This window comes from Kribbella orskensis, from assembly GCF_004342085.1.
Classification (GTDB): Bacteria; Actinomycetota; Actinomycetes; order Propionibacteriales; family Kribbellaceae; genus Kribbella; species Kribbella orskensis.
Genome location: NZ_SLWM01000011.1, coordinates 1 through 114,139, shown reverse-complemented (window position 1 = coordinate 114,139; position 114,139 = coordinate 1). Strand labels below are relative to the sequence as shown.

Genomic DNA, 114,139 nt, shown 5'->3' with positions numbered 1-114,139 from the left:
TCCTTGCTGGCAACGGCTCCCGTGGTCTGGTTGTTGCTGTATCTACTCGTTTGACGCCGCCCGGTCCGCCGGGTTGGCTGGCTGCATGACCATTGCTCCTGACGGCCGGTCCCTGGTCGGCGACGTCGTTCGCCTCGACAGGCTCCAGGCTGCTGACATCGAACCCCTGTACGCCGCGATCGGCAACGAGCAGGTGTACGCCGCCGGCTTCGGCGGAGGCAGCGCCGGCATGCCTACGGACGCGGAGCACATGCGCGAGCAGTGGGTGGAGTCCGCAGCCCAACGCGCCGCCTACGTGGTCCGTCTGGTCGGGGACAGCTCGCTCGGCGCAGGGGGCACGGTCGTCGGCAGTACGAGCCTGGGCGACGTGGATCTCCCCAACGAGTCCGTGCACCTTGGCTGGACGGGATACGCTCCGGCGGTCTGGGGGACGGCGGTGAATCCGGCCTGCAAGTTCCTGCTGCTCCAGCACGCCTTCGAGGACTGCGGATTCGGCCGGGTGAAGATTCAGACGGGGCTGACAAACACCCGGTCGCAGGCGGCGATCGCGAAGCTCGGCGCTACCCGCGAAGGGGTGTTGCGGCGGCACAAGAGACTGGCGGACGGCTCGTTCCGCGACACCGTGGTCTTCTCGATCCTGGCCGACGAATGGCCCGACGTCCGCAAGGGCCTCTTGGCAAGGATCACCGGGCTGAGCCGGGACCGGGCGCGTTGGCGTGGCGCCAGGGTCAGCGGCTGACGAGGCCAGCGAGCTGGGCGGCTTCGGCCAGTAGGCGGTAGGACTCGACCAGGTCGGCCCGGTTGTAGGTGTTCGTGGTGAGCAGTACTTCGTCTGCGCCGGTGCGGCTCACCAGGCCGCCCAAGGCCGCGTTCACCTCGTCCGGTGTGCCGTAGATCTGGCCGCGGAGGGACTGCTCGTAGAAGCCGCGCCCCTTCTCGGTCATCTCGAGCTGCAGGACTTCCGAGACCGGCAGCAGTGGCGGGAACACCCCGCGCGTCCGCGAATAGGCGCTGGACCACGCCTCTGGCAGGAGCAGCCGCCTAGCCGATTCTGTTGTGGCAGCCACCGCCGCCGTGACGGCCAGTACGACGTACGGGTTGGTCGCCCAGGGGGACGGGTGGAAGTCGGCGCGGTAGCGGGCGAGGAGGCTGAGGAGTTCCTGCTCGCCTTTGACGCCGGCGATCACCAGTGGGAGGCCGAGTGAGGCTGCGAGGAGGGCGCCGTCGCCGACGGCCAGTACGAACGGCGGTACGCGTAGACCTTCGCCAGGGCGCGCGTGCACCTGCGGGTGGTTCTGCTGGGTGCCGGTGAAGTAGCCGAGCAGCTCCTGGACCTGGGAGGTGAAGTCCTCCGCAGCGTCCTTCTCGACGCCGAGGGCTCGGCGGATGCCGTTGGTGAAACCGACGGACCGGCCGAGACCCATGTCGATGCGTCCGGGGAACAGGGACTCCAGTACTCCGAACTGCTCGGCTACGACGAGTGGCTGGTGGTTGGGGAGCATCACGCCGCCTGTGCCGACCCGGATGCGGGTGGTGCTGGCCGCGACTGCTGCGGCAAGGACCGTCGGGGCTGAGCCGACCACACCGGGGACGCTGTGGTGCTCGGAGACCCAGAACCGGTGGTACCCGAGCTCCTCGACCTGCTGCGCCAGCCGGACGGTGCCGCGCAAGGTCTCGGCCTCAGTCTCACCCGCACGAGTGCGGGACCGGTCGAGGATCGACAGAGGCACGCCGCTCAGTGACGACTGGGGGAGTCCGGCCGAAGAGTCCATGATGCAAAGTCCAACGGCCCCGTCCGGACTCCCATTCCCTGTCCTACCTCAGGAGATGGCGGTTGAGCGGCTTAGTTCCTCCCACTCGGTGACCTCGGCCAGTAGTGCGTCGTGGTGCTCGCGCAAGCCGTCGACGGCGTCGTTGCCCAGCAGCAGGCGCAGCGGTGGGTTGTCGCTGTCGAGCGCCTTCATAATTGCCGCCACGCCCTTCACAGGGTCGTTCTCCTCCGAGTCCAGCAGCGCCGCAGTGGCCTGCCGAGTCAACCCAGCGGATTCCTTGTAGGCCGACAACTCCGGGGTGGTCACCTTGTTGCGGTTGAACTCGGTACGGAACGCTCCCGGCTCCACGATCAGCACCCGGATGCCCAGCGGCGCCAGCTCTGCGGCAAGTACCTCCGAGTAGCCTTCGAGTGCCCACTTCGCCGAGTTGTAGGCGCCGTAGCCCGGGTACGTCTTGAGACCGCCAAGCGAGCTCATCTGCACGATCGTCCCGTGGCCTTGCTCGCGCAGCACCGGTACGACCGCGCTGGTCACCTCGGCGGCGCCGAAGAAGACCACGTCGTACTGCTCACGCAGCCTCTTCATGCCGACCTCCTCCAGCGCACCCATCACCAGCGAGCCCGCATTGTTGACCAGGACATCGATCCGGCCGAACACCGCGAGCGTCGCCTGTACGGCGGCCTCGACGGAGGCGGGATCGGTGACGTCCAGCGCCGCCGTGCTGACCCGGCCCTTGCCGAGCTCGGCCAGGTCGGCCAGCGTCTCGGGCCGGCGCGCGGTGGCCATCACCCGGTCGCCGGCGGCCAGTGCGGCAAGCACCAGTTCGCGGCCGAACCCGGTCGAACACCCCGTGATCAGCCACACCCGGTCTTGTCCTTCGTTGCTCATCTTTGCTCCGATTCCAGTGGTGTTTCCTTCTCTTCGAGTCTTCGTCGCGGCGCGGCCACGGACCAACACCGGCTTCCTGGCGCAGCAGTAGCCTGAGCCTGTGACCCCCGATCTCCGGCAGTTGAGGTACTTCGTCGCCGTCGCGGAGGAATCGAGCTTCACCCGGGCCGCCGCCCGGCTGCTGATCGCCCAGCAGTCCCTGTCGCAGCAGATCACCCTGCTGGAGCGCACGCTCGGCGCGAAGCTGTTCGACCGTGACAGCCGGGGCACGGAACTGACCGAGGTCGGCAAGCTCTTCCTGCCCGAGGCACGCGCTGTGCTGCAACGTGCCGACGACGCGGTCGCCGTAGTCACCCGGGCGGTCCGCGGGGAGATCGGCAACCTCCGGCTCGCCTTCCTCGCCACCACTGCGAACTACCTTCTGCCCTTGGTGGTCCGGGCGGTCCGGGAACGCCTTCCGGACCTGCAGCTCGCCACGGAGGAGACCACGATCAGCGCCTTGGTCGAAGGCGTCACCACCGGCCGGTACGACGTTGCCTTCTCCCGCCCGCCGCTGGTTGACGGACTGGCGACCAGGACGCTGGCCACCGAGCGAGTCTGCGCAGTACTCCCAGCGGGTCATCCGCTGGCCGACAGAGCGGAAGTGGCCCTCGAAGACCTGGCCGACGAGAACTGGGTGCTGACACCGCGCAGTTCGTGGGAGCCCTGGCACAAGGTGTACGACGAGGAGTTCCACGAGGCGGGGTTCGTCCCTAAGGTCGTGCAGCGTGACCCGAGTCCGCAAGTACTGCTCGGACTTGTCGCGGCCGGGGTAGGGGTGACGCGGCTCGCCTGGTCCGCGAACAGTCTCCGGCGTACTGGTGTGGTGTTCGTACCGATCGCCGGCGAGTCCGTCAGTACGGAGATGGTCTGGCTGCCCGGCAACACCTCGCCGGCACTCCAGGTGGTGCTCGAGATCGTGACCGAGTTGGCTGCGGAGTCGGATGTGACGACGGCCGGATAGTCCCAGCCATTCGATCCAGCTCGAAGGCGTGGTGATTTGCCGAACGATCCGCCGACCCAGGCGCAGCGGGACCTGCGCTGGAACGACGTCGTCTTCGACCGGACCTACCCGATCGTCGCGAACTTCGTTGCCCCGGCCAACAACCACCCGTCGGGCTACCCGAACTACACGATCTGGCACACATCACCGTGATCGGGTACGACACCAGCGACTCGACTGTACTGATCGAGGACCCGGCCGGCTTCGCCCCCGCGACGTACTGGCTGACCTTCAACCAGCTCGTCACCCTGATCCCGCCGAAGGGCTACTCGGCCTGACCTCCTGCGTGCGAAGGGACCGAGGGCCTGCCCACGGTCCTTCGGACGCAAGGAATTCCCTCTAGCTCAGGGTTGCGGAAGGTCGAGCTGTACCACGACCGTGGCGTCGTCAGCCGTCAGGCCTGGCAGGGCGGTCATGCCGTGCGGGACCTCGGCGGCGCAGCGTTGCCGGGCCGAACTGAGCAGCGGGCAGAACAGATTGCGCGCTCGGGTAACGGTCAAGGTGGTCGGGAGGGACCCGTCGAGTCCGGCCGCGAGCGGGGCCACCAGACCGAGCGCACGGTTGGGCTTCGACGGCACGCTCCGGATGATGGCGCCGGACAGCCGGTAGTGCAGCTCGATCCGGTCGGCGGGTGAGTCGAGCAGAACCACCCGCAGAGTTCCGACCTCGGCAGGGCGCATCGGCACCAGTAGTCCACCGGCGCGCAGGACAACCGAGTTCGCGCGCGGCCGGGAGGCCGCGAAGGTCGCTCCCGCGAGCGCGGTGGACGGTGCCGCGAGGATGAGCCGGTCGGTCGGAATCCGGAGCGTGATCGTCTCGACGACGTCGAAGGTTCCGTCGCTCCGAGGCGTTGCGCCCATTCGGATGCCCGGAACGGAACGCGGGCTCGGTGCGGGGCCGGGCGGCTCGACCGCAGGGCGTGGCGTGGCGGCGGTGGCGTGGGGTGCCCGCGGTTCAGCTGCCGGGCGAACCGGGTCAGCGTTGTGAAACCCGACGGCCAATACACCGAGGCAGACGATCAGGGCAGCACCCAGGAACACGCGCCCGACCACCCGTCTATCGAGTTTCGGCATTGTCACGGCTCACCCGCCCCAATTGTGTTACCGCCGGTCTCGAAATCATTGCGCGGATGATTCGCGAACCCCCAGAGAATGGTGATTGGTTGCCGGGTCCGCTAACCATTGCGGACCAAATTGACCGCTTCCGCCGCGCTGTGGACGCGAAGCCGGCGACAGAGATTTTTGATATGCGTCCGGGCCGTGCTCGTCCTGATCGACAGGCGCCGGGCGATGCCGGCCGGATCGAGTCCCTCGACGAGGCATTCGAGGACCTGTCGTTCGCGTGCGGTCAGCCGGGCCGCGATGCTGCCGTCGAGGTGATCGAAGGCGCCGAGCGTCCGCCGTACGCCGGTGTGGACCCCTTGGACGGTTGCCTGTACTGCGGCGACGAGATCGGCCATCGTGTAGTCGCCGCTCACTACCCGCATCATGCCGTCGAGTCTCGCAGGGAGCGTGCAGGTGTCCGCGGTGATGATCACAAGTCCGGACCGGGTCGAGGCGTGCGCGAAGGCGGCCACCACCGTGCCGAGCGGTCGTCCGAACAGATCTGGACTGACGACTGTGGCGTCGGGCCGCACGGCTGCGACTGTGTGCAGGGCCTCGACGAGTCGCGTCTCAACCGGGTGGACACTTGCTCCGCCGAGGCGCTCGAGACCGGCAGCCACCGCCTCACCAACGGTTCGCTGCGGATCACACACGACAATGGAGATTCCTACCACCGAACGTATCCTTGCGGTTCCGATGGCATTGCCGGGACCCTCGAATGGTGGTGATACCTCTCATCAAAATGGTGGACATCCGCGGGCGGCGGATCGACGTACCGAGAATTGATGAGACGCATCTGCACAAATGGCGGAGGCTCGTCAATCGACCGTGGAGTAATACCGGAGGATAACGCCGGGGACAGTCGGCGGTTGGTGGCGTCCGTTCACCCAAGTTGGAGGAGACTCGTGGTCGCGCCGCACGGAGGTGCGGGCGAACCGCCTGACGGCCGCCGGCCGAGCCGACGTCGGCACCAGCAACGTTCGGGGCGATGGGGGAACCATGACGTCAACGGTCAGCGCCACGCCGTTCGCACCGGTGAGCGGATCGAATGGGCATGGGCAATCGCCCGACAGCGTCCGGCGATTGCCGGACCTTCGGCTGCCGGCGGTCACCGTCCGTGCCGTCACGCCGTCAGTCTCCGTCGTCGTGCCTGCCATGAACGAGGAACGCAACATCCGGTGGGTTCTGGAGCGCATCCCGTCGTGCGTGAGCGAGGTCATCGTCGTCGACGGTTACTCCTCCGACCGCACAGTCGAGGTTGCCCGCGCGACTCGGCCCGATGTCATCACGGTGCCACAGCGCGGGCGGGGTAAGGGCGCCGCGCTGCGCACCGGGTTCGAGCGTGCGACCGGTGACTTCATCGTCGCGATCGACGCGGACGGCAGCATGGAACCGGCCGAGATCGAGTACTACGTCGCCGCGCTCCACCAGGGTTACGACCTGGTCAAGGGGTCCCGCCAGTTGCGCGCGGGCGGGTCGCTCGACCTGACCCTCGTACGCCGGCTCGGCAACGGCGCGCTCGTCGGTGCCGTGAACCTGATGTGGGGGAGTTCCTTCAGCGACCTCTGCTACGGCTACTTCGGCCTCCGACGCGACAAGCTCGAGCTGCTGGGGCTGACGTCCGGCGGTTTCGAGATCGAGACCGAGATCGCCGTCCGAGCCGTGGAGGCCGGTCTGCGGATCGCCGAGGTACCGAGTGTCGAACTGCTCCGGCAGCACGGCCTGTCCCACCTGAACGCGTGGACGGACGGCTGGAGGATCTTGCGGCTGCTGGCCCGCGAGCGCCTGCCGCTGGCACGGCGTCCACTTGTCGACGCGCTCGACCGTCGCGGACTCCACCCGGTCGGTACGCCATGATCCGGCGCACGCTTCGCGCCGTCGGTCTGATCGCGTTGTCCATCGGCCTGGTGCAGGTGGTCCTGCCCGGCCCGGCCTTCGTCAACGCCGCAACAGAAGCTGCGTCCGGATCGATGGCGACTGCGGCAGACGTCGGCTTCGTCGGACCGGCGTACACCGGGACGACCGCGCCGACCGGCCAGAAGCCACAGAGCAAGTTGTGGATCGCGGACGGGATCTGGTGGGGGAGCCTCTGGGACACGGCCAGCCGCGACTTTCACATTTTCTGGTACGACTGGGCCGCGAACAGCTGGACCGACACAGGAGTGCTGGTCGAGGACCGTCCCAACAGCTACCTGGACGCCTTGTGGGACGGCTCCCATCTCTACATCGCCAGTGCCGGCGCTACGGCAAACAACGCCGGCCAGAGCCCTCGTGTGACGCGGTTCAGCTACAACACGGCGACGAAACAGTGGTCGCGAGATGTCGGCTATCCGGTCACGCTCGCCAGCGGCGGCGTCCAGGCGGTGGTCCTGGCCAAGGACAGCACCGGGCTGCTGTGGGTCACCTTCGTCCAGAACGCCAAGGTGTGGCTGACCCACTCGACCGCCGGTGACGACCTCTCGTGGGTGGCCAAGTATCAGCTGCCGACACCGGGCAACGAGGCGAACGTCCAGACCCTCGATATCAGTTCGATCATCGCGTACGACGGTGACAAGATCGGGGTGCTGTGGAGCAACCAGCGAACCCAGATCATGTACTGGGCCGCGCACGCCGACGGAGCCTCCGACCAGAGTTGGACACTGCAGATCGCGTATCAGCAGAGCGAGGGCGCCGACGACCACATCAACCTCAAGTCCCTGGTCGGCGACCCGAGCGGTCGGGTCTTCGCGGTGGCCAAGACGTCCATGGACGCACCGTCCGACCCGCTGATCAACCTGCTGGTCCTCACACCGAGCGGGCAGTGGACCAGTCGGCCGGTCTACACCAAGGCCGATGACTCCACCCGCGCGATCGTGCAGATCGACACCAGCTCGCGGGAGGTGTACGTCTTCGCCGCGGCGCCGTGCTGTACGGGTGGCACGATTTACTACAAGAAGGCCGGCCTCGACAACCCGGTCTTCCAGCCTGGCCTCGGCACCGCTTTCATCCACAATGCCGCGCATCCGGAGGCCAACAATCCAACCTCGACGAAGCAGAACCTGTCCGGGGCCACCGGCCTGCTCGTCCTCGCGGGCGACGACGAGACGCGCCGCTACCTGTACAACCGGCTGACGCTCGGTGGCGCCCCACCGCCAGACACGGATCCGCCCGAAACCACGATCACCTCGGCGCCGCCGGCAGTGACCTCGTCCCTTGACGCGACCTTCACGTTCTCGTCGAGCGAGGCGGGCTCCACCTTCGCCTGCAGCCTCGACGGGCAGCCGGCCGCGCCCTGCACGTCGCCGACGGCCTACACAGGTTTGGGCTTCGGCAGCCACACATTCTCCGTCACAGCCACCGACGCTGCGGGCAACGGCGATCCGAGCCCGGCCGCGCACGCATGGTTGATCCAGGCAGAGACTCCAGCGATCTTCGCGGACGACTTCAGTTCCGGCGGATTCGCCGCCGGCGGCTGGACCGTCCACACTGGTGGCGGGGGAACGGCCACCGTCATCTCTGGTGCCGTCAACCCCGGCGACCTCGGCGCCCGTCTCACCTCGACCACGGCGACCGGTGCGACCGCCTCGATCCGGAAAGCGCTCGGTACGTCGTACGCCGACCTCACCGTCGCGTTCGACGCGAAGGTGACTGCCGGTGGCAGCACCGACACCTTCTTCGCCCTCGCCAAGATCTACAACGGGGCTGGCACGCGGCAGCTGAGCGTGCTGCGAGTGGCCGCTACGGGCGAGCTTCGGGTGCAGTTCAGGGAAACGACGGTCACGACGAGCGGAACCCTCGTCGACGGACGGATCGCGCGCATCTCGGTGCGGCTGGCGCTAGGTGCGAGCGACGACACAGTTGTCGTCAGTGTCGACGGCGCCGTGATCTACAGCTCGTCGACGGCCGATCTCGGCTCGGTGGGGTTCGCCAACCTGAGGATGGGCGATGACAGCTTGCGCCGGAACCTCGACTACCGCTTCGACAATGTCGAGGTGACCGAATGACCGGAGACCGGGTCAGCGTTGTCATCTGCGCCTACACGATGGCACGGTGGCAGCTGCTGGTCGAAGCGGTCGAGTCGGTACGGCAGCAGACCTGCCCGACAGACGAGTGCATCGTGGTGGTCGACCACAGCGGCGAGTTGCTCGACCGCGCGAAGAACGAGCTCGGACCGGACGTGCGGGTGATCGCCAACGAGTCGACCCGCGGTTTGTCCGGTGCCCGCAACATCGGCGTCGCGGCGGCCTCGGGAGATGTGGTCGCGTTCCTTGACGACGACGCGGCCGCCGAGCCGGCCTGGCTCGAGCGGCTCACCGTGCATTACGCCGATCGCAGCGTCATCGGCGTCGGTGGACTCGTGGTCCCGGAGTGGGCGACCGGACGACCATGGTGGTTCCCGGCGGAGTTCGGCTGGGTCGTCGGCTGCTCGTACACCGGCTTGCCGGTGACAACGGCGCAGGTGCGGAATCCGATCGGCGCCAACATGTCGTTCCGACGAGAGCCGGTCCTCATGGTCGGCGGGTTCGCGACCTCCGTCGGAAGGCTCGGAGCCGACGGGCTCGGTTGCGAGGAGACCGAGCTCTCGATCCGGCTCGCCCGACGTTTCCCCGGCATGCGAATTCTGCACGAGCCGGCGGCCGTCGTCCATCACCACGTTCCGGCGGACCGCGCCCGCTGGACGTACTTCCGGCGTCGCTGTTGGGCGGAGGGAATCAGCAAGGCGGAGGTCAGTCGGCTGGCCGGTCCGCGGCTGGCGCTGGCCACTGAGCGCACGTACGCGCTGCGCACCGTCCCGAGAGGCGCAGCGAACGACCTGGCCGCCGCGCTGCGAGTCCGCGCCCCCAGGCGGATGGCGCGCGCGGCGGTCAGCCTCGCCGGCCTCACCTTGACCGCGACCGGCTACCTGACCCGACGGGTTCGCACCCGCGCGGTGCCCCCGACCACGACCACTGGGAAGTCATGATGATCATCTCGCCGACCGATGAGCAGGGCTGGCTGTTCTTCGACGTCCACGGGCGGGTCGGCATCCGGGTGGCTGCTGGGGCGCCGGCCGCCGCACAGCTCCGGACGATGCTGGCGTGCTTCACCACCGAACACGAGGTATCAGCCGACATCGTGGTGACCGCACCGCTCGAGCCGATGCTGGAGGCGGCGGTGCTCGAGGACGACTTGGCCTATACCGCCGACACCGTCCGGTTCGTCCGCGAGCGGGTGCAGATCGTGTGCGAGGAGAATCAGTACCGGATTCACGGCGCGGGCGAGTTGCTGACTGCGCTGGTGCCGATCCTGGACCGTGCGATGGTCACTCGCGGCGCCGCGATGATCCATGCAGCGACCGTCGCCTACCGCGGCCAAGCGATCGCGCTGCCGGCTGCGGGCGGCACCGGCAAGACCAGTACGGTCGCGAAGCTCCTGCGCCGCGACGGGTTCTCGTTGATGGGTGACGACTGGGCCTTCCTCACCGACGACTCCACGCTGCTCGGCTACGACAAGCCGATGTTCATCAAGCCACACCACAAGTCGATCTATCCGCACCTCTTCGAGGGGGCTCGCAAGCCGCTCGTGCCGGTGGCGCTGTCGCGAGCAGTCGGCCGGTTCACCACTTTCGTGCACCCGGTCGTCATCCGCTACCCGCGGCTGGCCGACTTCTCCCGCCGGTGGTCACCGGAGCACCGGATGGTTCGCGCGACCCAGGCATTCCCCGGCCGGGAGGTGACGGCTCGGGCACCGCTCGCACAGGTTGTCTACATCGAGCGGTACGAAGGCGCTCGGACCCGCCTGCTGGTGCGCGACGAGGGCTGGATGGTCGACCGCATGCTGGGGAACTTCCAGATCGAGTTGGCCGGATTCTCGCAGCGGGTGGTGACCGGGCTGGGCGCCGCCTCGGTGCTGCCCTGGAGCCGGTTCGTCGAGGAGAAGGCCAACGTGCTTCAGAAGGCAGTCGACGGACGGCCGTGCCATCTGCTGCAGGTACCCAGCGTGTACTCACCAGACGATGCGTCGGACGACATCGTGGCGTTCCTCGGGGAGCTGTTGCCGGCGGACGACGAACGGCCGGAGCTGTGACCTACCCTGCCCCAACTGTCCGCGACGTCACGGCCGTGGTCCCGGTACGGAACGGCGAGCAGTTGCTGCCGGGATGTCTCACCGCGCTGCGGCAGGCCGGGGTCGGCGGGACCGTCGTGGTCGACGGGCTGTCAGGGGATCGCTCGCGCGAGATCGGGGCGGAGCACGGCGCCGTGGTGATCAGCGACGAGGGCAAGGGCCTCCCACACGCCCGGACGATCGGTGCCGCCGCCGCGACCACCCGCTTGGTGCTGCTGGTGGACTGCGACGTGGTCTTCCCACCCGGTGCACTCGCTGAACTGCTCGAAGAGTTCGCCGGCCAGGACTTCACGGCTCTGCAGGCAGGGCTGCAAAGCGTCGGTGGGCCAGGCTACTGGGGCCTCGCGCTGGCCCACCACCACCGGACGGGTCGCAGCCGGCACTGGTTCGGACTGGTTGCCACTCTGTTCGACCGCGATGAGTTGGCGCGGATCGGCTTCGACGCCGGCTTCGCGTCCGGGGAGGACATCGAGCTGCGCTGGCGGCTCCGAGATGCCGGGCTGCGCGCCGGGGTCTCCGAACGGGTGCTGGTCGAGCATCGGTTCGCCGGCGACGACTTCGCGTTCGCGCAGGACCAGTTCCTGATGGACGGCAGCGGCCTGGGCCGGATGGTCCGCAAGCATGGCTGGCGAGGATTGCGGCTGCTCGCGCTCCCACTCGCGGCTTCCGTGCGCGGAATCACAATCAGCCTGGTCACTGGGCAGCCACGGTGGATCCCGTACTACGCGGTGTTCGGCTGGTTCAACTACGTCGGCCTCGTGCGGGGGCTCGTGCGGTGACGCTCAGCGGAGCGCGTTGGCCTGCCTCACCGGCGCTTCGCTCGCTGGCCGGCGGCTCGCTCGGGCTGCTCACCGGCAAGGTCCTGCAGATGGGAGCCGGATTCTTCTTCTGGGTGGTCGCCGCGCGGGTCGCCACGGTCACGGATCTCGGGATCGCCGCGGCGACGATATCCGCGGTGATGCTGTGCACCCAGCTCGGTCAGCTCGGCACGGGTTCGGCCGCCATCGTGGAGATCGGCCGGGACGGCGATCCGGCGCCAGTGCTCGACACGGCGTTCACGCTGCTCGCCGTCACCAGTGTGCTCGTCGGGTCCGGATATCTGGTGATCGCCGCCGTCTCGACGGGGGAGGCCGTCACGCCGGTCCTCGTCGCCGCGTTCCTGGCGGCGACCCTGTTCGGTACGGCGCTGATCTGCCTGGACCAGGTCGGCGTCGCGTTCGGTCGAGGTGGCAGTGCCCCGAGCCGGTACGGCGCGGGTGGTCTTGCCGCGTTCGTGGCGATCGCCGGGGTCTGGTGGCTACGGGATGCCGCGAGCGTGGTGACAATCGTGGTCTGCTGGTCGCTGGGAGGCGCGATTGCGGTTCTCGTTGGCGTCGGGCAACTACGCCGGATCGCAGCCTACCGGTACCGGCCGTCGATGCACCTCGGCCGCGGTCGCCGGGTGCTGGGTATCGGGTTACCGAACCAACTGCTCACCATGACCGAGCGGGCGCCGGCTCTGCTGGTGCCGGTTCTGGTTGCGCATACTGTGTCGCCGGAGGCGACCGCCTACTGGTATCCCGCCTGGATGATGGCCTGGATCGTATACACCGCGCCGGTCCAGGTGGGGCTCGTTCAGTTCGCGGCAGGTGTGCGCCACCCCGATCGGCTGGCGCACCTGACGCGGGTCGCCGTCGGCTGGTCGCTGGCGCTCGGCGGCGCCATGGCTGTTGGCCTGCTGGTGCTGTCGGATCCGCTGCTGCGACTGATGGGCCCGGCCTACGCCGATACCTCGGTGACCAGCCTGCGGCTGCTCACCATCGGATTCGTGCCCTACGCGGTCCTGCAGGCGTACAACGCCGTCTGCCGGGCGCGTGAGATGTTTGCCGAGGGCATCGGAGTGGGCGTGGTGCTCGGCGTCCTGCTCTGCACCGCCACAGTGGCCGTCGCCGACCGCGGCGCGACGGCTATGGCGCTGGCCTGGATCGCAAGTCTCGCTGTGGGCGCCAGTTGGGCGATCTTCCGGCTCGCACGTGTTCTTCCCGGCGGAGCCATCGATGGTTAGCGTCGAACGGGTAGAGCTGCCGAGGATCGCGTGGTCGGTACCGGCGAGAGTCCTGCCTGCGCTCATCGGTGTGTTAGCCGCAGTCGTCGCGGGTTACGCCGCGAGCATCGTGGAGACCCCTGTCACCAGTGATCTAGGACTGGTCGCCGTGCTGCCATCGGCGTACTGGATCGGGATTTTCACGCTCAACCTGGTCTTCGTGCTGTCGCTGCGCCGGAGCCGGCCGAACCAGCTGCAACTTGCGGTGCTGATCTGCTGCCTGGTCGTCGTCCTGTACGGGGCTGCGGCGCTGGCGTCACCCGTCGCGCGCGCCGAGGTGGCCTGGAGACATCTCGGTATTGCCGACATGTTGCTGCGCACCGGCGAACTCGATCCGAGGCTCGACGCCTACTTCAACTGGCCCGGCTTCTTCGCCCTGCTTGCAGTGCTCTCGACTGCCACCGGACTGCAGCCGGCGGAGCTCGCGCTCTGGGCGCCGGTGGTGAACGCGCTGCTATGGCTCGCGGCCCTCGCTCTCGTGGTCCGCACGCTGACCTCCGACCGGCGCCTCGTGTGGCTCACCTTGTGGTTGTTCAGTCTCGGGAACTGGATCGACCAGGACTATCTCGCGCCGCAGGCCTTCGGGTTCTTCTTCTATCTCGTCGTTCTCGCCCTGCTGCTGAACTTCCTCGGAGCCGCTCCGCCGCTCGGTCGTTCGTGGTCATGGGCGGGGCGATGGTCATGGTGGCGGGACAGGCTGCCGACGGAGCCCGTGGCGAGCCGGCGGGTGATGGCGTTGCTGGTCGCGACCGTGCTGGCTGCGGCGATCGTGATCAGCCACCAGCTCACGCCTTTCATGCTGCTGGTCGCGGTGACCGCGCTGGTCGCCACCGGTCGCTCCTGGACGTCGGCGCTGCCGCTGCTGATCGGGGTCATGATCGTGCTCTGGCTGGCCTTCCCGGCCAGCACCTATCTGGCCGGCCACCCGCCGCTGTTCGTCAGCGGTGTGGAGGCATCGGCCGCTGCGAACGTGAGCGAGCGACTGGCCGGCACCGCCGGACACGTCTACATCGTCCAGGTCAGGATGCTGCTCAGCATCGCGATCTGGATCCTGGCTGCCGCCGGTGTCGTCATCGCGCGCCGGCTCTGCACGTTCGACACTCGACCGATCGTGCTGGCGGCCGCCCCCTTCGCGCTGTTGCCGGCGCAGTCGTACGGCGGCGAGATGCTGATGCGGGTGACGCTGTTCTCGTTGCCATTCACCGCGTTCCTCGCCGCCGGCGCGCTGCTGGCGTTGCAACCGGTGCTCGACAACCTGCGGACCACGGCCCTCGTCGTACTGTGTTCGATCTTCGCCGTGGCGTCGGTTGCGTCGAGATACGGCAACGCCCAGTTCGACATGTTCACCGCGTCTGAGTTAGAGGCCACGGAGAGCTTGTACGAGCTCAGCCCGGCGGGCGCGATGCTGATCGCCGGGGGGCATCCGACACCGTGGCGCTACCGGGAGTACGAGCAGCACCGTTCCCGCACGGTCCGGGACATTTGCGGGCCGGTGCGAGACGCGGCCGGCTGCGCGCAGCTCGTGTATGCCTCAGCCCGGCGCGACCACAGCGGGGCGATGTTGCTACTCAACCGCGCCGCGAGGTCCTCGCTGGTCATGCAGGGCGTCATGACCATGGAGGAGATCGACGGGATGGAGGCGGTGCTGGCGCGCAGGCCCGGCGTCTTCCTGGTGTTCGAGAACCAGGAGGCCAGGATCTATCGGATCGAACCGTACAGATAGGTGGGACGGATGAAGCGTCTGGAGTGGGTCGCAGTGTCCACCGGGATCTCGGGTCTCGCGCTACCGGTGCTGCTCGCGACCGGGTTGCCGCAACCGCTGCGGGCCGTCGCCGCCTTCGCGCTGATCGGGTTCGTGCCCGGGTTCGCGGTCACCCGCCTGATGGGTTTCGGCGACCGCCTCGCGCTGGTCGTCGTGGCCGTCGCCTTGAGCCTCGCGCTGACGGCGGCGGTGTCGACCGGGCTGCTCTACCTGACGGCCTGGTCCTGGCTCCGGTGCGTGTACGTGCTGGGCGCCGTGACCTTGGTGGCGTCGGCGGCTCGGCTGGGGAGGTTTGCATGACGTTGGTGAGCCTCGGTGTCCTGGTGGCCCTGCTGGGTTTGCTGCTCGTTCGGGCGTGCCGACAGGTGTACGCGTCGAGCGTCGAGCGTCGGCGCTGGTCCGTGGCGATACTTGCAGAGCTGGTGTTGTGGGGTGCGTGCACGGCGCTCGTCCTGCCACGTCTCGTGGACCTGTTGACATGAAGACCGACACGCGATGGTGGTTCGTCAGCGACCTGCATCTCGGCCCGGACGGGCGGGAGCCACGGGGCACGGCCGCCGCGATCACCGATTTCCTCGCTGCAGTGGTGCTTGCCGACCACTCGCCGACGAGACACGTAGTCCTGCTCGGTGACACGTTCGACCTGAGCGGGCAGGACGCCTGCGCGGCGGAGATCGAGGCGGTTGCCGATCGGCGCCCCGAACTCTTCGGGGCGTTCCGGACCTGTGTCGCCGAGGAGGTGACGCTGCACTTCGTCTGCGGGAATCACGATGCGGATCTGTCCCGGGAGCAGGCCCGCGCCTCGCTAGCGCGTCTGGCCGGCCGCGGAGAGGGTGACGATCGGGTCCGCGTGCATCCGTGGATCCTGTACGCGCCGGGTCTGTTCTATGCCGAACACGGCCACCAGCACCATGCCGTACATCGGCAACCGACCATTCTGGTGACCGGCGCGATTCCCACTCCGCTGGCCGCCTGGATTGAGCACCGGGGCGGTTCCGGGCAACATCCGTTGGCCCGCACCGGCGCGGTTCTCCGGGCAGCCGGCGCGGTGCGCAAAGCCGAGAAGGTCGCGCTGAGAGAGCCGTACGCGCGAAGGATCGACGACGAGGCGGCCCGGATCGGTCTGCCACCCGATGCCCTGCGGGCGCTCGCGCAGGTCTCCCGATTCAGGCTCGTACCAGCGGCGGCGGCAGTCGCGGGCAGGGTGCTGGCTCGCTCGGTGGGGCGTGACCGCCAGGGGGCCTATCTCGAATCCGCCGCGGCCGAGGTGCACCGCACGCTGAGCGAGCACGGATGTGCTGTGCCGCGGTACCTGTTCGGCCACACGCACCGTGCGCTGCTGAGGGCAGTCGAAGCCTCGGACAGCTGCTACCTCAACACCGGCACGTGGTCGGCGGACGTCCGCGGCCGGGGGCCTGACCTCGCGGATCCAGCGCTGTTCCCCGTTGCGACGATCGGAATCCGTGGGCCGCAGGTGCGCGGCTGGGTCCGGTACTGGCGTTGGTCACCGCACCGTCAGTGGCAGGGGCGCTCGCCCTCGTCGGAGAACTCCTTTCCGTCGCTTACGACGAAGCGCCAGCGGTAGGACGTCGGCGACAGGTCGAGACGTAACACTCCGTAGCTCTCGTCCTGGCGGGCCTCGCTGTTCGCAGCCGTGCCCTTGAACTCGTACAGTCCGATGCCTCCGGTACCGACGACGAATGCCTGGACCCCCGCATCGTCATCGCGCTCGTCGCCGGGCGTCTGCGGTGCGAACCGCTCGTAGTTGTGGTTGTGCGCCTGCAGCAGTACATCGACGCCGTGCTCAAACAGAAGGTCGATCCAAGGCCGGGTGGACGTGTCGCGGTCGTGCTCGTCCGTCGGCGAGGTCCAGTACGGCTCGTGCATGTAGGCGATCGTGCACCGGGCATGACTCCGGCCGAGGTCGTCGCGGAGCCATTGTGTCCACCGGTCGGGGTCGCAGTCGTCGCGCTGCCAACAGGACGTGTTGAGCGCGATGAAGTGCCAGTCACCAATGTCGAACGAGTAGGACCATTGTTGCTCCTGTCGGATCGGCGTGGTGCCGTGGCCGCCGGCACTTCCACCGTTCCAGTAGTCGACATAGCCGCCCGTGCCGTACAAGTCATGGCTCGTTCCGTTGATCGGGTAGGTGCGGCTGATGAAGCGGCCCCACGACCGGTCGTAGGAATTGTTGAGGGCGCGCAGATTCCCCCGCTGGTACTGGAAGTCGCCGAGGCCGAGGACGAGATCGGGATCGATGTCGTCGACGGCGCGCGCCGTTGCCACCTGCCGGCCGTTCTCCGACGGGGACGCGATGTCGCCGACGGCAGCGACGACAAACCCCTTGCCGCGCGAAGGCCCCGAAGTCGTTGTCGCCTGGGCGCTGGGGCTGCTGCTGGTCCGGTCGCCGCCGCTCGCGCGGCCGGATGGCTCCTCTGCCGAACAGGACGAGGCCAGTACGGAACCCGCGGCGAGTATTACCGCGACCATCGCCAGACCAGCCCTCGGATGACGCAGCGAACGGTCCACCATACAGAGAGCGTGACCGTTCGTGGAGATGACCGCATCATCAATTTGTTGTATTTCCCGGGAGCATCTCGAGGCGTTGACCAATTGGCCACACGATGTGATTCTAGAAAGAGGTCGGTATTGCGGTCTGTGGGGGTCAAGGACCGGCTGGCCTGCTTCGGTGAGGGGGCAGTGCGATGCAACGCAGCAGGGGGCGTTTGACGGCAGCAGTGCTGGTGGCGGCGGCCGCGCTCGGAGGGTGCGGCCCGGACCGAACGTCCAAGTCGGAGGGCGCATCGAGCACGACTGGCGCCCCCGGCACGGTGAGCCCGACGGGCGCGGTCAGTGCGCCGTCGTCCAGCGGCACGCCTCGCTCACCAAGCGCCCCGGGCACGCCGCGCCCGACCAGTACGGCCGCCGAGGCCGGTCCGGAGAAAGGGCTCGGGAGCGCATTGTTCGGTCGCTCGACCACGATCAACAACCAGTGGCTCCCGATGCGGCCCGGAACGCAATTGATTTACGAAGGGCAGACCATAGAAGATGGCGAAGCTATTGCCCATCGCGTGGTCTTCACGGTCACCGATCTAACCAAAGTGGTCGGCGGTGTACGGAATGTCGTCGTCTGGGACCGGGACTATTCCGCGGGACAGTTGGAAGAGACCGAGCTCGCGTTCTTCGCGCAGGCCGACGACGGCACCGTCTGGCATTTCGGGCAGTACCCCGAGGTGTACGAGGAAGGCAAGCTCGTGGAGGCGCCGGCCTGGATCCACGGCCTGCAGGGAGCGCAGGCGGGCATCACCATCAAGCCGAACTCGCAGCCCGGCCAGCCCAGTTACTCCCAGGGATGGGGACCGGCGGTGGGCTGGAGCGACCGGGCGCGGGTGTACCGGACGAACCAGAGGACGTGTGTCCGGGCCGGCTGCTTCACCGGCGTACTGGTGATGGACGAGTTCAGCGCGGACGAGCCAGGTGCCCACCAGCTGAAGTACTACGCCCCGGGCGTCGGCCCCGTGCGAGTCGGCTGGGCCGGCAACGATCCGACCAGGGAGACGCTGGAGCTGGTGAAGGTGGCCCGGTGCAGTCCGACGGAGATGGCCGTTGTCCGGGAGAACGCTCTGAAGCTCGAGCGGAACGCCTTGCGGATGAGCAAGAACGTGTACGCCCTCACGACGCCGATCGAGAAGCCGCGCTGACCATGGCCGGCACATTGGCGTTGGAGGCGACCGGACTGCGGAAGTCGTATGGCGGGGTAGTGGCCGTCAACTCGGTGGAACTCGCGGTGGAGGCCGGTGTTGTGCTGGGCTTCCTCGGACCGAACGGTGCCGGCAAGACTACCGTCATCCGGATCCTGTCCACCATCCTGCGAGCTGATGCCGGCACGTTCGCGGTGTCCGGCATCCCACACACCGACCCGGTGGAGATCCGTCGCCGGATCGGCGTACTGCCGGAGAGCGCCGGGTATCCCCTCGGCCAGACAGGGCAGGAGTGGCTCACGTTCCACGCGCAGCTGTTCGGCCGCCCGCTCGTCGAGGCCCGGGAGACCGCCCATCGGTTGCTCGCGGAGGTCGGTCTCGCTGACCGTGGAGGATCGCTGATCTCGGCGTACAGCCGGGGCATGAGGCAACGTCTCGGGATCGCGCGGGCTCTGGTCAACGATCCCCAGGTCGTCTTCCTGGACGAGCCGACGCTGGGCCTGGACCCGGCCGGACAGCGGCAGGTGCTCGACCTCGTCGCCCGGATCGCCAAGGAGTATGGCGTCACCGTGATCCTGACGACCCACTTGCTTGTCGAGGTGGAGCAGGTCTGCGACCAGGTGCTGATCCTCAACCATGGCCGGGTCGTCGCGGAGGGAACTGTCGCCGAGGTCGCGCGGCGTGCGGCGGCCCCACGGCGTGGGCTGGTGAGCGTGCGTGCAGAGCAGCGCGAGCGGGCTGTCGAGCTCCTCGCCGGCAGCGGACTGCAGGCGTCGGCAGTCGGCAATGACCACGGTGGCCAGGTGGCAGTGCTGATCCCTGTCGACACCGAGCCAGAGACCGCGGCAGCCGAAGTACTGCGCCGCCTGCTCGACGCAGGTGTTCCGGTGCTCGGTTTCACCCTCGAGGGCGGGCGGCTCAGCGACGCGTTCCTCGCCGTGACGGAGGATGCCTGATGCCTGCCGCCAGTAGTCTCTCGACAGTCCGCACCCGGTCGCGGCGTGGCGGCCCGGCCTGGCTGGTCGTCGCGCAGCGTGAGCTGAAGGACCTGTGGTTGGCGGGTCGGGGGCTGCCGTTGATCCTCGCCTTCACTGCCCTGCTCAGCGTGACGACGTACCTCGTCGCCTCCAACCAGGAACTCAACTTCCTCGAGCAACGCGAGTCGGTCACGCTGACGCTCCAGATAGCGGTCGCGGTCGGAAGCCTGCTGGTGTTGATCGCGGCTGCCGACGGGATCAGTGGCGAGCGCGAACGCGGCACCCTGGAGAGCCTGCTGCTGACGCCGGCACCGCGCAGTTCGCTGACGATCGGCAAGGGGATCGCGGCCTTCTCGCTCTGGGCCGCCGCGTGGACCGTGTCGATTCCGTACCTCTGGTACCTCGGCCGTGGTTCGAAAACGGTCACGGAGGCGGTGCTGACGGGGCTGCTGGTCGGCAGCCTGCTCGCGCTGTTCCTGGCGGGGTACGGCCTCGTGGTCAGTGGCCTCGTCCAGTCGAACCGGACGAGCCTCTCTGTGGGCCTGTTCACCCTGTTCGCGTTGTACGCGCCGACGCAGCTGCCGACCGGCCTGCAGAAGAGCTGGGTGGGCAGCCTCCTCTGGCGGGCGGATCCGTTCACCGCCGGGCTCAGGTACCTCAGCGACGTCGTACTGCGTGGGCACCCGCCCGGTCGGGACGCGGAGTGGCTGATCGGCCCGGTGGTGCTCGCCATCGCCGCACCCCTTGCTGCGGTCCTGCTGTCCCACCGCATCAGGCTGTACTCGGGAGACCGGCCATGAGAGTCCTCGCAGCGTTCCTGCTCTGTACCGCGGCGGTCGTCGGAGCGCCTGCCGCCGCCGATGCCGCCGCCGTCGCCGCTTCCGACGCCCCTCAGGTGACGGTGGAGCTGGACCGGACGGGACTGTCCACCAAGATCGGTCAACGGTTCGACTTCACGTCGACGATCCGCAACGACAGCGACGAGCCGTTGGAAGGAGTCGTTGCCCACCTCAACGTTCTGGGCCTCGCCCCGAGCATCTACGTGGACCCGGAGGACTGGTCCTCGGAGCGGACGCAGTTCGTCGACGAGCTCGGCGCCCACGAGTCCGAACAGCTCGACTGGGAGGTCCAGGCGGTGAGCCCCGGCGCCCTCGCCCTCTATGTCACGGTGACCACGCGACAGGGCGCGGACGACGTGACTTCGAGCAAGGCGCTCCGGGTGTCGGTCGCCCAGGCGCGCAAACTCAATGCGACCGCGGCCGCTCCGCTGGTCCTCGGGATGCCGGCGGCGGTGGTCCTGCTGCTGGTTCTTGCGGCAGTCAGACGCCGCCGGCTTCGCTGACCGGCTCGGCCGGGGGCTCCTCCGCCGGCGCGCCGCCGCGTCGCCCGAAGCGGAGGTACAGCGACGGGATCACCAGCAGGCTGAAGAGTGTCGAGGTCAGCAGCCCGCCGACGATGACGACCGCCATCGGGTGCTCGATCTCGTGGCCGGGAAGGTCGCCGGCGACGACCAGCGGCAGGATCGCCAGCCCGGTTGCCAGCGCTGTCATCAAGATCGGCGACAGCCGCTCCCGGGCACCGCGGATCACGAGGCCCGGACCGAACGGCTCGCCCTCCTCGCGCTCGAGGTGCTGGTAATGGTTGATCAGCAGGATGCCGTTGCGTGCGGCGATGCCGAAGACGGTCAGGAAGCCGACCAGCGACCCGATCGAGATGATGCCGCCGGACAGCTGTGCCGCGAGGACCCCGCCCACGAGTGCGATCGGCAGACTGAGGAAGAACAGGCTGGCAAGGCGCCAGCTGCCGAAGGCCGCGATCAGGAGCAGCAGGATGCCGCCGAAGGCGAGCGCGCCGTAGCCGAACAGGCTGTCTCGGGCGGACTCCTGCTCCTCCGCCTCGCCGAGCATCTCTGCGTGGTAGCCGACCGGGAAGTCGATCTCGTCGATCCGGTTGTCGACCTCGGCCGCCACGGAGCCGAGATCGCGGCCGGACACGTTGGCGAACACGTCGATCTTGCGGGACACGGCCTCGCGCTCGATGATGTTCGGCGTGGGTTTGATGCTGACGTCCGCCACGTCGTCGAGGCGGACGTGGCCGCCGCCGGGGATGTCGATGAGCAGGTTTCGGATGTCGGTCAGGCTCTGCCGGAACTGCGGGGCGCTCCAGACGTGGACGTCGTACGCCTTGCCGCTGTGGAAGAGGTCTCCGACCTCCTCGCTCGACACGAGGACCGAAGTCGCCCGGCGGACGTCGCCCGGCTTGACGCCGTACCGCTGCGCGGCCGCGAGGTCGACCTGGACGTCCACCTGCGGGATGGGCTCGTGGAGCTCGACGTCGAGCTCGGAGATGCCGGAGATGCCCGAGATTTCCTGCTCCACCTCGTCCGCCTGCTCCCGCAAGACGTCGAGGTCCTGGCCGAAGATGCGAACGACGATGGCGCCGCTGGATCCGGCGACGACCTCCTTGATCCGCTCGCGCAGATAGGTCTGTACGTCGCGCCGGAGCCCCGGGTAACCGTTGACGACCTCCACCACCTGTGCATGTGTCATGTCGTAGTCGACGTCGGGGGAGACGCTGATCCAGTTCTCGCCGAAGTTGGCGCCGACCACCTCGTCCATCAACAGGCCCTGCCCGATGTGCGACCCGCAGTTGCGGACGCCGGGAACCTGCCGGAGCTCCTGACAGGCCCGGACCGAGATCCGCGTCTCCTCACCGACGGACGTGCCGGGCTTGGTCACCCAGTGCATCAGGAAGTCGCGTTCCTTGAAGTCGGGGAGCAGGGACTGGCCGAGCATCGGCAGCACGGCGATACCGCCGGCCACGATGAGCACGACCGCGGCGTACACCGGACGGGGCGACTTGATCACCCGGGCGAGGACCGTCGAGTAATGCGCCTTCAGCCACCGGGCGAGGGCCGGATCGGGGCGCTCGAGCGGTGCCCTGGACAGCAGGATCAGGGCCATCGCCGGTGTGACGGTCAGCGCGACCACCATCGACGCGAGGACGGCGAGGACGTACGAGAACGCCAGTGGCTGGAAGAAGGAACCGGACAGCCCTTGGAGGAAGAACACCGGCGCGACGGCGAGCACGGTGATCAACGTGGCGTAGACGATCGGCCTGCGGACCTCCAGCGATGCCTCCAAGACGACGCGCGCGGTCGACAGCCTCCCGCCCTCCTGGGCCCGCTGGCGCAGGCGTCGCCAGATGTTCTCGATGTCGATGATCGCGTCATCCACCACGACGCCGACGGCGATCACCAACCCGGCCAGGATCATCGTGTTGATCGTCTCGCCGCGCACCGACAGCACGAGGCCCGCCGCGACCAGCGACAACGGGATGGCGACCAGGCTGATGAACGCTGTGCGCCACTCGAACAGGAAGCTGATCAGGACCAGGATGACGAGCAGACAACCGATCAGCAGCGCGATCGTCAGGTTCTCGAGCGCGGTCTCGATGAATGTCGCCGGCCGGAACAACGTGGTGTCGATCTCGATGCCCGGCAGGCCGGGACGCAACTCGTCGATCGCCTGCTCGACGCCGCGCGTCACGTCCAGCGTGTTCCCCCACGGGAACTTCTCGACGATCAGCATCAGCCCCTCGCCGTCGTTGATGACGGCGTCGCCGGGCAGCGGCTGGTGGCCCTCCACTACCTGCGCGATGTCGCCGAGTCGCAAGGTCCGGTCCCCGCGCTTCAGCACCGGAACGGCCGCCAGGTCCTCCGGCGTCGTGATCGCCTGGGTGAGCCGGATCGGGAAGCGCTGGTTGGGAGTCTCGAGCCATCCGCCGGTACCGATCACCGAGCCCTCGGAGAACCGGAGCAGCCCCGCGTCGAGAGCGCCGGCGGTGACGTCCATGATGCGTTGCACCGTGACGCCTTCGCTCCGCAGCCGGTTCGGGTCGACCAGCACGTGCGTCTGCTGCAGCCGTTCCCCCCAGATGGCCACGTTGGCCACGCCGGGCACCTTGAGGAGTCGCTGCCGGATCGTCCAGTACGCGATCGACGACATCTCGATCATCGAGACCTGCTCCGAGGACATGGCGATCTTCATCGCCCGGCTGGTCGCGGACAGCGGCTGGATCATGAACGGCGGGCTCGCCCAGGTCGGCAACGAGGGCGTGACCGTGGCGATCCGCTCCTGCACCAGTTGCCGCGCCCGGAGCTGATCGGTCCCGTTCTTGAAGATGAGCTGGATCGACGAGAGCTCCCGGACCGACTTGGAGCGGATGATGTCCAGGTCGGGGATGCCGGTCAGCGACTGTTCGAGGGGAACGGTGACGAGCTCCTCGACCTCCGCTGCGGACAGGCCGAGCGAGGGCGTCTGGACCTCGACCCGGGGCGGCGCGAACTCGGGAAAGACGTCGACCGGAGAATTGCGCAGGTCCACGACGCCGAAGCCCAGCATCGTCACCGCGGCGGCGATGACGAGGAACCGGAGCCTCAGGCTCGACCCGACGATCCAGCGCATCATGAGACGAGTCCCGCCGTCCGGCTCACTTGCCGATGCCGAACTCGAGGCCGTACAGCTCGATGGCGCCGACCGACACAACGGCGGTTCCCGACCTGGGGCTCGCGGACAGGATGACGGCGTCCCTGTCGATGGAGTCGACCGTGACCTGCTCGCGGACGTAGACCGTCGACTCCGGGTTCGTGTACACGTACGTCTTTCCAGCCGCGTCGTACAGCAACGCGCTGTACGGGACCACCGTCGCGGCCGGTAGGCGCTTGACGACCGCGGGGTCGGCGGCCCGGATCGCAGTGGTCACGATGCCGAGGCGTTCGGCTGCCCTGGCGGCGAGCGTCAGCCGGCTGTGGGCGCCCCCGTCGTCGATCTTCTCGATCGTGGCGGGGGGCGTGTCGGAGATCGCGTCCCCCGCGGTTCCGCCGCCGGCGAGCAGCAGCGCACCGACGATGACGGCCAGGACCATGACGGTACCGGCGACGAACCAGCGGATCTTCCCGTGCATCGGAGTTCCTCCCGTGTTGTCCACGTGCCCGGTCAGCCGATCTCCGGCTGCGCATCGACTGAGCCGGTCCGAGCAGGCCAGAACCGCAGACAGAGCAGGGGTACGAGGACGAGGCTGAAGGCCGTGGAGGTGACCAAGCCGCCGGCGATCACCAATGCCATCGGTCGTGCGATCTCCTGGCCGGCGATCTCACCGACGACCGCCAGTGGCACAAGCGCCAGTACAGTGGCGGCGGCTCCGACCAGAATCGGCGCCAGCCGGTCCGACACACCACGCACGGCGAGCTCGGGGCCGAGGCGGCCGCCATCGGGTTCGGACAGCTGGTACCGGCCGACCAGCAGCACGCTGTTCCTGACGGCGAGGCCGAAAACGGCGAACAGCCCGGCGAGTGCGCCCAGTGACAGCTCGCGATCGATGCCGACGGCAACCAGTAGCCCGCCGACGAGCGCCAGCGGGAGGGTCACGAGGAGCACCGCCGCCAGCCGCCAGCTGCCGAAGGCCGACTGGAGGAGCAGCAGGATCCCGATCGCGGCGGCAACCAGGTACGACAGCTCGCGGGGCGAGAGGCCACCGATGACATCGTTCGGCGGTGCCACGAGTTCCGCGTGATACTCGAGCGGGAACGGGGTGTCCGCGAGGCGCTGGTCGATCTCCCGCAGGACCGAGTCGACACTACGACTGCCGACCGTTGCTCCCACGTCGATGCGACGCGACACCGCCTCGCGCTTGATCGCGGCGGGCGTCGGCACGATCTGGACGTCGGCGATGTCTCCCAGCCGAACCTGTCCACCAGCCGGGGTGTCGATGAGCAGCCCACGGATGCTGGTCAAGCTGTTGCGCGTCTCCGGCGTGCCGAGCACCACCACCTCGAACACTTTCTGTTCCTCGAAGAGGCTGCCGACCTGGATTCCCTGCAGGAGCTTCGCGGCTGCGCGGCGTACGTCGCCGGGCTTGATCTGATGGGCCTGGGCGGCGGCGATGTCGACCTTGACCTCGACGTTGGGTTCCTCGACCAGGGACTCGATCCGAGGTGTGACACCGTCGATCCCCGCGAGGATCTGCCGTACGCGTTCGGCCTGACGCCGGAGCTCCGCCAACTCCTGCCCGAAGACGCGGACCACCACGTCGTCGGCTCCCGCGAGTGCGGCGCTGTCGGGCTTGGCGAGCGAACCGCTGCTGCCGTCGTCGCCGTACAGGCGGGCCGGTTCGAACGCCTTCGCGTCCTCGACCTGGGCAGCGTGGTAGGTCTCGACGTCGGTCGACAGCCCGGGATAGCCGTCGACCACACGCTGCACCTCGGCCCTGGTCGCGTCGTAGTCGGCGCCGGGATCGATGACGATCCACACCTCACCGGAGTTGATTCCGACGACCTGGTCGGCGCTGATGGCGCGTCCGACATGGGCGTTGACAGTCTTCACGCCGCGAATCGCGCCCAGCTCACCAGCGGCCTGCATGGTGATCCGGCTCATCTCCGGATGCGACGTGCCCGGCGCACCATCCCAGCGGACCACCAGGGTGCGCTCCTGAAGACCTGGAACCAGCGAGGCGCCGTTCAGTAGCGGGAGCATCGCCAGCCCGGCAACGGCAGTCAGTGCGGCCGCGATGTAGACCCGGCGCGGCCGGCGAATGATCCCGGGGAGCAGCGAGGCGGCACCGTCGGCCAGTCGCCGGGCCGGCGTCTGGCGGTGGGTGGCACCTGTCCGCGACAGCAGCAGCGCGCACAGCGCCGGCGTGACGGTCAGGGCGACCAGCATCGCCGCGACGACCGCGAGCGTGTAGGCCAGCAACAGCTCTTCGAGGAACGCCATCCCCGATCCGTCCAGGAAGAACACCGGGAAGACGACCAGCACGCCGATGACGGTGGCGTAGATCAACGGCCGGCGTACGTCGAGTGACGCCTCGACGATCGCGGTCGTGGTATCGCCCGCCGGCCGATCCCGCAGCTGTCGCACGATGCCGTCGACGTCGGCGATGGCGTCGGCCACGATGGCGCCGATGGCCAGGATGAACCCGGCCACGACCATCATGTTGAGTGTCCCGCCCCTGAGCGCGAGCACGAGGCTCGTCGCGCCGAGCGACAGTACGATCGAGACGGCGGAGATCACCGCAGCTCGCCAGTCGAAGAACAGCAGCGCCAGCACCAAAGCGACGAGCAGTGCGGCGATCAACAGCGTGACGCTGAGATTGTCGATGGCCGACTCGATGTACGACGCCGGCCGGAAGGCCGTCGAGTCGAGCTCGAGACCGGTCAGACCGGGCTGCATCGAGTCGAGTGCGCTCTCGACTCCCCGGGTCACCGCATCGACGTCGGCCTCGGGGAACTGCTCGACGACCAGGAGCAGACCGGGCTTCCCCTTCACGACGGCGTCGCCGATCAGCGGCTGGTGGTTCTCCACCACGGTGGCGACGTCGCCGAGCCGCAGCCCGCCGGCGGCATCCTCGACCGGCACCTTGGCGAGCTCCGCCGGAGTGCCGAGCGGCAGGACGTGGCGGATGCCGAGCCGCTGGTTCGGGGTGTCGATGAAGCCGCCGGTGCCGGGTGTCGACGCCTCCAGGAAGGTCAGCGGCGAGACCAGCTGGGCGTTGCCCGCGGTCTGGACTACCTGCGACAGCGAGACGCCTTTGCTCTGCAGCCGGGCCGGATCCACCTGGACCTGGAGCTGCCGCTCGCGTTGTCCCCAGATCGCGATGTTGGCGACGCCCGGAACGCCCATCAGCCGCGGTCGGATCACCCAGCGCGCGAGCACCGATTGGTCGACCAGGGACAGTTGCTCCGACGACAAGCTGATCATCGCGATGCGGCTCGTCGACGACAGCGGCTGGATCATCTCCGGCGGCTTCGAGACGTTCGGCAGCGCGTGTGCCTGGGTGAGGCGCTCCTGTACCAGTTGGCGCGCCTCGAGGATCTCGGTGCCGGGCTCGAAGACGAGGACGATGGACGACAGCCCGGGAACCGAGTTCGAACGGATCACGTCGACCCCGCCCACGCCGTTGAGCAGGTCCGCCTCGAGCGGAACGGTGACCAGTTGCTCGATCTCCGGCGCCGACAGCCCGAGTGCCTCCGTCTGCACTTCGACGTAGGCAGGCGCGAAGTCGGGAAGCAGGTCGACCGGCATGCTGCGCACCTGCGTGATGCCCAAGGCAGTCACGACTACCGCCATCACGATGACGAGATGGCGCAGCCTGACGCTCGAGCCCACGATCCAGCGCACTGCCGATCCCCACCCGGGTCTCTCCCGCTCGTCCGGCACAGTTTCTTCCCGCGCCCCAGAACGGACCCCTGCCCAAAACCCAACAATTTCACCATGACAATGCCAGTGGTTTGGTGTCAAGAGACGGGCGTGTTACGTTTTCGCAGCTAATCTGGCTGGACCGGAAATGGGTGCCTTGGAGATTCGGCATAATGCCTGGCTACCGCGAATTTATGAGGCGTCGCTCCATCAATTGGATGAGATGGTCCGACTTCGTCACGTGCCGTCAGAGACCTTGCCTCATAGGCGATCGGTGCTCGTTGGGGTATGCCCCGTAACAACGGCGCGCCACTACCGCCACGACTGCGCTCGATCTCTGGTGCGCCGGCGACTTTCGCAGATGATATGTCGAGAATTCGCCATCTTGCACATTTCAGAGAATTGCCGGGGAGTGGACATCGGAAATCAGAGATGTCAGCGCTGCTCATATCGGCCGAGGTCGGGCGCGGTGCCCTTGAATGACTCACCCAGAACGACGATGCCGTGGTTGATCGCCGGGGAGCCTGTCGTCAGGTGGTAGTCGTGGTGGATTCCGTCGACGAATCGTGGATCGGTAGAGATGCCGTGGTGTTCGTAGCCGGTCCAGCTCCGGAACTGGGCCAGCGTGCGGGCGTTGCCCTTTCCGCCGACGTAACAGAGGAAGTCGCCGTACTGGGCGGTCGACCCGGCGTTGGAGACGAGGTTGTAGTCGATCACCACCGACTTCGGCAGCGCGCTGTCGATGCTGTGGGCCCGGCCCCGCACGACGACGTTGTCGACGATGCGCAGCCGCTCGACCGAGCCGCCGTACGCCACGCCCTTCAGGCCGTCGATGACGTCGAAGGCGAACTGGTCGAATCCGTCGAGCACGTTGTGCGCCACCAGCATGTCCTGCGCGCACCGCAGGATCAGCCCGCCGGACTTCCGGGCACCACGGTAGGCGACGTTCCGGACGAAGACGTTGTGGGCGCAGGGCAGCCCGGAGGTCGTCCCCGTCTCCATCACCTGGCCGCTGTGGAGATGGTTGTAGCGGAACACCAGGTTGCTGGCGCCGTAAACCTCGAAGTGCGTGCCGTTGTTCCACAGGCTGTTCCACTCGACGATCACCCGGCCGGTCGACTGGTAGAAGTTGATGCCTTCCTGGCCGCGGCCGGAGTCGACCTCCTTCAGGTTGGAGTGGATCCGGTTGGCCCGGATCACCAGGTTGCTCGCCTGGCGCTCCTCGATGCCATCGGCGTTGCCGTAGATCTCGTTGTGCTGGAGGACGACGTTCGAGGACTGTACGACGACGATCCCGAAGGTGCGCGCGTCGTGCACCTGGGAGTTGCGCACCACGACCCCGGAGCTGGAGTCGATCTTCACCCCCGAGCCGTACCTCACCTGGCTACCGGTGACGTCCAGTCCGTCGATTGCTCCGCCGGACACGCCGTCGAACTCGATCACTTCGCGGCCGCCGCCCCGGACAGACACCAATGCGCCGGGCGCGGCGGAGATGGTCACGCCGTCGCGGGTCACTGCGAAGCCGGCGTACGCGCCTGCGGAGACCAGAACGGTGCTCCCGGTGGGCGCCTGGTCCACGCCTTGCTGGATGGTCCGGAACGGGCGTGCGGCCGAGCCGTCGCCTCCGGCTGCCGCTGCGACCGAGATGTGGACGACCTGACCGGTGGCCGAGGTTGAAGCGGTCCAGCTCGGCACCGAGCTGGTGGGCTCTGTTCTGCTGGTCTGCGGCTGCTCGGCCGGGGTACATGCGGTGAATTGCAGTACCGCGGAAGCGATGGCGGCGGTGATCAGAACAGAGCGAGTGGTCATGCGTGCCGGTCGGGCGCCGATGGAGGGTCGACAATCCCGTGCGACACCGCCCAGGCCGCTGCCTCCAGACGAGAGTGGACGCTGAGTTTCGACAGGACCGCATGGATGTGTGAGCGAAGAGTTGTCACCGAGATGTCCATCGCGGCGGACATCGAACGCGTGCTCTCGCCGCGCACGATGCGCTCGAGAACCTCGCGTTCACGATCGGTGAGGTACTGCGCGATGCGATGGGCTTCACTGACCTGACGTGGTTCCGGCACGAACGCGCGCCGAAGTAGTTGGACATCGAAGTAGGTCTCGCCGGTTGCTACCCGCTCGAGTGCGCCGATCACCTGTCCCAGTTCCGACTGCTTGGTGAGGACACCGGCCGCGCCGGCCCGGATGGCGGCCGACAAGACCTCGGGATCCGTGCGCGCGGTGAGAACGAACACCGGAGGGTGCGAGGGGTACCGGCTCAGCTCTGCCGTCGCGCCGAGTCCGTCGCCGGTGGGGAAGCCGAGGTCCATCACGACGAGGTCGACACGCTCCTGGAGCGCCGCGGCAACGGCCTCGTCCGGCCGGGTGGCGACGAGGACGATCTCGTGACCGAGGCTCGCGAGCACACCGGCCAGCGCATGCGCGAAGACTTTGTGGTCATCACAGATGATGACGCGCACGTGCAGTCACCCCCACCCACCGACTGCCTCACCGGTCAGCAGTGCAAACCTGATGGATCTACGGCATTCGGCCCCATGTCGAAGGTTACGCGCATGTTCGCTTGATGCGATGACTGGATGCCTTGATGATGCGATCGGTATGCACGATGTCGACGGAGAGTCAATGTTCTGCACACCTATGGACAGATCGTTTCCCTGTTGGTCTCCTGATATTTAGCAGATGGCCGTCCTGACTGCAGGCACGGCAAGGGGTGGGACATGGGCGTTGCCAGCACGCAGCGTGGCGGGGAGGTTCCTCGGGCTCCAGAATCGTGGGACGGACTCAGATCGCTCCGCGGCGTGTGTCACGACGTCGGCCAGGAACTGGCGGTGGTTCAGGCCCTCGCCCGCCTCGCGGCGCTCGAAGCAGGTCTGCCCGAGCAGGTTCGCCGGCAACTCGAGACGATCGGCGAGCATGCGGCATACGTCGCCCGGATGATGAGCGACTCTGTCGAGGGCATCACGGACAGCGCCGAGTTCGACCTTTCGGAGTTGGTCAGCCGTATGGTGGCCGATATCCGCCTTCGGACCCAGGCGACCTGTCGGGTGGTTGCCAGCCCGGTCCGGGTGGTGGCCAATCCGATCCTGCTGCGTCGCGCGGTCGTCAACCTGCTCGACAATGCCGTGCGCGCTGCCGGTCCGGACGGCCTGGTACTGGCCCGTGTTCTGCGCGATGGCGACAATGCCGTCGTCGAGATCGAGGATGACGGCCCTGGGTGGGGCCAGGTGGGACCCGGCCTCGCGTCACTCGGTCTCGGCGTCGCGCACAACTGCGTAGCCGAACACGGAGGTGATCTCGAACTCGAGACAGGTCAGCTCGGTGGCGCTCTTGTTCGCCTACGGGTCGCCGCCGGCGTCAGTTGAACGATCCGCTGCGTGAATTTGTGAACGAGGTGGGCCCGGGGGACAATCGAGGGCGATGACTACCTCTCTCCCGCTTGTTTTCGATGAACCGCGCCGTGCCAAGAAGCCGCCGCGGCACCTGGCAGACCTCAGCGGGGAGGAGCGTCGTACGGCGGTGGCCGCGCTCGGGGAGCCTGCGTTCCGTGCCAAGCAGTTGTCGAACCACTACTTCTCCCGGCTCGTCTCCGACGCGGCCGAGATGACCGATCTGCCCGCCGCGACGCGGGACAAGCTGGTCGCCGAGCTGATGCCGCCGCTGCTCACCAAGGTCCGCGATATGGAGTGCGACAACGGCACCACCCGGAAGTCGCTGTGGAAGCTGCTCGACGGCTCGCTGGTCGAGTCCGTGCTGATGCGCTACACCGACCGGACCACCATGTGCGTGTCCTCGCAGGCCGGCTGCGGCATGGCCTGCCCGTTCTGCGCCACCGGTCAGGCCGGTCTGACCCGGAACATGAGCACCGCGGAGATCGTCGAGCAGGTCGTCGACGGCGCTCGCGCGCTGGCTCGTGGCGAGATCGCCGGCGGTCCCGGACGGGTGAACAACATCGTCTTCATGGGCATGGGCGAGCCGATGGCCAACTACAAGGCCGTGATCGGCGCGGTCCGCCGGTTCACCGAACCCGCGCCGGACGGGCTGGGCATCTCGGCCCGCGGCGTGACGGTGTCGACCGTCGGCCTGGTGCCGCGGATCAACCAGCTCGCGACCGAGGGCATCCCGGTCACGCTGGCGCTGTCGCTGCACGCGCCGGACGACGAACTGCGCGACGAGCTGGTCCCGATCAACAACCGGTGGAAGGTCGACGAGGTCCTCGACGCCGCCTGGGGGTACGCCGAGAAGACCAAGCGCCGCGTCTCGATCGAGTACGCGATGATCCGCGACATCAACGACCACGCCTGGCGTGCCTCGCTGCTGGCGGAGAAGCTCGCCGCCCGTGGCGACTGGGGCTGGGTGCACGTCAACCTGATCCCGCTGAACCCGACCCCGGGCTCCAAGTGGACCGCCTCCGACCCGGCCGACGAGCGCGAGTTCGTCCGCCGGCTCCAGGCCGGCGGTATCCCGACGACTGTCCGGGACACGCGCGGCCAGGAGATCGACGGCGCCTGCGGTCAGCTCGCGGCAGCCAACCGCGACTGACCCCAGACTGAGCCTCAGAAGATCCGTACGGCGACCTCGGCGGGCGCGGCGAGCAGCGAGGTGATCTCGTCGTCCAGCCGCACCAGCGTGACCGATGCGCCGGCCATGTCGAGTGACGTGCAGTACTCGCCGACATAGCTACGACCGACGGTGATGCCCCGATCGGCCAGTTGCTCGTGGGCGCGGCCGTAGGCGAGATAGAGCTCGCTGATCGGCGTACCACCCAGGCCGTTGATCATCAGCGCAACGTTGTCACCCCGCTCGTACGGCAGATCGGTCACGACGGCCTCGGTCAGTTCGTCGATGATCGTGTTCGCGTCGGCGAGCTTCTCCCGGCGGCGGCCCGGCTCGCCGTGGATGCCGACGCCGATCTCCATCTCGTCGTCACCCAGGTCGAACAGCGGGCTCCCCTTCGCGGGCGGCGTACAGGACGTTAGCGCCATGCCCATGGTGCGCGTCACCGAGTTCACCTTCTCGCCGATGCGGACCAGGTCGTCCAGATCGGCGCCTGCCTCCGAGGCCGCGCCGACCGCCTTGATGACGAAGAAGTTGCCGGCCACGCCGCGACGCCCGACGGTGTACGTCGAGTCGGACACCGCCACGTCGTCGTCGACCACGATGGTCTTGATCGTCACCCCGTCGGCCTCGGCCATCTCGCGGCCCATGTCGAAGCCCATCCGGTCGCCGGTGTAGTTGTTGACGATGTGCAGCACGCCTTTCGGCGACGCGAGCAGCTTGCTCGTCTCCAGCACGTAGTCCATCGGCGGCGCCGAGAACACATCACCGGGGCAGGCGGCGTCCAGCATGCCCTTGCCGACGATCATCACGTGCGCGGGCTCGTGGCCGGAGCCCGAGCCCTGCATGACGGAGACCTTGTCCGGGTTCGGCGCGTCCGTCCGCATGATCAGGTTGTACTCCGGGACGTACCTGAGCGTGTCGGGATTCGCGAGGGCGAGGCCCTTCAGCATCTCCGGTACGAAATCCTTGGGAGCGTTCACGAACTTCTTCATGCTGGGTCTCCTTGCCACTCTTGCACCAATGCTTCGAACATGACGGCGACCGCGGTCGCGCCGGCATCGACGCTGCCGATGCTGCGTTCGCCGGTGTAGGCGGCACGCCCGCGGCGTGCCTGGAGCTTCGCGGTGTCGTCCGCGGTGGACCGTGCGACGGCCGCCGCGGCCTGCAGGGTCGTGAGCGCGTCGTGGCCTTGTTTCACCTGGCGCTCGATCTCGTCGGTCGCCGGAACGAGCGAGTCCAGCAACGTCTTCTCGCCGAGGCTCGCGCCGCCACGGGCCATGATCCCGTCAGCCGCGGAGCGGAGCATGGCCACCGCGGTCGGTCCGTCCACCTCGGACTTCCCGGCCGTGACCGCGGCGGCGCGCAGGAACGCCGTACCCCAGATCGGTCCGGACGTGCCACCGATGCGACTCGTGACGACGACGGCGATCTTCTTGAGGAACGTGGAGATGTCGGTGCGGTCGTAGCTGTCCCAGTCGTTCAGCACGATCTCGAAGCCACGCGCCAGCGAGTAGCCGAAGTCGCCGTCGCCGACGACCGCGTCGAGATCGCCGAAGTACTTCTCGTTCGCCACGGCCGTGCGGGCGATCGTGTTGACCACCCGCTCGACCGGTGAGTTCGTCACCGGGTCGGTCACGGTTGCTGCCTCCGTTCAGTGATCGCCGGCAGCGTCGCCGCCAGGTCGGCCAGGGTGATGTACGCACCGGGTGAAGCTGAGCTGTGATTGGCCAGTACTGCGACCGGCTCGGCGCCCGGGTCGCCCAGCGAGTCGACGACGAACGCGGCACCGGAGAAGTCCTCGTGCTCGGTGTAGCCGTTGACGGTCACGACGCAGGTGATTCCCGCGTCGACCGCGGCGGCGAGTCCGGGCCGCGAGTCCTCGACGGCGACCACTCGGTCGGCGGTCATCCCCAGCCGTTCCAGTGCCAGCAGATAGATGTCCGGCGCCGGCTTCTTGCGCGGCACCACGTCTCCGGCCAGGACGGTGAAATCACGGGCCCGTGCGGTGCCGACGACGTGATCCAGTACCGCGCGGACGGACGCCTCGGCCGATGTCGACGCGATCGCCAGAACCCAGCCGGCGGCGTACGCCTCCTCGACGATCCGGGCGATCCCGGGCCGGGCCGGCAGCGCACCGGCGGCCACCATTGCGGTGTAGATCTCGGTCTTCCGCTTGTGCCACTGGGCGACGGCCTGCGCCTGGCCCTCGGAATCGGTCGGCAGTCCGGCCTCGGCGACGAACGACGGCGTGAGCAGGCTGGCCATCCGCTCCTTGCCGCCGCCGATGCGGAGCTTCTCGCCGTACTCGTCCTCGGTCCACCGCACCGGCAGTCCGAACTCGGCGAAGGTCTGGTTGAACGACGGCAGGTGGCCGTAGCGTTCGGTGTCCGCGAGCGTGCCGTCGACGTCGAACACGACGGCGAACCGGTCGTCGGACACCAGGGTCACCAGGCCTTTCCGGTGCTGCCGAAGCGGTCGGTGAGACCGGTGACGAGGTCGATCACGTCGGTGCGGACGTGGGCGAAGAGCGACGGCGGATCCCACGAGCCGCGGGTCTCCGCGTCGCGCAGATAGGCGAGATTCGACTTCATGTAAGCGATCTTCAAGGCGGTCGAGATGTTCACCTTCGCGCAGCCGCGCGCGATCAGGTCCTGGAACTGCGCGTCGGACATCCCGCTGCCGCCGTGCAGCGCGATCGGGATGCCGGTCGCCTCGACGATGTCGGTGACCCGCTGGCCGTCCAATTCCGGCGCGCTCGAGTAGATGCCGTGGGCGTTGCCGATCGAGGGTGCGAAGACGTCGACGCCGGTCGCCTCGATGAAGGTCAGCGACACCTCGAGGGTCTGCCGTTTCGACTCCTCGTCGGAACCGTGGTCGTCCTCGACGCCGGTGATCGACTCGATCTCGCCCTCGACGTGGGCGCCGACGGCGTGTGCCTCGCGGACCACCTCGACGGTCTGCCGCTGGTTCTCCTCGACCGGCATGGCGGAGGCGTCGAACAGTACCGAGTTCCAGCCCTTGGCGAGGCAGTCGGTGATCACCGAACGGTCCGGGCAATGGTCCAGATGCAGCGCCACCGGTACTTCGATGCCCGCGGTCATGCTGCGCCACATCGCCATCAGCACGTCCGCGCCGACCGACCGGACGGTCTTGACCGAGGTCTGGATGATCATCGGAGAGCGCTGCCCGACCGCCGCCGCGAGCACGGCCTCGAGCGTGAGGTCGTTGACAATGTTGATCGCCGGCACCCCGTAGCGGTCGGCCAGCGCCCGATCGACGATCTCCTTCAGCGGTACGACACCCATGCCGGACACCTCCAGCGCGCCAAAGTCAGCTGCTGAGTCAGCTGCATGGGTAACGCTAGGAGAGACGACCGCTGGGTGACATTCGGGAAACCACCCGTCTGTTGTGGGGGATGTCCCTACCGCACCGAGTCAGCTCAGATGGCCGTGGGAAGCAGCGATCAACTCCGAGCGGCTCCGTGCTCCGGTCTTGCGCAGCACGGCGCCGACGTGTTTCTCGACGGTCTTCACGGCGATCACCAGGCGCTCGGCGATCGCCCGGTCCGGGAGACCCTGCTGGACGAGCGCGCGAACTTCCCGCTCGCGTGCGGTCAGCCCCTCCGTGTTGGGGTCGCTCGCGAGTCTGCCCTCCCAGACCTCACCGCGCGGCACGATCGACTCACCACGCGCAGCCGCGGCCACCGCACGGGCGAGCGCGGCACCGTCCGCCGAGGTTTCGACGCAGCCGTGGGCGCCGGCCAGGAGCAGATCGACCACGGCCTGGTGGTCGCCGGGTGGACAGATCGCGATCACCGCGGGCGCCGGCTCGCTCTCCGCCAACGCGTGGACCAAGTCCATCGCGCCGCCGGTGAGGTCGGTCGCGACGATCGCCACCGCAGGCCGCAGCGCCGCGGCCGAGTCCATCGCCTCGGTGATCGTGGCCGCCTCGCCGACCACCGAGAACGCCGGCTCGGACCAGGCGAGCAGGCGCGACAGCCCGGCGCGCAGCATCGGCTGCGCGGCGACCACGAGCACTTCTGCTCGTACGTCGTCCGCCGCCTCCGTGCGTTGGTACGGGAACCAGGCGCGGATGCTGGTGCCCCAACCTGGCATTGAGTCCAAGGAGAGCGAGCCGCCGACCGCGTGGGCCAGTTCGCTCATGCGGCGCAGCCCGAGGCCGGTCCGGTTCTCGTCCGGTTCGTGCAGACCTTGCCCGGCCGCGAAGCCCTGCCCGTCGTCCTGGACCAGCAGCGAGAGCGAGGCTGATTCATGGACGAGTCCGACCCTCACGGTGTTCGCGCGCGAGTGCTGGACGATGTTCGTGATCGCCTCCTGCGCGATGCGCAGGACATGCTGCGCGAGCGTCGGATCGAGCGGCACCGGCGTGCCTGCGACCACCAGACGAGCGTCGAGCCCCCTGGCCCGCGTCGCCCAGGCCAGCTCGGACCGCAACACGTCTTCGAGGCTGTGCCCTTCGAGGGGCGAGACACCTGCGCCGAGGAGCGCCCTACGGATCGAGGCGACCGTGTCCCGGGCCGACGCCTGGGCCTGGCGGAGATGATCGGCGAGCTCGCCGTCGGCGGGAGCCAGCCGCTCCGCGGTCTCGAGCCCGGACAGCAGCTCGTCGAGCCCCTGGGCGAGGAGGTCGTGCACCTCGTCGAGGAGCCGCTCCCGCTCGGCCGAGGCCGCGTGCAGCCGGGCCCGCTCCTCCGCGGCCTCGTAGGAGTTGGCGTTCACCAGGGCCACGGTCGCGTGCTTGGCGAACATCCGCAGCAGATCGGCGTCGGCCCGGTCGAACTTCCGGGACTCCTCCCGGGAGAACACGACGCAGGCACCGATGATCCGGCCACGCCACTCCAGCGGCACCCCGATCACACCCTTGAGCGTCGCCCGGTCCTCGTCGCTGATGTGGCCGCCCGCGACATCGTCGTACCGGTCGAACCAGACCGGACCGCGCCGGCGGACGACCTCGCCGGTCATCCCCTCGCCGAGCGGGAACACGTGGCCCATCTGACACCGGATGCCGATGTCGGCCTGTTTGCGGTAGGTGCCCGCGGCCTCGTCGACGCTCGAGATCGAGCCGGCGGAACAGCCCATCAGCTCGGTGCACCGGCGCAGGATCCGCTCCAGCAACGGTTGCAGCATCAGCTCGCCGGCGAGATCCTCGGCGACCGCGTTCAACGCCTCGACGCGAGCGGCCAGCGTCGAACCCGACCGGACAGCCCCGTCGCGGACAGTCACCGCCGAGCCTCCCTCCGGGACGCGCCGAGCAAGAATCCTGTGAGTGGAGATTCCTGTGTAGCACAGGCCGGGAGAGGCTCGCCGTTTTGCTGCCTCGTCAGCCGGCCTGGAGGAGGACCTTCGCGAGGGCTGCCGGCTGGGAGAACATCGGCCAGTGGCCGGTCGGCAGCTCCGCCAGCTCCCATGAATCGGATTTCAGCAGCTCCAGCACATCGGAGGACGGAACGGCGCCGTCCATCAGGCACTTGAGGTACGTGGTCGGGAGCTCGGAGATCGGCCGGACGAGCTTGGCCGGCTCGGTGATCGCCCGGCCCGGATGGGGAGTCGACCGCTCGACGATCGTCGCGACAGCCTCATCGGTCAGGTCCTGACCGGCGTAGTCCTCGGCTGCCAACGGCGGCCAGAACCCACCGCTCTCGGCCAGCTGTCCCTCGACCCACGCACGCCCCTCGTCGGACCACCCGTCGACGAACGACTTCCCGTCGGTGGGCACGTTCGAGTCGACATACACGACCCGGCGCAGCCGATCGCCGATCAGCCCAGCCGCCTGCCCCGCCGGAATCCCCGAGTAGCTGTGCCCCGCCAGCACGACGTCGCGCAGATCGTCGCCCTCGACCACGGCCACGATATCGGCGACATGCTGAGCCTGTCCCACCTCGGCCGCCGCCTCATCCCGCCGCTCGGCCAGCCCGGACAACGTCACCGGATAGACCCGATGCCCCGCCTGTCGCAGTTCCTCCGCCACCTCGTCCCAAGCCCACGCACCAAGCCACGCACCAGGAACCAATACATAATTCGCCATGCGGGCCAGGCTAGACAGTCCCGCCGACAATCCGTACGGCCTTCTCCACTGGGCAGACCGTTCACGGACTGACGAGCTTGGCGGCTTCCTCGATGGTGTCGACGAGGTGGAGGGACGAGGCCATCGGGCGGTCGCCGGCAAGGGCGGTGAGGAGGGGCCAGACCGGTAGTTTCACCGTCCAGTGGTCGATGCCGACGAGGATCATCGGGATCTGGGTGGCCGGGTCGCCGTAGTAGTCGGGGGTGACGGCCTGGAAGATCTCCTGGACTGTGCCGGCGGCGCCGGGGAGGTAGATGATGCCGCCTCGGGCCCGGCTGAGCAGGACGTCTTCCCTCAGGGCGTTGGAGAAGTACTTCGCGATCGCGGAGGCGAAGACGTTCGGCGGCTCGTGGCCGTAGAACCAGGTGGGGATGGAGACGCCACCGTCGCCCGGGAAGTCTCGGCGTACGGCGAGGCCGTCGGAGGCCCAGGCGGCCACAGAAGGTTTGAAGGACGGCACCTGCGCGAGGGCCTCGAGGGCAGAGTCGACCGCGGCATCGTCGTACGAGGAGAGGCTGGAGCCGAGGTTGGCGGCCTCCATCGCGCCCGGGCCGCCGCCGGTGGCGACGGTGAGACCGGCGCGGGCGAGGGCGCGACCGAGCAGGACAGCCGACCGGTACGTCGGGCTGGTGCGGGCGATCCCATGGCCGCCCATCACGCCGATCCACGGCCTGCCGCCGGGGAGTTCGTGCAGAGCATCGGCGATCGAGTGGTCGTGCAGCGCGGCCGCGAGGGTACGGCTGGTGTCGCCCTTCTCGTCGTGCTGCCGAGACCAGGCGTAGATCTGCGCATCCGGAGTCGCCTCATACCCCGAGGACAACCCCGCGTACAGGTCGTCCGCCGTGTACAAGCAGCCGCGGTACGGGTCGAAGGGCAGTTCGGGGATCGCCGGGAAGATCAGCCCGCCGCCGTCCCGGATCCAGGCGGCCGCGGTCTCCTCCAGGTCGCAGCCGAGGAACACCGACCCCGCCGGCGACAGCTTCAGCAGCACCGGCGTACGGCTGGTCAGATCCACCGACTGCACCCGCCAGCCGTTCATCGAGGTGGCTCCGGCGGCGGTTACCTTGTCGAAGTGCGCCAGGGACTCGATGTCCAGGTGCGGGATGCTCGGGGTCGTCACGATCAGCACCCTAAGTCACCGGCAGAGCCACCACGCGACGCCAAGCGGACGGATAGAGCGGCTCTATCAGTCACGACCGAGATGAGGTATTGCTAAGACATGACACATGCGGAGCTGTGGGAGCGTCACAAGGCCGTCATGCCGGACTGGCTCGCGTTGTACTACGAGGAGCCGATCGAGATCGTCAAGGGATCCGGGCGCCGGGTCACCGACGGTGAGGGCAAGGAGTACATCGACTTCTTCGCCGGCATCCTGACCAACGCGCTCGGGTATGACATCGCGGAGATCTCCGACGCCGTCCGCGAACAGCTGGCGAGCGGGGTCGCGCACACCTCGACGGTGTACCTGATCCGCCGTCAGATCGAGCTGGCCGAGAAGATCGCCGGGCTGTCCGGGATCAAGGACGCCAAGGTCTTCTTCACCAACTCCGGCACCGAGGCGAACGAGGCGGCGATGCTGTTCGCCACCCAGAAGCGCCGCTCGAACCAGGTGCTGGCGATGCGCAACTCGTACCACGGACGCGGGTTCGGCACCGTCGCCATCACCGGCAACCGTGGCTGGTCCGCGAGCAGCCTGTCGCCGGTGAACGTGCAGTACGTGCAGGGCGCGTACCGCTACCGCAGCCCGTTCAAGGACCTCCCGGACGCGGAGTACATCAAGGTCTGCGTGGACGACCTCCGCAACGTCATCGACACCGGTACGGCGGGCGACGTGGCCTGCCTGATCGTCGAGCCGATCCAGGGCGTCGGCGGATTCTCGTCACCGCCCGATGGGATGTACGCCGCGTTCAAGGAGGTGCTCGACGAGTTCGGCATCCTGCTGATCTCCGACGAGGTACAGACCGGGTGGGGCCGGACCGGTGAGCACTTCTGGGGGATCCAGGCGCACGACGTGGTGCCGGACGCGATGACGTTCGCCAAGGGCCTCGGCAACGGGTTCGCGATCGGCGGGGTGGTCGCGCGGCCGGACCTGATGGACAGCCTGAGCGCGAACTCCCTCTCGACGTTCGGCGGCAACCCGATCTCGACCAGCGCGGCGAAGGCCACCATCGAGTACCTGGTCGACAACGACCTGCAGGCCAACGCGGCCAAGCGTGGCGCGCAGCTGATGGACGGTCTGCGCGGGATCTCGGAGGAGTTCCCCGAGCTCGGCGACGTGCGCGGCAAGGGCCTGATGCTCGCCGCGGAGATCGTCAACCCCGAGGACGACAAGCCGGACGCGGCGACCACGGCCAAGCTCCAGCAGGAGACGAAGAACCGCGGTCTGCTGATCGGCAAGGGCGGCCTCTACGGCAACGTCCTCCGGATGGCTCCGCCGATGACCCTGACCGAGGAGGAGACCAGCGAGGCGCTGGAGATCCTCCGGGACTCCTTCAACACCCTGCGCTGAACCCGGACAGCTGAACCGGACCTACCGAGCCTGCTCGTGATCGGCCAGCACCCGGTCGATCACGAGCCGGTTGACCGCGGCGCTCTGCTCGTCGGTGTCGATGACATCGGCGAGCACGATCAGCGCCTTCCACAGCGCCCAGCCACGCGCCCGCGCCCACGTGGCGGCATCCTGACCGACCGTACTGCGGAACGCCTCCCGGCTGTCCCCGGAGAACATCGTCCAGGCGATCACCAGATCACAGGCGGGATCACCCACGCCTGACGTGCCGAAGTCGATCACGGCGGACAGCCGTCCGTTCTCAACCAGCAGATTGCCACTGGCGACATCCCCGTGGAACCACGTCGGCGGGCCGTCCCACACCGACTCGAGCGCCGCGTCCCAAACAGCGGCAGCCTTCACGGTGTCGACCCGACCTTCGAGAGCGACGAGTGCCCGACGCGTCTCCTCGTCGTAATGCACCGGCGGCGCACCCCGGTAGAAGCTGTGCGCGGCAGCCAGCGGCCCACCCGTCGCGTCGCAGCCCTGCAACGCGAGAATGAACTCAGCCACCGAGGTCGCGAAGCCCGGCAGATCGTCGATCGTCTCGAGGCTTGCCGTCTCACCGTCCAACCACCGGCGAACCGACCAGTTGAAGGCATACCCCTCGCCCGGAACGCCCTTGCCCACGGGCTCCGGTACTGCGACCGGCAGGTGTGGCGCCAGCCGGGGCAGCCACTCGTCCTCCTTATCCACAGCCGGCGCGTACGCCGCCGCCGTGGGCAGCCGCACCGTCATGGCGTCACCAAGCCGGTAGGTCCGGTTGTCCCAGCCATCCATCTTGACCGGCGTCACCGCGAGGTCGCTCCACTGCGGAAACTGCGCCTTGATCAGCCGCTTCACCAGCCCGACATCGATACCAGCACGGCCGTCGGGATTCGCGTTCTCGATCATCGGCCAAAGTCTCACGGCCGGTCGCACCGCGGTGCAACAGCTTTTCAGATCGTCAGCACGATGCCGTAGTCGCGGATTTTGCGGTAGATGGTGGCTCGGGACATGCCGAGATCGCTGGCGGCCTTGTCTTTGTTGCCGCGGTGGATCACTAGGGCCTTGACGACGGCGTCGCGTTCCAGGGACTCCAGTTGGGTCAGCCGGCGGCGGGTGGTCGCGCGGCATTCGCCGGGGAGGTCGTCGAGCTCGATCGTGCCTGAGCGACGGTGCTGCGCGATCCGCAGCAGGACACGCCGGAGTTGCTCGACGTTGCCGAGCCACGGCAGCCGCATCAGTTGGGCCAGCGCCGCGGGGGAGATGGTCAGGCTGTTGCCACGGTTCAAGCGGCCCAGCAGATGGGGGACCAGCTTGTGCATGTCTTCCAGGTGGTGCCGCAGCGGTGGCACCTCGACAGTGTGCGAGAAGTGGGGCAGCAGTTGCGCATCCACCTCAGGGTTGCGCGGCTCGCTCCGCATCGTGAGAGCCACCCAGACTCCGCGCCGCTGGTCGGCGTACTCGAGGAGTAGTTCGGACAGGGCGCTGATCGTGTCGCTGTCAAGCAGGTGGGCTCGCCGTACGACCAAGGAGCCCGCGCCGACCGACAGTTCCTCGGCGATCGTGTCCAGCCAGGCAGGACTTGCCTCGGCCGAGTCCATTACGCGGAAGTGGCCGGAGCTGTTGCGGAGCTGGTTAACGGACCGCAGCAGGGCGATTTTGCCGACTCCGGCCTCGCCCTCCAGCACCATCCACGACCCGTTGCGCCGGCTGGTGTCCACCGCCTGGCAGACCCGCTGCCACGTCGCGCTCGTCCCAGCCAGTCCAGGCATCACCGGTACGACGCTGGCCGGCGCTCCGGTCGATGAGTCGAGCCCCGACTGCACCTGGATCCGCAGTACGCCACCGGCCAGTTCCGACCCCGCGAAAGACGGTCGGTAGTCCATCCGGGCCACCAGACCGCTCGGAAGGTCCGCGACCAGGGTCACCGGGTTCGGGGACCCCGCGGCATCCGCGGACCTGGCCAGCAGGGCGGCCTGGTCCGCGGGATCGAAGCGCTGCTGCGCTTGGTTGTTCATCATCACCAGGTCGGCGCTGAGCGCCATCACGCCACTGCCCGGGTGCTGACACGCCGCCAGGTAGTCGCGGAACAGGGCGAGCTCCCGAGCTCCGGACCGCGTCAGCAGTTGGTGTTCGATCTTCTGCGCTGTGGACCGTGCGCAGAACATCAGCAGGGCATTGGAATGCGTGACAGACGAGGTGAGGTCCAGTACGCCGAGCAGAGACCCCGTGACCGGGTGGTGGATCGGAGCACCCGCACAGGCGAAGCCGCCGAGGCTGCCGGTGAAGTGCTCGCTGCCCGTCACCATCGTCGGTACTCCGGCCTCCAGGGCGGTCCCGATGCCGTTGGTGCCGACCTCTTCCTCGGCGTAGCTGAATCCGGGGGCGAGGTGGGCCTTGTCGAGTTGCCGGACCAGGGCCGGATCGGGGCAGGCGCGCTGCAGGACGAGGCCGTGCTGGTCGGTGAGGATGATGCTGACCGACTCGTTCGCCAGTTCGTTCGCGAGAGCGCTCAACACCGGGGCTGCGCTGAGCGCAAGCGGAGTGGGGCCATCCAGTTCGTGGTAGGCGGGGTCGAGGTTGTCCGTGTCGACCCGGAGCCGGGAGGACCGCAGCCACGACGCCTGGATCGGCTCGCGCACCACCTTGGAGTTCAGGTCACCGGACGTCAGGAATGAGTCCCGGGCCTGCTGCAGCAGCCGGCCCGGCTTCGGCGTACTGGTCCAGTGGTTTTGATCCATAGACACGCCTCTCCTCGTCGGGGCCTGTCCCAAAGACTAGGTCCGTCGGTCCCCCCACTGTGTCTCAGATTGAGACAAGTGCAAGGCCCCGTCCGGGGTGTGATCTTCTCCACGGCGGCCCAGAGCACCTGCAGAGCCGCTGACCTGATCTGTAGCCCGAGGAGGCAGACCGTGAGCAGGCAGAGTCTGAGCAAGGCACATGCCAAGATCACCGAACTGTCCTGGGAGCCGACTTTCGCCACTCCCGCGACACGCTTCGGAACCGACTACACGTTCGACAAGGCCCCGAAGAAGGACCCGCTGAAGCAGATCATGCGGTCCTACTTCCCGATGGAGGAGGAGAAGGACAACCGCGTCTTCGGCGCGATGGACGGCGCCATCCGCGGCAACATGTTCCGCCAGGTGCAGCAGCGCTGGATGGAGTGGCAGAAGCTCTTCCTGTCCATCATCCCGTTCCCCGAGATCTCCGCCGCCCGGGCGATGCCGATGGCGATCGACGCGGTGCCGAACCCGGAGATCCACAACGGCCTGGCCGTGCAGATGATCGACGAGGTCCGGCACTCGACGATCCAGATGAACCTCAAGAAGCTCTACATGAACCACTACATCGACCCGGCCGGGTTCGACATCACCGAGAAGGCCTTCGCGAACAACTACGCGGGCACCATCGGCCGGCAGTTCGGCGAGGGGTTCATCACCGGTGACGCGATCACCGCGGCGAACATCTACCTGACCGTGGTGGCCGAGACCGCCTTCACGAACACGCTGTTCGTCGCGATGCCCGACGAGGCCGCGGCGAACGGCGACTACCTGCTGCCGACCGTCTTCCACTCGGTCCAGTCCGACGAGTCGCGCCACATCAGCAACGGGTACTCGATCCTGCTGATGGCGCTGGCCGACGAGGACAACCGGCAGTTGCTCGAGCGGGACCTGCGCTACGCCTGGTGGAACAACCACTGCGTCGTCGACGCCGCGATCGGCACCTTCATCGAGTACGGCACGAAGGACCGCCGCAAGGACCGCGACTCGTACGCCGAGATGTGGCGCCGGTGGATCTACGACGACTACTACCGCAGCTACCTGATCCCGCTGGAGAAGTACGGCCTGAAGATCCCGCACGACCTGGTCGAAGAGGCGTGGAACCGGATCTACAACAAGGGCTACGTGCACGAGGTGGCGCAGTTCTTCGCCACCGGCTGGCCGGTCAACTACTGGCGGATCGACCCGATGACGGACACCGACTTCGAGTGGTTCGAGGAGAAGTACCCAGGCTGGTACAACAAGTACGGCAAGTGGTGGGAGAACTACAACCGCCTGCGCTACCCCGGCAAGAACAAGCCGATCGCGTTCGAGGACGTCGACTACCAGTACCCGCACCGCTGCTGGACCTGCATGGTGCCGGCGCTGATCCGCGAGGACCTGGTCACCGAGAAGGTCGACGGCCAGTGGCGCACCTACTGCTCCGAGACCTGCGCCTGGACCGACATCAAGGCGTTCCGTCCGGAGTACGAGGGCCGGCCGACGCCGAACATGGGCCGGCTGACCGGGCACCGCGAGTGGGAGACGCTGCACCACAACCGGGACCTGGCGGACATCATCAAGGACCTCGGCTACGTGCGCGACGACGGCAAGACGCTGATCCCGCAGCCGCACCTGGACCTGGACGACCAGAAGAAGCTGTGGACCCTCGACGACGTCCGCGGCATCAACTTCGCCAGTCCGAACATCCTGCTGAACGAGATGTCCGACGCGGACCGCGAGGCCCACGTCGCGACGTACAAGGCCGGCGGTCCGGCCGGCCGGCCGGCTCCGGCCAAGGTCTGATCCTTCCCCCACGGGCAGGTCGGTGGCGGTGAACCCTGGCATCTCTCGCCGCCACCGATCGCCTGACTCGACAGGAGACGTTGATGGGTGACAAGCACGTCGTGAGGTTCGAGCCCGTCGATCTCGAGATGGAGGTCGACGAGGAGGAGACGGTGCTGAACGCCGCCTTCCGGCAGGGCATCGCGCTGATGCACGGGTGCAAGGAGGGCCAGTGCGCCGCGTGCAAGTCGTTCCTGCTGGACGGTGACGTGCAGATGGACCGGTACTCGACGTTCGCGCTGGCGGAGTACGAGAGCGACGAGGGCTACATCCTGCTGTGCAAGTCGCACGCGTACTCCGACCTCACCGTGGAGCTGATCAACTATGACGAGGAGGAACTGCGCAACGCCGTACCGCTGCAGCACCTGCGGACCAGGATCGCCGCGATCGAGCCGGTCACGCACGACATCGTGTCGCTGCGACTCGACCTGGTCGAGCCTGCCGCCTTCACCTTCAAACCCGGCCAGTATGCCGACATCCGGATCCCGGGACAGGACGGCCACCGGTCGTTCTCGATGGCGAACCTGCCGGGAGAGCCGCTGGAGTTCCTGATCAAGAAGTACCCCGGCGGGCACTTCTCCGGGCTGCTCGACGACACCCTGCAGCCCGGTGACGAGCTCGAGCTGGACGGTCCGTACGGGACATTCACGCTGAAGAAGTCGTCGGACCGGCGGATCGTCTGCATCGGCGGGGGAGCGGGCCTGGCCCCGATCCTCAGCCTGCTCCGCCATCTCGTTGCCGACGGCATCGACCGGCCGGTGCGGTTCTTCTACGGCGCGCGCAACCATGCGGACCTGCTCTACCTGGAGCAGATCGAGGAGATCGGCGAGAAGCTGACCGACTTCGAGTTCGTCGGCTGCCTGTCGGACAGCTGGCCGGACGGCTGGGCCAACACCGGGTTCGTGACCGAGGTGGTGCAGCGGCTGGAGCCAGGGCTGGCCGAGTGCGACGCCTACCTGTGCGGACCACCGCCGATGGTCGACGCGGCGATCGCCCTGCTGGAGATGACGGGCGTTCCGCCCGACCACATCCACTACGACAAGTTCACCACCTCGGTGGCGGAATAGGAGATAGCGATGGCACAAGCAGCTGTCAACAAGGAACGGAGCTTCCCGCACCCGGAGTTCACCGACTCCGAGGCCGGCGCGCTCACGTTCCCGAGCTCCACCAGTCGCAGCTACAACTACTACAAGCCGGCCAAGGCCCGCGCGACGACGTACGAGGACGTCACCTTCGACGTCCAGCCGGACCCGGAGCGGCACCTGTCGCAGGGCTGGATCTACGGCTTCGCGAACACTCCCGGCGGCTACCCGCAGGACTGGACCCGGCTGAAGTCCTCGGACTGGCACCAGTTCCGCGACCCGAACGAGGAGTGGGAGAAGACGATCTACCGCAACAACGCGGCGGTCGTCCGGCAGATCAGCCTGAGCCTGGAGAACGCCAAGCGGGCCAAGGCCTACAGCCACTGGAACCCGGCCTGGGTCCGGTTCATCGAGCGCAACCTCGGTGCCTGGATGCACGCCGAGAACGGGCTGGGCATGCACGTGTTCACGGCGGCCCAGCGGTCGGCGCCGACGAACATGATCAACAACGCGATGGCGGTCAACGCGGCGCACAAGCTGCGGTTCGCGCAGGACCTCGCGCTGTTCAACCTCGACCTGGCCGAGTCCGAGATCGACTTCGACGGTCAGGTGCACCGCGACGTCTGGCAGAACGATCCGGTCTGGCAGGGCGTCCGCGAGAACGCCGAGCGGCTGACCGCGATCGGCGACTGGGGTGAGGCGCTGTTCGCGACGAACATCGTCTTCGAGTCGCTCGTCGGGGTGCTGTTCCGCAGCGACCTGCTGATGCAGATCTCGGCCCGCAACGGTGACTACATCACGCCCACGATCGTCGGCGCCGGCGAGAACGACTACAGCCGCGACCTCGGCTACACCCGGGCGCTGTTCTCGATGCTGACCCGGGACGAGAAGCACGGCGACGAGAACAAGACCGTGCTCGGTGAGTGGCTGTCCACCTGGGTGCCGCAGAGCCTGCGCGCGGCCCACGAGCTGCAGCCGATCTGGTCGCAGCCGAACGAGAAGGTCGTCACCTTCGCCGACTCGCTGGACGCGGCCAAGGCGACCTTCCGCAGTGTGCTCGCCGACCTCGACCTCGAAGCCCCGAAGGAGCTGGACCAGTGACGACGACCAAGGAGTTCGGCGCGGCCGACCGCACCTTCTCGAACATGTGCGGCGTGACCCTGATGAACAACCAGAACGGCTACGTGGTCGCCGAGATCATGGGCCGCAAGGACAACGTGACGATCACCGAGTACCCCTCGATGATCCGGGTCGACGGCGTCGGCAAGCTCACCTTCGACTACGCCGAGATCACCGACGCGCTCGGCGCGGACTTCGACCAGTCCGACTTCGAGGAGATCATGTCCACCCACTACGGGCGGATGGTCCACTTCGACGACAAGACGATGCTCTTCTCCAGCCCGGAGGAGGCCGCGGAGTACATCGACTTCGACCTGGTCGAGGTCCCCAGCTGATTCCCCTGGGCCCCGGCCTGCCGGGGCCCAGGCTGTTGCCTGCCAGGGAGGCAAAACCATGTATGAGAAGAACGGCGAGAAGTACTACGTCGTCGACAGCCACGTGCACTTCTGGAACGGCCGGCCGGAGAACAACCGGAACCGGTACGGCGAGGGCTTCACGGCCTGCTTCTACGACTACCACCGCAACCTGTCACCCGAGGAGTACGTCTGGACGCCGGAGAAGTTCGGCGCCTACTCCGAGGCCGACCTGGTCCACGACCTGTTCGAGATCGGCTACGTGGACAAGGCGATCTTCCAGCCGACCTACCTGACCGACTTCTACGTCGACGGGTTCAACACCACCGAGCGCGACGGCGCGGTGGCCGAGAACAACCCGGGCAAGTTCATCACGAACGGTGCCTGGGACCCGCGCGACGGCGAGGAGGGGCTGGAGAAGCTCGAGGAGCTCCACGCCCGCTGGAACCTGCAGGGCGTGAAGCTCTACACCGCCGAGTGGAAGGGCGACTCCAAGGGCTGGAAGCTGTCCGACCCGTCGGCCGAGCCGTACCTGCGCAAGTGCATCGAGCTCGGCATCAAGAACATCCACGTGCACAAGGGCCCGACGATCTACCCGCTGAACCGGGACGCGTTCGACGTCCAGGACATCGACTACGCGGCCTCGATCTTTCCCGAGCTCAACTTCATCGTGGAGCACGTCGGGCTGCCCAGGCTCGAGGACTTCTGCTGGATCGCCACCCAGGAGCCCAATGTGTACGGCGGCCTGGCAGTCGCGATGCCGTTCATCCACAGCCGGCCCAGGTACTTCGCCCAGATCATCGGCGAGCTCCTCTACTGGATCGGGGAGGACCGGATCACCTTCGCCAGCGACTACGCGATCTGGCAGCCGAAGTGGCTGATCGAGAAGTTCGTGGACTTCCAGATCCCCGAGGATATGCAGTCGGAGTACGGCGTCCTGACGCCCGACGTGAAGCGCAAGATCCTCGGGCTGAACGCCGCCAGGCTGTACGGCCTCGACGTACCGGCCGAACTGCGGATCGCCGAAGACACCGAAGACTCCGACAAGCCGGTCGGCGCCTCGCCGGTCCAGGTCGCCTGACCCGAAGGGAACACCACCATGGCCAAGGACCTCCGCTTCAGCAACGACGCGCGGCAACTGCTCGAACAAGGCGTGAACGCCCTCGCCGACGCGGTCAAAGTGACACTCGGGCCCAAGGGGCGCAACGCGGTACTGGAGAAGCTGACCGGGCCGCCCACCATCACCAACGACGGCGTCACCATCGCCCGCGAGATCCAGCTGCGCGACCCGTTCGCCAACATGGGCGCCCAGCTGGTCAAGGAAGTAGCGATGAAGACCAACGGTGTCGCCGGTGACGGCACCACCACCGCCACCGTGCTCGCCCAGGCCCTCGTCCGCGAGGGACTGCGGGCCGTCGACGAAGGCGCGAACCCGATGCAGCTGCGCCGGGGGATCGAGGAGGCCGTCGCCGCGATCGTGAGGACGCTGCATGCCCGCACGTCCGAGATCGGCGGCCAGGGCGACCTGTTGTTCGTGGCCACCTTGTCGGCCAACGACGACCCGGAGATCGGATCCGTCATCTCCGAGGCGATGAGCCGGGTCGGCAAGACCGGGGTGGTCACCGTCGAGGAGTCACCGGCGTACGGGCTGAGCCTGACCGTTGTCGATGGCATCGAGTTCGACCACGGCTTCATCTCGCCGTACATGGTGACCGACAAGGACCGGATGGAGACCGTCTTCGACGACCCGTTCATCCTGCTCACGAACAAGAAGATCAGCCAGCTGCAAGACCTGATGCCGACGCTGGAACTGGTGACACGGGCCGGCCGGCCCCTGGTGATCCTGGCCGAGAACGTGGACGGCCCGGCGCTGCAGATGCTGGTCAGCAACAACGTGCACGACACCTTCCGCTCGGTCGTCGTCCGGGCACCCGGCTTCGGACACCGCCGGGTCGCGGAGCTGGAGGACCTAGCCGCGGTGCTCGGCGGTCGCGTGGTCAGCGAGGACTCCGGCGTCAACCTGCACTCGGTCTCCCTGGCCGACCTCGGCACCTGCCACCGCATCACCATCACCGAAGCCGGTACGACGATGGTCGGCGGTGCGGGGGACTCCACGGCGGTGGAGGCCCGGTTGCACCAGCTCGAGAAGGAGCTGGAGCGGACCGACAACGAGCACGACCAGGACAACCTGCGGCTGCGGATCGCGCGGCTCGCCGGGCGCGTGGCCGTGATCCACGTCGGTGCGGCGACGGGTGTCGAGCTCAAGGAGAAGCAGCACCGGGTCGAGGACTCCCTGTCCGCGACGCGGGCCGCGCTCGAGGAAGGCGTGATCGCGGGTGGCGGCTCGGCCCTCGCCCAGGCGCGCGACGAGCTGGACAAGCTGGAGCTGACGGGTGACGCGTTGGTCGGGCGGGAGATCGTCCGCCAGTCGCTCGGTGAGCCGCTGCGCTGGATCGCGATCAACGCCGGGTACGACGGCGACGAGGTGGTCAAGACGGTGTCGGAGCTGCCCGTCGGGCAGGGCTTCAACGCGCTGACCGGCGAGTACGGCGACATGTTCGACTTCGGCGTGATGGACCCGGTGAAGATCACCCGGTCCGCGCTGGAGAGCGCCGCGTCGATCGCCGCCCTGCTGATCACCACGGAGACCGCGATCGTGGAGGAGGTCCTCGGCAACCCGGGCGCCATCATGGCTCCCGGCTTCGGGGACCTGGCGGAAGGCATGGTCCGCCCCTCCAACATCTACTGATCACCGGATGACCCAGTTGGCCCGCCCGCCCCCGGTCTCTCCGCCGGGGGCGGCGTCCGTGTCGCGGCGGGCGCCACCCCGTAGGGAGCCCCCGAACGAAAGAAGCCCCGGTACGCCGGGCTTCGGCGTACCGGGGCTCTTCCAGTGGATCAGCGGATCTGTTCCTGCGGGGGCAGCGCGGCTGCTGCGGCGGCTACCGCTGTCTGGTCGATCTGGTCCGGGGCGAGGGGCCCGCCGGCGGACCGGCCGCGGCGGCGCATCCGCTGCTCGACCTTGACGGCGCCCAGGCCGAGGAAGTAGTTCACGACCACGAAGATCGCGCCGACGACGATCAGCGCCGGCAGCAGGTTCGACTTGAAGTTGCCGATCTGCTCCGCCTTCCGGAGCAGTTCCTCGTAGGTGATGATGTATCCGAGCGCGGTGTCCTTCAGGATCACCACCAGCTGGCCGACGATGGCCGGCAGCATCGCGGTGATGGCCTGGGGCAACAACACCAGCCGCATCGTCTTCTGGGTGGTGAGACCGATCGCCAGCGCGGCCTCGTTCTGCCCCTTCGGCAGCGAGTGCACACCCGAGCGGACCAGTTCGGCGACGACCGCGCCGTTGTAGAACATCAGGCCGAACACCACCGCCGCGAGCGGCAGCCGCTCGGACGGGAACAGGTCGTAGTAGCCGAAGAGCGCGTAGGCGAACAGCATCATCATCAGCACGGGCACGGCGCGGAAGAACTCCACCACGATGCCGCAGGGCCAGCGGATCCAGACCGCGCCCGACAGCCGCCCGACGCCTAGCAGGATGCCGATGGTGAGCGAGAGGACCACCGCGATGGCGGCCGCGGTGAGGGTGCCGATCAGGCCGGGGATGAGGTACTCGGTCCAGATCTCCGCGGTGAGGAACGGCTTCCACTTCGCCGCGGTGAGCTGCTCCTTCTCGTTCAGCTTGGCGATCACGAACCACAGGATCAGCAGCAGTACGACGATGCTGCCGACGCCGACCGCGGCGTACAGGCGCTTGGCCTTCGGGCCGGGGGCGTCGAAGAGAACGCTGGTGGCGCTCATCGCTTCACCGCCAGGCGCTTGGACATCGAGGTGAACAGGATGCCGACGGGCAGCGTCAGGATGACGAAGCCGATGGCGAAGATCCCGAACACGACGAAGATCACGTCGGGCCGGTTCTCCATCATCACCTTCATCACCGCGGACGCCTCGGTCACGCCGATCACCGAAGCGACGGTGGAGTTCTTGGTCAGCGCGATCAGCACGTTGCCGAGCGGGGCGATGGCACCCCGGAAGGCCTGCGGGAGTACGACGTACCGCAGCGTCTTCAGGAACGGCAGGCCGATCGCCCGGGCCGCCTCCGCCTGGCCGAGCGGGACCGTGTTGACCCCGCTGCGGATCGCCTCCGCGACGAACGCCGCGTGGTACACGGACAGGCCGAGCACGGCGAGCCGGAAGTTGTTGTCGTCGATCGAGGTCGGTGAGTCCGGGTTCGACAGCTGGATGCCCAGCTGGAGGAACAGGCCGAGGTTGCAGAACACGATCACCAGCGTCAGCGGCGTGTTCCGGACGACGTTGACGTAGGCGCTGCCGATCATCTGGAGCACCTTGACCGGCGAGACACGCATCACCGCGACCACGGTGCCGATCACCAGCGCGAACAGCGCGGACAGCAGGGTCAGGTAGATGGTCTGCTGGAAGGCCTTGAGACCGTCGTACTCGGTGAAGAACTCAGAAATCACGTCCATGGTGCTCCCGCGGGGGATCGAGGTCGAGACCCAAGCGTGGGGAGGGACCGCTGGCGGCCCCTCCCCACGAGGACTTCAGGTCAGGCGCAGGCGTCGAAAGTCTTCGGCGGGTTGGTCGCCGGGTCGAGCGTCAGACCGGCGGTGCCGAGGTTCTTGTCGAAGGCCTTCTGCCACTCGCCGGAGTCGACCATCTTCTTCAGCGCGTCGTTGACCTTGGTGCAGGTCTCGGTGTCGCCCTTCTTCAGGCCGACGCCGTAGCGCTCCTCGGAGAAGGTCTTGCCGACCACCTTGAACTTGCCCTTGTTCGCCTCCTGTGCGGCGAAGCCGGCCAGGATCGTGTTGTCGGTGGTGACGGCGTCGATCGCGCCCGAGCTCAGCGCCTCGACACACTTGGAGTAGGTGTCGTACTTCTGCAGCTGGACGGTCTTGGCGAACTTGTCCGCGACCTTCTGGGCCGAGGTCGAACCGGTCACCGAGCACAGCTTCTTGCCGTTCAGCGTCTCAGGCCCGGTGATGTCGGTGTTGTCGGACTTGACCAGCAAGTCCTGACCGGCCGTCAGGTACGGACCGCCGAAGGAGACCTTCTCCTTGCGGGTGTCGGTGATCGAGTAGGTCGCGAAGATCATCTTGACCTGGTCGTTGGCCAGCAGGCTCTCCCGCTGCGCGGACGGCGACTCCTTCCACTCGATGTTGCCCTCGTCGATGCCCATCTCCTTGGCGACGTACTTCGCCACGTCGACGTCCAGGCCGGTGTAGTTCGAGCCCTCCTTCAGGCCGAGGCCGGGCTGGTCGAACTTGATGCCGATCGTCATCTTCTCGCCGCCGCCGCCGGAGCCGCCGGCGTCCGACGCGTCGTCGCCACAGGCCGTCAGGCCGGCCGCGGCCATGACCGAGATGCCGAGGGCAGCGATGATCCGCTGTCGCATGGTGTTTTCCTCCAGTATTCGGAACTGCTCAGGATTGCAGGGGACGGGCTGGCGGTCAGTGGGTGAGGATCTTCGAGAGGAAGTCCTGGGCCCGCTTGCTCTGCGGGTCGGTGAAGAACTTCTCCGGCTCGGCCTCTTCGACGATCTGGCCGTCGGCCATGAAGACGACCCGGTTGGCCGCCTTGCGGGCGAAGCCCATCTCATGGGTGACGACGACCATCGTCATGCTCTGCTTGGCGAGCCCGACCATCACGTCGAGCACCTCGTTGATCATCTCCGGGTCCAGCGCCGAGGTGGGCTCGTCGAAGAGCATCACCTTCGGGTCCATCGCCAGCGCCCGCGCAATCGCGACCCGCTGTTGCTGTCCGCCGGACAGTTGGGCCGGGTACTTCTCGGCCTGTGCCTCGACGCCGACGCGCTCCAGCAGCGCCCGCGCGTTCTTCTCCGCCTCGGCCTTGGACTGGCCACGGACCCTCATCGGCCCCAGCGTGACGTTCTGCAGGATCGTCTTGTGGGCGAAGAGGTTGAACGATTGGAACACCATGCCGACATCGGCCCGGAGCCGGGCCAGCGGCTTGCCCTCCAGCGGCAGCGGCTGGCCGTCCAGCGTGATGACGCCCGAGTCGATCGGCTCCAGCCGGTTGATCGCGCGGCACAACGTCGACTTGCCCGACCCGGACGGGCCGATCACCACGACGACCTCGCCCTTGCCGATGGACAGGTTGATGTCCTTCAGAACGTGCAGATCACCGAAATGCTTGTTGACATCCCGCAGGGCGACAAGACCGGTTGTCGTCACGGTATCGACGGCAGAGGAATCGCTCATGGCGAGAACCTAGCGGAGGCAGGGGGTGACTGCACGGATCCCCGGTTCCACGGTGGTAACGATCTGCGACAACGCCGAGCGGGCCGTGACCATTCGGTCACAGCCTGCTCGGTCCGGACCGTTAGTGTCCGGGACGGCGCGTTCCGCAGCATCCTCCCGCAGGGATCGCCGTCGCGGTCGCCGGTTCCTTGACGGCGGCCTCGACGTCGGCGAGTATCCGCTGCCTCGCCTGCGGGGTGATCACCCGCCCACGGCTGATCACCGTGTGAATCCGCCGGGTGTTGCGGATGTCTTTCAGCGGGTCGGCGTCCAGCACCACGAGATCGGCGATCTTGCGTGGCTCCCGGAGCCCAGGTCGCGGCTCATCCCCAGGAACCTGGCCGGCCCCCACGGTCGCGGCATGCAGCGCCTGCCGTGGTGTGGCTCCGGCGCCGACGAGCAGCTCGAGCTCGTGGTGCAACGCGAACCCGGCACCATGAACGGCGTACCGGTGTCGGTGCCAGCCAGGATCGGTACGTCGTGGGCGAACAGCTCGGCGGTGAATCGCTGCCGGTAGGCCGGCGACGAGGCGATTGGTCGCGAGATGGTCCGGCGAGCGCTGCCCGAGCCGCTGCGGTGGATCGCGATCAACGCCGGGTACGACGGTGACGAGGTCGTCGCGCGGGTGGCGGAACTGCCGCTCGGACACGGCTTCAACGCGCTCACGGGCCAGTACGGGGACATGTTCGCCGAGGCTGTGATCGACCCGCTCAAGGTCACCCGGGCCGCGCTCGAGAGTGCGGCCTCGATCGCGGCGCTGCTGATCACGAACGAGACCGCCGTCGTCGAGGAGATCCTCGGCAACCCCGGCGCGATCATGGCCCCGGGCATCGGCGATCTCGCCGAGGGCATGGTCCGGCCGTCCAACATCTACTGATCGGCCTGACGCCGCGGCAAGCCAAGGCCCCGGCGCTCACCAATCGTGCATGATTTCCCTTGATGCTGGGGGGATGCAAATGATCACTTCCGCGTGACTGACCACGGACGTAAGGTCACTCCGGCTTCGTGCTACGGGAGCGCCGAGGACCAGCGGCACCCCGCCGACAGATGTTCGGAGAACGTCATGCGAATCTCGCTCACCAGACGCCGTCACAAGATCCTCGCGGGGATCCTGGGCGTCGGCCTTGTCGCTGCCGGAGTGGGTGGGTACACCGGTCGCTACGAGCTCAAGGAGGAGTGGCTCAAGCACCAGTGGGCCGACAAGCACTACAACGCGGCGGTGATGGAGAAGGCCCTGATGATCGCCGGCGGCAACCCGTCGGAGATGCAGAGCGAGTCCAAAGAGGCTTACACGATCGCCGACGAGTTCCAGCAGGCGCGGACCGCCCCGGGCGGCATCGTCGCCCCCGGTGCGTACTCCGCGGCCTTCGCGCAGCTCACGGCGATGCAGCACACCGCTGGCACCTGGCAGGACGTCACGAAGGTGCCGTACAACGCGGACGACCCGCGCTACCGCGACTGGTACTCCAACTCCAGTGGGGGAGCGGGACACGTCAGCGGCCGGGTGACCGGGCTGGCCGCCGACACCTCGAACCACGTGTACGCCGCCGGCGCGAACGGCGGCGTCTGGCGATCCAGCACCGGCGGTGGCAACTGGACGCCGCTTGCCGACGCTCTGCCTTCGTTGAGTGGCGGCGACCTGCAGCTGGCCGGCGACGGCTCCCTCTGGTACGCGACCGGCGAGGCGAACACCGGCGGTACGTCGTACGTCGGATCGGGCGTGTACCGGCTGGCGAATCCCACCAGCGGTGTGTTCTCCCCGTCCGACCGGGTAGGCGGCAAGGAGCTCGAGTCCACGACGGTCGGGCGGCTGCGCTGGGGTGGTGGCCAGGTGTTCGCGGCGACCAACCGCGGCGTCTGGTACCACGACGCGTCGACCGCGGCCGGTCCGTGGAAGGTGGCGTTCTACCCGAACCCGGACTTCATGCCCGAGATCAAGGACGACAACGGGAATGTCCTGGTCCCGGCCGGTTCGCAGACCGGGGGAGCCACCGAAGCGGCGTACAAGAACATCGTCAACGACATCGCGATCGACCCGAAGAATCCCAAGCATGTGATCGCGGCAATCGGCTGGCGCTCGGGTGACACGTACAACGGCTTCTACGAGACGTCCGACTACACCGCCGGACCGTCGAGCTGGAAGCGGCTGGACGTGGTGCTCGGCGGGATCAAGAACAGCACCGACGTCGGCTACACCACCTTCGCGTTCAGCAAGACCGGCGACCGCCTGTACGCGATGGTGCAGCAGCCGAGCAAGATCAACGGCAGCACCAACCTGGCGGGGATCTACGTCTCCAGGACCGGGAGTCCGTCCGGGCCGTGGAACAAGATCGCGGATCCGCAGCAGCTGCACAACAGCGGGTCGGCGCTCGACCGTAAGGGCTACGCGGTCGGCGTGCAGGCCTGGTACAACCAGATCCTCACCGTGGACCCGGCCAATGCCGACCACGTGTGGGCGGGTCTGGAGGAAGTGTTCGAGACGACCGACGCAGGCTCGCACTGGGCCGCGATCATGCCGTACTGGAACTTCGGCTTCGCCTGCTGGAACCTGGACGACGCGAAAAACTCCTGCCCGCTGGCGGGTCACCCCGACCAGCACTCGGTCACGGTGGGCACGGCGGACGGCAAGCCGGTGGTGTTCGTCGGCAACGACGGCGGCGTCTACCGCCGGCCGGTGAGCGGCCAGCTCAACGCGAACAACAACGCCACCGACTGGGTCTCGATGACGGCCGACGGAACCATGGACGCGCTGCAGTACTACTCGGTGTCGGTCGGCAAGGACGCCAAGAACGGCGGCATGGTGGTCTCCGGCGGTCTGCAGGACAACGGGGTGTCGAACCTGTTCGCGGTCAAGCCCGACGGCGGCAACACCGATACGGAGATGGGCTCCAACTTCGGTGGCGACGGCGGTGACGGAGCGGCCGATCCGCAGAACGGCTGCAACCAGCTCCAGGAGTACGTGTCGCTCGCCATCAAGATCACCAACAACTGCGCGGTGAACCCGGGCGCGCTCAGTGCGGCGGACGCGACCTCGTGGAGCCTCGACCCGGGCGACCCGTCGCCGCGGTTCATCGCCCCGATCGCGATCGACTCGGCGAACTCGGGCGGCTTCATCACCGGCGGTCGGTACGTCTACACCTCCGCCAAGGGCTGGGGTATGCGCAGCGCGAGTGAGTGGACGAAGGCGTTCGACCTGGGCGCGGGCCACTCCGCGACCGCGGTCGCGATGCGCGACGGGGTCGGCTGGGTCAGCTGGTGCGGGCCGTGCAACAACACCGGCTTCACCCGCGGCCTGGCCACCAACGCCGGTGGATCGTGGCACCAGGTGAGCCTGCCGGGCACGTTCCCGAACCGGTACCTGGGCGGGCTGGGCATCGACCCGGCCTCGGGGCAGCACGCGTATGTCGCGGTCAACGGCTTCTCCCGCCGCTTCACTGAGGGGCCGGGCGCCGGGGTCGGCCACGTGTACGAGACGACGGACGGCGGAGCGACCTGGACGGACATCTCGGCGAACCTGCCGGACGTCCCGGCCAGCTCGGTCAAGCAGTTGGCCAACGGCGCGCTGGTGGTCGGGTCCGACCTGGCCACGTTCTACCGGGCGCCGGGGGCGACGACGTGGCAGGTGCTCGGCAACGGCCTGCCGACGACGACCGTGATGGACCTCGAGTCCGGGCCGGACGGCAACCTGTACGCGGCCACGCACGGCCGGGGGATCTGGAGCATCACCCCGCCGGCCTGAGATCGGTCGAGGCGGCCCGCTCTTGATGGGCGGGCCGTCTCGCCGCGTAGTCAGGCAGGACGACGAGTTCCGCAGCAGCCGCCTGCGCGGATCGCCGCAGCGGTCGGACGAGGCTTGCCTCGACGTCGGTCGGCATCCGCTCCCGCACCGCCGGCGAGATCACCCGGCCGCGGGTGATCACCATGTGGATCGTTCGGGTATTGCGGATGTCCGCAAGCCGGTCCGCGTCCAGTACGACGAGGTCGGCGATCTTCCGCGGAGCCACCGAGCCGAGGTCGTCCGCCAGGCCGAGGAACCGGGCGGCTCGACGGTGGCCGCCTTCAGCGCCTGCTGGGGGGTTGCGCCCGCGCCGACGAGGAGCTCGAGCTCGTCGTGAAGGGCGAAGCCCGGCACCATGAACGGCGTACCGGTGTCGGTGCCGGCGTGGATCGGTAGGTCGCGGGCGAACAACTCGCGGACGGGGCGCTGCCGTAGTCCCACGTCTGCCACTGGTGCGAGATCTCCTCGGCCGTGCGGTTCGGTTTGTAGAGGAACTCCATCGCGTACTCGTAGGTCCCGAGCGAGTCCGCGCTCAGGTACTTCAGCGTGGCCGGGGTCCGGCGCGCCTGTAGTCGCCTGTCTGCAGAGTGGTCGCCTGCAGCATCCGGCGTATTTCGGTCTCGCGGCTGGAGACGGACAGCGCGATGGCGTGGATGTGCTCGATGCTGCGCTGTCCCCTCGCTGATCTCGGCCCGGCGGCGATCGAGCCACCGGCCACGACCGCGGCGCCGACGGCGGCACGGGCGAGCAACTGACGTCGAGAACTGTTTCATGCTTTCCACAATGGTGTCGGCCAGCGCCTCGCGCAGGGGTGGCAGGGACCCATCCCAGGTAGGGAAATGTCTACGCCGGCACGTACTCTTGGTGGCTGTCATGCGTACTTACGAGGTCCGCACCTACGGGTGTCAGATGAATGTCCACGACTCCGAGCGCCTGCGCGGGCTGCTGGAGGACGCTGGTTATGTCCGCGCGCCAGAGGGTGACCAGGCCGACGTGGTCGTGTTCAACACCTGCGCGGTCCGCGAGAACGCCGACAACAAGCTGTACGGCAACCTCGGTCACCTGGCGCCGGTGAAGGCCAAGAATCCAGGCATGCAGATCGCCGTCGGTGGCTGCCTGGCGCAGAAGGACAAGGCCGGCATCACCAAGAAGGCGCCCTGGGTGGATGTCGTGTTCGGCACCCACAACATCGGCTCGCTGCCGGTGCTGCTGGAGCGGGCGCGGATCCAGGAGGAGTCGCAGGTCGAGATCCTCGAATCCCTGGACGTCTTCCCGTCGACCCTGCCGACCCGCCGCGAGTCGCCGTACTCCGCCTGGGTGTCGGTCAGCGTCGGGTGCAACAACACCTGCACGTTCTGCATCGTCCCGGCGCTGCGCGGCCGCGAGAAGGACCGCCGCCCGGGTGACGTGCTCGCCGAGGTCGAGGCGCTGGTCGCCGAGGGCGTGCTCGAGGTGACGCTGCTCGGCCAGAACGTGAACTCGTACGGCGTCGAGTTCGGCGACCGGTACGCGTTCTCGAAGCTGCTCCGCGCCTGCGGCACGATCGACGGGCTGGAGCGGGTCCGCTTCACCTCGCCGCACCCGCGCGACTTCACCGCGGACGTGATCGAGGCGATGGCCGAGACCCCGAACGTGATGCCGTCGCTGCACATGCCGCTGCAGTCCGGCTCGGACCAGATCCTGAAGATGATGCGCCGGTCCTACCGCCGCGATCGCTACCTGCGCATCATCGATGACGTGCGCGCGGCGATGCCGGATGCCGCGATCACCACCGACATCATCGTCGGCTTCCCCGGTGAGACCGAGGAAGACTTCCAGGGCACGCTCGACGTGGTCCGCCAGGCACGCTTCGCCGGCGCATTCACCTTCCAGTACTCCAAGCGCCCCGGCACTCCGGCCGAGTCGATGGAGGACCAGGTGCCGCGCGAGGTCGTCCAGGAGCGCTACGAGCGGCTGGTAGCGCTGCAGGACGACATGGCGTGGGACGAGAACAAGAAGATCGTCGGCCAGTCCGTCGAGGTGCTGATCGCCGAGGGGGAGGGCCGCAAGGACGCCGCCACCCACCGCCTCTCCGGCCGCGCCCGCGACAACCGCCTCGTCCACTTCGCCCTGCCCGACGGCGTCGAGAAGCCCCGCCCCGGCGACTTGGCGACGGTCGAGGTCACCTACGCCGCCCCGCACCACCTGGTCGCCGACGTTTTCGGTTCAGTACGCCGTACGCGCGCGGGCGACGCTTGGGAGCGGGACCAGGATGCTCCGGCCTCGGCTGCTGCACCTGGCGTCATGCTCGGCATGCCGGTGATCGGCAAGCCCGCCCCCCTCGAGCCCGCCACCGGCGGCTGCCAGGTCAACTGACCCGTGCCAGCCACCACCCCCGAGAGCCCTCGCCCGATGAACGACGTCCAGGCGGATGGGTTGTTGCCGCTGGGGGCTGAGCCGTTCGCGTTCGGGCGGGACGCGGATGTGTACTCGCTCGACGAGGCGTGGGTGGTCCGCCGGTACCGCGACGGGCGCCCGGTGCGTGATGAGGCCGACTTCATGCGCTGGGTCAGGAAGTACGACTACCCGGTCCCGGCGGTGCGGCAGGTCGAGGGACCGGACATCGTCCTGGAGCGCCTCACCGGACCAACCCTCGCGGACGCGGCGATCGCCGGCGACGTGTCACCAGTAGAACTCGGCCTGATCCACGCCGACCTCCACCGCCGCCTTCAGGCAATCCCGGCTCCCAGCGGAACCGCTGGGCAGGTCGTGGTGCACGGCGATCTCCACCCGTACAACGTCATCCTCACCGCCGACGGCCCGGTAGTCATCGACTGGGCCAACGCCGAGGAAGGCCCACCGGAGTTCGACGTCGCCATGACCGCGATCATCTTCGCGCAGGTAGCCCTGGACCCCGCCTTCGCATCCCTGACCCCCATGCTCCGCGAGGCCCTCGCGACGTACCTGGCCAACTCCATCAACCCCACCCCAGGCCTCGACGCCGCCCTAGCCTCCCGCGGTCGCAACATCACCCTCACCCCGGAGGAACTGGCCCTCCTCCCAGCCCAAGCCGACCTCATCCGCTCCCACCTGCCAACCTGATCCACCCTGGTCGACGGAGGCCGTCAACCGGCCGCAGGGTTGCGCGGATGGTCCCAGTCCTCACGCCGTACGAGAACTAGGTCGGTCCCGGCAAGCTCCCGTTCGAGCTAGTCGGCGCGGCGTGTGCATTCGATGGACACCAGCGTTGGAAGTGCGGCGTACTCCGGCTCCGCAGCTGTGCCAAGGTCATCGTTGGGCTGGACATAAACCTCTTCGGCGTAGGCCTCCCGCCAGTCGCCGGCAAGAAGGAAGTCGCCTCCAGGCGAGTCGCTACTGCGCGCCTGGAAAGCCACCCCGAGCATCCCAGCCAACAGCTCTGCAACCTCCGCCAGATCGTCCCTACTCACATACGTCAGCGTGGTGAAGGCAGGCCGGCTCAGACGGCAGACTATGCCGAACCGCCCGCTACTCCCGTCCGACGCCTGCCGACCCCCGGGTGTGTCCAAACCAGCGATCAGCTGGTACGCCCCTGCGCCGAGCGGGTCGTTTCCCGACATGAGCGCGGGGTTCGCCGGGGCATGAGTGCGGGTGGTTCCCCCGGGCATGAGTGCGGGTGGTTCCCCGGGCATGAGTGCGGGCGGCCGTCCCGGCACTAGTGCGGGTGCTAGTCCCGGGTATGGGTGCGGGTGGTTCGCGGTCTCCGCTGCGTGATGGTGCTAGTCGTGCTGGGGTGCGTCAAGAGCGCTTCGCGTCCCTTCGGGATCGAAACAAGTTTCGACTCTTGACCCACCCCACCCCGACCAGGGAAGGACGCAGCTACGCGGATCCCGCGGAGGGGTCTGAGCCGGGTCCGGGGTGGTGCTTTCGGGGTGGGGTGTACCGGGCGACGGAGGTGTGAGCCGGTCCGGGGTGGTGTTTTCGGGGGTGGGGTGTACCGACCGACAGGTAGTGCTGGGGGTGGTCGCGGAGGTTCCGGGCGTGGGCGACCCGTCGGGGTGGGGTGGGCGGCGACTACTTCCTGTCCTCCGGTACGCCGGCGGGGCCCGGGGGTGGGTTTCGCCCGGGTGGGTGGTGGCCGTGCCGATTCGGGGGCTGGCGCCGCCGGGTTGTTCGACCACTGGCAGGTTGTCAGCCGGCTGGCGGGTTGTTCGACCGCTCGTGGCTCCTTTCGGGGTCCACTGGCGGGATGCTCGCCGGCTGGCGGCCAGTAGGGCGCCAGCGGCCGAACAACCCGCCAGCGACGGCCTGCCGGCGCCCCAGGACCCGCACTTTGGGCACCGGACGTGTCCCCGGCCCTTGTCGCCACACCCCCCAGCGGCTCCGGGATAGCTGCGTTCCTTCCCTGGTCGGGGTGGGGTGGGTCAAGAGTCGGAACTTGTTCCGATCCCGAAGGGACGCGAAGCGCTCTTGACGCACACCGGCCCGACTAGCACCGTCACGCAGCCCGGGGACGCAACCACCCGAACCGATGCCGGTGGCAACCACCTCCGCCCTTGCCGGCAACAGCAGCTTCGCCCGTAGAACGAGCCGCCACCAACGATGGTGAACGCGAGAAGAAACGTAGTGCCGCGTGTGAGCGATCCCTCGGCGCTACTCGAAGCCTTCAGCGATCACCGCGGGGATGGTGCCGGCGCGGAGGCCGGCCAGCACCCGGGCCTCGTGCGGTACGACGGGGTCGGGGAGTTTGTCCAGCGAGTACCAGCCCAGGCCGGCCGCCTTGCCGGGCTCCATCAGCCGGGGCTCACCGGTCCAGCGAGAGGTGGTGAAGAAGAAGTCGACCCGCTCGTCGATCGGCTCGCCGGTTGCGTCGGTGCGGTGCATCGCGGTGACGGGTACCAGGTCGGCCGGGTCGATCTCCACCCCGATCTCCTCGCAGACCTCGCGCCGGGCCGCCGCCAGCACCGATTCGCCCTGCTCGACGTGACCGGCGGGCATCGCCCAATAGCCGTCCATGTAGCCGGTGTTGGCCCTGAGCAACAACAGCACCTCGTCGCCCCGGCGCAGGGCCACGTAGGCCGCGGGAATCACCTGAAACCAATCCATACCGCCACCCTAGAGAACCCCACCGACAACCGCCCCGGCCCCGACAACGACGAAGGGCCGCAAGGAAGATCCCTTGCGGCCCTCGCGCCGAAGCTCAGGCAGGGTTGTCCGGCTTGTTGGGGATGTCGTCGTCCTGGCCGTCCAGACCGTCGAGACGGTTCTTGGCCTGGTCGACACCCTTGTCGATCTTGTCGCCGTACTTGCCGCCGGTCTTCTCGTCGACGAACTCGCCGGCCTTGTCCAGGCCCTCGCCGACCTTGTCGCCATGCGCGTCGACCACCTCGCCGGCCTTCTGCTTGAGACCCTCGGCCCTGCCCTTGAACTTGTCGAAGATGCCCATCTCGGGGCTCCCATTCCTAGCGTAGTGAACTACTTACAGACAGCTAGCGGTGATCCTTCCACCAACGGGCCCCGAGCTGTGGGACGCGCTCAGCTTCCGCCGGTACCGGGTTCGGTCTCGACGTCGCCACCGCTGTCGCCGCCTTCTTCGCCATCGCCACCGGCCTCGACGTCACCACCGCTCAACTCGACGTCACCACCGCTCAATTCGACGTCACCGCCGCTCTTCTTCAACTCCACATCGCCGCCGCTGCGCTTCGCGGCGTCGAACGCGCCGTCCAGGTCCAGGGCCTCCTTGGCCTCGTCTGATCCCTCTTCGAACGGATTCGTCACTGGGTAATTCCTCCCGGTCGGTGCTGCGATTGTGTTCGGCCCCCCGATCGCGCCCGAATCGAATCGGCACTGTGCGGTCCGGACCAGAACTCTTTGGCTAGTTCCTATCGAACTCGTCAGCAGACCACAAGCCTTTCCGCCGGTCTTGTCCGATTGTTCACGCCCGACCGCCGGGCAGGTGGCGGCACTGTCACACTGGTCTGATGGTCGAGTCCCTCGTCGTCGCGGTCGTCGGTCCCACGGCGGCCGGCAAGTCCGACCTCGCGGTTGCCCTGTGCAAGGAAATTCACGGCAGCGAAAACCTCGCCGGCCAGCCCTCGGGCGAGGTGGTGAACGCCGACGCCATGCAGGTCTACCGCGGCATGGACATCGGTACTGCGAAGATCACCGTCGCCGAACAACAGGGAGTCCCGCACCACCTGCTCGACATCCTCGACGTGACCGAAACGGCAACGGTGGCAGAGTTCCAGCAACTCGCCCGGACCGCGATCGACGACTGCCTGAACCGTCAACGGGTCCCTGTCCTGGCCGGTGGTTCGGCCCTCTACGTCCGCGCGATCCTCGACGACTTCGTCTTCCCCGGCACGGATCCCGAAGTACGGGAGCGGTTGGAAGCCGAGCTCGAACAGCACGGGTCCGGCGCGTTGCACCGCCGCCTCGCCGCGGTCGACGCCGCCGCCGCGCAGCAGATCCTGCCGAGCAACGGCCGCCGGATCGTCCGCGCGCTCGAGGTCATCGAGATCACCGCGGGCCCGTACGTCGCGACGCTGCCGGAGCACAAGTACATCTACGAAGGCGCCGTCCAGATCGGCCTCGACGTACCGCGGCCGGTGCTCGACGAGCGGATCGGCCGCCGGGTGGACCGGATGTTCGAGCAGGGCTTCGTCGACGAGGTCCGCGACCTGCTGGGCAACGGTCTGCTCGAAGGCCGTACTGCGAACCGCGCGCTCGGCTACTCCCAGGTGATCGCCTTGCTGCGCGGCGAGATCTCCGAGGAGGAGGCGCGCGAGCGGACCGCCCAGGCGACCAGGAGATTCGCTCGCCGGCAGGACTCCTGGTTCCGCAAGGACCACCGGATCACCTGGCTTCGCTACGACGACCCGGACCTGGTGGCACACGCTTTGTCCGTAGTACAAGGCAACCGCAGTGAGGTCACCGGCGTAGTCGGGGTGGAAGAGGGCCTGGGGGCTGTCGATGCGAGGGGGTGACCGTGAGGCCGAGTTCCGTGAGTACCTGATCGCGGATCGCACCAGACTGATGCGAACGGCGATGCTGCTCACCGCGGGGGATGTGCACACCGCCGAGGATCTGGTCCAGACCGCCTGCGCCCGGGTGTACGTGCACTGGCATCGGATCCGGCACGAGGGCGCCGGACCCTATGCGCACCGCATCCTGGTGAACGCCTTCCTGGACGAGCGTCGCCGGGCCGGCCGCCACCCCGAGGTGGTGACCGCGGAGACGTTCGAGCCGAGGCTGGGCGAGGAGCCGGACCAGGTCGACACCCTCGCCGTCCGGCGCGCCCTGCTGGACCTCGCGCCGCGGCAGCGAGCGGTCCTGGTGCTGCGGTACTTCGAGGATCTCGACGTGGCGACCTGCGCGCGGATCCTGGGGTGCACCGAGGGCACCGTGAAGAGCCAGACCGCGAAAGCGCTGAGAAGACTGAAGGATCTGATGGCCGCGGAACCCGATCCCGCCACGGATCCCGCGACCGGGAGTAGTTGACGTGGACGACGTGAAGAGGTTGCTGGAAGGGTTCGCCGACCGCGCGGTCGACGGCCTCCCGGCAGCCGACGTGGAGGCCGACGTGGCGCGCGGGCGTCGCGCGCTGCGCCGGATCAGGACCCGGCGCCGGGTCACCGGCGTGCTGTGTGCCGCCGCCGTGACCGCCGCGGTGCTCGCGATCGGCAACCAGGTGAAGTGGTGGGGCGGTGGCGGGACGGAGGTCGCCACCGGCTCGGACGAGGCCGGTGCCAGCGCCAGTGCCGGGACCGAGGCGGCCGGGACGGCGACGCCGGCGACCGGTGCGGACCAGACCGGTGAGTCGGCGTCGATCTTCGCCGGCGCGATGATCGAACTGACGGCGAACAGTCAGGCCTGGAGCAACATCGACTGTGCGCTCGCGCCGCAGGGCTGGACGCCGGAGGCGCCCGTGACCACCGACCGGGTCGTGCTGACGCCGCCGCTGGTGCGGACGTCATCGGGCACCGCCTCGAAGTTGGTGTTGCAGGCAGCACCGGAGGCGCGCAACCTCCAGGCCGTCCGGGTGACCGAAGCCGACGGCAAGGTCTTCCACGTCGGCACCGAGGCCGGCCGTGCGGCCGGGCAGGTGAAGCTCGGCGAGCGGTGGCTGCTGGTCCAGTTGCCGGTGGGGGACAAGGACTGGAACGACGAGATCCTCCGCCGCTTCATGGGGTCCTGCACGGTCTCCTGACCCGTCCACCAGAACTGGACTCGCCAGAAGTGGCGCATACCGTGCGGACGCGGTAGGCAGGGCCTGTCCCTGTACGCCGATCCCTGCGAGGACCCAGTGAGACCGAAAAGCTTCGCCGCGACCCTGACGGCCGGCGCGCTCGTCCTGACCGGCCTGACCGCGAGCACGGCCACGGCAACAGGCACCGCCCTGACGATGGAGGCCGGCCAGCACGCGCCGCAGCCAGCTGTGAAGAACCCGACCGCGATCGGCTTCGGTGGCGCTGTCGCCTCGGTCGACGCGGACGCCACGAACATCGGCCTGTCGGTACTGCGTCGCGGCGGCAACGCGGTCGACGCCGCAGTCGCGACCGCGGCCGCGCTCGGAGTGACCGAGCCGTACTCCGCCGGCATCGGCGGTGGCGGGTACTTCGTCTACTACAACGCGAAGAGCCGCAAGGTGTACACGATCGACGGCCGGGAGACCGCGCCCGCGACAATGCCGAGCAACGCGTTCATCGACCCGGCGACGGGCAAGCCGTACAACTTCTTCCCCGAGCTCGTCACCTCCGGCGTCTCCGTCGGGATTCCCGGCACGCTGGCCACCTGGGACTCCGCCCTGCACCAGTGGGGTTCGCTGTCGCTGGGCAAGGCGTTGAAGCCCGCCGCGGACCTGGCCGATCGCGGCTTCGTCGTCGACGCGACGTTCCGCAGCCAGACGCTGGACAACAAGGCCCGGTTCTCCGCGATCGTGCCGACGGCCAAGCTGTTCCTGCCCGGCGGCGACGCCCCGCAGGTCGGCTCGGTGTTCAAGAACAAGGAGCTCGCGAACACCTACGAGCTGCTCGGCAAGAAGGGTCCGGCTGCCTTCTACGGCGGACCGCTCGCGCAGGAGATCGCCACGGTGGTGCAGACCCCGCCGAAGGTCGCCGGGACCACCCTGCCGGTGATGCCGGGATACCTGACGACGGACGACCTCGCGAAGTACAAGGTGATCAAGCGGGATCCGACGAAGGTCCGGTACGACGGGCTGGACGTGTACGGGATGGCGCCCTCGTCATCGGGCGGGACGACGGTGGGGGAGGCGCTGAACATCCTGGCGCCGAAGAAGTTGTCGACGCTGTCGACCCCGCAGGCACTGCACACGTACCTCGAGGCGTCGGCGCTGTCGTTCGCGGATCGGGGTGCCTACGTGGGTGACCCGGCCTACGTGAACGTGCCTACAAAGGAGCTTCTGTCGCCCGGGTTCGGGGCTGAGCGGTCCTGCCTGATCGACCCGGCGAAGGCGTCGATCAAGCCGCTCAAGGCCGGTTCGCCGGACGGTGCCTACGCGCCGTGCGCCGCGGGTGTCGCGACGCAGGAACGGCCGGACACCGAGGGGCTGTCGACCACCCATCTCGTGGCCGCCGACAAGTGGGGCAACGTGGTGTCGTACACGCTGACGATCGAGCAGACCGGTGGCAGCGGCATCACCGTCCCGGGCCGCGGATTCCTGCTGAACAACGAGCTCACGGACTTCTCGGCGGTCTACGCCGAGGCCGACCCGAACCGCATCCAGCCAGGCAAGCGGCCGCGCTCGTCGATGTCGCCGACGATCGTGCTGCGCAACGGCAAGCCGTTCCTCGCGCTCGGCTCACCGGGTGGATCGACCATCATCACCACGGTCCTGCAGACGCTCACCAACCGCCTGGACCGCGGTATGACGCTGCCCGAGGCGGTCGCGGCACCGCGAGCCTCCCAGCGGAACACGGCCAACGTCACCGCCGAACCACCGTTCATCGACGCCTACGGCACCGCGTTGAAGCCGTACGGCCACGTTCTCGTCCCGTCGGGCGACGCCCTCACCTCAGCGGCCGAGATCGGCGCCGTCGCAGCCCTCGAAGTACTACCCGGAGGCGGCTACCTGGCCGCAGCCGAACCAAAGCGCCGCGGCGGCGGCGCCGCCGGCACAGTCCACCAACTCTGGCCGCGCTGACTCACCATCACGACAGCACCCCGTCGCCACTGGCGGCGGGGTGCTGTCGTGTTCAGAGGCTGGTGATGATTGCGGCGATCAGGGCAGCGCGCTCGGGCAGGGTGGCTGCGACGATCTGCTCGTGGATCGCGTGGGCACCCTTTCCCACTGGGCCGAAGCCATCAAGGCTGGGCACCCCGAGCCAGCCCGTGAGGTTCGTGTCCGCAGCACCAGCCGCGACCGCGCCGCCGACCTCCTGGCCGACCGAACGACCGGCGGCCGCGACCTTCGCCAACAGCTCATCGCCCTCAGCAGATGGCCGCCAGGCAGGCCGATTCGAGACCACCGACACCTGTACTCGAGCGCCGTCCCGCACCGGCTCCAGCTTGCCGATCGAGTCGAGCACAGCGCGCTCGGTATCGGGATCGATGAAGCGGAAGCCGATCTCGGCCGAAGCGGTCCCCGGTACGACGTTCGTCCGCCCGCCGCCGGTGATGGTGCCGACGTTGCACAGCACGTCGTCGAAGGACCCGACAAGCGAGCGTACGGCGATCAACTGGTCGACCAGTTCGTCGATCGCGGAGACGCCGGACTCCGGATCCAGCGCGGCATGCGCCTCCCGTCCGGTGATCTCGATCCGGACCCGGCTGCTGCCGCGACGGGCGGTCTTCAGATCGCCGTTCGGGTGCGGAGGTTCGAGCCCGAACGCGGCGACGACCCCTTCCGACTCCGCGGTGACGAGTCCACGAGCGGAGGGTGAACCGACTTCCTCGTCAGCCGCGACCACGATCCGCACCGGTCGATGGTTGGCCTCTTGCTCCGCGATCAGCTGCAGCGCGGTCTCGAGGACGACCAGGCCGCCCTTCATGTCGAAGACTCCCGGCCCATGGACGATGCCGTCCTCCTCGCGCCAGGGCATCGAGCCGCCGAGCTGACCCACCGGCCACACCGTGTCGTGGTGGGCCAGGAAGAGCAGTGGCGGCTGTTCCGCCAGCGGACCCCGCCCGGGCAGGTTCGCGACCACATGGTCACCTGTTGCCGCGGGCACCCTTCGAGCGGTGCCACCGAGGTCGGCGTACCGGGCGACGAGGCGGTCGGCGAACGCGTTCAGCGCGTTCGCATCACCCGTCGGGGTTTCCTGCGCGACGTACTCGTGCAACCGCTCGAGCATCCGCGCGGCCTGTCCGGCTGCCGCCTGCTGCCATCCGTTCGCCATGATAGTGAACGTATCATCAACGACTCTCCGGTGTTGGCTCACACATTTCGCCTGTCGGACGGGCATTGACCTGAGATTTCTCACCGGGTTAACTCAGCCACGGAACAAGATCCGTTACGTATCTTTGGTTGCAGGAGATCGATGACAGCGCAGCGCACGGCCGGCGGGTTCTGTACCGTCACGCTCACCACCCCGGCGCAGTTCGCGGAGGCGGCCGCGCTCTACCGCGCTGTCTTCGGCTACCAGCACCCCGATTACGCGCTCAACCCGCGTCTGCTCGGTGCGCTGGTGGCCAACGGCGGCTCCGTTGTAGGAGTGCTGGACACCGCGGACAGGCTGGTCGCCCTCGCCTATGGCTTCTGCGGCACGGACGGCCTGAACCTCTACCACTACTCGCAGACCGCAGTGGTCGCCGCCGACCAGCAGGGCCTCGGCCTCGGCAGACTCCTCAAGCGTGCGCAGCGCGAGGTCGCCCTGGCGAACGGGATGACCTCGATGCGCTGGACCTACGACCCGTTCCAGACCCGCAACGCCCACTTCAACCTCGACGTCCTCGGCGCCCGCGGCCGTTGGTTCAAGCCCGACCTGTACGGCGAACCCGGCACCGACCGGGTCGTCGTCGAGTGGGACCTGCGCGGGGGAGACCAGCCGAACCTGCCGCGGACGTCTCCGGTGGAACCAACCGAGGCGGACTGGGGCATCCCGGCAGGCGACGGTGACGAACTGTGGCTGGCACTCCCGGCCGATTTCGCAGCCCTCAGCGCAACCCGCCCGGATGTCGCCGACCAGGTCCGCCGCGACGTGCGCTCCGCGTTCGCCGACCTGCTCGGCAAGGGCCTGGTCGCGATCTCCTGCCTGCGGGTCGACGCCGATACCGCGGTCTACTTCTTCGGCCCGGCCCAGGAGGCGACCGATGTCTGAGGCCGAGGAGCGGCGGGCTCTCAACCGTGAACTGGCCAGCCCGCACGAGCGGTACGACGCCCGCCTGCAGCGCAGGTCCTCCACCCTGCTCCAGCAGCGGGTGGTCGAGCAGGAGCGAGCCTCGATCGCCGAGGCGCTCGACCTGATCCTCGCCGACGACTCGATCGCCCGGGCCGCGGCCCGGATCGTCGCCGCTCGCCGCCGGTTCATCGTCGGCTCGAGCAAGTCCTTCTCGTACGCGTCCCTGCTCGCCTTCGACCTCAGCGCCGGGCTCTCGCACGTGACACTGATCGACGGCACGGTGGTCCGCAGCGTCGACGTGCTCTCCGACGTGCGCTCCAGCGATCTGATGGTGGCGTTCTCGTTGCGCCGCTACCGGCGGGACACCGTCGAGGTCGCGCGCCGGTTCGTCGAGGCCGGTGGCGAACTCGTCGCGATCACCGACTACGACGACGCCCCGCTGGCCGACATCGCGGACCAGTGCATCTACGTGGCGACCGGCAGCGCGTCGTACGTGGACTCGCCGACCGTGGTCGCCGCCGTCCTGCACGTGCTGGCGACCCTGACCACCGCGAGTGCCAAGGGTGCTCGCCGCCGGCTCGGGGAACGGGACCGGCTGAACACCGAACTGGGGCTCTATGTCGTCGACTGAACCGAAGGGAAGTCCTGTGCGCGTCACCGCCGCCCGGCTGCACCGGGTCCGGCTGCCGCTGGTCCACGCCTTCGCGACCAGCTCGCACCGCAAGGCCGAGCTGGACCACATCCTGGTCGAGCTGGAGGACGCCTCCGGCGCGATCGGCTGGGGCGAGATCGCCTCGCCGTCCGATCCGTACTACGCGCCGGAGACGGTGGAGTCGTGCTGGCACATCGCCGAGCGCTACCTGCTCCCGGCCGTGCTCGGGCAGGAGTGGGACGAGCCCGAGCAGGTGCCGCGGTTCTGGGCGAAGGTGCGGGGCAACCAGTTCGCCAAGGCGGGGGTCGACGTCGCCGCCTGGGTGCTCTGGTCCACCCTGCGCGGCGTACCGCTGGCCAAGGCGCTCGGCGGGACCCGCTCGGAGGTCACCGCAGGCGTCTCCCTCGGGATCGAGCCGACCATCGACGAACTGCTCACCGAAGTACGGCGCCAGGTGGACGCCGGCTACCCGCGGGTGAAGCTGAAGATCGCGCCCGGCTGGGACGTCGAACCGGTGCGCGCGGTCCGCGCGGAGTACCCGGACCTCGACCTGCATGTCGATGCCAACGGCATCTATTCGGAGTCCGCCGAGCACCTGGCCGCGCTGCTGGCGCTCGACGGGTTCGGGCTGACGATGATCGAGCAGCCCTTCGCCCCGCGTAACCTGCTCGCGCACACCCGGCTGCAGCGTGCGGTGGAAACGCCGGTCTGCCTGGACGAGAGCGTGGAGACGCTGGACGACCTGGAGACGGCGCTGTCGCTCGAGGCGCTGCGGGTGCTCAACATCAAGGTGTCGCGGATGGGCGGGTTGACCGCCGCCCGGGCCGCGCACGATCTGGCCCGGCAGTCGGGGATCGCGGTCTGGTGCGGTGGCATGCACGAGTTCGGCATCGGCCGCGCGGCGAACGTCGCGCTGTCCAGCCTGCCCGGCTTCACCCTCCCGTCCGACGTCTCGGCCTCGGACAAGTACTACGCGCGCGACGTGGTGACCCCACCGGTCGTCGCGCGCCGAGGCGTCGTCCAGGTGCCGGAGTCAGCCGGTCTCGGCCACGGTATCGACACCGACCTGATCGCCGCCAACACGGTTGCCTCCAGCACCGCCGCCACCACCCTCTGACGCGCTCTGCCGCGCACTGACCGCCCCCGGCCACGACAGAACAGGACCCCCCATGAGCCAGCACGAGAACAGCACGGCACCACCGACGACCACTCCGGACGGGACCGTCTTGGCGTCATGATCGCCTGCCTGGTACTGGTCGCGAGCCTCGGCACGCTGGCGGGTGCGCTGGCGATCGCCGCGCCGATCGTGCTGCCGATCACCGCTCGTCTCGGCTACACCCGCTCGGCCACCGCCTCGATGCTGTTCATCGGCGGGTGTGCCGGGCTGACCGTGGCACCGTTCGCCGGCTCGAACGTGGCGATCATGACCGCGGCGGACGTCAGCTACCTCACCTACCTCGGGTACGGCGCCGGTCCGCTGGCGGTGCTATCCCTGCTGCTCGGGCCGTTCGTGGTCGCCTACATCCAGCGCCGCACGGTCCGGACCGGCGACGAGTACGACCTGAGCGAACTCGTCGCCGACGACAGCGCCCACACCCCTCGGGCGCCTCGGGCGGCGACGATCGCCTTCATCGCCGCGCTGCTCGTCAGCGTCGTCTACGCGACCATCACCGAGGCCGGCACCAACTTCCCGCTGCTGGCGCTGCCACTGCTCGGTGTCGTCACCGGGATCGCCGGGCGGTTGCCCGCACGCGACATCGCCGAGCACATGTACCGCGGTGGCGCCAAGCTGATCAGTATCCTGCTGCTCTTCTGGTTGCTCGCGGCCCTCTTCGCGCTGATCGACGAGCTGGCGCCGTTCAAGGTCATCCTGGACGCGATCGGCCCGGAGCTGGCGACCGTGTCGGGCTTCGGCTTCGGCGTCGCGATCGCGATCGCGGTACTGGGCTGGGTCGGGGTGCCGGGAGCGACAGCGGCGCAGGTCGTCCTGCTCGACAAGGTGTTCGGGACGCTGGCGGCCAGTGCCGGGGTGGGACCTGCCGCCTGGGTCGTGGTGCTGCTGTTCGCCTCGAAGGCCGACACCTATGGGCCGTTCCCGAACGCGAACATGGTCGGCGCGATGGGGCAGGCCCGGTCGTCCAACCTGAAGAACATGATGATCACCGGCTGGCTGATGCTCGTCCCGGCCTGCGTGATGTACGCCGGCATCCTGCTGGTGACGACATGATCGGCGCGATCACCGGCGGCCTCGTCCTGGACGGGACCGGCGCCGAGGCGGTCGCCGCGACCGTCCTGGTCGACGACGGACGGATCACGGGATTGCTGCCCGCCGGCGCCGAGCTGCCCCCCGGCCGCGAGGTGATCGATGCCGGGGGCAACATCGTGGCGCCGGGCTTCATCGACCTGCACTCGCACGCGGACTTCTCGATGGAGGCCGGCCCGGAGGCCGTCACCCAGCTGTACCAGGGCGTCACCACTCTGGTCACCGGGAACTGCGGCTGGTCTCCGTTCCCGATCACCGACCTGGACCAGATGCGAGCCGGTACGGCGTTCCTGGCGCCGGAGAACAGCTGGTCCTCGCAGGACAGCGGGGGATTCGCGGACGTCCTGGACGGTGCCGGTCTGGCGATCAACATCGCCTTGCAGGTCGGCCATTCGGCGCTCAGGCTGGCTGTCCTCGGTGGTGCCGAGCGCGCGCCGTCCGAGGCGGAGCTCGAGCAGATGAAAGCGCTGCTGCGGGACGCCGCCGAACAGGGCGCAGTTGGATTCTCGACGGGCCTGATCTACGCGCCCGGCACCTTCGCCGAGCCATCCGAGGTCGCCGCGCTGGTCGCCACCGCAGCGGAGTACGGGCTGCTCTACTCCACGCACATCCGCAACGAAGGTGTCCGCCTGCTGGAGGCGCTCGACGAGGCGATCGAGGCCGCCCGGGCCGGTGGCGCCATGCTGCAGGTCTCTCACCTCAAGGCGATGGGCCCGGCCAATCACGGGAAGGTTCACGCCGCCCTCGAACGCATGGACGAGGCCCGCGCGGACGGGGTGGATGTTGCCTGCGACGTCTATCCGTACACCGCCTCCAGCACCACTCTCACAGCCCGCCTCCCAACCTGGACGATGGAAGGCGGTAATGCGGGTCTGCTCGCGCGCCTCGCCGACGCCACCGAACGCACGAAGGTCCTCGACGCAGTACGAGAGCAGGCGATCCTCGATCCGGACAACGTCGTGATCGCGTCGCTCCCGCCTGGGCGCTATGTGGATTGCCGCGGGCTGAACCTCGCCGAGATCGGCCGGCGGGACGGCGTCGACGGGGCGGAGGCGGCGCTGCGCGTGCTGGAGAACCACCAGGCCGCGGTGAGTGTCGTCAATCACGGGATGAGCGAGGACGACGTGGTCGCGGTACTGCGTCATCCGTGGACGAGTGTCGCGAGCGACGGCTGGATCCTGCGCGCGACAGGTGAGGGACACCCGCACCCGCGCAGCTTCGGGACGTTCCCGCGGGTGCTCGGGCGGTATGCGCGCGATGAGGCAGTGCTGACCCTGCCGGAGGCTGTCCGCCGGATGACCTCGCTGCCCGCGTCACGGCTCGGCCTGGACGACCGGGGCGTGGTGAAACCCGGCGCCGTCGCGGATCTCGTAGTACTGGATCCCGAGCGCGTCGCGGACCGGTCGACGTACGACGAGCCGTGGCAGTTGTCCGTCGGCATCGAGCACGTGCTGGTCGCGGGGGAGCCCGTACTGCGCGACGGCGTACCGACCGCGAACCGGCCTGGGCGAGTCCTGCGGAAGGGTTGAGTCAGCGGTTCTTCAGCCTGCGCGGCTCTGTCGGCAGCGGGGGCGGCGTCGCGGGAGTCGGCTCGTCGGCAGGCGTCTCCAGCCAGCCGTGGTGCTCACCCACCACCTGCTCCAGTACTGCGGGATCGGCGGCGGTCACCACGACCCAGGGGTGATCCTCGTCGTCGTCCTCCCCGTGGAAGCGCCCCCTTCGGACCTGTCCGCCCAGCAGCTCGGCCACGGCGTCAGCGTCCTCGCGGTCCCAGAAGTACGCGACGTGCTCGTCTGCCATGGGTCAAACCGTACGATCTCCCTATGAGCACCGGTACCTTCCCCTGGCTGAAGGGGCACGGCACGGAGAACGACTTCGTGCTGCTGCCCGACCCCGACGGGTCCCTGCACGGGGACCTCGATCCCGCGGTGGTGCGGTTCCTCTGCGACCGGTACGCCGGGATCGGGGCGGACGGTGTGCTGCGGGTGATCGAGGGCTCGAAGCAGTCGTACGTCGAGGACGGTGGCGATTGGTTCATGGACTACCGCAACGCGGACGGGTCGATCGCCGAGATGTGCGGCAACGGCATCCGCGTCTTCGCCCGGTACCTCGCGGAGGCGGGCCTGACCGACGGCAAGCCCGTACGGGTGGGAACCCGGGCCGGCGTCAAGGAGATCGCGCTGAACGACGACGGCACGATCACCGTGGACATGGGTGAACCGGTGTTCCCCGGACCGGCCGGGATCGTTGTCGAGGCCAACGGTCACCAGTGGCCCGCGTTGCACGTGGACATGGGGAATCCGCACGCCGTTGCCTTCGTCGACGATCTGCGCGAGCCCGGTTGGCTGATCGAGCAGCCCGGCTGGACCCCGGCCGAGGCCTTCCCGCACGGCGTGAACGTGGAGTTCGTGGTCCGCAAGGGCCCGAACGAGGTGGAGATGCGCGTGCACGAACGCGGCTCGGGGGAGACCCGCTCCTGCGGCACGGGCACCTGCGCCGTCGCGGTCGCCTCAGCCAGGGCCGCGCGGCAGGAAACCCCGGTCACGTACCGCGTCGCAGTACCGGGTGGATCCGTCACGGTCACGTGGCGTGAGGACAACCATCTGGAGCTCACCGGACCGGCTGTCGTGCACGCGCGCGGTGAGTTCGACCGGGCCTGGTTGCCGCTCTGAGCGGGAATCCGGGGGTGCGCCGGGGCGTTGTTAGTGAAAACGGGTCGCCCGTATGGGTGGCGCGTGCCACGATGGAAGGTATATGACGACCCATTCGAACGCATACGAAGAGACCGACGTCGACCTCGACCTGCTCCAGGACGACGTGCTCGACGACGAGGACACTTCGTCGGGTTATGACAACGACACTCTGAGCTCCGACGCCCTCGGCACCGAAGGACTGGGCACCGAAGGACTGGAGCTCGAGGAACGCCAGGCGCTGCGGCGCGTGGTGGGGATGTCGACCGAGCTGACCGACATCAGCGAGGTCGAGTACCGCAAACTTCTGCTGGAGCGTGTCCTGCTGGTCGGTGTGTGGACCGACGGCAGCGCCGAGGACGCCGAGAACTCCCTCGCCGAGCTGAAACTGCTCGCCGAGACCGCGGGTTCCGAGGTGCTCGACGGCGTGATCCAGCGGCGCAAGAAGCCGGACGCCGCGACCTTCATCGGTAGCGGCAAGGTCACCGACCTGCGGAACCTGGTCGCGTCGCTCGGCGCCGACACGGTGATCGCGGACGGCGAGCTGGCACCGGCCCAGCTCCGCAACCTGGAAGACAAGCTGAAGGTCAAGGTCGTCGACAGGACCGCGCTGATCCTGGACATCTTCGCCCAGCACGCGAAGAGCAAGGAAGGCAAGGCGCAGGTCGAGCTGGCCCAGCTGCAGTACATGAAGCAGCGGCTGCGTGGCTGGGGTGGGAACCTGTCCCGCCAGGCCGGTGGCCGGGTCGGTGCGGCTGGTGGCGGTATCGGTGGTCGTGGTCCTGGTGAAACCAAGATCGAGACCGACCGGCGCCGGATCAACACCAAGATCTCCAAGCTGCGCCGCGAGCTGAAGGACATGAAGGGCACCCGCTCGACCATGCGGCAGGAACGCCGCCGGCACTCGATCCCCTCCGTGGCGATCGCGGGCTACACGAACGCGGGCAAGTCCTCGCTGCTGAACAACATGACGGGCGCCGGCGTCCTGGTCGAGAACGCGCTGTTCGCGACCCTGGACCCGACCACCCGCCGGACCACCACGTCCGACGGCCGGGTCTACACGTTCACCGACACCGTCGGGTTCGTCCGGCACCTGCCGCACGACATCGTCGAGGCGTTCCGCTCGACGCTGGAGGAGGTCGCGGACGCGGACCTGCTGCTGCACGTGGTGGACGGTTCGCACCCGGACCCGATGGCGCAGATCCAGGCGGTCCGTGAGGTGCTCAACGAGATCGGCGCCTCGGACGTCCCGGAGATCATCGTGATCAACAAGGGCGACCTGGCCGACCCGATGGCGCTCGCGCCGATCCTGCACCGGGAGACCGGCGCGATCGTCGTATCCGCCCGCACGGGTGAGGGCATCGACAAGCTGAGGGCCCTGGTCGAGGCGTCCCTGCCCAGCCCGAACGTCCCGGTCGACCTGCTGCTGCCGTACGACCGCGGCGACCTGGTGTCCCGGATCCACTCGGAGGGCGCGGTGGACCAGTTGGAGCACACGGCCGACGGCACCCGCCTCACCGCCCGGGTCCACGCGGACCTGGCCGGCGACCTCGTGCAGTACGGCGTCGCCGCACACTGACGGCAAACGAACGGCCGGGCTGGACTCACCCAGCCCGGCCGTTCTGCTGTCTTGGACCCAGGGTCAGGAGACCTTGAGGTCGGCGGTGCCGCGCTCCAGGAGTTCGAGGGCGACGGCCGAGGGAGAACCGGCCTCCGCGGTGTACATCAGCAGGCGGTGGGCCGAGTTGTCCGGGAACTGGACGACCTCGTAGCCGAGCTCCAGCCGGCCGACCACCGGGTGCTGGAAGACCTTCGTCCCGAAGGAGCAGTTCAGTACCGGGTGGGCCGACCACAGCCGGGCGAAGTCGGGGCTCTTCATGGACAGCTCGCCGATCAGCTCGGCGAGGTACCGGTCGTCGGGGTGCCGCCCGGCCACCAGCCGCAGCGAGGCCACCGATCGCTCGGCTTCCAGCTCCCACTGCGCGTACAGCTCCCGAGTGTGCGGATCGAGGAACAGCATCCGGGTCAGGTTCGGGCGGGTGTCCACGGAGCACGGACTGTGCTCGTCGTAGTGCCCGGCCAGGAGGCGGTGGGCGGTGGAGTTCCAGGCGAGCACGTCGCTGCGCCGGTCCATCGCGATCGCGGCCACCCCGCTCATCGCCCCGACCAGGCGGCGGGCGCCTTCCCGGGCCGGTTCCGGCTCCTGGGCCCGCGGCGTGGGGTGGTTGGCCGGGCGGGCCAGATCGCGGAGATGGGCCGTCTCGTCCTCGTCCAGCCGCAGCGCCCGGGCGATCGCGAGCAGGATCTCGTCGGAGGCCTGCTGGCTGTGGCCCTGCTCGAGCCGGGTGTAGTAGGTCATGCTGATCCCGGCCAGCTGGGCGAGCTCCTCGCGACGGAGCCCCGGCACCCGGCGGGCGCCGTACGAGACCAGGCCGACGTCCTCTGGCTGCAGCCGGCCACGCCGGGTGCGCAGGAAGTGTCCGAGCTCGGTCTCCACGATCCTCATCGTAGTTGGCGCTGATCCGGCCCAGCCGGTGATTTTCTCGTGGCTGCACATGTCAGACCGCCTTCGCCGGGCGGAGGAAGGCGAAGGTGAGGAGCGCGGCCAGCACGCACAGGCCCGCGTTCACCCAGATCGCCGTCGTCACTCCGGTGAGCACCTGGGCCGGGCCGTCGCCCCCGCTCATCGCGGCCGTGGCGATGGCGCTCATGACCGGGATGCCCATCGTGATGCCGACCTGCTGACTCATCGTCGTCAGCCCGGTCGCCAGGCCCTGCTCCTCGTTCGGCAGGTCGGACGTCGCGGTCACCATGAAGCCGACGATGGCGACCAGGTTGGCCACGCCTCCGATGAAGGTGGCGATCAGCAGCAGCGCCATCCAGCCGTCGGAACGGCCGAGCAGCACGAGCGGCAGGGTCGCCGCGGCCTGGAGGAGGAAGCCCGCCACGATCGTCCTGCGCGTTCCCAACCTGCCGAGCACCTTCGGGGCGATCGACCCGCCGACCACAGTGCCGACGCCGAGTACGGCGAACGAGAGCCCGGCCATCAGCGGTGAGTACCCCAGAACCCGCTGCAGGTAGAGGGTGAGCAGGAAGACCAGCGAGGTCTCGGTGACGAAGGCGATCAGGCCGGCCAGATTGCCCCAGCGGACGGTGGGCCGGCGCACTACCCGGAGCGGTACGAGCGGAGCGTCGACGCGGCGCTCGATCAGCAGGAACAGGCTGAGCAACAGCACGCCTGCGGCCAGAGCGATCAGGGCCCGGCCATCGGCCCAGGATTCCTCGCCGGCCCGGGTCAGGCCGTAGACGAGGGCCAGCAGACCACCTGTGACCGACAGAGCGCCCCAGAGATCCAGCCGGGGTCGACGGTCCAGCCGGGTCTCGACGAGCACCCGAGGCGCGACCGCCAGCACCATCGCCGCGACCGGGATGTTGACGAAGAAGGCCCAGCGCCAGCTGAGCAGATCGGTCAGCAGGCCACCCAGGATCGCGCCGGTGGTGAATCCTGCGGCCATCAGCGCTCCGTTCAGGCTCAGCGCCCGTTCCCGCAGCCGTCCCTCGGGGAACGACGTGGTCAGCAGGGAGAGTGCGGCGGGGGTGACTGCGGCGGTGGCCAGGCCCTGGGCGATCCGGGCGGCGATCAGTACCGGTGGCGCGGTGGCGATGCCGCCGACGAGCGAGGCGATGCCGAGCAACGCCATCCCGGCCAGGAAGATCCGCTTGCGGCCGAACAGGTCCGCGACCCGGCCGAACAGCAGCGTGAATCCGGCGGCGCAGAGGGCGAAAGCGGTGGCGATCCATTGCAGGTTCGCCAGGGAGAAGCCGACGTCCTGGCCGATCACGGGCAGTGCGACGTTCAGGATGGAGAAGTCGACCGCGAGAGTGAAGCCGGCGGTCAGCAGGACGAGCAGGGTGAGCCGTTGCCGCGGGCCGGTCATCCGTTGCGGGTCGGCCGCGGTCAGCTCGACGACTGTCATCGGAGAAGTCCCTTCGGAGGGGTCTTTCCGGAGCGTGTTCTCCGGACTTCTCCGACTGTGGCGTGTTCCGGGCCGGCGTACCTCACTCTGTTCTGCCTAGCACTGCCAGTGACAGCCAGGACAGACAGACGGCCGGTGGCTCCCCGTCATGGGAACCACCGGCCGCTGTCAGTTGCTCAGGGCATTCAGATCCTCAGGCCGTCAGTTGCGGCTGGAGATCTTGATCTTCATCGAGGTGCCGGTGCGCTCCTGGACCTTGATGTTGACGCCGTTGTTCGGCACCTTGACGCCGGCCTGCGGCTGCAGCGGGTTCCAGTACGACTTGCTGTCGTTGAACGTGGGGACGCCGGGCTCGCCACGGATGTAGCTGGGCTGGCCGTTCACGTGCAGGGTGAAGCTGTCGGCCTTCTCGAGCCCGAACGGGGCGTCGTAACCGGCCACCCGCGGGCGCCAGATCTGACCGTCGGCACGGTTGATCGGATCCGGGTGCGAGTCGACCGGAAGGACCAGGCCTTCACCCGGGTGCTGGTTGGTGTTGTTGTTGCGCTGCGAGGTGTCCCAGTACCAGATCAGCAGGCCGTCCTGGTACGGGAAGTGCTCCACCTTGTCGCCCAGTGTGCTGGCCCAGCCGAAGTTGTACGGCCCGGTCTGCAGGTGCTGGTCGTACGAGGCGTAGTTGATGTGCGAGGCGAGGTAGTAGTTGTCGTACGCCGTGGTCAGCGTCGCGCCCTGCGAGCTGAAGCCGTTCAGCGTCCAGCCTTCTGGGCTGGTCTCCGCGCCGGAGTCGACCAGCGTGGTCGCGCCGTTGGTCACCTTGATCGCGTCGGCGAAGAAGCCGAAGCCACCGGTGTTCGCGTCGGTCAGGTAGCGGAACTGCAGACCGATCGTCTTGCCGGCGTAGGCCGACAGGTCGAAGGTCGCCGGCACCCAGCCGTTGCTCTTGCCGTCGATGCCGTTGCCCTCGGCCGCCTTCGTGATGTTGCCGGCGATCGGCTTGTAGCCGGTGCCGTCGTTCACGTCGACGTAGGCGTAGTCACACGCGGTGGTGTCACAGTCCTCGATGTCCCAGTTGGCCTGGAAGGTGAGGGTCGAGGTCCCGGCCGGCAGGGTCACCTGACGGTTCATCGTGTGGGTGAAGTCGTCGCCCTCGCCGCTCCACCACGATTTGCTGCCCACGGCCGGCGGCTGGAGCGGGGTGGTGACGTTCTTCTTCGGGAGCGTGACGACGATGCCCTGCGCCTTGTTCGAGTTGTACTCGTGCGGGCCGAGGTCGACGGTCCGGGTCTGGCCGGCCGCGACGATCTCGTAGTCCAGCCAGCCGAGCTGCAGCTTGTCCCACGCACCGAGGTCGGCCGCCTGCTCACCGATACCGCCGTCGCTGGGCTTGCCGACCCGGCTCTGCGCCATGATCGTCCACCAGTTCACCCCGTTCTCCACCGCGGCACCCGAGGTGTCGTAGTGGTCCGGCAGGCCGAGGTCGTGGCCGTACTCGTGCGCGAAGACGCTGATGCCGCCGTTCTCCGGCTGGATCGTGTAGTCGCCGACCCACAGGCCGGTGTCGCCGAGCTGGGTACCACCGACCGGGTTGTTGGCCGGGCCACCCGCGAGACCGACGTACCAGCGGTGCGACCAGATCGCGTCCTCGCCCTGGTGCGGGTCACCGTCGGCCTGGTCGCCGCCGGCGTGCACGACCTGGAAGTGGTCGATGTAGCCGTCGGGCTCGTTGAAGTTGCCGTCACCGTCGAAGTCGTAGCGGTCCCACTGGTCGAACGTCTTCAGCTCGGCGGTGATCTCCGCGGTGGTTCGGCCGGCCGCCTTCTGGTCGGCGACCCACTGGTTCACCGAGTCGCGGACGAGCGCCCAGGTGTTGCTGCAGACGTTGCCGGTGCACGGGAAGCCGTTGGACCGGCCGTAGCGGGCCTCGTTGTACTGCACCTTCACCCAGTCGGTGACGGTGCCGTCCACGCTGTAGCGCCCGGACGACTGCTTCTCGTAGTAGTTCTTCACCGAGTTGACGTTCGCGCCGGCGCCGAAGTACAGCTGCCGGAAGTGCTCGGGGCTGTAGTCGGCCTGCCAGACGGTGGAGTTGTCCACCGCGCGGTCCGGCTCCGGGATGGCGTTGTGCAGCGGGCCCTCGAAGGTGGTCGGGCCGGGGGTGCCAGGAGCGGTGTCCTGGTCGGGGTAGCTCGGGTGCCGCTCGTTCCCGAACTCGGCGAGCACGACGAAGATCCGGTCGGTCTTCTCCCGGCTCAGCTCGACGTACTGGTCGACCTTGGCCGCCGTGGCACTCTGCTCGCCCTTGGCGCCGGCCGTCTTCTGGCCCAGCTTCACCACCTTGCTGGTGCCGCGCTGCTCCACCTTGGCGGTGCCGTTGAGAACCTTCGTCAGGGCTTCCTGACGCAGCTCGCGCCGCTTGTCCTCCAACGGGCTGGACAGCTCGTCCGGGCCCGAGGCCTCACTCGCGACTGGCGCCGTACCGGCTTCCCGGGGCGGTGCGGCGGTGCCGGCCGACATGCTACTCAGGCCGAACGTTGCCGCCAGAGCCAGGCTGAAGAGCCCAGCAGATACTTTGCGCACGATTCCCTCCTGCTCCTGAAAAAACACACCGGCGCATGGTGACGCAGTGTGTTTGTGGATCCCCCGAGCGTGTACTTCTGCGCGACAGTACGGGGAAAGTCCCCCATGCTGAAGTGGTTCGCGCCAAAAACCTGCGCATCAGCGGGGAATCATGCACTCACCAACTGAGTAAGACCACTCAGCGCACTGGAGTACGACGACGCAGCGTGGCGGCCCGGGGAATTGGCACACTGGGCGGCATGAACGCTGCACGGCACGACGCGGGCCGGGACCGGGGTGACTCGGCCGATCTGCTGCTGCCGTTGTGGCGGGCCCTGGTGGTCTTCCGGGTGATCACCTACGGTTTCGCCGTCTTCGGGGTGTGGACCCGCTGGGACGGCATCCGCAACCCCGCCGGTGCGGTGATCCAACTCGCGGTGATGGGTGTGTGGACGGTGATCGCCTCCATCGGGTACAGCCGGCACTGGGGACGCCGCAACACCCGGCTGGCTGTCGCCGATCTGATCGTCACCATCGGCTGCATGTACCTGACCCTGCTGGCCCAGCCGCTGGTCGACATCCGTGGCGGCGCCTCTGTCCTCACCTCGGTCTGGGCGGCCGGGCCGGTGCTCGCGCTGGCGATCTCCCGCGGCCGTGACGGGGGACTGCTGGGCGCCACGGCCGTCAGCCTTGCGCTGCTGTCCCTGCGCGGCTTCGACAACGTGTCGAAGGTTCTGAGCAACGTGCAACTGCTGCTGGTCGCGGGCCTGGTCGTCGGGTACGCCGCGACCACGATGCGGCGCGCCAACGCCAGGTTGCGGGAGGCGATCGCCACCGAGAGCGCCACGGCCGAGCGCCTCCGCCTCGGCCGGTCGATCCACGACGGAGTACTGCAGGTGCTCGCGCAGGTGCAGCGGCGGGGGACCGCGATCGGCGGGGAGGCGGTGGAGCTCGCCGCCCTGGCCGCCGAGCAAGAGGTTGCCCTGCGCAACCTGATGGCGTCGCGCCCGATCAGTGGCGACCGCGGCCGGATCGACCTGTGCATGCTGCTGTTGCCCCTGGCAACCCCTCGGGTGGACGTGGTGGTGCCGGCCGAGCAGGTGCTGCTGCCGACCGCGACGGCGACCGAACTGGTTGCCGCGGTCAAGGAGGCGCTGAGCAACGTGGACAAGCACGCCGGCCCGGAGGCCCGATGCTGGGTGGTGGTCGAGGACCTCGGTGGCGAGGTGCTGCTCTCCGTCCGCGACGATGGTTCCGGTACGACGCCCGATCAGCTGCTGCGGGCGGGATCCGACGGGCACCTCGGGGTCAGCCAGTCGATCCGGGGCCGGATCACCGATCTCGGCGGCAGCGTGACGGTCCGGACGGCCCCGGGCGAAGGTACCGAGTGGGAGATGAAGGTGACTACGGCATGACCCGGGTGATGATCGTCGACGACCATCCGATGTGGCGCGAGGGCGTCGCGCGGGACCTCGGCAGTCGTGGCTACGACGTCTGCGCGACCGCGGCGGACGTTGCCGGCGGCATCCGGATCGCCAAGGCGACCAGGCCGGACGTGGTGGTGATGGACCTCCAGCTCGGCGACGGCTCTGGCGTCGACGCCACCCGCGAGATCACCGCCGCGCTGCCGGATACCCGGGTCCTGGTGTTGTCGGCCAGCGCGGAGCAGGCCGATGTACTGGCTGCCGTGAAGAACGGTGCCTCCGGCTACCTGGTGAAGTCGGCGTCCCTGGACGAGTTCGACGACGCGGTACGGCGTACTGCGGAAGGCGACGCCGTCTTCAGTGCAGGGCTGGCCGGGTTGCTGCTGGGGGAGTACAGGCGGCTAGGAGCCGGACCCGAGGTGCCGCAGCTCACCGAGCGGGAGACCGAGGTACTGCGGCTAGTGGCTCGTGGGTTGACGGCCCGGCAGATCGCCACCCGGTTGGTGTTGTCCCACCGGACCGTCGAGAACCACGTGCAGAACACTCTGCGGAAGCTACAGCTCCACAACCGTGCGGAACTCGTCCGCTATGCCATAGAGCACGGCATCGATACGAGTGATCAGTAACGGTTAGAGGCAAGGCCGCCGCGACAAGCCGCGATGGGCCGCCGCGACGGGGTTCCCTCCGCCGGTCGCGGGGACGATGCTGGGCTTGCGTACGTTCGTACACTGAGCGTTCCACTTCCAGTGGTCTGCTCTGTGTCACGACATCCGCACAGCGGGTGCCCACCTTCCGGAGGAAGTCAGTGAACCGGTCGTCCCTGGTCCGCGCGTTGTTCGCGTTCCTCATCCTCGCGGCGTCGACGTACACCGTGCTGACTGCCAAGCCCGAGCTGGGCCTGGACCTGCGCGGTGGCACCCAGATTGTCCTCGAGGCGAGCGACTCGCCGACGGTGAAGGCGAACAGGGAGACCACCGACAAGGCGCTGGAGGTACTGCGGCGCCGGATCGACGCGCTCGGGGTCAGCGAGCCGAGCGTGACCCGCCAGGGCGAGCGCCGGATCATCGTCGAACTGCCGGGCGTGCAGGACCCGCGCGAGGCGGCGAAGGTGATCGGCAAGACCGCCCAGCTGACCTTCCACCAGGTGCTCGACCAGGTCGCGCAGAAGCCCGCCAAGCCGGCCGCGGGGGAGCTGTACCTGCCAAGCGACGACGGCGCCGGCCTGCTGCGACTGGCCAAGCCCGCGATGACCGGTGAGAAGGTCAGCGGCGCCGACGGCCTGATCGACCCCGCGCAGGCCGCCCAGGGCTGGTTCGTCCAGATGGACTTCAAGGACGACGGCGGCAAGATCTGGGCGGACATCACCGGCAAGGCCGCCTGTGAGCCGGTCGGTTCGCCGCAGCGGCGGGTCGCGATCGTGCTCGACAACGAGGTGATCACCGCACCGCAGGTCGACCCGAACGGCGGCAGCCAGCTCTGCAACATCGGCATCGGCGGCGGCACCAGCACGATCACCGGCTCCTTCACCGAGGAGGAGGCCAAGGACCTGGCCGCGCTGATCGAGGGCGGCTCGCTGCCTGTCCCGGTCCAGGTCATCGACCAACGGACGGTCGGGCCGTCGCTCGGCAAGGACGCGATCCAGGCGAGCGCGCTGGCCGCCATCATCGGCGTCGCGCTGACCGCCCTGTTCATCACCATCGTGTACCGCCTGGTCGGCCTGATGGCTGTCTTCGGCCTGGTCGCCTACGCGGGCATGTCGTACGCCGCGCTGACCGTGCTCGGGGCGACCCTGACCCTGCCGGGTCTGGCCGGTTTCGTGCTCGCGATCGGTATGGCGGTGGACGCCAACGTGCTGGTCTTCGAACGGGCTCGCGAGGACTACATCGGCGGCCGGACCGACGGGCTGCGCCGTTCCTTGCGCAGCGGCTTCCAGAACGCGCTGTCCGCGATCGCCGACTCCAACGTGACCACCCTGCTCGCGGCCGGGCTGCTGTTCTTCCTGGCGGCCGGTCCGGTCCGGGGCTTCGGCGTCACGCTGAGCATCGGTGTGATCGCCTCGATGCTGTCGGCGCTGGTCGTCACCCGGGTGCTGGCAGAGTTCGCCGTCTCCCGGAAGTTCGTGCTGAACCATCCGGGCATCAGCGGGATCGCCGGTCACGGCCGGGTCCGGACCTGGCTGGAGGCCAAGCGGCCGCAGTTGATGAAGCACAGCCGGCGCTGGCTGATCATCACCGCCGTCGCGATCGTCGTCAGCCTCGCCGGGGTCGGCATCCGCGGCCTCAACCTGGGCATCGAGTTCACCGGTGGGCGGCTGCTCGAGGTGAGCACCGCGCAGCAGATCACCCCGGACCAGGCGCGGGCGGCCGTGGCCGAGGCGGGCTACCCGAACGCGGTGGTCCAGGCCTCTGGCACCGACGACATCACCGTCCGGACCGGCACGATCAGCGACGACGAGGCCGAGAAGATCCGCGAGTCGATCTCCCGGATCGGCGGCGGCACCGAACTGATCCGCAACGAGAGCATCGGCCCGTCGCTCGGCAGTGAACTGCGCGACAAGGCGCTGATCGCGCTGGGAGTCGCGCTGCTGGCCCAGTTGGCGTACCTCGCGGTGCGCTTCCGCTGGACCTTCGGCGCGGGTGCCGTACTGGCGCTGCTGCAGAACGTCGCGGTCGTCGTCGGCGTGTTCGCCTGGACCGGCAAACCGGTCGACGGCATCTTCCTCGCGGCGATGCTGACGATCATCGGTTACACGGTGAACGACTCGGTGGTGGTGTTCGACCGGATCCGCGAGACCCGGAACGCCCGGTCAACGGAGGCACTCGGGCCGGTCGTCGACACCGCGATCGTGAACGTGCTGCCCCGGACCATCAACACCGGTATCAGCACGCTGTTCATCCTCGCCGCCCTGCTGTTCCTCGGCGGTGACTCGCTGGGCGACTTCGCCCTGGCGCTGCTGCTCGGCATCCTGGTCGGCACCTACTCCTCCAACCTGACCGCGGCCCCGCTGCTGGTCGAGCTGGAGAAGCGCTACCCGGCGCCGCCGCCCCGCCCGAAGGTCAAGCAACGAGACCGGGACGCCGAACCCGACCGCGGCGCCGTCGTCTAGAACGCCACCTTGTGGGCCTCACTCCTGCCGAGGGGTGGGGCCCACAGACATCTCACCTCGTCGGCAGGAGCGCGCGTAGTACCAGATGCGGCTTGTCCACAGGGTCGGGGCCCGTCGCCGGAAACTGTCCCCGAACCCGGCTAGGGTGATGCGGTGGGTGTCGAGGTGCGGGAACTGCTGGAGGCCGCGGTCTCCGGGATCGGTGGTCAGACGCGTCCGGGTCAGGTCGAGATGGCCGAGGCGGTGAACGGGTCCATGCACGACGGATCCCACCTTCTGGTCCAGGCCGGCACCGGCACGGGCAAGTCGCTCGGCTACCTGGTGCCGGCGTTGATCCACGCGGTCGAGGAGCGCAGGGTCGTCGTCTCCACCGCCACGTTGACGCTGCAGTCGCAGCTGGTCGACCGCGACGTACCGGCCCTGCTCGACGCCACGGAGAAGCTGCTGCCCCGGCGTCCGTCGTACGCGATCCAGAAGGGCCGGAACAACTACGCCTGCCTGCACCGGATCCGCGAGGGCGCGCCGGACGACGACGGCATGCTGATCGACGTGCCGCCGGCCGGCCCGATCGGCCAGCAGGTGCTCGAGCTGCGCGACTGGGCCGAGCAGCAACTGCTCGACGGCGAGGCGGGCGACCGCGACCACGCGCCATCCCACCAGTACCAGGCCTGGCAGCAGGTGGCGATCGCCGCGCGCGAGTGCCTCGGCGCGCAGAAGTGCCCGTACGGCGAGGAGTGCTTCGCCGAGAAGGCCAAGGAGCAGGCGCGCAAGGCCGACATCGTCATCACCAACCACGCCCTACTGTCGATCGACGCCTTCGAGAACCGCACGGTGCTGCCCGAGCACGACGTGGTCATCGTCGACGAGGCGCACGAGCTCCCGGCCCGGGTCACCGGTGCGGCAGGTGACGAGCTCTCGGCGCAGATGGTCGAGCGCGCCGCCAAGCGCGCCCGCCGGTTCGTCGACGACGACAAGGCCGATGACCTGATCGACGCCTCCGACGCGTTGCGCGCCGCCCTGCAGGAGACCCGCGAGGGCCGGATCGAGGCGTCCAACGGGGTCGTGCTCGAGGCGGCCGCGCTGGTCCGGGACGCCGCCCGCGGGATCTACTCCGACCTGAACAAGAAGTCCGACGACAGGGACGACGACCCGGACGGTGCCAAGCGGCAGTCGAAGGGCGCGGTCAAGGAGATCTTCGACGTCGCCGAGCGGGTCGCCGCGCTGAGCGACCTCGACGTGGTCTGGATGGTCGACCGGGACCGGTTCGGCCGCGAACTGCGGATCGCGCCGCTCACCGTCGCCGGGCTGCTCCGCGAACTGGTGCTGAAGGACCGGACCGTCGTGCTCACCTCGGCGACGCTCACGCTCGGCGGCGACTTCGACGCGATCGCGCGGCAGGTCGGCCTGCGCCCCGCGGACAAGCTCGACGGCGACGACGAGATGCCCGAGGTGGACGACGAGTCCGAGACCGGCCCGCTGCCGTGGCGCGGGCTCGACGTCGGCTCGCCCTTCGAGTACGAGAAGCAGGGCATCCTGTACGTCGCCAAGCACCTGCCGCCGCCGCATCGCGATGGGCTCGGCAAGAAGCAGTTCGAGGAGATCGTCGACCTGATCACGGCCGCGGGTGGCCGCACGCTCGGGTTGTTCTCGTCCCGCCGGGCGGCCGAGGCGGCGACGGCTGCCGTGCGCGAGGCGACCGACCTGAAGGTACTGTGCCAGGGCGACGCGCAACTGGGGGAGTTGTCGCGCGAGTTCGTGGAGGACCCGGAGACTTCGCTGTTCGGGACCCTCTCGCTCTGGCAGGGCATCGACGTACCGGGCTCGACCTGCAACCTGGTGATCATCGACCGGGTGCCGTTCCCGCGACCGGACGAGCCGCTGATGGCCGCCCGGCAGCGCGCCGTGGACGAGGCAGGCGGGAACGGGTTCATGGCCGTCGCCGCGACCCACGCCGCGTTGCTGCTGGCGCAGGGGACCGGCCGCCTGATCCGCCGGACCACCGATCGCGGCGTGGTGGCGATCCTCGACCCGCGCATCGTTACCGCCCGTTACGGCGGCTACCTGCGCGCCTCCTTGCCACCGATGTGGCCGACGGCCGATCGTGAGAAGGTGCTCGGCGCCTTGAAGAGACTCCAGGACTCGTGAGTCCCGCGTCCGGCCCCCCGGTTCTGCCGATGATGGCGGGCACCGGACCGATGCCGTCCGGGGCGGACTGGTCGTACGAGATGAAGTGGGACGGCATCCGGGTGATCGCCGAGGTGGACGAAGGCGTCTGCCGGCTCTGGTCGAGGAACAGCCGCGACGTGTCCGGCGGTTATCCCGAACTGCTCGGCCTGGCGAACGCGCCGGGTCTGGTGCTGCCCGCAGTACTGGACGGGGAGATCGTCACGCTGGACGAGAACGGCGCACCGTCGTTCGGGCTGTTGCAGCGGCGGATGCACGTGCGCGATCCGCGACACCTCGCGCAGTTGATCAACCAGGTGCCTGTCTCAGTGCGGGTTTTCGACGTGCTCACCTTCGACGGGAAGTCGTTGCTGGACGCAACGTACGACGATCGGCGGGGACTGCTGGACTCGCTCGATATCGGGGACCCGTTCTGGGAGGTGCCGCCGGCGTACGCGGACGGCGACGAGGCGCTCGAACTGTCGGCATCGACCGGTCTCGAAGGTGTGGTCGCGAAGCGGCGCAGATCCCGCTACCTGCCAGGGAAACGCAGCCACGACTGGGTGAAGGTGAAGCCCATCCAGACGCGTGACGTGATTCTTTGTGGTTGGCATCCGGGGGAGGGGAACCGGGCCGGGCGGATCGGTTCGCTCTACTGCGGCGCCTACACCGAGCCCGGCGGCGAACTCGTACTGATCGGCAAGGTCGGCTCAGGTTTGGACTTCGCGATGCTCGAGGTCCTCAGCGCGGAACTGGCCGCTCTCGAGGTCAAGCAACCACCCTTCGACGCCTCCTCGGTCCCCACCCCGGACCGCCGCGCCGCCCACTGGCTCGACCCACTCCTGGTCGCCGAAGTCGCCTTCTCCGGTTGGGCGGGCGACGGCCGCCTTCGCCACCCGGTCTGGCGTGGTCTCCGCCTGGACATCGACCCGGAATCAGTAGTTCTCTGACCTGCCCATCAGTCAGGACCAAACGCCAAAGACCAACCCAGAGAGAAATGCGCTCCTGCTCATGTGCCCATGGCAAGATCTACCGCTGGCTGACTGAGACAGTGATTCACGGTGTGTCTCAGTAAATCGGGCAACGATTCCACCTGCCGTCGGCAGAACGATCAATCGGTCGATTCCCGCCGGCTGGGCGCTGGCACCGCCAGAGCAGCCGCGATCTTGTCCGCGAGTTTCTCCGGCGTGTGGGTCGGCGCATACCGCGCGATCACGCTGCCGTCGCGAGCGATCAGGAACTTGGTGAAGTTCCACTTGATCCGCCCGCCGAGAAGGCCGCCCTGCTCCCGCTTCAGCCAGTTGAACAGCGGAAGCGTCCGGGAGCCGTTGACGTCGATCTTGGCGAACATCGGGAACGTCACGTGATAGAGCGTCGAACAGAAGTTCGCGATCTCGTTCTCGTCGCCTGGCTCCTGGTGGCCGAACTGGTCGCAGGGAAAGCCGAGCACCGAGAAGCCCTGTTTGCGGTACGTCTTGTACAGCTTCTGGAGCCCGGTGTACTGCGGTGTCTGGCTGCACTGCGAGGCCGTGTTCACCACCAGGAGCACCTGGTCGCGGAAGTCGGCAAGAGACTGTTCATTGCCTTCGATCCGGGTGGCGCTGAAGTCATAGACAGTCGTCATGTCTCAATCCTGACATGACACGCCCGACTCCGCTCGCCGTCTGCGATGTCAGACACGCCGCAGAACTGTTACGACCTTCCCGAGAATCGTCGCGTCCTTGCCGTCGATCGGCTCGAAAGCGGGGTTGTGCGGCAGCAGCAGAATCTGGTTCGAGGTCTTCTTGAACGTCTTCACGGTGGCCTCGCCGTCGATCATGGCAGCGACGATGTCACCGTTGTCGGCGGTCTGCTGCTGGCGCACCACGACCCAGTCGCCGTCGCAGATCGCGGCCTCGATCATCGACTCACCCTTGACCTTCAGCATGAACAAGGTGCCTTCGCCAACCATTGCCCTGGGCAACGGGAAGACCTCCTCGATGTCCTGCTCCGCAAGGATCGGGCCACCGGCGGCGATCCGGCCGACCACCGGAACGTAGGCCGCGGCCGGGTGCGCGTCACCCGCTCCCGTCTCGTCGTACGACGTCTGCCGGACGGCGCCGAGGGAGCTGCGCCGGGCCGCGTCGGCGACCTCGCCGGGGTAGCGGACCTCGATGGCGCGCGGGCGGTTCGGGTCGCGCCGGAGCAGGCCTTTCTGCTCGAGCACGCGCAACTGGTGCGACACCGAGGAGGAGCTCGTCAGGCCGACCCGCTCGCCGATCTCCCGCATCGAGGGCGGGTAGCCACGGCTGTCGACCGAATCGCGGATCACGTCGAGGACGCGCCGCTGGCGAGGGGTCAGGCCGGTCGCGTCGGCCGGGCCGTCGGGTAGCTCGGACACGGTCTTGTCGGAGACCTTCGCAGTGGTGCGATCGTCCTTGCTGGAACCGCTCGGCGTCCTGGCCATCGGTGGCAACTCCTCGGGTCGGGCCGGCGGTCGGGCACCGGCCTTGCTTTGTCGACTGAGAAGACCGTAGACCGAATCCTGAGATTCTTCAAACATCTGTTCGAAGGCGTGTCGGTTCGCACGTTTGTTCGCGTGTCAGGTTATAGAGCCCCAGCGACCGGGAATTTTCACGGCGTGTCCTGGTTGGAAATGGTTGCATACACCGCGTCTGTCGGTTAATCATTCGTACAGGCGTTCGATCGAACAGGTGTTCGGGCCGGTCGAACGGCCGGCGGTCCGGGAGTCCCGGCGAGGTGCTCGCCGAAAACTGTCGGAGCCGGCCGGTAGACAGAGATCGACAGCGAACGACACCGCAGGACGAGGACTGAACGAGGGTCTGGAGGATCCGATGAGCACAGCGGCTCTGAGCACAGCGGCTCTGGCGTCAGGGGCTCTGCCATCAGGTGCGACGGCGAAGGCGGCCCCGTCGCCCGGCGTCGACGGCACGCGTCAACGCCGCCGGCCGAGGATCGCCGGAACGACGACCGAGCCGCTCCCGGTGCGGGCGTGCTCCGGTGACGAGCTCGGGCGCCACGTTCAGACCCGCACTGCCGCGAGCCGCCGGACCACCGCCGAGATCGAGCCCTCGGCCCTGCAGCTGACCCGCCGGGGCCGGATGGTCCTCACCGCGGTCTCGGTGCTCGTCTTCGGCGCCGCGATCGCCGTCCTGGGCCTGCGGATCGCCGGAGTGCTCGACAGTCAGCCCCAGTTCGACCACACGATCCAGGTGGAGGTCGGCGCCGGCCAGACGCTCTGGTCCATCGCCCAGGAAACCAACCCCGACGAGAACCCCGCCGTCGTCGTCGAACAGATCGCCGACCTCAACAACCTCCGCAACGCCGCCGACGTCATCCCCGGCCGCACCCTCGAGGTCCCCGTCCGCTAGCCGAGGCTCAGCCCGGCGCCCCGCAGTACGGGTGCCAAGTCCTGAGACCTCCTCGCCGTCAATGGGGTGGGCGTTGCCCGGCCGTGCAGACGAACTGGTAGAACCAGGCGCGGTGCGGGTCGCGTTGTCCTTCGCCAGAAGCGCGGATCCAGCATCAGATCCCGATAGCGGGACAGTTCGGTCCGCCTGTGACACCGCGTACGCCGTCGCGGCGGGCGGATTGGCGACCAGGATCCAGGCGTCGCAGACCTGGCAGCGAGGCATCCGCAAGACCACAGGCGGGGTCTACCCGGGGGCTTGCGGGCCTCGCGGCCTTCAGCTGATCAGCTCAGCAAGGAGGAGACCTTGACGACCTGACCCGTCTCGAAGGACTGGTTGGCGGCGAGGCCGATCAGGAGCGAGCGAGCGCCGTCCTCGTGGTCCGCGCTGCGGCCGAGGGGATCCTCGCCCGGGTCACCGAACAGCGACTCGAGCAGCCGCGCGTCGCCACCACCGTGGCCCTGACCGAGCTCGCCGTGCAGCAGGGTCTGCGGCGGCTCCCAGAGCGGGTGCAGCGTCAGCAGCGCCTCGGTTTCACCTGGCCTCGCATCACCGTGCTGTACTGCGGTCGCGTGCTGCTGGTCCGCGGGCGGAGTCGCGAAGGTGTTCTCCCGGACGAGCAGTTCGAGCCGTCCGGCGCTGCCGTTGAAGCCGATCCGGTAGCCCTCCCAGGGCGAGTACGCCGTGAGGTGGTAGCTCAGCGAGGCGCCTGAGGTATAGCGGACGAGCACCGCCATGTCGTCCTCGATGGTGATGCCCGGTCCGAACACGTTCTGGTCCCGGTGGTAGCCGTCGTCATGCTCGGCTTCCAGGTAGAGCTCGCGCAGCTTGTCGTTCGCGGCGAGCTTGATCGCGAACGGGTCGTCCGCCGCTTCCGGCGAGCTGTCGGCCCGGTCGTAGGCCCGGGCGAGTCCGCGGCGCTTGCCGTTCTCGTCGCCGTAGAAGAAGAGCTTCCCGTCCGCGAACACGGTCTCCGGCTCCGACGCGATCCACCAGTTGACCAGGTCGAAGTGGTGGGTCGCCTTGTGCACCATCAGCCCGCCGGCGTTCCCTTTGTCCCGGTGCCAGCGGCGGAAGTAGTCGGCGCCGTGCCGGACGTCGAGCAGCCACTCGAAGTGCACCGAGCCGATCTCGCCGATCGCGCCCGAGGCGAGCACCTCGCGGACCTTCGCGTGCACCGGGTTGTAGCGGTAGTTGAAGGCGACCCGGACCGATCCCGACGCCTTCTCCGCGGCGTCCAGGATCCGCCGGCAGCGCACCGGGTCCATCGTCATCGGCTTCTCGGTGATCACGTCGAGCCCGGCCTCGAGCGCGGCCACGATGTAGTCGTCGTGGGTCCGGTCCATCGACGTCACCAGCACCACGTCCGGCCGCTGTTCGTCGAGCATCCTGGCGAAGTCGGCCGCGGCGTACTGCGGGACCGCAGGGTACCCGTGACGTTCGGCCAGCCACCGGTTGTGCACGCTCATCCGGGTCGGGTTGGTGTCGCAGAACCCGACCAGCTCGCCACGTTCGGCGTACGGGCCGGCGAGGGCGCCGACGAAGGTCTCGGCGCGGGCTCCGAGCCCGACTACGGCGTAGCGGCGACGACTGGCGGGAGTACCGGACAAGGCGTGGCTCCTAGCTCGGGCGGAAGACTGCAAACGTTTGCAATGCAATCACGAGCCGTCTTGTGCGAACAAGGAGCTGTCCGGATCCGGCCGCCTCAGCCAAGGGTGTCCAGCCAGAGGCCTCAGCTGACGGTGTTCAGCCAGAGGTCGGCGTACCGCCGCCCGTCGACCGCGGTAGACACCTGGACGACGGTCGGCGCCGGTCCATACGGGTCGCTGGACAGGTCGCCCGACCAGTCGCGGGTGTCCACGATCGTGCGCCCGCGCGACCAACTGCCGGACAGCTCGACCCGCAGCGGGAAGGGCGACGTGGTCAGCCCGGCCGGGTCGATCACGGCGCACACGGCGCCACCGTCACCGATGCTCGCCCCTTCCGACTTGTAGAGCCGGCTCCGCTTCTCGATCAACGCCCGAGCCAGGTCAGCCGACGGAGAACCACCCAGCGCCTCAGCCTCTTCGAGTGAGATCACCACGTCGTAGAACACGTCCAGCCCGTACATGGTCAGCGGTACTCCGAGAGCGCCCGCCGCGCTGAGCACGATCGCGGCGGCCTCCGGATCGGTCCAGATGTTGAACTCGGCCGAGGCGGTCGCGTTGCCGATCCCGGCCGCGCCGCCCATGAAGACGATCTCGCCAAGTCCGTCGACTACCTCGGGATAAGTCCGTAGCAACAAGGCGATGTTGGTCATCGGCGCCAGCGGGATCAGCGTCACCCGCTCGCCCTTGCCGGCCGCCTCCAGCAGCACATCGCGGAGCAACTCGACGGCGTGCCGTTCCTCCGCGATGTTGTTGGAGCGAGGCCAGTCCAGGTCGCCGAGCCCGTCCGCTCCGTGCACGTGCGCGGCGGTTCGTACCGGCTGCAGCAGCGGCAGGGCGGCGCCGCGCGCGACGGGGACGTCTGGGCGACCCGCTGCCTCGAGCACGGTGAGGGTGTTGACGACGACCTGGTCGATGCCGACGTTGCCGCCGACGCAGGTCACCGCCCGGAGGTCGAGCTCGGGGTGGCGGGCGGCGAGCAACAGGGCGCAGGCGTCGTCGAGCCCGGTGTCGACGTCCAGGATGACCGGCTTCATGCCCCACATCCTCACCTATCGGGGGAGCCATCCGGAGTTGTTGGTCAATTCATCACTGGCTCTGGCGTAGTTCGCGTGACTTTCCTACGTTCTGTGGGCATGAAGCCGATCACGCGTCGCCCCCGCGCGGTGCTCGCCGTTCTCGCCGCGAGCACCACCTTCGTCGCCCTGACCACCGCCCCGACCGCCCTCGCCGAACCACTCGCCGCCGACTCCGGCGCAGTACAAGCCGTGCAAGCGGCACAGGCTGAGCCGGCCGCCGGCCTGACCGAAAGCTTCGACGGCCCGGATCTCCCGCCCGGATGGAAACCCGTCGAAGGCGCCTGGAAGGTACAGAACGGCCGCCTTGTCGGTACGTCCGTCACCGCCGGCCAGCAGAGCCGGATCACCTTCGGCACCCCGTTGATCGACTATCGGATCGAGAGCCGGGTGCGGTTCGAGTCGGCGCTCGACGGCGCGAGGTGGGTCGCGTTCGGCCTCGACCTGGCTCCGAGCGGCGCCGTGCCGTGGTCGATCGCGACCCTGCGCAACGGCTCCACCGCGACCAACGGACTCGAGTTCGCCCAGCGCACCACATCGAACACCTGGAACGTCACCGACACCGCCGCGGCGCCGATCCAGGTCGGCGTCGGCATGGAGGTGACCGTCGCCGTCGAGGTCCGTGGCTCCCGCGCCACCTGGTACGTCGATGGGCGCGAGTCGCTCCGCACGTCGATGGTGAACCGCACCGCGGGTGGCGCGCAGGCGTTCCTCGTCAACGGTGCGACGGTCTCTTTCGACGACCTCAAGGTGACTCCGCTGGGCAAGGAATCCTTCATCCGCAAGCCCGGTACTCCGCTCCGCGTCTGGGCTCACCGCGGCGGCTCGTCGGCATCGCCCGAGAACACCGCGGCCTCCGACGAGGTGGCCCGCCGGGCACGCGCCGAGTGGATCGAGAACGACGTGCAGCCGACGAAGGACGACGTACCGGTGATCCTGCACGACGACACCGTCGACCGGACCACCGACGGCACCGGCGCGGTTCGTTCGCTGACGGCGGCCCAGGTGGGAGCGCTGGACGCCGGTTCGTGGTTCGCCCCGGCCTTTGCCGGTCAGCGCGTTCCGACGCTGGCGTCGCAGCTGGACGGGCTCAAGACGCGCGGCGGCAATCTGCTGCTCGAGGTGAAGGGCGCGCACACCAGGGACTCGGTCGCACGGATCGTCTCCGAGGTGCGGAGCCGGGGGATGAGCAGCCGGGTCTTCGTGCAGAGCTTCGAGCCGCAGCACCTGCGCTGGATGCACGAGCTGGCACCCGAACTGCCGCTCGGCCTGCTCCGCAGCACGCTCGACCCGGATCCGGTCGCCATCGCGAAGGACCTCGAGCTCTCGGCGTACAACCCGTCGGACGCGGCGCTGTCGGCTCGTCCTGGTGCGATCGCGGAACTGCACGCGGCCGGCGTTGCCGTCAACGTGTGGACCGTGGATGACGCGGCTCGGTGGGACGCGCTGGAGAAGGCCGGAGTCGATGGCGTCATCACCAACCGCCCGGCGGAGTTGGCCGGCTGGAACGCGGCCTTCCTGCAGCGGGCCAAGCCGAAGGTGCTCACGCCCGCCGCGGACGCCAAGGTCGATCGTGCGCAGGCTCTGCGGATCGCCGTCTCGGACGCCTCGGCGCAGATCACCCTCGACGGCAATCCGGTCGAGAACGGCGCACCTGTCGACACCACCACCCTCACCGCAGGGCGGCACGAGATCCGCGTCGGCGACACCGTGTCGGCCTTCGAGATCGTGGCCACGCCGACCGGTCTGGCGAGTCTCATCCTCACCTCTGGTGCGTCGCAGGCCGCTGTCTCGACCATGACGACCCTCCTCGGCCAGCGGCAGTACGCAGTACTGGCCACCTATGCGTCGACGCCCGCCGCCGCGGGTTTGAGCGCAGTACGGCGGCAGCAGATCGTGGCTGAGGCGCGAGCCCTTCGCTGAGCGATCACTCGGGGCGGGTGGCGATGAGCCGCCGGTACGAGCCGATCAGGTGGTCCTCGATCACCTCGGCGAGCACCGGCATCGCCACCCGCCACGATGTCGCGGATCGCCTTGTGCTCGGCGTACGCGATCTCGTGGAAGCCGCGCCGGGCGAAGTGGACGGACGCCGGGAGTGGTGCTCGCGGATGATGTGCTGGCCGGATGAGCGACGCCACTTCGAGTGATGACAGCGGGATCTACCGCGGGCTGGTCAGTTACGGCGACAAGGACTTCTCCCGCTACCTGCGCAGGACCTTCCTGCATGCCAGCGGACGGTCGCCCGAGTCGCTGGACCGGCCGGTGATCGGCGTCGCCACCTCCGCCAGCGACTTCAACCCCTGTCACCGGCAACAGCCGGAACTGGTGAAGTCCGTTGTCCGCGGCATCCTCGCGGCGGGCGGGCTGCCGATGGAGTTCCCGACCATCTCGCTCGGCGAGAGCTTCCTGGAACCGACCGCGATGGTCTACCGCAACCTGATGGCGATGGATGTCGAGGAACTGGTCCGGGCACAGCCGATGGACGCGGTGGTCCTGGTCGGCGGCTGCGACAAGACCGTCCCGGCCCAGCTGATGGGTGCGTTCTCGGCCGGGCGGCCCGCGATCCAGCTCGTCACCGGTCCCATGTCGACCGGCCGCTACCAGGGCGAGCGGCTCGGCGCGTGCACCGACTGCCGCCGCTTCTGGGCCCGGTATCGCGCCGGCGAGGTGGACGCCACCGAGATCGCCCGCGTCGAGCGCAACCTGGCGACCACTGCAGGCACCTGCGCTGTGATGGGCACAGCCAGCACGATGGCCTGTCTGGTGGAAGCCCTGGGGATGGCGCTGCCCGACAGCGCTGCCGCCCCGGCGGTTCATGCTGACCGATTGAGGATCGGCGAAGCGACCGGCGCGGCGGCTGTCGAGATCGCCGCCGCCGGCCGTACTCCGGACCAGGTGGTGACGGCTGCCTCCGTACGGAACGCGCTGCGCGTGTTGCTCGCGATCGGAGGCTCCACGAACGCCCTGATCCACCTGACCGCGATCGCGGGCCGGCTCGGGCTCCGGATCGACCCCGACGAGCTGAACGAGCTGAGCGAGACGACGCCGGTCCTGGTGGAGCTCAAGCCGACCGGGGAGCACTACATGGAGGATCTCCATGCCTCCGGTGGGCTTCCCGCAGTACTGCATGAGCTGCGCGATCTGCTGGACCTCTCAGTACTCACAGTGACCGGGGAGACCCTGGGGGAGAGGTTGGGCGCCGGGCCGGTGTGGGTCGACCGTGAGGTGGTCCGGCCGCTGATCTCGCCCAGCCGGGAGAAGGGCGGGCTGGTGTGGTTGCGGGGATCGCTGGCGCCGTCCGGGGCTCTCATCAAGCGGTCGGCGGCGGATCCGGCGCTCTTCGAGACCACTGGGCGGGCTGTGGTGTTCAACTCGCTGGAGGACCTGGCTGCGCGGATCGACGACCCGGAGCTCGATGCGGAGCCGTCCGACGTCCTGGTCCTGCAGAACGCCGGTCCGCTGGGCGCCGGGATGCCCGAGGCCGGCTATCTGCCGATCCCGGGGAAGCTGGCGCGGGCCGGAGTACGGGACATGGTCCGGATCTCCGACGCCAGGATGAGCGGTACGGCGTACGGAACGATCGTGCTGCACGTGACGCCCGAGGCGGCGCTCGGCGGGCCGCTCGCGCTGGTGCGGACGGGTGACCTGATCCGGTTGTCGGTGGCTTTGGGGACGCTGGATCTGCTGGTGCCCGAAGAGGAGCTGGAGGCCCACCGGGCGGATCTTCCGGCGCCCGCGCCGGCCCCGGCGACGGGGTACCGGCGGCTGTTCCACGAGCACGTGCTGGGTGCCGACCGGGGCTGCGATCTCGACTTCTGCGTGCCGCCCGCGGGGGACTGACCGGGGCGTATTTTGCTCCTCGAAAAGGTCGTTCGGCGGGCGCCACGCGGGAGTACAGGGGGCCGCGCGGGTGTTGGAACAAAGAGACGCGCGCGAGATTCGGCCGTTCTTGCAAACTGTCGGAGGCCGGACGTAACATCCCTAGATGTAGTAGTTACAAGCCTGTAAGTCATCCACAGGTAGTGGTTAGTTACTCACAGGTCATGCACAGGTTGTCCCCAGCTGATCCACAGATTCGTCCCCAGGCAGGGGGCGGATCGCTCACGGGAGGAGTGGTTTGCCATGCACTGTCCTTACTGCAGGCACGTGGACTCCCGGGTCGTCGACAGCCGGGTCGCCGAGGACGGCGGAGCGATCCGCCGCCGGCGGCAGTGCCCGGTCTGCGAGAAGCGGTTCACCACCGTCGAGCAGATGCAGCTCACGGTCGTGAAGCGCTCCGGCGCCACCGAGCCGTTCAGCCGGGAGAAGGTCATCAGCGGAGTCGGCAAGGCCTGCAAGGGCCGGCCCGTCGACGTGGACGCCCTGGCCCGGCTGGGCCAGCAGGTCGAGGACGCGCTGAAGGGCGGCGGCTCGCCGGAGGTGCCCGCACACGAGGTGGGCCTGGCGATCCTCGGACCGCTGCGTGAGCTCGACGAGGTCGCGTACCTGCGGTTCGCGAGCGTCTACCGGCAGTTCGAGTCGGCTGACGACTTCGAGACCGAGATCGCGCTGCTGCGGGCCGAGAAGGAGCCAGTCGGCACCGAGCCCGCAGTACCGACACAGACATCAACGGGGAAATAGCAGTACCGGCGTTACCAGCAGCAACTCAACGGGGCGGTCCCGACAGACCGCAGACACAGGGCGAGGAGCAACCATGACAGAGACGGTGACCGGCCACTCGGGGTCGACCAAGAGGTCGGCGGCCGGGTTCCGTGGGCGGAAGAACGCCCCCGCGGGACTCACCATCGAGCGCATCTTCACCACCGAGGGTGTTCACCCGTACGACGAGGTGACGTGGGAGCGTCGCGACGTCGTGCAGCAGAACTGGAAGACGGGTGAGACCGTCTTCGAGCAGCGCGGGGTCGAGTTCCCCGACTACTGGAGCGTGAACGCCTCCACCATCGTCACCACCAAGTACTTCCGCGGCGCGGTCGGTCACGACAACCGCGAGTGGAGCCTCAAGCAGTTGCTGGACCGGGTCGTGAAGACCTACCGCAAGGCCGGTGAGGACTACGGCTACTTCGCCGCCCCGGCTGACGCCGAGGTGTTCGAGCACGAGCTCACCTGGATGCTGCTGCACCAGTACTTCAGCTTCAACTCGCCGGTCTGGTTCAACGTCGGGACCTCGTCCCCGCAGCAGGTGTCGGCCTGCTTCATCCTCGCCGTCGACGACTCGATGGACTCGATCCTGAACTGGTACAAGGAGGAGGGCCTGATCTTCAAGGGCGGCTCCGGCGCCGGTCTGAACCTGTCCCGGATCCGTTCCTCCAAGGAGCTGCTGCAGTCCTCCGGCGGTACCGCGTCCGGCCCGGTCAGCTTCATGCGCGGAGCCGACGCCTCCGCCGGCACGATCAAGTCCGGTGGCGCCACCCGCCGCGCGGCCAAGATGGTCGTGCTGGACGTCGACCACCCGGACATCGAGGAGTTCGTCGAGACCAAGATGCGCGAGGAGGACAAGATCCGCGTCCTGCGCGACGCCGGCTACGACATGGACCTCGGCGGCCGCGACATCACCTCGGTGCAGTACCAGAACGCGAACAACTCGGTGCGCGTCACCGACGAGTTCATGCGCGCGGTCGAGGAGAAGGGCGAGTTCGGCCTGCGGGCGCGGATCGACAACTCGATCATCGAGACCGTCGACGCCCGCGAGCTGTTCGACAAGATCAGCCACGCCGCCTGGGCGTGCGCCGACCCGGGCATCCAGTACGACGACACCATCAACGACTGGCACACCACCCCGGAGACGGGCCGGATCACCGCGTCCAACCCGTGCTCTGAGTACATGCACCTGGACAACTCGTCCTGCAACCTGGCCTCGCTGAACCTGATGAAGTTCCTCACCGACGACGACTCGTTCGACTCGGAGAACTTCGTCAAGGCCGTCGAGCTGATCATCACCGCGATGGACATCTCGATCTGCTTCGCCGACTTCCCGACCGAGGCGATCGGCGACACCACCCGGGCCTACCGGCAGCTGGGCATCGGCTACGCCAACCTCGGCGCGCTGCTGATGGCGACCGGCCACGCGTACGACTCGGACGGTGGTCGCGCACTGGCGGGCGCTATCACCTCCCTGATGACTGGTACGTCGTACAAGCGGTCCGCCGAGCTGGCCGGCATCGTCGGCGCGTACGACGGGTTCGAGCGGAACAAGGACGCGCACACCCGGGTGATGCGCAAGCACGCCGCAGCCAACGACGCGATCCGGACCGTGCACGCGATCGACAAGGACGTGCAGAAGCACGCCACGGCCGCCTGGGACGGCGTGTTGAAGATCGGCGCCAAGAACGGCTGGCGCAACGCGCAGGCCTCGGTGCTCGCGCCGACCGGCACCATCGGCTTCATGATGGACTGCGACACGACCGGCATCGAGCCGGACTTCTCGCTGGTCAAGTTCAAGAAGCTGGTCGGCGGCGGCTCGATGCAGATCGTCAACCAGACGGTGCCGCGGGCGCTGCGTCAGTACGGCTACACCGAGGAGACGATCGAGGCGATCGTCGAGTACATCGCGGAGCACGGCCACGTGGTCGACGCCCCGGGCCTGAAGACCGAGCACTACGAGATCTTCGACACCGCGATGGGCGCGCGGGCCATCAAGCCGATGGGCCACGTCCGGATGATGGCGGCGGCCCAGCCGTTCCTGTCCGGCGCCATCTCGAAGACGGTCAACCTGCCGGAGACCGCGACGGTCGAGGAGATCGCCGACGTCTACTTCCAGGGCTGGAAGCTCGGCCTGAAGGCGCTCGCCGTCTACCGCGACAACTGCAAGGTCGGCCAGCCGCTGTCGGACTCCAAGTCCGCCAAGGCCAGCGCGGCCGCGAAGGAGGCTGAGCCGGTCGTCGAGAAGATCATCGAGTACCGGCCGACTCGCAAGCGCCTGCCGAAGTCGCGTCCGTCGCGCACCACGTCCTTCAGTGTCGGTGGCGCCGAGGGCTACATGACGGCCGGCTCCTACCCGGACGACGGGCTGGGCGAGGTCTTCCTGAAGATGGGCAAGCAGGGCTCGACCCTGGCCGGGGTGATGGACGCCTTCTCGATCGCGATCTCGATCGCGCTGCAGCACGGTGTGCCGCTGGAGACTTACGTCCAGAAGTTCACCAACCTGAAGTTCGAGCCGGCCGGTCTGACCGACGACCCGGACGTCCGGATGGCGCAGTCGATCATGGACTACATCTTCCGCCGCCTGGCGCTGGACCACCTGTCCTTCGACGAGCGGTCCGCCCTGGGCATCTACTCGGCGGACGAGCGTTCCCGGCAGCTCGACACAGGCTCCTACGAGCCGGCTCCGGTCGAGGTGTCCGAGGCCGAGTCGCTGAAGTCGATCGAGCCGGTCGCGGAGAAGGTCGAGATCGAGGACGCCTCGGTCGACGCCGCGGCAGCCAAGCCGATCACCTCCGCCGAGGTCCGCACCACCGCCGAGATGTTCGAACTCATCACCGGCACCTCGGTGGACGCGCCGCTCTGCTTCACCTGCGGTACCAAGATGCGCCCCTCGGGTTCCTGCTACGTCTGCGAAGGCTGCGGCAGCACCTCAGGCTGCAGCTGACCCCTGGTTGATAGCGCCACGGCCCCCGGGAACTTCCCACATTCCCCGGGGGCCGCAGCGCGTCCACCCTCCTGCCGCTGGGCTGAGTCAGCGCTCATTCGTGGATCGCCGTTGCTGGCAATCGATTGCACGACACCGCGATCCACGACTCGGCGGCGGTTGTGCTGCCGTTCGGCGCAACAGGGGGTGCGAGAGGTTGACCCGGGCGGGTGATCGCCAGAGTGTGACCAGGAGAGCGCTCCATCTCCTACTCGCCCGAGGAGCAAGTCATGCGTTTGAGCGAATCACCTCGTCGCAGTTGGGCGCGCCGTACGACCTTCGCCGTCGTGCCGATCGCCCTCGTCCTGGCGCTCGCGCCGACCTCGTCCGTCGGCGTCGCACCTGCGCCCACGACCACGTCGTACGCGACTGATCAGTCAGCCCGGCCGCAGATCCGTAACAGCGGTCAGGCGTATCTCGATGCGAAGCTGCCGGTCGGGAAGCGGGTCGAAGACCTGCTCGGCCGGATGACGCTCGAGGAGAAAGTCGGGCAGATGACGCAGGCCGAACGTGGCGCTGCGGCCAACGACCCGTTGCTCGTCACGACCTGGAGACTGGGGTCCGTGCTGTCGGGAGGTGGTTCGGTCCCGACGCCCAACACGCCTCAGGCCTGGGCGGACATGGTCGACGGCTTCCAAGCACAGGCACTCCAGACCCGGCTGCAGATCCCGATCGTGTACGGCGTCGACTCGGTGCACGGCCACGGGAACTTGCTAGGGGCAACGGTCTTCCCGCACAACATCGGGCTCGGTTCGACCGGGGATCCCAAGCTGGTCGAGCGAATCGAGCACGTCGTCGCCGAGGAGACTCGTGCGACCGGGCCGCAGTGGGCCTTCGCGCCGTGTATCTGCGTCGCCCGCGACACCAGGTGGGGGCGGACCTACGAGAGCTTCTCGGAAAGCCCCGAGCTGGTCACTCGGTTCGCGTCCGCCATCGAGGGCTTCCAGGGCAAGCACACCAAGGACCTGAAGGCCGCCGACCGGGTGCTGGCAAGTGCCAAGCACTACGCGGGCGACGGTGACACCGAGTTCGGTTCCGCCGCCGGTGACTACACGATCGACCAGGGCGTGACCGTCACGAACCGGCGCGACTTCGCGCGGTTCGACCTCGCGCCGTACGTCGACGCAGTACAGCGGTATGACACCGGCACGGTGATGCCGTCCTTCTCCAGCATCGACTGGACCGAGGACGGGATCGGCAATCCGATCAAGATGCACGCGAACCGTGAGCTCATCACCGACGTGCTGAAGGGCAAGCTCGGCTTCGACGGTTTCGTGATCTCCGACTGGGAAGGCATCCACCAGCTCCCCGGAGACTATGCGAATCAGGTCCGGACCGGTGTCAACGCGGGCACCGACATGTTCATGGAGCCGTTCTCCTACCAGGCTTTCGAGACCACGTTGCTCGCCGAGGTGCGGGCCGGCCGTGTCTCGCAGGCGCGGATCGACGACGCCGTACGGCGGATCCTGACCAAGAAGTTCGAGCTCGGGCTGTTCGAGAAGCCGTACACCGACCGCACGCACCTTGCTCAGGTCGGATCACCGCAGCATCGGGCGCTGGCCCGGGAGGCAGTCGCCAAGTCGCAGGTGCTGTTGAAGAACGCGGGCGGCCTGCTGCCGTTGAAGAAGAACGCGAAGGTGTACGTCGCGGGCCGCAACGCGGATGACATCGGTAACCAGGCCGGCGGCTGGACCCTCAGCTGGCAGGGCGCGTCCGGTCAGCACCGGATCCCCGGCAACACGATCCTCGACGGCATCCGGCAGGTCGCACCGGGCGCCCAGGTCACCTACAGCAAGGACGGCTCGGCACCGACGACAGGCAGCGACGTCGCCGTCGTCGTAGTCGGCGAGACCCCGTACTCCGAAGGCTTCGGCGACGTCGGCGGTCCCAGCTGGGGCTTCGACCCCGAGGACGGCGGAGTACTGCGCGAACCGAAGAGCCTCGACCTGCAGCCGGGGGACAAGGCGGTTGTGGACAAGGTGTGCGGCGCGATCGCGAAGTGCGCGGTACTGGTCGTGTCCGGACGCCCACAGGTGATACCTGCGGAGCAGCTGGGCAAGATCGATGCCTTGGTGGCGTCGTGGCTTCCTGGCTCGCAGGGCGAAGGTGTGGCGGACGTGCTGTTCGGCAAGAGGCCTTTCACCGGCAAGCTGTCACACTCCTGGCCGCGGAGCGCCGATCAGGAGCCGATCAACATCGGTGACCGCAACTACGACCCGCTCTACCCCTTCGGCTGGGGCCTTAGAACCCACGGACACTGACCAGGGTTCCGTCCGAGCCGGCGGCAGCTGAGCCGGCTCGGACAGACACCTGTACGCCGGGGATTAGGTCTTGTCTTCCCAAATCCTGCCGGGGGCAGCGCGTCGTTGCCCCCGGGGCGATTGTGCTTGTGCTGGCAGTGTCGGCGGTGTCATCATCCGGGGCATGATCAAGAGAATCGAGTCTTCCGCCCGCCGGTGAGCGACGCTACCGGGACGCTGAAGCCCGGACCCCTCTTCGAGCACGCGGCGCGGCTTCATCGGCTCCATCCGGACGGGCCACTTCCAAACGATGGGCAGCCATTTCCCGACGAAGCATTCCATCGCGAGATTCGACCGCTCAGACCAGCTGATCAGCAGGCGATCGGGCAGGATGTCGCTCGTCTGCTCGATGATCATTTCGCTCGGACCGGATCGGCTCCCGGTGAGCTGGCAGGCGCGTTCCACAACTTCTACGTCTCGATCCACGAGATTGATCACCTCATCGCGGCGGCCGAGCGGGCTGACCGAGCCCAGGTCCGCCATACCGGCCGCTGGTTGGTGCGCCACGGAACGGACCGGTGCGCGGTCACCGTCGGTCTGGCACTGCTCGCCGCGGTCGGCACGGTCGAGGACATTCCGCTGATCCAGACGATCGGCCTGCTCTCCAATCGCTTCGGTCCGCTGGCAGCAGCCGCACTGGAGCGACTCCCCGGCGGGGCGGCCGCCATCCTCTGGCTAGCCGACCGGGTCAGCGGCTGGGGCCGGGTCTTCGTCGTCGAAGCGCTCTGCCGGCTCGACGATCCGAGTGCCCACCCATGGCTGCTTCGCCGAGCGTGCGACGGCGAGTTCCTCAACGGATACTTCGCGGGCCGAGTCGCGGTCGCGACCAGACTCCACGACGCAGGGGACGAATTCGACGATCCTGAGGTCGTCGATCACACCGGTCGGCTCCTCCTGACCATGTCGTACTGCGAGGGCATGGGAACCAGCCTCTCGACCTACAAGCACTCCGCGACTGTCCTGGCTGTGCATGCCCGTCAGGCCGCCTTGCTGCCCCCAACTCTCGAGCGCGTCTTCGTACTCGCGATGCTGGCCCAGCATCTGACCTGCGAACCTCTCCCAAGAGCAGTTTGCACTCCCGCTCAGCAGCAGGAGCTCTTGGCAACTTATCGTTCGACCCTCGACCTCGGGTCCTGGAAACGAGCGGCGCAGGTCGGTCTGGACGCCAACGACCAGCGGATGCTCACGCTGGTGAAGTTCCTGGGCCTCCGCCGGTAGGCGGCGAGTGGCGGTGGCTCCATGTCGCCGCAGCGGGCGTGTCCAGTACCGTCGGGAGGGTGGTGGAGGCTGGTGGTCTCCTAGCGGCTGGTGGGGTTGCGCTGGCGGCGGGGGACTGGGTGGCGGCGCGGGATGCGTTCGGCGAGTTGGTCGGGAGGGGCGAGACCGCCGAGGGCCTTGCCGGCCTGGGTACCGCGCACTGGTGGCTGGGTGACATCCGGGACGCCTTCACCTGCTGGGAGCGGGCGTATGCCGAGTTCAGCCGCACCGATCCGGCGGAGGCAGTTCAACTGGCTGTGGGGTTGAGCATCCTCTACGTCGCGAACGCCGGAAACCGCGCCGTGGCAAGAGGTTGGGCCGCGCGGGCAGTTCGCCTTGCTGAGCCCCTGGATGCGCCGGTTCTGACGGCGTGGGCACTGTTGGCGAAGGCCGACACCGACGACGATCCCGCTAGAGCCGCCCTCGCCGCGGAGGAGGCGCACCGGATCGCCCTCGAGACCAAGGACCACGATCTGGAACTCTGCGCGCTCAGCATGCGTGGTTCGCTCCTGATCGATCTCGGCCGGGTCGGCGAACGTACTGCGCTGCTCGACGAGGCGCTGGCAGGAGCGTTGGGCGGCGAGGGTTCGAGCCTGGACACGGTGGTGTTCACCAGTTGCCTGTTGATGCGGTGCTGTGTTCGAGGCGCCGACTTCAGCCGGGTCGTGCAGTGGACCCGCTCGCTCGACGGCTTCATCGCGCGCTACGGATGCCCGTACCTGCATGCGGTCTGCCGGGCGTCGTACGGCGCAGTACTGATGTCGACTGGTGATTGGGCGAGAGCCGAGGTGGAACTGGCGGCCGCAGCCGAGCTGGCGAAGGAGTCGTTGCCCGCGGTCCAAGCCGAAGCCGCTGCCTACCTGGCCGACCTGCGATTGGGGCAGGGCAGAGTTAGGAGGCCAGGCAACTACTGGAGGGGTACGAGGACCACCTCGTAGTACGGCCTGTACTGGCTGCCGCTTACCTTGCAGGCGGGGAGACGGCGACTGCGGTCTCCTATGTACGGCGGCAGCTCGACACCACCACGGGGCGTCACCTGGAAGAGGCTCGGCTTCGTGAGGTGCTCGGCGAGGCTTGTCTCGCCACGCGAGGAGGCTGCCAGGCTCGGCCTGCCGAACGCCGAGTTCGTAGTCCGCGATGTGTCCGAGCTGGGGGAGACCGACCGGTTCGATCTGGTCACGGCGTTCGACACCATTCACGACCAGGCCCATCCTGCGCAGGTGCTGGCCGGTATCGCGGCCTCCCTCCGACCGGGCGGCGTGTTCTTGATGGTCGACGTCCAGGCGTCGAGCAACCTCGAGGACAATCTCGACAAGCCGCTCGCCACGTTCCTCTACGGCGTCTCCACGATGCACTGCATGACCGTGTCGCTGTCCCTCGACGGCGACGGTCTCGGCACTGTCTGGGGACAGCAGAAGGCCGAGCAGATGCTCGCCGACGCGGGATTCTCCACTGTGGAGGTCGCCCACGTCGACGCGGACGTCTTCAACGCCTACTACATCGCCACCAAGGACTAGAAGTCTGTACCGCGGTACCTAGAAGCCTGTACTGCGGCACTCAGTGGCCGGTCTTGTCCGAGTCGGCTGGGGCTCGACCGGTCCCGTCCAGGGCTGACAGCGCGGCCAGTTCTTCGGCTGTCAGCTCGAAGTCGAAGACCGCGAGGTTCTGCTCGAGGCGCTCGCGGTTGGAGGACTTGGGGATCGGTACGAGGTCCTGCTGGACGTGCCAGCGGAGTACGACCTGGCCTGGGGTTTTGTCATGGGCCTTGGCGGCTGCTGTGACGGTGGGGTGGTCCAGGAGGTCGCTGCCCTTGCCGAGTGGGCTCCAGGACTCCGTGACGATGCCATGGGCGGCGTGGAAGTCGCGCTCCGCCTGCTTCGTCCAGATAGGGCTCAGCTGGATCTGGCTGACCTCGGGGGCCACACCAGTCTCGTCGATCAGCCTTTGCAGGTGGGACGGCTTGAAGTTGGAGGTGCCGATCGCGCGCACCAGGCCCGCCTCGCGGAGCTCGATCAGGCCGCGCCACGCCTCGACGTACTGGCCGTGCTCCGGGTTCGGCCAGTGGATCAGCAGCAGGTCGAGGTATTCGACGCCGAGCTTCTCCGCGCTCACCTCGAACGCCGCTCGCGCCCCCTCGACGCTGTGCCGATGCTTGTTGAACTTCGAGGTCACGAACACCTCGTCCCGCGGTACTCCGGACGCCTTCAACCCCCGCCCGACGCCCACCTCGTTCCGGTAGGCCTCCGCGGTGTCGACCAAGCGGTACCCGACCTCCAGCGCCTGTACTACGGCGCGCTCGACCTCGTCGTCGTTCATCGGCGAGGTGCCGAGGCCCAGCCGGGGCAGACGGGCTCCGTTGCTCAGCGTGACCGTCAGTGCGAGATCGCTCATCGGACATCCTCCAGGTGGTAGGCGCTCCCGCCACCGTATCGGTGGACGCATCCGTGGACTCATCCGTGGACCGGGAGGCGAAACTGTCGGCGGGCTGGGTCATGATGGGTCGGGACCTCGGAGGCCGGGGGACCGGGGCTCGTTCGAGGGGTGGGCGATGAAGAACCGATTGATCACGCTGGTGGACCTCGGCCTGGACAGTTCCTTCGACGCCTCGATGACCTTCGTGCAGGGGATCACCAGCAACATCAACGCCGGCTGGAACAGCCCGGTGATCGACGTGAACTTCGTCCGGACCCGCGACCACGAGACGGCCTTCTCCGCGCTCACCACCCCCTCGACCGTGCTGCACGTGATGGCGCACGGTGACCACAGCGAGGAGCCGTCGTTCCTGTCGACTGACGGCCAGACCCAGGTGTCCCTCACCGCTCTCGCGGACTGGTTCCTGGACCGGTCGTGGGGCATCGCCAGCGGAGTGGTGATCGCCGACGGCTGCAAGACGGGCATCGGCAAGTGGCAGCGGGCGATCCGCGACTGCCTGCAGGACGAGATCACCTACATCGGCACCAGCACGGTGATCGGCTGGTACGAGGCGACCGTCTTCTGCTCGGCCTTCTACGGCGCCCTGGTCCGCAACCGCGGCCTGGGGAAGAGCCCCGCCGAGCAGGGCTGGGACGCCGCGGACCGCGCGATCCGCGCCTACGAGACGCTCACTGACTCCCGCTGCCCCTACAAGCCGGTCCTGCTGACCCCCTCCCGCCGAGCCCTCCGCTCCCTGGCCGGTTGACCGCCGACGCGAACTGTCGCCAACGTGCGGCTCCCGTCGGCCTCGCCCGACTACCAGTTCAGCTTCTCGGCCATCGTCCAGTGGTCGCCCATGCTCTCCGGTTCGCGGCATGCGCATCTCGGCAGCGTTGCCGTCGACGCATTGCTGAGCCGCGCGAAGGCGCTGACGATCGGCCAGCAGCCCACGGAAGAGGCACTCAACCAGCACCGCCTCGCCGCCCTGCTCGGCGAACCGGATCTGGACGAAAGGGGCCACGTGCGAACGTGGGCGACCAAGGTCTGTCTCAAGCTGTCCGACGCCGACCTCAAGCACCTCCAGGTCGTCACCGCCCTGCACCGCAAAGCGCAGACCTCGTCGCTGGAACGTCAACCGGAGCAGGAGAAACGCGCCTATCCCAGGGATGAGGTGCTGGCGACTCCCGGCTCGGCCGCGGTCTGGTGGCTCGCCAACAATCCGGGTGAGGTCGCGAAGTGCGTCGACCTGCTCGGCACGCTCACCCGGCTGTCGGCGGATCTGCCGGTCGAGGCGCTTGAGGACGGCCGGGCCGACGACAACGGACACGCTCAGCTGATGCTCTCGGAGTAGTCGGTAGGGCCGGCGACCTCTTGCAGGGGGTTGCTGCGCCGGCCCTACCGAGTTCAGTCGAGCCATCGGATCGTGGTCGCGCCGTTGTGGCCGTGCACTGACAGCAGAGCGTCGACGCCGTCCTGCCAGATGGTTGTCGTCGGGTAGCGGCCTCCCCAGTGCAGGGTGACCGAGCCGTCGGTCCACTCGACGCCCTCCGCAACCACCCCCGTACCGCTGACTCCGGAGATATCGACGTGCCGCACGAGCTGGAACCGCCGTGGGCCTGTCGGCACGGCGATCTTCAGGTGACGCCGCCGCGGCCGGAGCATCGTCGCGGGTCTTCCGCTGGTCTCGTCCATGTCCGACAGTCAACGCCCGCAGCCGGCGCCGAACCACGAACCGGCGCTGTATCCACAGGGCACTGATCAGGCACCCACACGCTCATCCGATCGTCGTAATCTGATTGCACAGAGTAGTCGAGGCTGGGAGTGAGCCGATGACAGTCATCGATCAGTGGACCGGCAGGCATGCGCGTGCCTTGCAGGCGGCGATGCGCCTGACCAACGAGGCGTTCGCCGAGCACCTCGGCGTCTCCCCACGGACGATCGCGAAGTGGCGCGAGCGCCCCGGCATGGTGCCCAGCCCTCAACTCCAGGAGGCGCTGGACACCTCCCTCACCCTCGCCACCGAGGACACCCGCACCCGCTTCGCCTCGAACCTCAACCTCCCGCCGCCCGACGACGACCCGATCACCCTGGACACCTCTGTGGTCAGCCAGCTCCACGCCGTCGTCGGCGAGCTGGCCCGCGTGCTCGCCGCCCTGCAACCCCCGAAGGCCCCGATCCAGGCGGACACCGCAACCCGTCTCGACGAAGTACAGACGTGACCGCGGTCGAGAAGGTTTCGGGCCGCCGGGCCGGGCATCATGTCCGAGGTCGAGGACGTGATGTCGGTGAGGAGACGCGCGATGAGGCGGCGGCTGGTGGAGTCGGCGAGTGTCAGGTCGGTCGGGTACGACGTCGCCGCGCGCACGCTGGAGGTGGAGTACGTCAACGGCAGCGCCTACCAGTACTACGACGTCCCCCAGCCGACGTACGCCGGCCTCCTCGCGGCTCCGAGCATCGGCGCCTACGTCAACGCCGAGATCAAGCCGTACTTCGAGTTCGCCGAGATCTGAGCGCACTACCTCTGGGCGCGCCTACATCGGCTGGATCTCGAAGATCTCCACCGCGAAGCGGCCCTTGCCTTCGGACAGGAACGGGTGGCCGGCCAGCAACGCCTGGGCGGCGTCGAGGTCCGCCGCCTCGACGATGGTGTAGCCGTTCTGGTCACTCGGCTTGGTCGCCGACCCGTCGTCGCGTACCGAGGCCTTCGGAACCAACGGGTTCCCCTGGTCGACGATCGCGGACGCCGCCTTGCCCATCCACTCGGTCCAGGCCTTCATCTGCGCCTCACCCTGTTCGGGGGTGAAGTCCTCCATCGGGGTGGCCGGCCCGCGGTACAGGTACAGGTACTTGCTCATGGTGATTCCCTTCCGTCCCGCGACCGCCGAAACGCCCGCGGACCGCCCCTGGTGGGCGCTCACAGAGCTGACGAACGAAGGGGCTGCGAATCGACAAGGAGGTTCAAACGTTTTCGCTGCGTGGTCGGCGGGCACCAGATTGTGGATCCACGGGGGTGGACCAGTGTCAGGAAGGTAGCCATGCGCACTCGTAGAGCTTCTACGACAGGTTCTCGCATCGTCACGATCGTTGTCGTCGTCTGGTTGTTGATCGGTGTCGCCGCCGCAGGGCAGCGAGAGTACTTCTCCGGTTCGGACGCCACCTGCGCCAAGGTGGGCACGATCCTCGTGACCATCATTGCCGGGCCGCTGAACTACATCGGCGCCAACCCGAAGATCGACTGCGAGGCACCCCAGCCGTCGCGCTGACCGAGTCACGGCCGCGGACGCCTGGCACCCCGGGCCTCCGCGGCCGTTCCCTGCCCCCGTCGCGCAACTAGGCTCCCAGCAGTTGAGCCAGGGGAGGCGACGGAGTTGACCGACGTACTGCGGGACGGGATCGGGGCGGAGCTCGAGAAGTTCAAGGTGCCGGGGGTCAGCTGGGCGCTGATCGACGGCGGCGAGATCGTCGACCGGGGGAGTGCGGGAGTCGTCGACGCCGGCCGGGCGGATCCCGTCACGCCGGGCACGTTGTTCCAGGCCTGCTCGATCAGCAAGCCGATCGCGGTCTTCGCCATGCTCCGCCTGGTCGACAGAGGTCTACTCGACCTCGACGAGGACGTGAACCGTCGGCTCGCCTCCTGGCAGCTACCACCCACCGGCGACTGGCAGCCCGTGGTCACATTGCGCCACCTGGCGAGCCACAGTGCGGGTCTGACCGTGCACGGGTTCCCCGGCTACGCACACGACACCGAAGTACCGACCGCCTTGCAGGTCCTCGACGGCGTCCGCCCGACGAACACCTTCGGAGTACGGGTCGACACAGTGCCCGGCACCCAGTTCCGGTACTCCGGCGGCGGAACCGTGATCATGCAGCAACTCTTGGAAGACGTCACCGGTACGCCGTTCCGGGAGCTCCTGCGCGAGCTGGTTCTGGACCCGCTCGAGATGTCGTCGAGTGACTACGCACAACCTCTTCCCGATGAATCGCATGCGCGTGCTGCCACGGCACACGACGAGTTCGGACGCGCGGTAGAAGGACGCTGGCACACGTACCCCGAGCTGGCGGCCGCCGGCCTCTGGACTACGCCCAGTGACCTCTGCACCTTCGCCATGGCCATCCAGAGCGCGTACGCCGGTGCCGACGGAGCGCTCCTGTCTCCGGAGCTGGCGAGGGAGATGCTCACTCAGCAGGTGCCGTCGTCCGATCGGATCGGCGGTCTGGATGCGCTCGGTCTCGGGTTGTTCTTGGGGAACAGTGGGGCCACCTTCGGCCACAGTGGTGGCAACCACGGCTTCAAGTGCCACCTGCTGGCCTACCGGGATACGGGACAAGGCGCCGCGGTGATGACCAATGGCGACAACGGTTCGTATGTCGTGCAGAGGGCCTTCGCCACAATCGCCTCGTCGTACGGGTGGAAGGACTATCCCGCGGACCTGGACGAGCCGGAGTGGCCCGGGCTCGACGAGCTCGCGGCGCTCGAGGGCACGTACGAGTTGCGGCCGGGCGCGACGTTCACCGTGGTGCGGGACGAAGGCCGGCTGTCGGTGACCTTCCCGGGGCAGGTGCCGATGACGTTCGCGCCCCGGTCGCACGGGTCGTTCGGCTGCCGTACGGCGGACACCGTGCTGCGTGTGGAGGAGCCTGGCAAGGCGCTCGTCTTCGTCCAGAACGATGAGGAGATCACCTGTCCGAAGGTGGCCTAGATCAGGGGTCCGGACAGGGCCCTGACCCCGATTTGCATCTTCGCCGCGAACGTCAGTAATGTTCCCCCTTGTCGGAGCGAGTGCGGGACGCGAAAGCGGCCGGACGCCCCGAACTCCCTGAAGGTCCTGGCTACCGAAACACGCCCTGAGCGGGTTTCGGGCACTGAGACGTGCAGAGAGGCTAGGACGAAAGAGGCCGATTTGACCGGCTCCGGACGAAATAGTAAAGTTTGGCGGGTTGCCCCGGAGCTTCAAACGAAAGAATGAAGCGCGGTGTGCGTCCGATTCTTGAGAACTCAACAGCGTGCCGAAAGTCAATGCCGAAATTTAGCATTTACCCCGTTCACGGGTCTCGGTGTGTGGGTCTGCTGGCCTCTTCGAGGTTGGTGGGTTCGCTCATTGTTGATTCGTGTCGGATTCCTTTGTAATTTTTCTGGATTCAAGTCAGTTTGATTTGTTTCTGATTGCAATGGATCGTTTTTCGTTAGTCTGTTTTCCACGGCTTGTCCGTGGTTGACATATGGATTTCAACGGAGAGTTTGATCCTGGCTCAGGACGAACGCTGGCGGCGTGCTTAACACATGCAAGTCGAGCGGTAAGGCCCTTCGGGGTACACGAG

Annotated in this window: 107 protein-coding genes and 1 rRNA gene (1 of these 108 cut by a window edge); 65 read left to right on the top strand and 43 right to left on the bottom strand. The window is 68.2% G+C overall.

Annotated features, from left to right (window positions below; genetic code table 11):
• Window positions 1-54: the end of a phosphatidate cytidylyltransferase gene (locus EV644_RS26550; RefSeq protein ID WP_132191494.1), read on the top strand. 780 nt of this gene lie to the left of the window's left edge; the window shows 54 of its 834 coding nt (coding positions 781-834); its start codon lies beyond the left edge, outside the window; its stop codon occupies window positions 52-54.
• Between the two features lie 31 nt (window positions 55-85).
• On the top strand, window positions 86-739 hold the full coding sequence (locus EV644_RS26545) for a GNAT family N-acetyltransferase (RefSeq protein ID WP_132191495.1): 654 nt from the start codon (window positions 86-88) through the stop codon (window positions 737-739).
• Here EV644_RS26545 and EV644_RS26540 read toward each other — a convergent pair.
• Both EV644_RS26540 and EV644_RS26535 read right to left on the bottom strand, forming a co-directional pair.
• Window positions 729-1,772, bottom strand: coding sequence for an LLM class flavin-dependent oxidoreductase (locus tag EV644_RS26540; RefSeq protein WP_132191496.1), 1,044 nt, complete (start codon window positions 1,770-1,772; stop codon window positions 729-731). The genes EV644_RS26545 and EV644_RS26540 overlap by 11 nt on opposite strands.
• Before the next feature lie 48 nt (window positions 1,773-1,820).
• A complete protein-coding gene (locus EV644_RS26535; protein WP_132191497.1) occupies window positions 1,821-2,660 on the bottom strand; it encodes an SDR family NAD(P)-dependent oxidoreductase in 840 nt (279 codons plus the stop codon).
• 100 nt (window positions 2,661-2,760) lie between these two features.
• Between EV644_RS26535 and EV644_RS26530 the strand changes: the two genes are divergently transcribed.
• The 3 genes from EV644_RS26530 to EV644_RS47255 are packed head-to-tail and all read left to right on the top strand — an operon-like array spanning window position 2,761 to window position 3,980.
• Complete coding sequence (locus tag EV644_RS26530) at window positions 2,761-3,663, top strand: LysR family transcriptional regulator (protein WP_132191498.1); 903 nt, start codon at window positions 2,761-2,763, stop codon at window positions 3,661-3,663.
• A gap of 36 nt (window positions 3,664-3,699) precedes the next feature.
• Complete coding sequence (locus EV644_RS44700) at window positions 3,700-3,855, top strand: hypothetical protein (protein ID WP_158292929.1); 156 nt, start codon at window positions 3,700-3,702, stop codon at window positions 3,853-3,855.
• On the top strand, window positions 3,852-3,980 hold the full coding sequence (locus EV644_RS47255; protein WP_255511349.1) for a hypothetical protein: 129 nt from the start codon (window positions 3,852-3,854) through the stop codon (window positions 3,978-3,980). Before EV644_RS44700 ends, EV644_RS47255 begins: the two co-directional genes overlap by 4 nt.
• 66 nt (window positions 3,981-4,046) lie before the next feature.
• On the opposite strand, the gene EV644_RS26525 is transcribed toward EV644_RS47255, so the two are convergent.
• The gene (locus EV644_RS26525; RefSeq protein ID WP_132191499.1) at window positions 4,047-4,562 is read right to left on the bottom strand and encodes a hypothetical protein; all 516 of its coding nucleotides are present in this window, start codon (window positions 4,560-4,562) and stop codon (window positions 4,047-4,049) included.
• A gap of 314 nt (window positions 4,563-4,876) precedes the next feature.
• Window positions 4,877-5,425 carry a helix-turn-helix transcriptional regulator gene (locus EV644_RS26520; RefSeq protein ID WP_132191500.1) on the bottom strand — a complete coding sequence of 183 codons (549 nt, stop codon included), beginning with the start codon at window positions 5,423-5,425 and terminating at the stop codon, window positions 4,877-4,879.
• Window positions 5,426-5,888: 463 nt separating this feature from the next.
• Between EV644_RS26520 and EV644_RS26515 the strand changes: the two genes are divergently transcribed.
• The 10 genes from EV644_RS26515 (at window position 5,889) to EV644_RS26470 (ending at window position 16,319) form a co-directional block, all read left to right on the top strand.
• On the top strand, window positions 5,889-6,662 hold the full coding sequence (locus tag EV644_RS26515; RefSeq protein ID WP_158292928.1) for a glycosyltransferase family 2 protein: 774 nt from the start codon (window positions 5,889-5,891) through the stop codon (window positions 6,660-6,662).
• Entirely contained in the window at window positions 6,659-8,788 is a 2,130-nt protein-coding gene (locus EV644_RS26510; protein ID WP_132191502.1) for a hypothetical protein, read from the top strand. Before EV644_RS26515 ends, EV644_RS26510 begins: the two co-directional genes overlap by 4 nt.
• Window positions 8,785-9,747: a glycosyltransferase family 2 protein gene (locus EV644_RS26505; protein WP_132191503.1), complete on the top strand. Its 963-nt coding sequence runs from the start codon at window positions 8,785-8,787 to the stop codon at window positions 9,745-9,747. Before EV644_RS26510 ends, EV644_RS26505 begins: the two co-directional genes overlap by 4 nt.
• Window positions 9,744-10,850, top strand: coding sequence for a hypothetical protein (locus tag EV644_RS26500; protein WP_199240011.1), 1,107 nt, complete (start codon window positions 9,744-9,746; stop codon window positions 10,848-10,850). The genes EV644_RS26505 and EV644_RS26500 overlap by 4 nt, the downstream gene beginning before the upstream one ends.
• A complete protein-coding gene (locus EV644_RS26495) occupies window positions 10,847-11,668 on the top strand; it encodes a glycosyltransferase family 2 protein (protein ID WP_132191504.1) in 822 nt (273 codons plus the stop codon). The genes EV644_RS26500 and EV644_RS26495 overlap by 4 nt, the downstream gene beginning before the upstream one ends.
• Entirely contained in the window at window positions 11,665-12,933 is a 1,269-nt protein-coding gene (locus EV644_RS26490; RefSeq protein WP_132191505.1) for an MATE family efflux transporter, read from the top strand. The genes EV644_RS26495 and EV644_RS26490 overlap by 4 nt, the downstream gene beginning before the upstream one ends.
• A gap of 70 nt (window positions 12,934-13,003) precedes the next feature.
• On the top strand, window positions 13,004-14,695 hold the full coding sequence (locus EV644_RS26485) for a glycosyltransferase (RefSeq protein ID WP_132191506.1): 1,692 nt from the start codon (window positions 13,004-13,006) through the stop codon (window positions 14,693-14,695).
• Between the two features lie 9 nt (window positions 14,696-14,704).
• Window positions 14,705-15,034 carry a hypothetical protein gene (locus EV644_RS26480; RefSeq protein ID WP_132191507.1) on the top strand — a complete coding sequence of 110 codons (330 nt, stop codon included), beginning with the start codon at window positions 14,705-14,707 and terminating at the stop codon, window positions 15,032-15,034.
• Window positions 15,031-15,216: a hypothetical protein gene (locus EV644_RS26475; RefSeq protein WP_132191508.1), complete on the top strand. Its 186-nt coding sequence runs from the start codon at window positions 15,031-15,033 to the stop codon at window positions 15,214-15,216. The genes EV644_RS26480 and EV644_RS26475 overlap by 4 nt, the downstream gene beginning before the upstream one ends.
• The gene (locus tag EV644_RS26470; protein WP_132191509.1) at window positions 15,213-16,319 is read left to right on the top strand and encodes a metallophosphoesterase; all 1,107 of its coding nucleotides are present in this window, start codon (window positions 15,213-15,215) and stop codon (window positions 16,317-16,319) included. Before EV644_RS26475 ends, EV644_RS26470 begins: the two co-directional genes overlap by 4 nt.
• Here EV644_RS26470 and EV644_RS26465 read toward each other — a convergent pair.
• On the bottom strand, window positions 16,250-17,266 hold the full coding sequence (locus EV644_RS26465; RefSeq protein ID WP_132191510.1) for a metallophosphoesterase: 1,017 nt from the start codon (window positions 17,264-17,266) through the stop codon (window positions 16,250-16,252). The genes EV644_RS26470 and EV644_RS26465 overlap by 70 nt on opposite strands.
• A 539-nt stretch (window positions 17,267-17,805) precedes the next feature.
• Here EV644_RS26465 and EV644_RS26460 point away from each other — a divergent pair.
• The 4 genes from EV644_RS26460 to EV644_RS26445 are packed head-to-tail and all read left to right on the top strand — an operon-like array spanning window position 17,806 to window position 20,754.
• Complete coding sequence (locus EV644_RS26460; protein ID WP_132191511.1) at window positions 17,806-18,435, top strand: hypothetical protein; 630 nt, start codon at window positions 17,806-17,808, stop codon at window positions 18,433-18,435.
• Window positions 18,436-18,437: 2 nt separating this feature from the next.
• The gene (locus EV644_RS26455; RefSeq protein WP_132191512.1) at window positions 18,438-19,391 is read left to right on the top strand and encodes an ABC transporter ATP-binding protein; all 954 of its coding nucleotides are present in this window, start codon (window positions 18,438-18,440) and stop codon (window positions 19,389-19,391) included.
• On the top strand, window positions 19,391-20,212 hold the full coding sequence (locus EV644_RS26450) for an ABC transporter permease (protein ID WP_132191513.1): 822 nt from the start codon (window positions 19,391-19,393) through the stop codon (window positions 20,210-20,212). The genes EV644_RS26455 and EV644_RS26450 overlap by 1 nt, the downstream gene beginning before the upstream one ends.
• Window positions 20,209-20,754 carry a hypothetical protein gene (locus EV644_RS26445; protein WP_132191514.1) on the top strand — a complete coding sequence of 182 codons (546 nt, stop codon included), beginning with the start codon at window positions 20,209-20,211 and terminating at the stop codon, window positions 20,752-20,754. The genes EV644_RS26450 and EV644_RS26445 overlap by 4 nt, the downstream gene beginning before the upstream one ends.
• On the opposite strand, the gene EV644_RS26440 is transcribed toward EV644_RS26445, so the two are convergent.
• The 5 genes from EV644_RS26440 to EV644_RS26420 form a co-directional block, all read right to left on the bottom strand.
• Complete coding sequence (locus EV644_RS26440; RefSeq protein ID WP_241998813.1) at window positions 20,732-23,881, bottom strand: efflux RND transporter permease subunit; 3,150 nt, start codon at window positions 23,879-23,881, stop codon at window positions 20,732-20,734. The genes EV644_RS26445 and EV644_RS26440 overlap by 23 nt on opposite strands.
• Window positions 23,882-23,903: 22 nt before the next feature.
• Complete coding sequence (locus EV644_RS26435; RefSeq protein WP_132191515.1) at window positions 23,904-24,377, bottom strand: hypothetical protein; 474 nt, start codon at window positions 24,375-24,377, stop codon at window positions 23,904-23,906.
• A gap of 32 nt (window positions 24,378-24,409) precedes the next feature.
• The gene (locus tag EV644_RS26430) at window positions 24,410-27,589 is read right to left on the bottom strand and encodes an efflux RND transporter permease subunit (protein ID WP_132191516.1); all 3,180 of its coding nucleotides are present in this window, start codon (window positions 27,587-27,589) and stop codon (window positions 24,410-24,412) included.
• A 453-nt stretch (window positions 27,590-28,042) separates the two neighbouring features.
• Entirely contained in the window at window positions 28,043-29,416 is a 1,374-nt protein-coding gene (locus EV644_RS26425) for a right-handed parallel beta-helix repeat-containing protein (protein WP_132191517.1), read from the bottom strand.
• Window positions 29,413-30,072, bottom strand: a complete 660-nt coding sequence (locus EV644_RS26420) for a response regulator transcription factor (RefSeq protein ID WP_132191518.1) — start codon at window positions 30,070-30,072, stop codon at window positions 29,413-29,415. Before EV644_RS26420 ends, EV644_RS26425 begins: the two co-directional genes overlap by 4 nt.
• A 258-nt stretch (window positions 30,073-30,330) precedes the next feature.
• Between EV644_RS26420 and EV644_RS26415 the strand changes: the two genes are divergently transcribed.
• Together EV644_RS26415 and rlmN are read left to right on the top strand one after the other, a co-directional pair.
• Window positions 30,331-30,975 (top strand): sensor histidine kinase, encoded by a 645-nt coding sequence (locus tag EV644_RS26415; protein WP_132191519.1) that lies wholly within the window; start codon window positions 30,331-30,333, stop codon window positions 30,973-30,975.
• Between the two features lie 55 nt (window positions 30,976-31,030).
• The gene (gene rlmN, locus EV644_RS26410; RefSeq protein WP_132191520.1) at window positions 31,031-32,152 is read left to right on the top strand and encodes a dual-specificity RNA methyltransferase RlmN; all 1,122 of its coding nucleotides are present in this window, start codon (window positions 31,031-31,033) and stop codon (window positions 32,150-32,152) included.
• 14 nt (window positions 32,153-32,166) lie between these two features.
• Here the strand turns inward: rlmN and dhaK are convergent, their stop codons facing one another.
• The 7 genes from dhaK to EV644_RS26375 all read right to left on the bottom strand — a co-directional run bounded on the left by dhaK (window position 32,167) and on the right by EV644_RS26375 (window position 39,374).
• Window positions 32,167-33,162: a dihydroxyacetone kinase subunit DhaK gene (gene dhaK, locus EV644_RS26405; protein ID WP_132191521.1), complete on the bottom strand. Its 996-nt coding sequence runs from the start codon at window positions 33,160-33,162 to the stop codon at window positions 32,167-32,169.
• Window positions 33,159-33,806, bottom strand: a complete 648-nt coding sequence (dhaL, locus tag EV644_RS26400) for a dihydroxyacetone kinase subunit DhaL (RefSeq protein WP_132191522.1) — start codon at window positions 33,804-33,806, stop codon at window positions 33,159-33,161. Before dhaL ends, dhaK begins: the two co-directional genes overlap by 4 nt.
• Window positions 33,803-34,609, bottom strand: a complete 807-nt coding sequence (locus EV644_RS26395; RefSeq protein WP_132191523.1) for an HAD-IA family hydrolase — start codon at window positions 34,607-34,609, stop codon at window positions 33,803-33,805. The genes dhaL and EV644_RS26395 overlap by 4 nt, the downstream gene beginning before the upstream one ends.
• A gap of 5 nt (window positions 34,610-34,614) precedes the next feature.
• Window positions 34,615-35,475, bottom strand: coding sequence for a class II fructose-bisphosphate aldolase (locus tag EV644_RS26390; protein ID WP_132191524.1), 861 nt, complete (start codon window positions 35,473-35,475; stop codon window positions 34,615-34,617).
• Window positions 35,476-35,604: 129 nt separating this feature from the next.
• Complete coding sequence (locus EV644_RS26385; RefSeq protein ID WP_132191525.1) at window positions 35,605-37,413, bottom strand: hybrid sensor histidine kinase/response regulator; 1,809 nt, start codon at window positions 37,411-37,413, stop codon at window positions 35,605-35,607.
• 97 nt (window positions 37,414-37,510) lie between these two features.
• Window positions 37,511-38,215, bottom strand: a complete 705-nt coding sequence (locus EV644_RS26380; RefSeq protein WP_132191526.1) for an alpha/beta fold hydrolase — start codon at window positions 38,213-38,215, stop codon at window positions 37,511-37,513.
• A 61-nt stretch (window positions 38,216-38,276) separates the two neighbouring features.
• On the bottom strand, window positions 38,277-39,374 hold the full coding sequence (locus EV644_RS26375) for an LOG family protein (protein ID WP_199240010.1): 1,098 nt from the start codon (window positions 39,372-39,374) through the stop codon (window positions 38,277-38,279).
• 99 nt (window positions 39,375-39,473) lie between these two features.
• Here EV644_RS26375 and EV644_RS26370 point away from each other — a divergent pair, with 99 nt between their 5' ends.
• Window positions 39,474-40,763, top strand: coding sequence for an aspartate aminotransferase family protein (locus EV644_RS26370; RefSeq protein ID WP_132191527.1), 1,290 nt, complete (start codon window positions 39,474-39,476; stop codon window positions 40,761-40,763).
• A 21-nt stretch (window positions 40,764-40,784) separates the two neighbouring features.
• Here the strand turns inward: EV644_RS26370 and EV644_RS26365 are convergent, their stop codons facing one another.
• Together EV644_RS26365 and EV644_RS26360 are read right to left on the bottom strand one after the other, a co-directional pair.
• On the bottom strand, window positions 40,785-41,696 hold the full coding sequence (locus EV644_RS26365) for an aminoglycoside phosphotransferase family protein (RefSeq protein ID WP_132191528.1): 912 nt from the start codon (window positions 41,694-41,696) through the stop codon (window positions 40,785-40,787).
• A gap of 44 nt (window positions 41,697-41,740) precedes the next feature.
• Window positions 41,741-43,528, bottom strand: a complete 1,788-nt coding sequence (locus EV644_RS26360; RefSeq protein ID WP_132191598.1) for a sigma-54-dependent Fis family transcriptional regulator — start codon at window positions 43,526-43,528, stop codon at window positions 41,741-41,743.
• A gap of 171 nt (window positions 43,529-43,699) precedes the next feature.
• On the opposite strand from EV644_RS26360, the gene EV644_RS26355 reads away from it, so the two are divergent.
• From EV644_RS26355 to groL, 6 genes are all read left to right on the top strand, one after another.
• Entirely contained in the window at window positions 43,700-45,352 is a 1,653-nt protein-coding gene (locus EV644_RS26355; protein ID WP_132191529.1) for an aromatic/alkene/methane monooxygenase hydroxylase/oxygenase subunit alpha, read from the top strand.
• A gap of 83 nt (window positions 45,353-45,435) precedes the next feature.
• On the top strand, window positions 45,436-46,458 hold the full coding sequence (locus tag EV644_RS26350; RefSeq protein WP_132191530.1) for an FAD-binding oxidoreductase: 1,023 nt from the start codon (window positions 45,436-45,438) through the stop codon (window positions 46,456-46,458).
• A gap of 9 nt (window positions 46,459-46,467) precedes the next feature.
• Window positions 46,468-47,574 (top strand): aromatic/alkene monooxygenase hydroxylase subunit beta, encoded by a 1,107-nt coding sequence (locus EV644_RS26345; protein WP_132191531.1) that lies wholly within the window; start codon window positions 46,468-46,470, stop codon window positions 47,572-47,574.
• Complete coding sequence (gene mimD, locus EV644_RS26340; protein ID WP_199234923.1) at window positions 47,571-47,927, top strand: propane 2-monooxygenase effector subunit MimD; 357 nt, start codon at window positions 47,571-47,573, stop codon at window positions 47,925-47,927. The genes EV644_RS26345 and mimD overlap by 4 nt, the downstream gene beginning before the upstream one ends.
• Before the next feature lie 58 nt (window positions 47,928-47,985).
• Window positions 47,986-49,026 (top strand): amidohydrolase family protein, encoded by a 1,041-nt coding sequence (locus EV644_RS26335; protein WP_132191532.1) that lies wholly within the window; start codon window positions 47,986-47,988, stop codon window positions 49,024-49,026.
• Between the two features lie 18 nt (window positions 49,027-49,044).
• Window positions 49,045-50,694 carry a chaperonin GroEL gene (gene groL / locus EV644_RS26330; RefSeq protein WP_132191533.1) on the top strand — a complete coding sequence of 550 codons (1,650 nt, stop codon included), beginning with the start codon at window positions 49,045-49,047 and terminating at the stop codon, window positions 50,692-50,694.
• 149 nt (window positions 50,695-50,843) lie between these two features.
• On the opposite strand, the gene EV644_RS26325 is transcribed toward groL, so the two are convergent.
• The 5 genes from EV644_RS26325 to EV644_RS26305 all read right to left on the bottom strand — a co-directional run bounded on the left by EV644_RS26325 (window position 50,844) and on the right by EV644_RS26305 (window position 54,650).
• The gene (locus tag EV644_RS26325) at window positions 50,844-51,752 is read right to left on the bottom strand and encodes an amino acid ABC transporter permease (RefSeq protein ID WP_132191534.1); all 909 of its coding nucleotides are present in this window, start codon (window positions 51,750-51,752) and stop codon (window positions 50,844-50,846) included.
• On the bottom strand, window positions 51,749-52,438 hold the full coding sequence (locus EV644_RS26320; RefSeq protein ID WP_132191535.1) for an amino acid ABC transporter permease: 690 nt from the start codon (window positions 52,436-52,438) through the stop codon (window positions 51,749-51,751). Before EV644_RS26320 ends, EV644_RS26325 begins: the two co-directional genes overlap by 4 nt.
• A gap of 80 nt (window positions 52,439-52,518) precedes the next feature.
• On the bottom strand, window positions 52,519-53,364 hold the full coding sequence (locus EV644_RS26315; protein ID WP_132191536.1) for a glutamate ABC transporter substrate-binding protein: 846 nt from the start codon (window positions 53,362-53,364) through the stop codon (window positions 52,519-52,521).
• Window positions 53,365-53,419: 55 nt separating this feature from the next.
• Window positions 53,420-54,190, bottom strand: a complete 771-nt coding sequence (locus EV644_RS26310) for an amino acid ABC transporter ATP-binding protein (protein WP_132191537.1) — start codon at window positions 54,188-54,190, stop codon at window positions 53,420-53,422.
• 121 nt (window positions 54,191-54,311) lie between these two features.
• On the bottom strand, window positions 54,312-54,650 hold the full coding sequence (locus EV644_RS26305) for a hypothetical protein (protein ID WP_241998815.1): 339 nt from the start codon (window positions 54,648-54,650) through the stop codon (window positions 54,312-54,314).
• Between the two features lie 111 nt (window positions 54,651-54,761).
• Between EV644_RS26305 and EV644_RS26300 the strand changes: the two genes are divergently transcribed.
• Both EV644_RS26300 and EV644_RS26295 read left to right on the top strand, forming a co-directional pair.
• Window positions 54,762-55,106: a TCP-1/cpn60 chaperonin family protein gene (locus EV644_RS26300; protein WP_255511351.1), complete on the top strand. Its 345-nt coding sequence runs from the start codon at window positions 54,762-54,764 to the stop codon at window positions 55,104-55,106.
• A 186-nt stretch (window positions 55,107-55,292) separates the two neighbouring features.
• Window positions 55,293-57,968 carry a WD40/YVTN/BNR-like repeat-containing protein gene (locus EV644_RS26295; protein WP_199240007.1) on the top strand — a complete coding sequence of 892 codons (2,676 nt, stop codon included), beginning with the start codon at window positions 55,293-55,295 and terminating at the stop codon, window positions 57,966-57,968.
• Here EV644_RS26295 and EV644_RS46575 read toward each other — a convergent pair.
• Both EV644_RS46575 and EV644_RS46570 read right to left on the bottom strand, forming a co-directional pair.
• On the bottom strand, window positions 57,952-58,233 hold the full coding sequence (locus tag EV644_RS46575) for a hypothetical protein (protein WP_241998817.1): 282 nt from the start codon (window positions 58,231-58,233) through the stop codon (window positions 57,952-57,954). The genes EV644_RS26295 and EV644_RS46575 overlap by 17 nt on opposite strands.
• Window positions 58,234-58,548: 315 nt before the next feature.
• Complete coding sequence (locus tag EV644_RS46570) at window positions 58,549-58,758, bottom strand: hypothetical protein (protein ID WP_241998819.1); 210 nt, start codon at window positions 58,756-58,758, stop codon at window positions 58,549-58,551.
• Between the two features lie 122 nt (window positions 58,759-58,880).
• On the opposite strand from EV644_RS46570, the gene miaB reads away from it, so the two are divergent.
• Window positions 58,881-60,362 (top strand): tRNA (N6-isopentenyl adenosine(37)-C2)-methylthiotransferase MiaB, encoded by a 1,482-nt coding sequence (miaB, locus tag EV644_RS26285; protein WP_132191538.1) that lies wholly within the window; start codon window positions 58,881-58,883, stop codon window positions 60,360-60,362.
• Window positions 60,363-60,398: 36 nt separating this feature from the next.
• Window positions 60,399-61,088: a phosphotransferase gene (locus EV644_RS26280; protein WP_241998821.1), complete on the top strand. Its 690-nt coding sequence runs from the start codon at window positions 60,399-60,401 to the stop codon at window positions 61,086-61,088.
• Window positions 61,089-61,195: 107 nt separating this feature from the next.
• Here the strand turns inward: EV644_RS26280 and EV644_RS26275 are convergent, their stop codons facing one another.
• The 4 genes from EV644_RS26275 to EV644_RS26260 all read right to left on the bottom strand — a co-directional run bounded on the left by EV644_RS26275 (window position 61,196) and on the right by EV644_RS26260 (window position 63,743).
• Window positions 61,196-61,435 carry a hypothetical protein gene (locus EV644_RS26275; RefSeq protein ID WP_132191539.1) on the bottom strand — a complete coding sequence of 80 codons (240 nt, stop codon included), beginning with the start codon at window positions 61,433-61,435 and terminating at the stop codon, window positions 61,196-61,198.
• Between the two features lie 1,183 nt (window positions 61,436-62,618).
• Window positions 62,619-63,071, bottom strand: a complete 453-nt coding sequence (locus EV644_RS26270) for an NUDIX hydrolase (RefSeq protein WP_132191540.1) — start codon at window positions 63,069-63,071, stop codon at window positions 62,619-62,621.
• Window positions 63,072-63,165: 94 nt separating this feature from the next.
• A complete protein-coding gene (locus EV644_RS26265; protein WP_132191541.1) occupies window positions 63,166-63,411 on the bottom strand; it encodes an antitoxin in 246 nt (81 codons plus the stop codon).
• A gap of 89 nt (window positions 63,412-63,500) precedes the next feature.
• Window positions 63,501-63,743 carry a hypothetical protein gene (locus tag EV644_RS26260; protein WP_132191542.1) on the bottom strand — a complete coding sequence of 81 codons (243 nt, stop codon included), beginning with the start codon at window positions 63,741-63,743 and terminating at the stop codon, window positions 63,501-63,503.
• Window positions 63,744-63,946: 203 nt separating this feature from the next.
• Here EV644_RS26260 and miaA point away from each other — a divergent pair, with 203 nt between their 5' ends.
• From miaA to ggt, 4 genes are all read left to right on the top strand, one after another.
• The gene (gene miaA / locus EV644_RS26255; protein WP_132191543.1) at window positions 63,947-64,951 is read left to right on the top strand and encodes a tRNA (adenosine(37)-N6)-dimethylallyltransferase MiaA; all 1,005 of its coding nucleotides are present in this window, start codon (window positions 63,947-63,949) and stop codon (window positions 64,949-64,951) included.
• Window positions 64,938-65,465, top strand: coding sequence for a SigE family RNA polymerase sigma factor (locus EV644_RS26250; RefSeq protein WP_132191544.1), 528 nt, complete (start codon window positions 64,938-64,940; stop codon window positions 65,463-65,465). Before miaA ends, EV644_RS26250 begins: the two co-directional genes overlap by 14 nt.
• Window position 65,466: 1 nt before the next feature.
• The gene (locus EV644_RS26245) at window positions 65,467-66,174 is read left to right on the top strand and encodes a hypothetical protein (protein ID WP_132191545.1); all 708 of its coding nucleotides are present in this window, start codon (window positions 65,467-65,469) and stop codon (window positions 66,172-66,174) included.
• A gap of 96 nt (window positions 66,175-66,270) precedes the next feature.
• Window positions 66,271-68,127, top strand: a complete 1,857-nt coding sequence (ggt, locus tag EV644_RS26240) for a gamma-glutamyltransferase (protein ID WP_132191546.1) — start codon at window positions 66,271-66,273, stop codon at window positions 68,125-68,127.
• Between the two features lie 52 nt (window positions 68,128-68,179).
• Here ggt and EV644_RS26235 read toward each other — a convergent pair whose 3' ends face one another.
• Entirely contained in the window at window positions 68,180-69,322 is a 1,143-nt protein-coding gene (locus EV644_RS26235; protein WP_132191547.1) for a M20/M25/M40 family metallo-hydrolase, read from the bottom strand.
• Between the two features lie 141 nt (window positions 69,323-69,463).
• Here EV644_RS26235 and EV644_RS26230 point away from each other — a divergent pair, with 141 nt between their 5' ends.
• The 5 genes from EV644_RS26230 (at window position 69,464) to EV644_RS26210 (ending at window position 74,708) form a co-directional block, all read left to right on the top strand.
• Window positions 69,464-70,243, top strand: coding sequence for a GNAT family N-acetyltransferase (locus EV644_RS26230; protein ID WP_132191548.1), 780 nt, complete (start codon window positions 69,464-69,466; stop codon window positions 70,241-70,243).
• Window positions 70,236-70,895, top strand: coding sequence for a MurR/RpiR family transcriptional regulator (locus tag EV644_RS26225; RefSeq protein ID WP_132191549.1), 660 nt, complete (start codon window positions 70,236-70,238; stop codon window positions 70,893-70,895). Before EV644_RS26230 ends, EV644_RS26225 begins: the two co-directional genes overlap by 8 nt.
• A 16-nt stretch (window positions 70,896-70,911) precedes the next feature.
• Window positions 70,912-72,033, top strand: a complete 1,122-nt coding sequence (gene menC, locus EV644_RS26220; protein ID WP_132191550.1) for an o-succinylbenzoate synthase — start codon at window positions 70,912-70,914, stop codon at window positions 72,031-72,033.
• A 117-nt stretch (window positions 72,034-72,150) separates the two neighbouring features.
• Window positions 72,151-73,143 carry a permease gene (locus EV644_RS26215; RefSeq protein ID WP_132191551.1) on the top strand — a complete coding sequence of 331 codons (993 nt, stop codon included), beginning with the start codon at window positions 72,151-72,153 and terminating at the stop codon, window positions 73,141-73,143.
• Window positions 73,140-74,708, top strand: coding sequence for an N-acyl-D-amino-acid deacylase family protein (locus tag EV644_RS26210; RefSeq protein WP_132191552.1), 1,569 nt, complete (start codon window positions 73,140-73,142; stop codon window positions 74,706-74,708). The genes EV644_RS26215 and EV644_RS26210 overlap by 4 nt, the downstream gene beginning before the upstream one ends.
• Before the next feature lies 1 nt (window position 74,709).
• Here EV644_RS26210 and EV644_RS26205 read toward each other — a convergent pair whose 3' ends face one another.
• Window positions 74,710-74,979 carry a hypothetical protein gene (locus EV644_RS26205; protein ID WP_132191553.1) on the bottom strand — a complete coding sequence of 90 codons (270 nt, stop codon included), beginning with the start codon at window positions 74,977-74,979 and terminating at the stop codon, window positions 74,710-74,712.
• Window positions 74,980-75,002: 23 nt separating this feature from the next.
• Here EV644_RS26205 and dapF point away from each other — a divergent pair, with 23 nt between their 5' ends.
• Both dapF and hflX read left to right on the top strand, forming a co-directional pair.
• Window positions 75,003-75,851: a diaminopimelate epimerase gene (dapF, locus tag EV644_RS26200; protein ID WP_132191554.1), complete on the top strand. Its 849-nt coding sequence runs from the start codon at window positions 75,003-75,005 to the stop codon at window positions 75,849-75,851.
• Between the two features lie 82 nt (window positions 75,852-75,933).
• On the top strand, window positions 75,934-77,448 hold the full coding sequence (hflX, locus tag EV644_RS26195) for a GTPase HflX (protein ID WP_132191555.1): 1,515 nt from the start codon (window positions 75,934-75,936) through the stop codon (window positions 77,446-77,448).
• Between the two features lie 63 nt (window positions 77,449-77,511).
• On the opposite strand, the gene EV644_RS26190 is transcribed toward hflX, so the two are convergent.
• From EV644_RS26190 to EV644_RS26180, 3 genes are all read right to left on the bottom strand, one after another.
• Complete coding sequence (locus tag EV644_RS26190; protein ID WP_241998823.1) at window positions 77,512-78,366, bottom strand: helix-turn-helix transcriptional regulator; 855 nt, start codon at window positions 78,364-78,366, stop codon at window positions 77,512-77,514.
• A 61-nt stretch (window positions 78,367-78,427) separates the two neighbouring features.
• Window positions 78,428-79,846 carry an MFS transporter gene (locus EV644_RS26185; protein WP_132191557.1) on the bottom strand — a complete coding sequence of 473 codons (1,419 nt, stop codon included), beginning with the start codon at window positions 79,844-79,846 and terminating at the stop codon, window positions 78,428-78,430.
• 201 nt (window positions 79,847-80,047) lie between these two features.
• Entirely contained in the window at window positions 80,048-82,423 is a 2,376-nt protein-coding gene (locus EV644_RS26180; RefSeq protein ID WP_132191558.1) for an immune inhibitor A domain-containing protein, read from the bottom strand.
• Window positions 82,424-82,662: 239 nt separating this feature from the next.
• Here EV644_RS26180 and macS point away from each other — a divergent pair, with 239 nt between their 5' ends.
• The 5 genes from macS to ligD all read left to right on the top strand — a co-directional run bounded on the left by macS (window position 82,663) and on the right by ligD (window position 90,045).
• The gene (gene macS, locus EV644_RS26175; protein WP_132191559.1) at window positions 82,663-83,817 is read left to right on the top strand and encodes a MacS family sensor histidine kinase; all 1,155 of its coding nucleotides are present in this window, start codon (window positions 82,663-82,665) and stop codon (window positions 83,815-83,817) included.
• Window positions 83,814-84,452 (top strand): response regulator, encoded by a 639-nt coding sequence (locus tag EV644_RS26170; RefSeq protein WP_132191560.1) that lies wholly within the window; start codon window positions 83,814-83,816, stop codon window positions 84,450-84,452. The genes macS and EV644_RS26170 overlap by 4 nt, the downstream gene beginning before the upstream one ends.
• A 179-nt stretch (window positions 84,453-84,631) precedes the next feature.
• Window positions 84,632-86,932 carry a protein translocase subunit SecD gene (gene secD / locus EV644_RS26165; protein ID WP_132191561.1) on the top strand — a complete coding sequence of 767 codons (2,301 nt, stop codon included), beginning with the start codon at window positions 84,632-84,634 and terminating at the stop codon, window positions 86,930-86,932.
• Between the two features lie 165 nt (window positions 86,933-87,097).
• Entirely contained in the window at window positions 87,098-89,077 is a 1,980-nt protein-coding gene (locus tag EV644_RS26160) for an ATP-dependent DNA helicase (RefSeq protein ID WP_132191602.1), read from the top strand.
• 29 nt (window positions 89,078-89,106) lie between these two features.
• The gene (gene ligD / locus EV644_RS26155; RefSeq protein WP_132191562.1) at window positions 89,107-90,045 is read left to right on the top strand and encodes a non-homologous end-joining DNA ligase; all 939 of its coding nucleotides are present in this window, start codon (window positions 89,107-89,109) and stop codon (window positions 90,043-90,045) included.
• Between the two features lie 161 nt (window positions 90,046-90,206).
• On the opposite strand, the gene EV644_RS26150 is transcribed toward ligD, so the two are convergent.
• Both EV644_RS26150 and lexA read right to left on the bottom strand, forming a co-directional pair.
• Window positions 90,207-90,719, bottom strand: coding sequence for a glutathione peroxidase (locus EV644_RS26150; protein WP_132191563.1), 513 nt, complete (start codon window positions 90,717-90,719; stop codon window positions 90,207-90,209).
• 48 nt (window positions 90,720-90,767) lie between these two features.
• Window positions 90,768-91,541: a transcriptional repressor LexA gene (gene lexA / locus EV644_RS26145; RefSeq protein WP_132191564.1), complete on the bottom strand. Its 774-nt coding sequence runs from the start codon at window positions 91,539-91,541 to the stop codon at window positions 90,768-90,770.
• Window positions 91,542-91,929: 388 nt separating this feature from the next.
• Here lexA and EV644_RS26140 point away from each other — a divergent pair, with 388 nt between their 5' ends.
• The gene (locus EV644_RS26140; RefSeq protein WP_132191565.1) at window positions 91,930-92,466 is read left to right on the top strand and encodes a LysM peptidoglycan-binding domain-containing protein; all 537 of its coding nucleotides are present in this window, start codon (window positions 91,930-91,932) and stop codon (window positions 92,464-92,466) included.
• Window positions 92,467-92,789: 323 nt separating this feature from the next.
• Here EV644_RS26140 and EV644_RS26135 read toward each other — a convergent pair whose 3' ends face one another.
• Together EV644_RS26135 and EV644_RS26130 are read right to left on the bottom strand one after the other, a co-directional pair.
• Window positions 92,790-94,115, bottom strand: coding sequence for a Gfo/Idh/MocA family protein (locus EV644_RS26135; RefSeq protein ID WP_132191566.1), 1,326 nt, complete (start codon window positions 94,113-94,115; stop codon window positions 92,790-92,792).
• Window positions 94,116-94,237: 122 nt separating this feature from the next.
• Complete coding sequence (locus tag EV644_RS26130; protein ID WP_199240006.1) at window positions 94,238-95,188, bottom strand: nucleoside hydrolase; 951 nt, start codon at window positions 95,186-95,188, stop codon at window positions 94,238-94,240.
• 99 nt (window positions 95,189-95,287) lie between these two features.
• Between EV644_RS26130 and EV644_RS26125 the strand changes: the two genes are divergently transcribed.
• From EV644_RS26125 to EV644_RS26100, 6 genes are all read left to right on the top strand, one after another.
• Window positions 95,288-97,150: a glycerophosphodiester phosphodiesterase gene (locus EV644_RS26125; RefSeq protein ID WP_241998825.1), complete on the top strand. Its 1,863-nt coding sequence runs from the start codon at window positions 95,288-95,290 to the stop codon at window positions 97,148-97,150.
• Window positions 97,151-97,173: 23 nt separating this feature from the next.
• Window positions 97,174-97,374, top strand: coding sequence for a hypothetical protein (locus EV644_RS26120; protein WP_132191568.1), 201 nt, complete (start codon window positions 97,174-97,176; stop codon window positions 97,372-97,374).
• Entirely contained in the window at window positions 97,352-99,067 is a 1,716-nt protein-coding gene (locus EV644_RS26115; RefSeq protein ID WP_132191569.1) for a dihydroxy-acid dehydratase, read from the top strand. Before EV644_RS26120 ends, EV644_RS26115 begins: the two co-directional genes overlap by 23 nt.
• 282 nt (window positions 99,068-99,349) lie before the next feature.
• Window positions 99,350-99,847 carry a transcriptional regulator NrdR gene (gene nrdR, locus EV644_RS26110; protein ID WP_132191570.1) on the top strand — a complete coding sequence of 166 codons (498 nt, stop codon included), beginning with the start codon at window positions 99,350-99,352 and terminating at the stop codon, window positions 99,845-99,847.
• A gap of 73 nt (window positions 99,848-99,920) precedes the next feature.
• A complete protein-coding gene (locus tag EV644_RS26105) occupies window positions 99,921-102,812 on the top strand; it encodes a vitamin B12-dependent ribonucleotide reductase (protein ID WP_132191571.1) in 2,892 nt (963 codons plus the stop codon).
• A 269-nt stretch (window positions 102,813-103,081) separates the two neighbouring features.
• Complete coding sequence (locus tag EV644_RS26100; protein ID WP_132191572.1) at window positions 103,082-105,112, top strand: glycoside hydrolase family 3 protein; 2,031 nt, start codon at window positions 103,082-103,084, stop codon at window positions 105,110-105,112.
• 63 nt (window positions 105,113-105,175) lie between these two features.
• Here EV644_RS26100 and EV644_RS26095 read toward each other — a convergent pair whose 3' ends face one another.
• A complete protein-coding gene (locus EV644_RS26095) occupies window positions 105,176-105,634 on the bottom strand; it encodes a hypothetical protein (RefSeq protein ID WP_132191573.1) in 459 nt (152 codons plus the stop codon).
• Window positions 105,635-105,646: 12 nt separating this feature from the next.
• On the opposite strand from EV644_RS26095, the gene EV644_RS26090 reads away from it, so the two are divergent.
• The 3 genes from EV644_RS26090 to EV644_RS26080 all read left to right on the top strand — a co-directional run bounded on the left by EV644_RS26090 (window position 105,647) and on the right by EV644_RS26080 (window position 107,925).
• Window positions 105,647-106,369 carry a hypothetical protein gene (locus EV644_RS26090; RefSeq protein WP_132191574.1) on the top strand — a complete coding sequence of 241 codons (723 nt, stop codon included), beginning with the start codon at window positions 105,647-105,649 and terminating at the stop codon, window positions 106,367-106,369.
• Between the two features lie 59 nt (window positions 106,370-106,428).
• On the top strand, window positions 106,429-107,346 hold the full coding sequence (locus EV644_RS26085) for a hypothetical protein (protein ID WP_132191575.1): 918 nt from the start codon (window positions 106,429-106,431) through the stop codon (window positions 107,344-107,346).
• Window positions 107,347-107,463: 117 nt separating this feature from the next.
• Window positions 107,464-107,925: a class I SAM-dependent methyltransferase gene (locus EV644_RS26080; RefSeq protein ID WP_206751503.1), complete on the top strand. Its 462-nt coding sequence runs from the start codon at window positions 107,464-107,466 to the stop codon at window positions 107,923-107,925.
• 40 nt (window positions 107,926-107,965) lie between these two features.
• Here the strand turns inward: EV644_RS26080 and EV644_RS26075 are convergent, their stop codons facing one another.
• A complete protein-coding gene (locus EV644_RS26075) occupies window positions 107,966-108,799 on the bottom strand; it encodes an aldo/keto reductase (RefSeq protein WP_132191577.1) in 834 nt (277 codons plus the stop codon).
• A 157-nt stretch (window positions 108,800-108,956) separates the two neighbouring features.
• Here EV644_RS26075 and EV644_RS26070 point away from each other — a divergent pair, with 157 nt between their 5' ends.
• Both EV644_RS26070 and EV644_RS26065 read left to right on the top strand, forming a co-directional pair.
• Complete coding sequence (locus EV644_RS26070) at window positions 108,957-109,586, top strand: hypothetical protein (RefSeq protein ID WP_132191578.1); 630 nt, start codon at window positions 108,957-108,959, stop codon at window positions 109,584-109,586.
• A gap of 24 nt (window positions 109,587-109,610) precedes the next feature.
• Entirely contained in the window at window positions 109,611-110,171 is a 561-nt protein-coding gene (locus EV644_RS26065) for a hypothetical protein (protein WP_241998827.1), read from the top strand.
• 53 nt (window positions 110,172-110,224) lie between these two features.
• Here EV644_RS26065 and EV644_RS26060 read toward each other — a convergent pair whose 3' ends face one another.
• Entirely contained in the window at window positions 110,225-110,512 is a 288-nt protein-coding gene (locus tag EV644_RS26060) for a hypothetical protein (protein WP_199240005.1), read from the bottom strand.
• A gap of 137 nt (window positions 110,513-110,649) precedes the next feature.
• Here EV644_RS26060 and EV644_RS26055 point away from each other — a divergent pair, with 137 nt between their 5' ends.
• Window positions 110,650-111,039: a helix-turn-helix domain-containing protein gene (locus tag EV644_RS26055; protein WP_132191579.1), complete on the top strand. Its 390-nt coding sequence runs from the start codon at window positions 110,650-110,652 to the stop codon at window positions 111,037-111,039.
• Window positions 111,040-111,120: 81 nt separating this feature from the next.
• Window positions 111,121-111,330 carry a KTSC domain-containing protein gene (locus EV644_RS26050; RefSeq protein WP_132191580.1) on the top strand — a complete coding sequence of 70 codons (210 nt, stop codon included), beginning with the start codon at window positions 111,121-111,123 and terminating at the stop codon, window positions 111,328-111,330.
• A gap of 21 nt (window positions 111,331-111,351) precedes the next feature.
• Here the strand turns inward: EV644_RS26050 and EV644_RS26045 are convergent, their stop codons facing one another.
• Complete coding sequence (locus EV644_RS26045) at window positions 111,352-111,675, bottom strand: YciI family protein (protein WP_132191581.1); 324 nt, start codon at window positions 111,673-111,675, stop codon at window positions 111,352-111,354.
• 180 nt (window positions 111,676-111,855) lie between these two features.
• On the opposite strand from EV644_RS26045, the gene EV644_RS26040 reads away from it, so the two are divergent.
• The 3 genes from EV644_RS26040 to EV644_RS26030 form a co-directional block, all read left to right on the top strand.
• Window positions 111,856-112,083: a hypothetical protein gene (locus tag EV644_RS26040; RefSeq protein WP_132191582.1), complete on the top strand. Its 228-nt coding sequence runs from the start codon at window positions 111,856-111,858 to the stop codon at window positions 112,081-112,083.
• A 105-nt stretch (window positions 112,084-112,188) separates the two neighbouring features.
• On the top strand, window positions 112,189-113,520 hold the full coding sequence (locus EV644_RS26035; RefSeq protein WP_132191583.1) for a serine hydrolase domain-containing protein: 1,332 nt from the start codon (window positions 112,189-112,191) through the stop codon (window positions 113,518-113,520).
• A gap of 527 nt (window positions 113,521-114,047) precedes the next feature.
• A 16S ribosomal RNA gene (locus EV644_RS26030) occupies window positions 114,048-114,139 on the top strand; the annotation flags it as partial.

Excerpts from the sequence above, each read along its gene's own strand:
- EV644_RS26500 (WP_199240011.1), top strand. The coding sequence starts at position 9,744 with ATGATGATCATCTCGCCGACCGATGAGCAGGGCTGGCTGTTCTTCGAC.
- EV644_RS26450 (WP_132191513.1), top strand. The coding sequence starts at position 19,391 with ATGCCTGCCGCCAGTAGTCTCTCGACAGTCCGCACCCGGTCGCGGCGT.
- EV644_RS26100 (WP_132191572.1), top strand. The coding sequence starts at position 103,082 with ATGCGTTTGAGCGAATCACCTCGTCGCAGTTGGGCGCGCCGTACGACC.
- EV644_RS26390 (WP_132191524.1), bottom strand. The coding sequence starts at position 35,475 with ATGGGTGTCGTACCGCTGAAGGAGATCGTCGATCGGGCGCTGGCCGAC.
- dapF (WP_132191554.1), top strand. The coding sequence starts at position 75,003 with ATGAGCACCGGTACCTTCCCCTGGCTGAAGGGGCACGGCACGGAGAAC.
- EV644_RS26445 (WP_132191514.1), top strand. The coding sequence starts at position 20,209 with ATGAGAGTCCTCGCAGCGTTCCTGCTCTGTACCGCGGCGGTCGTCGGA.
- EV644_RS26525 (WP_132191499.1), bottom strand. The coding sequence starts at position 4,562 with ATGGGCGCAACGCCTCGGAGCGACGGAACCTTCGACGTCGTCGAGACG.
- EV644_RS26415 (WP_132191519.1), top strand. The coding sequence starts at position 30,331 with ATGGGCGTTGCCAGCACGCAGCGTGGCGGGGAGGTTCCTCGGGCTCCA.
- EV644_RS26185 (WP_132191557.1), bottom strand. The coding sequence starts at position 79,846 with ATGACAGTCGTCGAGCTGACCGCGGCCGACCCGCAACGGATGACCGGC.
- EV644_RS26475 (WP_132191508.1), top strand. The coding sequence starts at position 15,031 with ATGACGTTGGTGAGCCTCGGTGTCCTGGTGGCCCTGCTGGGTTTGCTG.
- macS (WP_132191559.1), top strand. The coding sequence starts at position 82,663 with ATGAACGCTGCACGGCACGACGCGGGCCGGGACCGGGGTGACTCGGCC.
- EV644_RS26205 (WP_132191553.1), bottom strand. The coding sequence starts at position 74,979 with ATGGCAGACGAGCACGTCGCGTACTTCTGGGACCGCGAGGACGCTGAC.
- EV644_RS26265 (WP_132191541.1), bottom strand. The coding sequence starts at position 63,411 with ATGGGCATCTTCGACAAGTTCAAGGGCAGGGCCGAGGGTCTCAAGCAG.
- EV644_RS26455 (WP_132191512.1), top strand. The coding sequence starts at position 18,438 with ATGGCCGGCACATTGGCGTTGGAGGCGACCGGACTGCGGAAGTCGTAT.
- EV644_RS26325 (WP_132191534.1), bottom strand. The coding sequence starts at position 51,752 with ATGAGCGCCACCAGCGTTCTCTTCGACGCCCCCGGCCCGAAGGCCAAG.
- EV644_RS26365 (WP_132191528.1), bottom strand. The coding sequence starts at position 41,696 with ATGATCGAGAACGCGAATCCCGACGGCCGTGCTGGTATCGATGTCGGG.
- EV644_RS26350 (WP_132191530.1), top strand. The coding sequence starts at position 45,436 with ATGGGTGACAAGCACGTCGTGAGGTTCGAGCCCGTCGATCTCGAGATG.
- hflX (WP_132191555.1), top strand. The coding sequence starts at position 75,934 with ATGACGACCCATTCGAACGCATACGAAGAGACCGACGTCGACCTCGAC.
- nrdR (WP_132191570.1), top strand. The coding sequence starts at position 99,350 with ATGCACTGTCCTTACTGCAGGCACGTGGACTCCCGGGTCGTCGACAGC.
- EV644_RS26465 (WP_132191510.1), bottom strand. The coding sequence starts at position 17,266 with ATGGTGGACCGTTCGCTGCGTCATCCGAGGGCTGGTCTGGCGATGGTC.
- EV644_RS26215 (WP_132191551.1), top strand. The coding sequence starts at position 72,151 with ATGATCGCCTGCCTGGTACTGGTCGCGAGCCTCGGCACGCTGGCGGGT.
- groL (WP_132191533.1), top strand. The coding sequence starts at position 49,045 with ATGGCCAAGGACCTCCGCTTCAGCAACGACGCGCGGCAACTGCTCGAA.
- EV644_RS26095 (WP_132191573.1), bottom strand. The coding sequence starts at position 105,634 with ATGGCGGACCTGGGCTCGGTCAGCCCGCTCGGCCGCCGCGATGAGGTG.
- EV644_RS26435 (WP_132191515.1), bottom strand. The coding sequence starts at position 24,377 with ATGCACGGGAAGATCCGCTGGTTCGTCGCCGGTACCGTCATGGTCCTG.
- rlmN (WP_132191520.1), top strand. The coding sequence starts at position 31,031 with ATGACTACCTCTCTCCCGCTTGTTTTCGATGAACCGCGCCGTGCCAAG.
- EV644_RS26480 (WP_132191507.1), top strand. The coding sequence starts at position 14,705 with ATGAAGCGTCTGGAGTGGGTCGCAGTGTCCACCGGGATCTCGGGTCTC.
- EV644_RS26440 (WP_241998813.1), bottom strand. The coding sequence starts at position 23,881 with ATGATGCGCTGGATCGTCGGGTCGAGCCTGAGGCTCCGGTTCCTCGTC.
- EV644_RS26210 (WP_132191552.1), top strand. The coding sequence starts at position 73,140 with ATGATCGGCGCGATCACCGGCGGCCTCGTCCTGGACGGGACCGGCGCC.
- EV644_RS26060 (WP_199240005.1), bottom strand. The coding sequence starts at position 110,512 with ATGGACGAGACCAGCGGAAGACCCGCGACGATGCTCCGGCCGCGGCGG.
- EV644_RS26140 (WP_132191565.1), top strand. The coding sequence starts at position 91,930 with ATGAGCACAGCGGCTCTGAGCACAGCGGCTCTGGCGTCAGGGGCTCTG.
- EV644_RS26545 (WP_132191495.1), top strand. The coding sequence starts at position 86 with ATGACCATTGCTCCTGACGGCCGGTCCCTGGTCGGCGACGTCGTTCGC.
- EV644_RS26045 (WP_132191581.1), bottom strand. The coding sequence starts at position 111,675 with ATGAGCAAGTACCTGTACCTGTACCGCGGGCCGGCCACCCCGATGGAG.
- EV644_RS26070 (WP_132191578.1), top strand. The coding sequence starts at position 108,957 with ATGAAGAACCGATTGATCACGCTGGTGGACCTCGGCCTGGACAGTTCC.
- EV644_RS26425 (WP_132191517.1), bottom strand. The coding sequence starts at position 29,416 with ATGACCACTCGCTCTGTTCTGATCACCGCCGCCATCGCTTCCGCGGTA.
- EV644_RS26315 (WP_132191536.1), bottom strand. The coding sequence starts at position 53,364 with ATGCGACAGCGGATCATCGCTGCCCTCGGCATCTCGGTCATGGCCGCG.
- EV644_RS26335 (WP_132191532.1), top strand. The coding sequence starts at position 47,986 with ATGTATGAGAAGAACGGCGAGAAGTACTACGTCGTCGACAGCCACGTG.
- ligD (WP_132191562.1), top strand. The coding sequence starts at position 89,107 with ATGATGGCGGGCACCGGACCGATGCCGTCCGGGGCGGACTGGTCGTAC.
- EV644_RS26540 (WP_132191496.1), bottom strand. The coding sequence starts at position 1,772 with ATGGACTCTTCGGCCGGACTCCCCCAGTCGTCACTGAGCGGCGTGCCT.
- EV644_RS26535 (WP_132191497.1), bottom strand. The coding sequence starts at position 2,660 with ATGAGCAACGAAGGACAAGACCGGGTGTGGCTGATCACGGGGTGTTCG.
- EV644_RS26360 (WP_132191598.1), bottom strand. The coding sequence starts at position 43,528 with ATGGATCAAAACCACTGGACCAGTACGCCGAAGCCGGGCCGGCTGCTG.
- EV644_RS26505 (WP_132191503.1), top strand. The coding sequence starts at position 8,785 with ATGACCGGAGACCGGGTCAGCGTTGTCATCTGCGCCTACACGATGGCA.
- EV644_RS26120 (WP_132191568.1), top strand. The coding sequence starts at position 97,174 with ATGAGCCGCCGGTACGAGCCGATCAGGTGGTCCTCGATCACCTCGGCG.
- EV644_RS26370 (WP_132191527.1), top strand. The coding sequence starts at position 39,474 with ATGACACATGCGGAGCTGTGGGAGCGTCACAAGGCCGTCATGCCGGAC.
- EV644_RS26040 (WP_132191582.1), top strand. The coding sequence starts at position 111,856 with ATGCGCACTCGTAGAGCTTCTACGACAGGTTCTCGCATCGTCACGATC.
- EV644_RS26510 (WP_132191502.1), top strand. The coding sequence starts at position 6,659 with ATGATCCGGCGCACGCTTCGCGCCGTCGGTCTGATCGCGTTGTCCATC.
- dhaK (WP_132191521.1), bottom strand. The coding sequence starts at position 33,162 with ATGAAGAAGTTCGTGAACGCTCCCAAGGATTTCGTACCGGAGATGCTG.
- EV644_RS26115 (WP_132191569.1), top strand. The coding sequence starts at position 97,352 with ATGAGCGACGCCACTTCGAGTGATGACAGCGGGATCTACCGCGGGCTG.
- EV644_RS26225 (WP_132191549.1), top strand. The coding sequence starts at position 70,236 with ATGTCTGAGGCCGAGGAGCGGCGGGCTCTCAACCGTGAACTGGCCAGC.
- EV644_RS26280 (WP_241998821.1), top strand. The coding sequence starts at position 60,399 with ATGAACGACGTCCAGGCGGATGGGTTGTTGCCGCTGGGGGCTGAGCCG.
- lexA (WP_132191564.1), bottom strand. The coding sequence starts at position 91,541 with ATGGCCAGGACGCCGAGCGGTTCCAGCAAGGACGATCGCACCACTGCG.
- miaA (WP_132191543.1), top strand. The coding sequence starts at position 63,947 with ATGGTCGAGTCCCTCGTCGTCGCGGTCGTCGGTCCCACGGCGGCCGGC.
- miaB (WP_132191538.1), top strand. The coding sequence starts at position 58,881 with ATGCGTACTTACGAGGTCCGCACCTACGGGTGTCAGATGAATGTCCAC.
- EV644_RS26130 (WP_199240006.1), bottom strand. The coding sequence starts at position 95,188 with ATGAAGCCGGTCATCCTGGACGTCGACACCGGGCTCGACGACGCCTGC.
- EV644_RS26310 (WP_132191537.1), bottom strand. The coding sequence starts at position 54,190 with ATGAGCGATTCCTCTGCCGTCGATACCGTGACGACAACCGGTCTTGTC.
- EV644_RS26230 (WP_132191548.1), top strand. The coding sequence starts at position 69,464 with ATGACAGCGCAGCGCACGGCCGGCGGGTTCTGTACCGTCACGCTCACC.
- EV644_RS26270 (WP_132191540.1), bottom strand. The coding sequence starts at position 63,071 with ATGGATTGGTTTCAGGTGATTCCCGCGGCCTACGTGGCCCTGCGCCGG.
- EV644_RS26050 (WP_132191580.1), top strand. The coding sequence starts at position 111,121 with ATGAGGCGGCGGCTGGTGGAGTCGGCGAGTGTCAGGTCGGTCGGGTAC.
- EV644_RS26235 (WP_132191547.1), bottom strand. The coding sequence starts at position 69,322 with ATGGCGAACGGATGGCAGCAGGCGGCAGCCGGACAGGCCGCGCGGATG.
- EV644_RS26150 (WP_132191563.1), bottom strand. The coding sequence starts at position 90,719 with ATGACGACTGTCTATGACTTCAGCGCCACCCGGATCGAAGGCAATGAA.
- EV644_RS26125 (WP_241998825.1), top strand. The coding sequence starts at position 95,288 with ATGAAGCCGATCACGCGTCGCCCCCGCGCGGTGCTCGCCGTTCTCGCC.
- EV644_RS26170 (WP_132191560.1), top strand. The coding sequence starts at position 83,814 with ATGACCCGGGTGATGATCGTCGACGACCATCCGATGTGGCGCGAGGGC.
- EV644_RS26470 (WP_132191509.1), top strand. The coding sequence starts at position 15,213 with ATGAAGACCGACACGCGATGGTGGTTCGTCAGCGACCTGCATCTCGGC.
- EV644_RS26055 (WP_132191579.1), top strand. The coding sequence starts at position 110,650 with ATGACAGTCATCGATCAGTGGACCGGCAGGCATGCGCGTGCCTTGCAG.
- EV644_RS26295 (WP_199240007.1), top strand. The coding sequence starts at position 55,293 with ATGCGAATCTCGCTCACCAGACGCCGTCACAAGATCCTCGCGGGGATC.
- EV644_RS26250 (WP_132191544.1), top strand. The coding sequence starts at position 64,938 with ATGCGAGGGGGTGACCGTGAGGCCGAGTTCCGTGAGTACCTGATCGCG.
- EV644_RS26320 (WP_132191535.1), bottom strand. The coding sequence starts at position 52,438 with ATGGACGTGATTTCTGAGTTCTTCACCGAGTACGACGGTCTCAAGGCC.
- EV644_RS26075 (WP_132191577.1), bottom strand. The coding sequence starts at position 108,799 with ATGAGCGATCTCGCACTGACGGTCACGCTGAGCAACGGAGCCCGTCTG.
- EV644_RS26380 (WP_132191526.1), bottom strand. The coding sequence starts at position 38,215 with ATGGCGAATTATGTATTGGTTCCTGGTGCGTGGCTTGGTGCGTGGGCT.
- EV644_RS26345 (WP_132191531.1), top strand. The coding sequence starts at position 46,468 with ATGGCACAAGCAGCTGTCAACAAGGAACGGAGCTTCCCGCACCCGGAG.
- EV644_RS26105 (WP_132191571.1), top strand. The coding sequence starts at position 99,921 with ATGACAGAGACGGTGACCGGCCACTCGGGGTCGACCAAGAGGTCGGCG.